The organism is Photobacterium kasasachensis (assembly GCF_050336885.1).
GTDB lineage: Bacteria > Pseudomonadota > Gammaproteobacteria > Enterobacterales > Vibrionaceae > Photobacterium > Photobacterium kasasachensis.
Genome location: NZ_JAKJSH010000004.1, coordinates 749,729 through 865,071 on the forward strand (window position 1 = coordinate 749,729; position 115,343 = coordinate 865,071).

At 49.5% G+C, this 115,343-nt stretch carries 93 protein-coding genes (2 of these 93 running past the window's edge); 55 read left to right on the forward strand and 38 right to left on the reverse strand.

The window, feature by feature from the left end:
- The 5 genes from L4D19_RS03120 to ptsP all read left to right on the forward strand — a co-directional run.
- On the forward strand, nucleotides 1–534 hold the 3' end of the coding sequence (locus L4D19_RS03120; protein ID WP_428451147.1) for a replication initiator protein RctB domain-containing protein. 1,467 nt of this gene lie to the left of the window's left edge; 534 of the gene's 2,001 nt are visible here — the last part of the coding sequence; its start codon lies off the left edge, out of view; its stop codon occupies nucleotides 532–534.
- 348 nt (nucleotides 535–882) lie between these two features.
- Nucleotides 883–3,159, forward strand: coding sequence for a patatin-like phospholipase family protein (locus L4D19_RS03125; protein WP_428451148.1), 2,277 nt, complete (start codon nucleotides 883–885; stop codon nucleotides 3,157–3,159).
- A 506-nt stretch (nucleotides 3,160–3,665) separates the two neighbouring features.
- Complete coding sequence (gene dhaK, locus L4D19_RS03130) at nucleotides 3,666–4,733, forward strand: dihydroxyacetone kinase subunit DhaK (protein ID WP_428451149.1); 1,068 nt, start codon at nucleotides 3,666–3,668, stop codon at nucleotides 4,731–4,733.
- A gap of 14 nt (nucleotides 4,734–4,747) precedes the next feature.
- Nucleotides 4,748–5,377, forward strand: a complete 630-nt coding sequence (dhaL, locus tag L4D19_RS03135) for a dihydroxyacetone kinase subunit DhaL (RefSeq protein ID WP_428451150.1) — start codon at nucleotides 4,748–4,750, stop codon at nucleotides 5,375–5,377.
- Between the two features lie 55 nt (nucleotides 5,378–5,432).
- Nucleotides 5,433–7,937: a phosphoenolpyruvate--protein phosphotransferase gene (gene ptsP, locus L4D19_RS03140; RefSeq protein WP_428451151.1), complete on the forward strand. Its 2,505-nt coding sequence runs from the start codon at nucleotides 5,433–5,435 to the stop codon at nucleotides 7,935–7,937.
- A gap of 61 nt (nucleotides 7,938–7,998) precedes the next feature.
- Here the strand turns inward: ptsP and dhaR are convergent, their stop codons facing one another.
- The gene (gene dhaR / locus L4D19_RS03145; protein ID WP_428451152.1) at nucleotides 7,999–9,954 is read right to left on the reverse strand and encodes a dihydroxyacetone kinase operon transcriptional regulator DhaR; all 1,956 of its coding nucleotides are present in this window, start codon (nucleotides 9,952–9,954) and stop codon (nucleotides 7,999–8,001) included.
- Nucleotides 9,955–10,179: 225 nt separating this feature from the next.
- On the opposite strand from dhaR, the gene L4D19_RS03150 reads away from it, so the two are divergent.
- The 3 genes from L4D19_RS03150 to L4D19_RS03160 all read left to right on the forward strand — a co-directional run bounded on the left by L4D19_RS03150 (nucleotide 10,180) and on the right by L4D19_RS03160 (nucleotide 16,576).
- Nucleotides 10,180–11,256, forward strand: coding sequence for an efflux RND transporter periplasmic adaptor subunit (locus L4D19_RS03150; protein WP_428451153.1), 1,077 nt, complete (start codon nucleotides 10,180–10,182; stop codon nucleotides 11,254–11,256).
- The gene (locus tag L4D19_RS03155; protein ID WP_428451154.1) at nucleotides 11,256–14,405 is read left to right on the forward strand and encodes an efflux RND transporter permease subunit; all 3,150 of its coding nucleotides are present in this window, start codon (nucleotides 11,256–11,258) and stop codon (nucleotides 14,403–14,405) included. Before L4D19_RS03150 ends, L4D19_RS03155 begins: the two co-directional genes overlap by 1 nt.
- Before the next feature lie 1,160 nt (nucleotides 14,406–15,565).
- On the forward strand, nucleotides 15,566–16,576 hold the full coding sequence (locus L4D19_RS03160; RefSeq protein ID WP_428451155.1) for a ParB/RepB/Spo0J family partition protein: 1,011 nt from the start codon (nucleotides 15,566–15,568) through the stop codon (nucleotides 16,574–16,576).
- Between the two features lie 84 nt (nucleotides 16,577–16,660).
- Here the strand turns inward: L4D19_RS03160 and L4D19_RS03165 are convergent, their stop codons facing one another.
- The 3 genes from L4D19_RS03165 to def form a co-directional block, all read right to left on the reverse strand.
- A complete protein-coding gene (locus tag L4D19_RS03165; RefSeq protein WP_428451156.1) occupies nucleotides 16,661–17,188 on the reverse strand; it encodes a cysteine hydrolase family protein in 528 nt (175 codons plus the stop codon).
- Nucleotides 17,189–17,479: 291 nt separating this feature from the next.
- Entirely contained in the window at nucleotides 17,480–17,692 is a 213-nt protein-coding gene (locus tag L4D19_RS03170) for a dodecin (RefSeq protein WP_428451157.1), read from the reverse strand.
- Nucleotides 17,693–17,748: 56 nt separating this feature from the next.
- Nucleotides 17,749–18,276, reverse strand: a complete 528-nt coding sequence (def, locus tag L4D19_RS03175; RefSeq protein WP_428451158.1) for a peptide deformylase — start codon at nucleotides 18,274–18,276, stop codon at nucleotides 17,749–17,751.
- A 124-nt stretch (nucleotides 18,277–18,400) separates the two neighbouring features.
- Between def and L4D19_RS03180 the strand changes: the two genes are divergently transcribed.
- A complete protein-coding gene (locus L4D19_RS03180; RefSeq protein WP_428451159.1) occupies nucleotides 18,401–18,790 on the forward strand; it encodes a hypothetical protein in 390 nt (129 codons plus the stop codon).
- Nucleotides 18,791–18,887: 97 nt separating this feature from the next.
- Nucleotides 18,888–19,529 carry a helix-turn-helix transcriptional regulator gene (locus L4D19_RS03185; protein ID WP_428451160.1) on the forward strand — a complete coding sequence of 214 codons (642 nt, stop codon included), beginning with the start codon at nucleotides 18,888–18,890 and terminating at the stop codon, nucleotides 19,527–19,529.
- Between the two features lie 44 nt (nucleotides 19,530–19,573).
- Here L4D19_RS03185 and L4D19_RS03190 read toward each other — a convergent pair whose 3' ends face one another.
- From L4D19_RS03190 to L4D19_RS03205, 4 genes are all read right to left on the reverse strand, one after another.
- A complete protein-coding gene (locus L4D19_RS03190; RefSeq protein ID WP_428451161.1) occupies nucleotides 19,574–20,698 on the reverse strand; it encodes an aminotransferase in 1,125 nt (374 codons plus the stop codon).
- Nucleotides 20,699–20,745: 47 nt separating this feature from the next.
- Nucleotides 20,746–21,732 (reverse strand): ornithine cyclodeaminase family protein, encoded by a 987-nt coding sequence (locus L4D19_RS03195; RefSeq protein WP_428451162.1) that lies wholly within the window; start codon nucleotides 21,730–21,732, stop codon nucleotides 20,746–20,748.
- Between the two features lie 324 nt (nucleotides 21,733–22,056).
- A complete protein-coding gene (locus tag L4D19_RS03200; protein WP_428451163.1) occupies nucleotides 22,057–25,407 on the reverse strand; it encodes a S41 family peptidase in 3,351 nt (1,116 codons plus the stop codon).
- Nucleotides 25,408–25,611: 204 nt separating this feature from the next.
- Nucleotides 25,612–25,800 (reverse strand): hypothetical protein, encoded by a 189-nt coding sequence (locus tag L4D19_RS03205; protein ID WP_075764608.1) that lies wholly within the window; start codon nucleotides 25,798–25,800, stop codon nucleotides 25,612–25,614.
- A gap of 331 nt (nucleotides 25,801–26,131) precedes the next feature.
- On the opposite strand from L4D19_RS03205, the gene L4D19_RS03210 reads away from it, so the two are divergent.
- Together L4D19_RS03210 and L4D19_RS03215 are read left to right on the forward strand one after the other, a co-directional pair.
- Nucleotides 26,132–27,979, forward strand: coding sequence for a M3 family metallopeptidase (locus L4D19_RS03210; RefSeq protein WP_428451164.1), 1,848 nt, complete (start codon nucleotides 26,132–26,134; stop codon nucleotides 27,977–27,979).
- A gap of 366 nt (nucleotides 27,980–28,345) precedes the next feature.
- Nucleotides 28,346–29,524 (forward strand): dicarboxylate/amino acid:cation symporter, encoded by a 1,179-nt coding sequence (locus L4D19_RS03215; RefSeq protein ID WP_428451165.1) that lies wholly within the window; start codon nucleotides 28,346–28,348, stop codon nucleotides 29,522–29,524.
- Nucleotides 29,525–29,626: 102 nt separating this feature from the next.
- On the opposite strand, the gene L4D19_RS03220 is transcribed toward L4D19_RS03215, so the two are convergent.
- Nucleotides 29,627–30,160, reverse strand: coding sequence for an NADPH-dependent FMN reductase (locus tag L4D19_RS03220; RefSeq protein WP_428451166.1), 534 nt, complete (start codon nucleotides 30,158–30,160; stop codon nucleotides 29,627–29,629).
- 290 nt (nucleotides 30,161–30,450) lie between these two features.
- Complete coding sequence (locus tag L4D19_RS03225; RefSeq protein ID WP_428451167.1) at nucleotides 30,451–31,584, reverse strand: hypothetical protein; 1,134 nt, start codon at nucleotides 31,582–31,584, stop codon at nucleotides 30,451–30,453.
- A 505-nt stretch (nucleotides 31,585–32,089) separates the two neighbouring features.
- On the opposite strand from L4D19_RS03225, the gene L4D19_RS03230 reads away from it, so the two are divergent.
- Genes L4D19_RS03230 through L4D19_RS03245 form a run of 4 tightly spaced genes read left to right on the forward strand, consistent with a single transcriptional unit; the run spans nucleotide 32,090 to nucleotide 35,169 of the window.
- Nucleotides 32,090–32,896 carry a hypothetical protein gene (locus L4D19_RS03230; protein ID WP_428451168.1) on the forward strand — a complete coding sequence of 269 codons (807 nt, stop codon included), beginning with the start codon at nucleotides 32,090–32,092 and terminating at the stop codon, nucleotides 32,894–32,896.
- A 15-nt stretch (nucleotides 32,897–32,911) separates the two neighbouring features.
- The gene (locus L4D19_RS03235; RefSeq protein WP_428451169.1) at nucleotides 32,912–33,181 is read left to right on the forward strand and encodes a hypothetical protein; all 270 of its coding nucleotides are present in this window, start codon (nucleotides 32,912–32,914) and stop codon (nucleotides 33,179–33,181) included.
- Nucleotides 33,182–33,191: 10 nt separating this feature from the next.
- Complete coding sequence (locus tag L4D19_RS03240) at nucleotides 33,192–34,136, forward strand: HprK-related kinase A (RefSeq protein WP_428451170.1); 945 nt, start codon at nucleotides 33,192–33,194, stop codon at nucleotides 34,134–34,136.
- Nucleotides 34,060–35,169: a nucleotidyltransferase family protein gene (locus tag L4D19_RS03245; protein ID WP_428451171.1), complete on the forward strand. Its 1,110-nt coding sequence runs from the start codon at nucleotides 34,060–34,062 to the stop codon at nucleotides 35,167–35,169. Before L4D19_RS03240 ends, L4D19_RS03245 begins: the two co-directional genes overlap by 77 nt.
- On the opposite strand, the gene L4D19_RS03250 is transcribed toward L4D19_RS03245, so the two are convergent.
- Nucleotides 35,166–35,564 carry a VanZ family protein gene (locus L4D19_RS03250; RefSeq protein WP_428451172.1) on the reverse strand — a complete coding sequence of 133 codons (399 nt, stop codon included), beginning with the start codon at nucleotides 35,562–35,564 and terminating at the stop codon, nucleotides 35,166–35,168. The two genes, L4D19_RS03245 and L4D19_RS03250, sit on opposite strands and share 4 nt — an antisense overlap.
- Nucleotides 35,565–35,783: 219 nt before the next feature.
- Between L4D19_RS03250 and L4D19_RS03255 the strand changes: the two genes are divergently transcribed.
- Complete coding sequence (locus L4D19_RS03255) at nucleotides 35,784–36,908, forward strand: GNAT family N-acetyltransferase (protein ID WP_428451173.1); 1,125 nt, start codon at nucleotides 35,784–35,786, stop codon at nucleotides 36,906–36,908.
- On the opposite strand, the gene L4D19_RS03260 is transcribed toward L4D19_RS03255, so the two are convergent.
- Nucleotides 36,883–38,250 carry a polysaccharide lyase domain-containing protein gene (locus L4D19_RS03260; RefSeq protein ID WP_428451174.1) on the reverse strand — a complete coding sequence of 456 codons (1,368 nt, stop codon included), beginning with the start codon at nucleotides 38,248–38,250 and terminating at the stop codon, nucleotides 36,883–36,885. The genes L4D19_RS03255 and L4D19_RS03260 overlap by 26 nt on opposite strands.
- A 259-nt stretch (nucleotides 38,251–38,509) precedes the next feature.
- On the opposite strand from L4D19_RS03260, the gene L4D19_RS03265 reads away from it, so the two are divergent.
- From L4D19_RS03265 to L4D19_RS03280, 4 genes are all read left to right on the forward strand, one after another.
- Nucleotides 38,510–39,466, forward strand: a complete 957-nt coding sequence (locus tag L4D19_RS03265; RefSeq protein WP_428451175.1) for a polysaccharide deacetylase family protein — start codon at nucleotides 38,510–38,512, stop codon at nucleotides 39,464–39,466.
- A 46-nt stretch (nucleotides 39,467–39,512) separates the two neighbouring features.
- On the forward strand, nucleotides 39,513–40,991 hold the full coding sequence (locus L4D19_RS03270; protein ID WP_428451176.1) for an oligosaccharide flippase family protein: 1,479 nt from the start codon (nucleotides 39,513–39,515) through the stop codon (nucleotides 40,989–40,991).
- A gap of 167 nt (nucleotides 40,992–41,158) precedes the next feature.
- Entirely contained in the window at nucleotides 41,159–42,499 is a 1,341-nt protein-coding gene (locus L4D19_RS03275) for a putative O-glycosylation ligase, exosortase A system-associated (RefSeq protein WP_428451177.1), read from the forward strand.
- Nucleotides 42,500–42,646: 147 nt separating this feature from the next.
- The gene (locus tag L4D19_RS03280) at nucleotides 42,647–44,710 is read left to right on the forward strand and encodes an LTA synthase family protein (protein ID WP_428451178.1); all 2,064 of its coding nucleotides are present in this window, start codon (nucleotides 42,647–42,649) and stop codon (nucleotides 44,708–44,710) included.
- Nucleotides 44,711–44,792: 82 nt separating this feature from the next.
- Here the strand turns inward: L4D19_RS03280 and L4D19_RS03285 are convergent, their stop codons facing one another.
- From L4D19_RS03285 to L4D19_RS03305, 5 genes are read right to left on the reverse strand one after another with little or no spacing between them, the layout of a single operon-like run.
- Nucleotides 44,793–45,944, reverse strand: a complete 1,152-nt coding sequence (locus L4D19_RS03285) for an XrtA/PEP-CTERM system-associated ATPase (protein WP_428451179.1) — start codon at nucleotides 45,942–45,944, stop codon at nucleotides 44,793–44,795.
- 2 nt (nucleotides 45,945–45,946) lie between these two features.
- Nucleotides 45,947–47,404 (reverse strand): TIGR03016 family PEP-CTERM system-associated outer membrane protein, encoded by a 1,458-nt coding sequence (locus L4D19_RS03290; protein WP_428451180.1) that lies wholly within the window; start codon nucleotides 47,402–47,404, stop codon nucleotides 45,947–45,949.
- Nucleotides 47,376–48,293, reverse strand: coding sequence for an XrtA-associated tyrosine autokinase (locus L4D19_RS03295; protein WP_428451181.1), 918 nt, complete (start codon nucleotides 48,291–48,293; stop codon nucleotides 47,376–47,378). Before L4D19_RS03295 ends, L4D19_RS03290 begins: the two co-directional genes overlap by 29 nt.
- A gap of 2 nt (nucleotides 48,294–48,295) precedes the next feature.
- The gene (locus L4D19_RS03300) at nucleotides 48,296–49,861 is read right to left on the reverse strand and encodes an XrtA system polysaccharide chain length determinant (protein ID WP_428451182.1); all 1,566 of its coding nucleotides are present in this window, start codon (nucleotides 49,859–49,861) and stop codon (nucleotides 48,296–48,298) included.
- 10 nt (nucleotides 49,862–49,871) lie between these two features.
- Nucleotides 49,872–50,396: an XrtA/PEP-CTERM system exopolysaccharide export protein gene (locus L4D19_RS03305; RefSeq protein ID WP_428451183.1), complete on the reverse strand. Its 525-nt coding sequence runs from the start codon at nucleotides 50,394–50,396 to the stop codon at nucleotides 49,872–49,874.
- Nucleotides 50,397–50,699: 303 nt separating this feature from the next.
- Between L4D19_RS03305 and L4D19_RS03310 the strand changes: the two genes are divergently transcribed.
- Genes L4D19_RS03310 through L4D19_RS03345 form a run of 8 tightly spaced genes read left to right on the forward strand, consistent with a single transcriptional unit; the run spans nucleotide 50,700 to nucleotide 60,703 of the window.
- On the forward strand, nucleotides 50,700–52,091 hold the full coding sequence (locus L4D19_RS03310; protein WP_428451184.1) for a TIGR03013 family XrtA/PEP-CTERM system glycosyltransferase: 1,392 nt from the start codon (nucleotides 50,700–50,702) through the stop codon (nucleotides 52,089–52,091).
- A gap of 2 nt (nucleotides 52,092–52,093) precedes the next feature.
- Complete coding sequence (locus L4D19_RS03315) at nucleotides 52,094–53,014, forward strand: XrtA system polysaccharide deacetylase (RefSeq protein WP_428451185.1); 921 nt, start codon at nucleotides 52,094–52,096, stop codon at nucleotides 53,012–53,014.
- Complete coding sequence (locus L4D19_RS03320; protein ID WP_428451186.1) at nucleotides 52,956–53,999, forward strand: FemAB family XrtA/PEP-CTERM system-associated protein; 1,044 nt, start codon at nucleotides 52,956–52,958, stop codon at nucleotides 53,997–53,999. The genes L4D19_RS03315 and L4D19_RS03320 overlap by 59 nt, the downstream gene beginning before the upstream one ends.
- A 4-nt stretch (nucleotides 54,000–54,003) precedes the next feature.
- The gene (locus L4D19_RS03325) at nucleotides 54,004–55,218 is read left to right on the forward strand and encodes a TIGR03087 family PEP-CTERM/XrtA system glycosyltransferase (RefSeq protein ID WP_428451187.1); all 1,215 of its coding nucleotides are present in this window, start codon (nucleotides 54,004–54,006) and stop codon (nucleotides 55,216–55,218) included.
- Nucleotides 55,219–55,239: 21 nt separating this feature from the next.
- Entirely contained in the window at nucleotides 55,240–57,120 is a 1,881-nt protein-coding gene (locus L4D19_RS03330) for an XrtA/PEP-CTERM system amidotransferase (RefSeq protein ID WP_428451188.1), read from the forward strand.
- A 2-nt stretch (nucleotides 57,121–57,122) separates the two neighbouring features.
- A complete protein-coding gene (locus L4D19_RS03335; protein WP_428451189.1) occupies nucleotides 57,123–58,376 on the forward strand; it encodes a glycosyltransferase family 4 protein in 1,254 nt (417 codons plus the stop codon).
- Nucleotides 58,373–59,557, forward strand: coding sequence for a glycosyltransferase family 4 protein (locus L4D19_RS03340; RefSeq protein WP_428451190.1), 1,185 nt, complete (start codon nucleotides 58,373–58,375; stop codon nucleotides 59,555–59,557). Before L4D19_RS03335 ends, L4D19_RS03340 begins: the two co-directional genes overlap by 4 nt.
- Before the next feature lie 30 nt (nucleotides 59,558–59,587).
- The gene (locus L4D19_RS03345) at nucleotides 59,588–60,703 is read left to right on the forward strand and encodes a glycosyltransferase (protein ID WP_428451191.1); all 1,116 of its coding nucleotides are present in this window, start codon (nucleotides 59,588–59,590) and stop codon (nucleotides 60,701–60,703) included.
- 372 nt (nucleotides 60,704–61,075) lie between these two features.
- Here the strand turns inward: L4D19_RS03345 and L4D19_RS03350 are convergent, their stop codons facing one another.
- Both L4D19_RS03350 and L4D19_RS03355 read right to left on the reverse strand, forming a co-directional pair.
- Entirely contained in the window at nucleotides 61,076–63,928 is a 2,853-nt protein-coding gene (locus tag L4D19_RS03350; RefSeq protein ID WP_428451192.1) for a cation:proton antiporter, read from the reverse strand.
- Nucleotides 63,929–63,955: 27 nt separating this feature from the next.
- Nucleotides 63,956–65,308: an ABC transporter substrate-binding protein gene (locus L4D19_RS03355; protein WP_428451193.1), complete on the reverse strand. Its 1,353-nt coding sequence runs from the start codon at nucleotides 65,306–65,308 to the stop codon at nucleotides 63,956–63,958.
- Nucleotides 65,309–65,509: 201 nt separating this feature from the next.
- Here L4D19_RS03355 and L4D19_RS03360 point away from each other — a divergent pair, with 201 nt between their 5' ends.
- The 3 genes from L4D19_RS03360 (at nucleotide 65,510) to L4D19_RS03370 (ending at nucleotide 69,577) form a co-directional block, all read left to right on the forward strand.
- Nucleotides 65,510–67,297, forward strand: a complete 1,788-nt coding sequence (locus L4D19_RS03360; protein WP_428451194.1) for an adenylate/guanylate cyclase domain-containing protein — start codon at nucleotides 65,510–65,512, stop codon at nucleotides 67,295–67,297.
- A gap of 10 nt (nucleotides 67,298–67,307) precedes the next feature.
- Nucleotides 67,308–68,447 carry an ABC transporter substrate-binding protein gene (locus L4D19_RS03365; protein ID WP_428451195.1) on the forward strand — a complete coding sequence of 380 codons (1,140 nt, stop codon included), beginning with the start codon at nucleotides 67,308–67,310 and terminating at the stop codon, nucleotides 68,445–68,447.
- 176 nt (nucleotides 68,448–68,623) lie between these two features.
- Nucleotides 68,624–69,577, forward strand: coding sequence for an alpha/beta fold hydrolase (locus tag L4D19_RS03370; RefSeq protein WP_428451196.1), 954 nt, complete (start codon nucleotides 68,624–68,626; stop codon nucleotides 69,575–69,577).
- A 94-nt stretch (nucleotides 69,578–69,671) separates the two neighbouring features.
- On the opposite strand, the gene L4D19_RS03375 is transcribed toward L4D19_RS03370, so the two are convergent.
- From L4D19_RS03375 to L4D19_RS03385, 3 genes are all read right to left on the reverse strand, one after another.
- Entirely contained in the window at nucleotides 69,672–71,066 is a 1,395-nt protein-coding gene (locus L4D19_RS03375; protein WP_428451197.1) for an amidase, read from the reverse strand.
- A 49-nt stretch (nucleotides 71,067–71,115) separates the two neighbouring features.
- A complete protein-coding gene (locus L4D19_RS03380) occupies nucleotides 71,116–72,006 on the reverse strand; it encodes an AraC family transcriptional regulator (RefSeq protein WP_428451198.1) in 891 nt (296 codons plus the stop codon).
- Nucleotides 72,007–72,279: 273 nt separating this feature from the next.
- The gene (locus L4D19_RS03385) at nucleotides 72,280–72,639 is read right to left on the reverse strand and encodes a hypothetical protein (RefSeq protein ID WP_428451199.1); all 360 of its coding nucleotides are present in this window, start codon (nucleotides 72,637–72,639) and stop codon (nucleotides 72,280–72,282) included.
- Between the two features lie 279 nt (nucleotides 72,640–72,918).
- Between L4D19_RS03385 and L4D19_RS03390 the strand changes: the two genes are divergently transcribed.
- Nucleotides 72,919–73,485, forward strand: coding sequence for an outer membrane beta-barrel protein (locus tag L4D19_RS03390; protein ID WP_428451200.1), 567 nt, complete (start codon nucleotides 72,919–72,921; stop codon nucleotides 73,483–73,485).
- A 21-nt stretch (nucleotides 73,486–73,506) separates the two neighbouring features.
- On the opposite strand, the gene L4D19_RS03395 is transcribed toward L4D19_RS03390, so the two are convergent.
- The 3 genes from L4D19_RS03395 to L4D19_RS03405 form a co-directional block, all read right to left on the reverse strand.
- Entirely contained in the window at nucleotides 73,507–74,583 is a 1,077-nt protein-coding gene (locus L4D19_RS03395; protein WP_428451201.1) for a sensor histidine kinase, read from the reverse strand.
- Between the two features lie 62 nt (nucleotides 74,584–74,645).
- Nucleotides 74,646–75,371 carry a sensor histidine kinase gene (locus L4D19_RS03400; protein WP_428451202.1) on the reverse strand — a complete coding sequence of 242 codons (726 nt, stop codon included), beginning with the start codon at nucleotides 75,369–75,371 and terminating at the stop codon, nucleotides 74,646–74,648.
- A gap of 345 nt (nucleotides 75,372–75,716) precedes the next feature.
- Nucleotides 75,717–76,319 (reverse strand): response regulator transcription factor, encoded by a 603-nt coding sequence (locus L4D19_RS03405; protein WP_428451203.1) that lies wholly within the window; start codon nucleotides 76,317–76,319, stop codon nucleotides 75,717–75,719.
- Between the two features lie 525 nt (nucleotides 76,320–76,844).
- Here L4D19_RS03405 and deoC point away from each other — a divergent pair.
- Both deoC and L4D19_RS03415 read left to right on the forward strand, forming a co-directional pair.
- The gene (gene deoC, locus L4D19_RS03410; protein ID WP_428451204.1) at nucleotides 76,845–77,618 is read left to right on the forward strand and encodes a deoxyribose-phosphate aldolase; all 774 of its coding nucleotides are present in this window, start codon (nucleotides 76,845–76,847) and stop codon (nucleotides 77,616–77,618) included.
- Between the two features lie 121 nt (nucleotides 77,619–77,739).
- Entirely contained in the window at nucleotides 77,740–79,164 is a 1,425-nt protein-coding gene (locus tag L4D19_RS03415; RefSeq protein ID WP_428451205.1) for an aminotransferase-like domain-containing protein, read from the forward strand.
- 84 nt (nucleotides 79,165–79,248) lie between these two features.
- Here L4D19_RS03415 and L4D19_RS03420 read toward each other — a convergent pair whose 3' ends face one another.
- Nucleotides 79,249–80,103, reverse strand: coding sequence for an alpha/beta fold hydrolase (locus L4D19_RS03420; protein WP_428451206.1), 855 nt, complete (start codon nucleotides 80,101–80,103; stop codon nucleotides 79,249–79,251).
- A 258-nt stretch (nucleotides 80,104–80,361) separates the two neighbouring features.
- Complete coding sequence (rihA, locus tag L4D19_RS03425) at nucleotides 80,362–81,297, reverse strand: pyrimidine-specific ribonucleoside hydrolase RihA (protein WP_428451207.1); 936 nt, start codon at nucleotides 81,295–81,297, stop codon at nucleotides 80,362–80,364.
- A gap of 255 nt (nucleotides 81,298–81,552) precedes the next feature.
- Between rihA and L4D19_RS03430 the strand changes: the two genes are divergently transcribed.
- Nucleotides 81,553–82,566 carry a manganese-dependent inorganic pyrophosphatase gene (locus L4D19_RS03430; RefSeq protein WP_428451208.1) on the forward strand — a complete coding sequence of 338 codons (1,014 nt, stop codon included), beginning with the start codon at nucleotides 81,553–81,555 and terminating at the stop codon, nucleotides 82,564–82,566.
- Nucleotides 82,567–82,627: 61 nt separating this feature from the next.
- On the opposite strand, the gene tyrS is transcribed toward L4D19_RS03430, so the two are convergent.
- Nucleotides 82,628–83,821, reverse strand: a complete 1,194-nt coding sequence (tyrS, locus tag L4D19_RS03435; RefSeq protein WP_428451209.1) for a tyrosine--tRNA ligase — start codon at nucleotides 83,819–83,821, stop codon at nucleotides 82,628–82,630.
- A gap of 290 nt (nucleotides 83,822–84,111) precedes the next feature.
- Here tyrS and L4D19_RS03440 point away from each other — a divergent pair, with 290 nt between their 5' ends.
- The 9 genes from L4D19_RS03440 to L4D19_RS03480 all read left to right on the forward strand — a co-directional run bounded on the left by L4D19_RS03440 (nucleotide 84,112) and on the right by L4D19_RS03480 (nucleotide 90,312).
- Nucleotides 84,112–84,993 carry a LysR family transcriptional regulator gene (locus tag L4D19_RS03440; protein WP_428451398.1) on the forward strand — a complete coding sequence of 294 codons (882 nt, stop codon included), beginning with the start codon at nucleotides 84,112–84,114 and terminating at the stop codon, nucleotides 84,991–84,993.
- Between the two features lie 84 nt (nucleotides 84,994–85,077).
- A complete protein-coding gene (locus L4D19_RS03445; RefSeq protein ID WP_428451399.1) occupies nucleotides 85,078–85,545 on the forward strand; it encodes a DM13 domain-containing protein in 468 nt (155 codons plus the stop codon).
- Between the two features lie 114 nt (nucleotides 85,546–85,659).
- Nucleotides 85,660–86,307: an HAD family hydrolase gene (locus tag L4D19_RS03450; RefSeq protein WP_428451210.1), complete on the forward strand. Its 648-nt coding sequence runs from the start codon at nucleotides 85,660–85,662 to the stop codon at nucleotides 86,305–86,307.
- Nucleotides 86,308–86,556: 249 nt separating this feature from the next.
- Nucleotides 86,557–87,111, forward strand: a complete 555-nt coding sequence (locus L4D19_RS03455; RefSeq protein ID WP_428451211.1) for a NifB/NifX family molybdenum-iron cluster-binding protein — start codon at nucleotides 86,557–86,559, stop codon at nucleotides 87,109–87,111.
- Between the two features lie 20 nt (nucleotides 87,112–87,131).
- Nucleotides 87,132–87,548: a PaaI family thioesterase gene (locus L4D19_RS03460; RefSeq protein ID WP_428451212.1), complete on the forward strand. Its 417-nt coding sequence runs from the start codon at nucleotides 87,132–87,134 to the stop codon at nucleotides 87,546–87,548.
- A 175-nt stretch (nucleotides 87,549–87,723) separates the two neighbouring features.
- Entirely contained in the window at nucleotides 87,724–88,266 is a 543-nt protein-coding gene (locus tag L4D19_RS03465) for a GNAT family N-acetyltransferase (RefSeq protein WP_428451213.1), read from the forward strand.
- 70 nt (nucleotides 88,267–88,336) lie between these two features.
- A complete protein-coding gene (locus L4D19_RS03470) occupies nucleotides 88,337–88,696 on the forward strand; it encodes a DUF952 domain-containing protein (protein ID WP_428451214.1) in 360 nt (119 codons plus the stop codon).
- 219 nt (nucleotides 88,697–88,915) lie between these two features.
- Nucleotides 88,916–89,776: a DMT family transporter gene (locus L4D19_RS03475; protein WP_428451400.1), complete on the forward strand. Its 861-nt coding sequence runs from the start codon at nucleotides 88,916–88,918 to the stop codon at nucleotides 89,774–89,776.
- A 17-nt stretch (nucleotides 89,777–89,793) separates the two neighbouring features.
- Nucleotides 89,794–90,312 (forward strand): MerR family transcriptional regulator, encoded by a 519-nt coding sequence (locus L4D19_RS03480; protein ID WP_428451215.1) that lies wholly within the window; start codon nucleotides 89,794–89,796, stop codon nucleotides 90,310–90,312.
- A gap of 66 nt (nucleotides 90,313–90,378) precedes the next feature.
- Here the strand turns inward: L4D19_RS03480 and L4D19_RS03485 are convergent, their stop codons facing one another.
- Entirely contained in the window at nucleotides 90,379–91,995 is a 1,617-nt protein-coding gene (locus L4D19_RS03485; RefSeq protein WP_428451216.1) for an endonuclease, read from the reverse strand.
- A gap of 353 nt (nucleotides 91,996–92,348) precedes the next feature.
- Here L4D19_RS03485 and L4D19_RS03490 point away from each other — a divergent pair, with 353 nt between their 5' ends.
- Nucleotides 92,349–92,636 (forward strand): Bor family protein, encoded by a 288-nt coding sequence (locus L4D19_RS03490; RefSeq protein WP_075764499.1) that lies wholly within the window; start codon nucleotides 92,349–92,351, stop codon nucleotides 92,634–92,636.
- 111 nt (nucleotides 92,637–92,747) lie between these two features.
- On the opposite strand, the gene aptA is transcribed toward L4D19_RS03490, so the two are convergent.
- Together aptA and L4D19_RS03500 are read right to left on the reverse strand one after the other, a co-directional pair.
- Nucleotides 92,748–94,064 (reverse strand): omega-aminotransferase AptA, encoded by a 1,317-nt coding sequence (gene aptA / locus L4D19_RS03495; protein ID WP_428451217.1) that lies wholly within the window; start codon nucleotides 94,062–94,064, stop codon nucleotides 92,748–92,750.
- 93 nt (nucleotides 94,065–94,157) lie between these two features.
- Nucleotides 94,158–95,048 (reverse strand): LysR family transcriptional regulator, encoded by an 891-nt coding sequence (locus tag L4D19_RS03500; protein WP_428451218.1) that lies wholly within the window; start codon nucleotides 95,046–95,048, stop codon nucleotides 94,158–94,160.
- Between the two features lie 206 nt (nucleotides 95,049–95,254).
- Between L4D19_RS03500 and glaH the strand changes: the two genes are divergently transcribed.
- On the forward strand, nucleotides 95,255–96,214 hold the full coding sequence (glaH, locus tag L4D19_RS03505; protein WP_428451219.1) for a glutarate dioxygenase GlaH: 960 nt from the start codon (nucleotides 95,255–95,257) through the stop codon (nucleotides 96,212–96,214).
- A gap of 164 nt (nucleotides 96,215–96,378) precedes the next feature.
- Entirely contained in the window at nucleotides 96,379–97,629 is a 1,251-nt protein-coding gene (gene lhgO / locus L4D19_RS03510) for an L-2-hydroxyglutarate oxidase (RefSeq protein WP_428451220.1), read from the forward strand.
- Between the two features lie 105 nt (nucleotides 97,630–97,734).
- Here the strand turns inward: lhgO and L4D19_RS03515 are convergent, their stop codons facing one another.
- Entirely contained in the window at nucleotides 97,735–98,661 is a 927-nt protein-coding gene (locus L4D19_RS03515; RefSeq protein ID WP_075764488.1) for a LysR family transcriptional regulator, read from the reverse strand.
- A 146-nt stretch (nucleotides 98,662–98,807) separates the two neighbouring features.
- On the opposite strand from L4D19_RS03515, the gene L4D19_RS03520 reads away from it, so the two are divergent.
- The 5 genes from L4D19_RS03520 (at nucleotide 98,808) to L4D19_RS03540 (ending at nucleotide 104,130) form a co-directional block, all read left to right on the forward strand.
- Entirely contained in the window at nucleotides 98,808–100,271 is a 1,464-nt protein-coding gene (locus L4D19_RS03520) for an NAD-dependent succinate-semialdehyde dehydrogenase (RefSeq protein ID WP_428451221.1), read from the forward strand.
- A 394-nt stretch (nucleotides 100,272–100,665) separates the two neighbouring features.
- Nucleotides 100,666–101,694, forward strand: coding sequence for a TRAP transporter substrate-binding protein (locus tag L4D19_RS03525; protein WP_239412497.1), 1,029 nt, complete (start codon nucleotides 100,666–100,668; stop codon nucleotides 101,692–101,694).
- Between the two features lie 102 nt (nucleotides 101,695–101,796).
- The gene (locus L4D19_RS03530; protein WP_428451222.1) at nucleotides 101,797–102,384 is read left to right on the forward strand and encodes a TRAP transporter small permease subunit; all 588 of its coding nucleotides are present in this window, start codon (nucleotides 101,797–101,799) and stop codon (nucleotides 102,382–102,384) included.
- A complete protein-coding gene (locus L4D19_RS03535; RefSeq protein WP_160649846.1) occupies nucleotides 102,381–103,703 on the forward strand; it encodes a TRAP transporter large permease in 1,323 nt (440 codons plus the stop codon). Before L4D19_RS03530 ends, L4D19_RS03535 begins: the two co-directional genes overlap by 4 nt.
- Nucleotide 103,704: 1 nt before the next feature.
- A complete protein-coding gene (locus L4D19_RS03540) occupies nucleotides 103,705–104,130 on the forward strand; it encodes a universal stress protein (protein ID WP_428451223.1) in 426 nt (141 codons plus the stop codon).
- Between the two features lie 5 nt (nucleotides 104,131–104,135).
- Here L4D19_RS03540 and L4D19_RS03545 read toward each other — a convergent pair whose 3' ends face one another.
- The 5 genes from L4D19_RS03545 to L4D19_RS03565 form a co-directional block, all read right to left on the reverse strand.
- Complete coding sequence (locus L4D19_RS03545) at nucleotides 104,136–105,044, reverse strand: helix-turn-helix transcriptional regulator (protein WP_428451224.1); 909 nt, start codon at nucleotides 105,042–105,044, stop codon at nucleotides 104,136–104,138.
- Between the two features lie 212 nt (nucleotides 105,045–105,256).
- Nucleotides 105,257–107,428: a TonB-dependent receptor gene (locus L4D19_RS03550; RefSeq protein WP_428451225.1), complete on the reverse strand. Its 2,172-nt coding sequence runs from the start codon at nucleotides 107,426–107,428 to the stop codon at nucleotides 105,257–105,259.
- A gap of 191 nt (nucleotides 107,429–107,619) precedes the next feature.
- A complete protein-coding gene (locus tag L4D19_RS03555) occupies nucleotides 107,620–109,131 on the reverse strand; it encodes an ABC transporter ATP-binding protein (RefSeq protein ID WP_428451226.1) in 1,512 nt (503 codons plus the stop codon).
- A 4-nt stretch (nucleotides 109,132–109,135) separates the two neighbouring features.
- The gene (locus L4D19_RS03560; protein WP_428451227.1) at nucleotides 109,136–109,852 is read right to left on the reverse strand and encodes an energy-coupling factor transporter transmembrane component T; all 717 of its coding nucleotides are present in this window, start codon (nucleotides 109,850–109,852) and stop codon (nucleotides 109,136–109,138) included.
- Nucleotides 109,852–110,439, reverse strand: a complete 588-nt coding sequence (locus tag L4D19_RS03565) for an MptD family putative ECF transporter S component (RefSeq protein ID WP_428451228.1) — start codon at nucleotides 110,437–110,439, stop codon at nucleotides 109,852–109,854. The genes L4D19_RS03560 and L4D19_RS03565 overlap by 1 nt, the downstream gene beginning before the upstream one ends.
- A 440-nt stretch (nucleotides 110,440–110,879) precedes the next feature.
- On the opposite strand from L4D19_RS03565, the gene L4D19_RS03570 reads away from it, so the two are divergent.
- Nucleotides 110,880–112,697, forward strand: coding sequence for an ABC transporter ATP-binding protein (locus L4D19_RS03570; RefSeq protein WP_428451229.1), 1,818 nt, complete (start codon nucleotides 110,880–110,882; stop codon nucleotides 112,695–112,697).
- Nucleotides 112,687–114,441 (forward strand): ABC transporter ATP-binding protein, encoded by a 1,755-nt coding sequence (locus tag L4D19_RS03575; RefSeq protein ID WP_428451230.1) that lies wholly within the window; start codon nucleotides 112,687–112,689, stop codon nucleotides 114,439–114,441. Before L4D19_RS03570 ends, L4D19_RS03575 begins: the two co-directional genes overlap by 11 nt.
- A gap of 97 nt (nucleotides 114,442–114,538) precedes the next feature.
- Here the strand turns inward: L4D19_RS03575 and dcuC are convergent, their stop codons facing one another.
- Nucleotides 114,539–115,343: the 3' portion of a C4-dicarboxylate transporter DcuC gene (dcuC, locus tag L4D19_RS03580; protein ID WP_428451231.1), read on the reverse strand. The gene runs 590 nt beyond the window's last position; 805 of the gene's 1,395 nt are visible here — the last part of the coding sequence; its start codon lies off the right edge, out of view; its stop codon occupies nucleotides 114,539–114,541.

Below are 115,343 nucleotides of genomic sequence, written 5' to 3' on the forward strand. Positions count from 1 at the left end.
AAGCGCTCGATGGCGCCGACGATGCCAAACCCGCTGCGCAATGAAATTATGCCCAAGCAGGAGCTTGATCAGCTTTCCGAGATCATCGACGGTGAGTTCGAGCCGATCCAGCGCAAAGAGGGACGAACTAAGGGCCGTTTGGGCCGCAGAGTGAAGCTGAGGAAGCACTTGGTTGAGATCAATGCGGATGAGTTGACCATTACTCTGTCCAAATATACCTCCCCAGAGGCTCTACAACGCAGTATAACGGCTTTATCTGCTATGACGGGGCACTCTGCAGCTTCAATCACTGAGGAGTGCCACAGCTTGTTAGAGAAGCTCGATTGGCTTCGGGTGGGTCAGGAAGCCATTACCTACGAGACCCTCAGCAAGACCATTGAGCTGTACAACAGCCAGCAGGAGGAAAATCATCTTTCTATCGAAAAGCTGATTTCCGGTCTTGCCGTACGGCGTAAGGTTTGTAAGTTTGTGCAGGAAGGTCATATCAATGAGCAGGTCATCAAGGCGCTGGATGATATGGCAAGAGGGGTTTAATGTCCCTCGATAGAGTCTGTATAACATTTACACTGTAAATTTATTGACCGACTCGCGTGGGAACTGTACAGGTACTACGCGCTTGAAGTTGGGCTAAAAGACTATTCAGAAAGTGCCTGTTTATGACAGAGGCTAACTCGTTAGCTAGAGGATAACCGGTCACTTTAGAGACTGATTTGAAAGCCGGAAAAGCAATTCGCTTTTCCGGCTTTTTTGATCCTGCCAATTATACTTTATGTGTAATAAGACAGTGTTAACAAAGCAGATTTTTGGCCGTTGCGAATATCGTACTGTGAGGGTAGCTTTAACCTTGTAACAATTTATTTAGATATTAACAAAGGGCTCATCATGTCATTGACGAGAAGGATCTGCAGTGGGTTGGGGCTCATTTGCCTGACGTTACTTTGTACGCCTGTTCAAGCTTCAGCCATCAGCGAAAGGGAGAAGGTCGGATTGGTGCTCAGCGGGGGCGGGGCAAAAGGGGCGGCCCATATTGGGGTGCTGGCTGTGCTCGAAGAAAACCGTATCCCGGTCGATGTGATCACCGGTACCAGTATGGGCGCCTATGTCGGCGGTATGTACGCGATGGGTTTGTCTGCCGAAGAGATAAAAAACCGCACCCTTGCCGCCGACTGGCTTCGTGGTTACGAAGACCGTGCCAGCCGCAACGATTTGATCCTTAGGCGCAAAAAGCAGAGTGATGATTACCAGATTTATGCCGATATCGGCTTAAGTCTTGACGGTGAGTTCCAGGCCAGGCCCGGCGCGTTTCAGGGGCAGGGGATGGCAGTACTGCTGCGTACCCTGACTGATAATCTGCCGGAATTGGCCAGCTTCGATGATCTCGCCATACCCTACCGAGCAGTTGCGACCGATATTGCAAAAGTGAAACCGGTGATGATCGACAGTGGTCACCTGGCCGCAGCGATGCAGGCATCTATGACGGTGCCGGGTGCCCTGAAGCCGGTTATCTGGCAGAACCACCTGCTGGTTGATGGCGGTGTGGTTAACAACATGCCGGTAGATGCGGCCCAGCAGCTTGGTGCCGATGCGATCATTGCCGTTGATTTGCGCGATGCCCTGTTTGAGGAAGGAGAGCTCGATAGTGCACTGAATATCATTGCCCAGCTGACGACTTTCATGACCAACAGCAGTGCGGATCAGCAAAAGTCGCTGATGAAGCCGGATGACGTATACCTTGCGCCCGAGGTTTCATTTATGCTCGCCCCAGACTTCGACAAGATGGAGCAGGCTTATATCGCAGGAAGAAAAGTTGCCCTAGAGGCTTTGCCCAAGCTGCGTCGTTATCAGCTCTCGCCGGAGGATTACCGGGCCTACGAGAAACGTAAGTATGATCGCCGCAGTCAGGTCAGCGCCAGTACGGCTTATTATATCGACAGGATCGAGATTGAGAATCATACCTTGCGCTCGGATCAGGCGTTAATTGCCTTGCTGGACCTGGAAGTTGGCCGGGTCATTTCCAACGATGAACTTGAGCTGGCTGTGAACAGACTCAATGCCCAGGACATCTTTGCCCGGATCACCTATCAGATTAAACAACAAGACGATGAGAATGTCCTGGCCGTCAATGTGAGCGAGAAATCATGGGGACCGGGCTACTTGAATTTCAAGTTTTCCTTCGAAGATGACTTTGCCAACCGGTCGGATTTCGCCTTTGGGGCGCAGTACATCTATACCGATTTAACCGACAAGGGCGGCGAGTGGCAGTTTGACTGGTTGCTCGGGAGCTGGAAGAAGATTAGCACCGAATTGTATTTCCCGCTGGATTATCAGAAAAAACATTTCACGTCATTCGGACTTGGCTGGAACCGTGAGAACCGTGAGTTTAATCTGTCGGAGGAGCAGAGACGGCAGATTGGGCGTGAGGATCTGACCGTGATTGATGCCGAGTATCTGCAAGTTACAGGCTTTGCAGAAATTGGCTGGAATATACGCCCATGGAGCGCGATTGCATTGGGCTATAACGGGATCAGCGGTGAGGCGAAAGAGATAAATGGCGACAATGACAAGCAGGACTATACCGCCCACGGACCCTACCTGTCGTTTGTCTATGACGACCTGAATAATTTCTACTTCCCGACCGAGGGTTTCTTGCTTGAAGCGGAGGTGGGCCTCGGATTTAGCCGCAGTACGCTCAATAACGAGCCGTCTATCGACGGGGAAAATATCTACTATGATGCCTTGATGGTTAAGCCCTTTAACTACCAGCGTCATACCCTGGTGACAACTTTCAAGGCCGGCGGCTCGGAGTCCGATGAGCTTATTCCGATTTACGTTCAGGATCTCGGCGGGCTGTTTAATCTGTCTGGTTTCCATCGCTATGAGCTTAACGGTCGCTATCGCCTGTTTGGTGCGCTTAACTACCGTTATCGCCTGCTGGATAATGATTTCGGTGCATTTTCGGCCCCCGTTTATATCGGCGGCTCCATCGAGCGCGGTGGGGTATGGGATGACAGCAGTGATATTAGCTGGGAGAGCAGTATCGGGGCGGCGAGTGTCTTTCTTGCTGTCGACTCGCTAGTGGGGCCGCTGTATCTGGGTTACGGCCAGGCTGAAGCCGGAGAGAACTCCGTCTATCTGTCAGTGGGGAGTTCCTTTAATTAACTCAATTAAATGGATATTTTGACAATTCACTGACATTTAACCTGCTTAACCGGGCAAAATAGACCCTGATATAACCTTTGTCCCTTTCGAAGATAGAGATGAAGTTTCCCGGCATGGATGTCGGGACTTTTTCATCAACCCACCCTTTCGAAAAGCAATATATGAGTTTTTGCGAGCCTACACCGGCTCGCTTTTTTTTTGCTTTTCTGCTGCCCCAGTGGCGAAATGTCGATTGTTTGTGAACCCGCCTGCAAATTCACAGATCAGTCTGCTGAATACTTCCCTCAAATCCGCTAATTGCGACGTTATCGCCGTTCTGTCTCCTGTTGAAAAACATGATGAAGTTCAAGGTTCAACATATTGAATATCAGTAATGTTTCATAATGAAACGGCGCAGAGAGAAGCGGTGTTCCAAATTGAAACAAATGGGGTTAAGTAACATCCCCTCTGTGGCTGACATACCATCAGATTCAACATTACCCCGCCAGATTAATAAGGATAGAACGATGAAAAAGATGATTAACCAAGTCGATAACGTGGTTAAGGAGCAACTGCAAGGTGTTGCCAAAGCTCATCCTGAACTCGAGGTGAGCCTGGATCCTATGTATATCGTCCGCGGCGAGCGCAAGGCAGCCAAGGTTGCCCTGGTATCTGGCGGGGGAAGCGGCCACGAGCCGATGCACGGTGGTTTTGTCGGCAAAGGAATGCTGGATGGCGCCTGCCCGGGGGAAATGTTTACCTCGCCGACACCTGATCAGATGTATGAGTGCGGTCAGAAAGTCGATGCTGGCGAAGGGGTACTGTTTCTGGTCAAGAACTATACCGGCGATGTACTGAATTTTGAAACCGCGGTCGAGCTGCTCCATGCCGAGGGAACCAAGGTACAGGCGACCCTGATTGATGACGATGTTGCGGTGAAAGACAGTTTGTATACCGCCGGACGCCGCGGTGTGGCGACAACGGTACTGGCCGAGAAGATCCTCGGGGCGGCTGCCGAGGAAGGTTACGACCTGGATAGAATCAGCGGGCTGGCGAAGAAGATTGCCAACCGTGGTCGCTCTTTGGGTGTTGCGCTTTCGGCATGTACAGTACCGGCTGCAGGGAAACCTAGCTTCGAGCTGGATGAAAAGGAAATTGAATTTGGGGTCGGGATCCACGGCGAGCCGGGCATCGAGCGACGAGCATTTACCGACGGCGATACCATCACCGGCGATATGATGAGTGAGATCCTGGATAACCAGCCCTATGAGCGTACCGTGCGCCGCTGGCACAATGACAGTGGCGAGTGGCAGGACGAGTCCTGGGTGACGGAGCCTCTTCAGGCCGGTGACCGGGTGATTGTGCTGGTCAACAACCTGGGAGCGACCCCTCAGTCCGAGCTGTATATGGTGTACCGCAAGGTGGCGGAAATCCTCGAGCCGTTGAATATTACTATCGAGCGCAACCTGATCGGCAGCTACTGTACGTCGCTGGATATGCAGGGCTTGTCGATTACCCTGCTGAAAGTCGATGACGAGATGCTGTCGCTGTACGACATGCCGGTTAATACACCAGCGATGCGCTGGGGCTGCTAAGTGTGGAGATGAACATGATAACAATTAGCAAACAACAGGTTGTCCGGTGGCTCGAATTGTCAGCTGAGATCTTCAAGGAACAGCAAGACTTTTTGACAGATCTCGACCGTGAAATCGGCGATGCGGATCATGGCCTCAATATGAACCGTGGCTTTCAGAAAGTGCAGGAGAAGCTACCCGGTGTCGCCGACAAGGACATCGGCACAATCATGAAAACGACAGGCATGACATTGCTGTCGAGTATCGGAGGAGCGAGTGGCCCGTTATACGGTACTTTCTTTATTCGCAGTGCAACCAGCGTGATGGCTAAAGAGGAACTTAACCTGGCAGAGCTGACCCAGATGCTCCAGAACGGGGTCGACGGGATTGTCCAGCGTGGTAAGGCTGAAGTTGGCGACAAAACCATGGTCGATACCTGGAACGGAATTCTTGTCAGCCTGAACCAGGATCAGGAAGCCAGTCTTTCTGATGCTCTTGACAGGGCAGTAGCCAAAGCGGAAAAGGCGATGAAGGGCACGATCCCGCTGCAGGCGAAAAAAGGGCGGGCAAGTTATTTAGGCGAGCGCTCGATCGGACATCAGGATCCGGGGGCGACATCCACCTATTTGCTCTTCTCGGCATTGCGCAGTGCCGCTGTGCAATAGTCGCGTTTCTTTGCGGTTCGAGGTGGCATCAGGCCACCTCAGTTAAGGTTAGATTATGGTCAGTATTGTAATTGTTTCCCACAGCCCGGACTTGGCCAAAGGTGTTCATGCCCTGGCATCCCAAATGACTCAGGGCAAGATCAAGATCGCCGTCGCGGCAGGGGTGGATGATCCCGACAACCCAATCGGCACTGATGCTATCGCCGTGATGATGGCTATCGAAGAAGTTTATACACCACAAGGTGTATTGGTACTGGTGGATATGGGCAGCGCGATCCTAAGCACCGATACCGCCCTGGAGTTGCTTGATAGCGAGCAGGCGGCCAACGTTCATGTCTGTGCGGCACCGTTGATAGAAGGCTGTATGTCTGCTTGTGTGGCTGCCGCAGCTGGGATGTCTCTGGAAGAGGTGAGCAGTGAAGCACATAATGCGCTGGTGGCGAAATACACCTTGCTGGAGCAGACGGCCCACCTTCCCGGCAAGGGTGGTGAGCAGAGCGGCGAGCCGTTACCTCAATCTGCAACCGAAGAAGAGGTGGCTTTCGAGTGGCGGGTGAGAAACCCTCACGGGATCCATGCCAGACCAGCCTCTGCCATTGTTGGTGCTGTCAGTCCCTATGATGCCCAGGTCTGGCTTGAGTGTCACGGCAAGCGGGTGAGTGCGAGGAGCATAAACAGTATTGCGCTGCTTGGCGTAGAACAAGGCGATAGTCTGACCTGCATTGTCAGTGGCAATGAGGCTCAACAGGCTCTGCAGGCTTTTGTGTCTCTGGCGGAAAACCATTTCAACGAGTCGATAGACAAACCTGATGTCCAGGCCGACCGGCTGCCGACAAAAACAGCCAAAGTGCAAGTGAGTCGTCACCAGGATGGTCGCCTGAATGCAATTGGTGCCTCCGAGGGGATCGCGATAGCACCGGTTTGGCACTACAAAGTCAGCATGCCCAAAGCCCGTGAGCGTGATTATCTTGGCTACGGGCGTGAGTGGGCGCTGTTTTCCGAAGCCAGTGGTGCGGCCCTGCAGACCTTGGCAGAGCTTGCCGAGCAGACGGCAGAAAAAGGATCGCAGTCGGATAGTGATATTTTTACCGCCCATAGCCAGATTTTGACCGATCCCGAGCTGGTGGACACGATACGGCAGCGGCTCAAAGAAGCGGTTAATGTGGAAATTGCCTGGTCCCAGCTTATCGAGCAAACCGCGCAGGCCTATAAAGATTCCTCCAGTGACTATATGCAGGCGCGGGCCAATGATGTCTATGACGTCGGCCGCCGGGTGATGGGGCTGCTGACCGGTGAAGGCGAGCAACCCATCGAGCTTTCCGAGCCGGTGATCCTGGTCGCAACCGATTTGTCGCCCTCAGATACAGCCCGTTTGGATCCGGCGATGGTAAAAGGCATTATCCTCGAGCAGGGAGGAAGTACCTCGCATTCGGCGATTCTGGCTCGCTCTCTCGGTATTCCTGCGGTTGTCGGGCTGTCGGGAATTATGGCCCAAAGCCAGGGAGGTCAGGTGGCCGTTCTTCGCGGCGGCAGCGGCGAGGTGTGGCTGACCCCAACGGCGCAACGGCTTGAAAAAGCACGCCGTGAGCAGGACGAGTTTGAGACTCAGGGGGAGCTGGCCATGGCGAAGACCATGGAAAAGGCAACGACACAGGATGGTAGGACAATCGATATTTATGCCAACCTGGCCAGTCAGGAGGAGGCCGAGCAGGCAATAGCGCTTGGTGCCGAAGGGGTTGGGTTGGTGCGCAGCGAGTTCATTTTTATGGGCAGCGATCAGCCGCCTTCGGAACAGAGCCAGTTTGAAACCTACTGCCAGATTGCAGAGACATTTGGCGACAAGCCCGTCATTATCCGCACTCTGGATATTGGTGGCGACAAACCATTGACTTACATGCAGCAGGGAGAAGAGGAAAACCCGTACCTCGGTTGCCGTGGTTTGCGCCTGTGTCTGCAGAATGTCGACGTGTTCAGGCTACAGCTTAATGCTCTGTTACGGGCCCGGGCCAAGTGTTCCAACTTGCAGGTCATGTTCCCCATGGTGGCAACGATGGAGGAGCTGAACCAAGCTAAGTATCTGCTCAATAGCTGTTACGAGGCCCTGCAGCATAGTGGGATCCCGGCTGTGATGCCGAAAATCGGTATTATGATCGAGGTACCGGCGGCGGTGGCCAATGCCAGGCAGCTGGCTGAGGAAGTGAGCTTTTTCAGTATCGGCACCAATGATCTTACCCAGTATGTGATGGCGGCGGACAGGGGCAACGACAGGGTCTCCTATCTGGTTTCAGCCGCTCAGCCAGCGGTATTGCGCATGATTGAGCAGACTGCTCAGGCCGCCCGCGAGGCGGGGATCTCTGTCGGGATCTGTGGCGAGATGGCTGGCGATCCTAAGCTGACTGAGGTGTTGCTCGGCATGGGGGTAAATGAGCTGAGTATGAGCCCGATCCGGATTGCGGCGGTCAAGCAGGCAGTCAGGGCGACAGAGAGCAAATCGGCCAGGATGCAGGCACAAGAGGTGCTCGGTGCCTCTACCTTGAAACAAGTCATGGCATTGCTGTAATTATACCCAAGTTACCTCAAGGTGCTGAAATTAGCATCTTGAGGCAGCATGGGTATATGTGCTACTTGTAATCACTCATCTCGAGGCCGTAGTGTTTCAGCTTGCGCCATAGCGTGGTTCTGCTGATCTGAAGGTCGTCGCACATCTTGCTGATCGTTCCACGGCAGAGGATGGCAGAGCGGATAATTGTATTTCGCTCTGCATCTGCCAGATTATTGGAAGATTGCGGCTGCGCATTGTCGGTGACTTGTACCGTTGCTAGCAGGATGCTGTCGGGCAGATCGCCGGCCTCAATGAGCGTGCCTTGGGCAAAGTTGGCGGCTCGTTCGATAACATTGCGAAGTTCACGGTGGTTACCGGGCCAGCGGTAGTTCTCCAGATACGACATGGCGTCCGGACCGGCATGTAAAGGGTGTTTTTTCTCGGCCGTGAGAAGCATGAGGTTTCTTTCCACCAGCGCCGCCACATCTTCCCGACGTTCTCTGAGTGGCGGGACCGGAATATCAAACGTCTGGAGTTCCAAGAGTAATTGGGCGCGGAAATGTTTTTCCGTGACAGCCTGGGCGAGATCGATGGTCGACGAGGCAATAATACGGACGTCGATCGACACAATATTGCCGTTCATCCGGTTGAGCAGACCGGTCTTTAGCAAGTGAAGCAGGGCGGCCTGTACCTCGGCAGACAGGCACTCCACCTGATCGAGAAACAGGGTACCGCCGTGGGCCAGTTCGAATTTCGATGCCGCGGCACTGTCTCCTTCCTGTATGGCGCCCAAAAACTCCGTGGCCATCAGTTCCTTGGGGATAGCCTGACAGTTGATGGCGATAAATGGCTGATCCTGCCTGTCGCTGGCGTTGTGAATGGCCTGGGCAAGATGGCTTTTCCCTAGCCCATCCTCGCCGTGAAGCAGAACGGGGCCGCGCCCTCTGGCCGCATGGCGAGCCTGGCGTATTGTCCGTTGCATGGCGTCAGATACTCCGATGATATCGTCGAATGTCAGCCTTGCGCGGTTGCCGGCGTGGTGATGGATCAGATCTCGAATATGTTTGAGCGGGTAGAGCAGGGCAATGTAGCAGTGGGTTTCATTCTGATCATTTTTGACAATTTTGAGCGATACCACCAGGGGGATCAGCTTGCCCTTGCACTCGATGGTGGTTTCAACCATATCAACCCCTTTGCCGCGCCTGATGGCTTGCTGGATGCTCTGCGGCAGTGTCATCACGGTGCTGATATCCCTGCCTGACTCCCCGGCACCCAGCCCTAGCAACTCGCGTCCCTTGCGGTTCAGGTAATGGATTTTTCCGTTGGGGTACCAGGCCAGCACACCTTCTGCCACACCTTCCAGCAGAACATGTACCTCGGACAGGTGCTGGTTTGATTCCGTCAGCATATTGTCGGCGCGCATCTGGCTGGCAATGTCGCGGGCGGCAGAGTGGATCAGACCCAGAGCAGACACACTTGCTTTCTCGGCCGGCAACACCAGGGCAATACAGCCCTGCGCCGAGCCGTTACCGTCAAACACCGGGGCGGCATAGACGGCAAAGTCGTGCAGTGCCTGCTTGAAATGTTCATAGCCGATGGTCTGAGTGGCCTTGGCAAGGTGCCTGGCACTGGAGACCGCGTTGTTGCCGATAATACCTTCCCGCCAGTAACTACCCTCCTGAATCCCGAGCTCATGGAGTTTATGCTGCATATCGTCAGTCGCACAGCTGTAGAGGGTACAGCCGGTTTCGTCGCAGATCAGCAAGGCGCAGCTGTCGTTTTCCAGGTATTCGTAAATATCTTCTATCGCCGGTACGGCAACATTCATCAAAGCTGCTTTGCTTTTCAGAATCGAATCGAAGGTGACCCCCTTGGCACGGTGAGGCCTTGGCCAGTGATCATGGCGTTGCTGGCGGCGGCATCGTGCCCAGACCTGCTGTAAATGCGGATCAATATCGGGAAGGCTGGCCTCGACAGACGGCTGTGAGACAAATGCGTGCCAAATGGCCTTGGTCAATGCTTGGCGAGGGTGCATAGAAAATATAGCGACTGATTCATTGTGTCTGCATTGTAGCGTTATGCTCGGCAAAAGAATGATGCCCGGATTGGAAAACGATGGATTCAAGGGCGGAAAAACGGGTGTTCGTCTGTTTCCTGTTTAGTGATATCAGTTAGTTATCACCGCACTATACTTAAAAAACAACTACCAATCAGGCTGGGGGTACGGTGGCGCAGGTACTCCTTTTTTCAGGCAGGGACCATGAAAACAACATTGATCATCGGCATGATATTGCTGGCCGGCCTGATGGCCGGGGTTTGGTATAAGGAACAGGGACGCAGCCAGGGGCCTTCGGCATCGCGAGGTGGCGGTACGCCGAGTGTTGTGGTGGCGGTGGTGAGCCGCCAGAGTGTCCGGCGCGAAGTCGAGGCGCTGGGGACGATAAAGTCCCGTGAGTCGGTGGTCCTGTCGGCAAAGGTTACCGAGAAAGTTGAGCAGGTTCACTTTCGTGACGGTCAACTGGTGAGTGCCGGTGATTTGCTGATCACCCTGAGATCGGGGGAGCAGAAGGCCAAGGTGCGTGCTGCCAAGGCCAACCTGAAAGAGCAGCAGCGCGAGTATAAACGGATTGAAGGGCTGGTCAGGAGCAATACGATTGCCAGCTCCGAGCTGGATAAGCTCTATACCGATATCGAGATCGCCCGCGCGGTGCTGGCGCAGAATCAGGCTGAGCTGGATGCCCGATTTATTCAGGCCCCGTTTGCCGGGGTGCTGGGGTTTCGCCAGATCAGCCCCGGAGCGCTGTTAACACCCGGAACGGTGATCACGACACTCGATGATCTGGCCAAGGTGAAGCTTGATTTTACGGTTCCGGAGCAGTTTATCGGTCAACTGCGGCTGGGATCGGACATCGAGGGACAGGTTGCTGCGTTTCCCAAGCGCCAGTTTGCCGGTCGCGTAACGGGCATCGACAGCCGGGTTAACCCGCTGACGCGGGCGATTGTCGTGCGGGCCGAAATTAACAACCCTGATTTAATGCTCCGCCCCGGAATGCTCATGACCCTGAGTCTGATTGTCGAGAAGAGACTGGGGCTGGTGGTGCCGGAAGAGGCCTTGGTGCCCCGTCAACGTCATAATTATGTATTTGTCGTCAACAGTGACAATGTCGTTGAACAGCGCCAGGTTGATATCGGCTTTCGCAGCCGGGGGGAAGCCGAGATTCTCGGGGGCGTGGCAGAGGGCGAGCAAATTATCACCCGGGGCATCCAGCGGGTGAGGCCGGGCCAGGTTGTCGAGCCCCGCACCAGCGAGCGGTTTAGCTACCAGGAGGCGGGCTGATGTTGCTGACGGATATATCGGTCAAACGGCCGGTGTTTGGCTCGGTGATCAGCCTGTTGCTGATCACCTTCGGCCTGGTGGCCTATGACAAGCTGCCGCTGCGCGAGTACCCCAATATCGATCCGCCTATTGTTACTGTCTCGACCAACTATCGCGGGGCGTCGGCAGCGATTGTCGAAACCAGTATTACCCAGCTGGTGGAAGACAGGATCTCCGGCCTGGAAGGGATCCGAAATATCAGCTCGCAAAGCCGCGACGGTCGATCGACGGTCACCCTGGAGTTTGGAATTGGTCGCGATATCGATGCGGCGGCCAATGACGTCCGGGATCGGATCTCGGGGATCCTGAACAATCTGCCGGAAGAGGCCGAGCCGCCGGAAGTACAAAAAGCGGCGGGGAGCTCGGAAGTGATCATGTGGCTGAATCTTGTTTCCGACCGGATGGGAACCCTGGAGCTGACCGACTACGCCCGGCGCTACCTTGTCGATCGCTTCTCAGTGATCGACGGTGTGGCCAATATCCGGATTGGCGGCGGCAAGGAATATGCCTTGCGGATCTGGCTCGACCGGCAGAAGCTGGCGGCCAGAGGCTTGACCGTGGCAGACATCGAAGATGCCCTGAGGGCCGATAATGTCGAGCTGCCGGCAGGTTCCCTTGAATCGCAGAGCCGGCAGTTTTCTATCCGTACCCAGCGCAGTTTCGTGGCGCCGGAAGACTTTGCCAAGTTGGTGGTAGGGGCCGGGTCTGATGGTTACCTGATCCGTCTCGGTGACGTCGCGCGGGTTGATCTGGCCGCCGAAGAGGAGCGTATCACCTTTCGCGGTAACACCCAGGACATGATCGGGCTGGGGATAAACCGGCAATCGACCGCGAATACCCTGCAGGTGGCCAAGGCTGTCAATGAACTGGTCGACAGGCTCAATCCTACCCTGCCCGAGGGGATGGAAATCAAGCGATCCTATGATTCATCGGTATTTATCCAGGCCTCGATAGACGAAGTGTATAAAACCCTGTGTATTGCCCTGTTGCTGGTGGTCTTGGTGATTTATCTCTTCCTCGGCAGCGTCCGTGCGATGCTGATCCCCGCGCTGACTTTGCCGGTGTCATTGATCGGTAGCTTTATCGTGCTGTATGCATTGGGTTTTACCATCAATCTTTTGACCTTGCTGGCACTGATTTTGGCTATCGGCATCGTCGTCGATGATGCGATTGTGATGCTGGAGAATATTCATCGTCGGATCGAGTTGGGAGAACCGCCGCTTAAAGCCGCATTTCTGGGGGCCCGTCAGGTGAGTTTTGCGATTATTGCGACAACGGCGGTTCTTGTATCGGTATTTTTGCCAGTGGGCTTTTTGGAAGGCGATCTGGGCAAGCTGTTTCGCGAGTTCTCGATAGCTATCAGTACTGCCGTGATTTTGTCGTCGCTGGTTGCCCTGACGCTGAGCCCGATGATGGGGTCCAAGATCATGCGAAAGGTCGAGCATGAACCTTGGCTGGTGAGGAAGGTTGGCCGTATATTGGCTGCAGTCACCGCCTTTTATCGCCAGGTCTTAGATAGCTGGCTCAAGCGTCCCTATCTGATTGCCGGGGTCATGGTGCTGGCCTTGGCCGGCAGTGGCTGGCTGGCGAGTCGGATCCCGTCGGAGTTTGCCCCGAGGGAAGATCGGGGAGCGATGTTTATCATCATCAACGGCCCGCAGGGAGCGAGCTACGAGTTCATGCAGCCGTACATGAATGAGATTGAGCACCGGTTAATGCCTCTGGTGGCATCCGGCGAAATCAAGCGCCTGCTGGTACGTGCCCCGCGAGGATGGGGGCGGATTGAGGATTTTTCCAACGGCTTTGCCATTGTCGTGCTTGAAGACTGGGCCAAGCGGCGCTCGGCCTCGGCTATTATTGGTGACATTCGCCGTCGTCTGTCTGACTTGGCCGGAGTTCGGGCTTTTCCGGTGATGCGACAGCCGTTCGGGCGAGGGGTCGGCAAACCGGTGCAGTTTGTTTTGGGGGGCGGCAGTTATGAAGAGCTGGCTCAGTGGCGGGATATCTTGCTCGATGAAGTCGCCGTCAATTCGCGGCTGACCGGTGTGGATCATGATTACAAGGAAACCAAGCCCCAGTTGCGGATCCTGATAGATCGTGACCGGGCCGGGGATCTCGGGGTGTCGCTGCGAGAAATTGGCCAGACCCTGGAGTCGATGCTTGGCTCGCGACTGGTGACGACCTACAAGTGGCGTGGCGAAGAGTATGACGTGGTGATTGAGGGACAGCGCGAAAGACAAAATACGGCGGCGGATCTCAGTAATTTGTATGTACGCTCTGATCGCAGTGATGAGCTGATCCCGCTCTCCAGTCTGATCACCGTAACTGAATTTGCCAGTGCCCCCCAGCTTAACCGCTATAACCGGGTAAGAGCGATCACCATTGAGGCCAATCTGACAGAAGGCTATACCCTGGGAGAAGGGCTGGCATACCTGAATGATCTGGTCCGGCAATACCTGCCAGCCGATGCGGTTGTAAACTACAAAGGTGCGTCGCAGGATTATCAGGATTCCAGCACCTCGGTACTGTTTGTGTTTGCCCTGGCGTTGGTGGTGGTTTTTCTGGTGTTGGCAGCACAGTTTGAAAGCTATATTCACCCGTTGGTGATCATGCTGACGGTGCCACTGGCCACATTCGGGGCATTGCTGGGGTTATATTTTACCGATCAAAGCCTGAACATATATTCCCAGATCGGAATTATCATGCTGATCGGGCTGGCGGCGAAAAACGGCATCTTGATTGTTGAGTTCGCCAATCAGCTGCGCGATCAGGGGACGACGTTTGAACAGGCTATTGTAGAGGCCTCTGCGGCTCGGTTACGGCCGATTCTGATGACGGCGATCACCACGGCTGCCGGCGCTGTTCCCTTGATCCTGGCTTCTGGTGCGGGAGCTGAAACGCGTTTGGTGATTGGTATCGTGGTATTGACAGGAATACTGGTTGCGACCTTTTTTACCTTGCTGGTGATCCCCGTTGTCTATAGTTTGCTGGCGCGGCATACCAGCAGCCCAGAGTTTGTGGCACGTGAGCTGGAACAACAATTGGCTGAAGATAATACTGTTGAGTTTAGAAAACAGGGTAAACCCGATAATAGAATATCAATACAGTGATTAAATTCACTAAACCCCATCGGTTGTTGTTGAGCTCTGCTTTGCTGAGCTGTCTCTGGGGTGTTGTTTGGAACAATGTTTAAACTATGCATTTTACTATCCATCGCCTTCAGTTCAGGTTAGTACCAATCAAAGTGTGGATATAGTATCGATAGTGAATATGACAGCCAGATGAAGCTTGGGAGAGGTCAAATCAGTAATGTTGGCAGGTAAGATCTTCGGCCTGTATTACCTGGTGTGGTTGATAAACTATCGTAACCATAAAACCGAATGGTTGTTTGCTTATTGCATTGTGTAAGCTCAGAACATCTTCACATCATTCACCTGCTGTTAATGTTTAATCATTACTTATTACATCCTAAGAATAGTCGTGAGTTGCTTTAATATAAGGTGCTAAATGAGTGGTGGGGCTACTTGGTAAAATATTAAGATTCTTGCTTTTCGTTAATGCTTTTCTTCATCAATTTAATATTTTTATTATGCACCTTTGGGTATATGTCCGGGTCACAAAACGTGATATTTGTTCCAAATATTAACGACAATTTATAAAAAAAGGATTAAAACAGTCATATACAAGTGGAAAAGGAGCGGGCTGTGGTGAGAGAGACTCTGTTGCTGTGAATTATCAGTACAAGCAGGAAAGTGACTGTCTAATTGTGAGTCAATATGGTTTTAGTTTGAACTGAATATAGGGCTGGAGTTATTAATATTCTTCAACAAGTCAGGCAATAAGCGAGAGAGAATTTGAATGTAAATAAGGCAATACGTTTTAGTTTGTCAAATTTAACGATTTAATCTGGATAGGTGATACCATATCGGTATAAAATCATTTTATAAGGTTTAATTATAACCTTCTATGAAATCGTTGTGTACTTAGAGAAATGTACATAAAACGAAAGACTTCTTTATCATCGTATTTTATTGGTGAGAATGTACTCTGTTTTTACGGCATAACAATATGAGTGTTGATTAATATAATTATGTATTTCAATAAGATAATAGTGCCTATTTCAATTTAGTAGCGTCTTTACTGAGTACTTAATGGTTACGCTCTCAGTAATAATAATGAAGTTCAAACAAGCTCAAGGAGAGCCAATTGTTATTATCCATATATACAACTTAGAGTTTCTTTTTGTATAAGTTGAGCCAGGAATGCAGTGATGGAAAAAAAGCCTCAAGAACCTTCTGAAATACAAGGTATTAGGAAGGTTAAAGCTGTTGAAAAAACAAATATTTCAGAAAATAAGACAAGAAGTACCACCAGCGAGATACTTAAATCGCGGCAGTCAACTGTTTATTTGAATATCAATAACAAGAAAGTTGAATTTAGATTGGTAGAGATAGCACCGGATGAGGTGATAACAAAAACGACTGTTACTGAGGAAAACCAGCGAGATCAACGTTTTGTTAATGAGCTGTCGGTGAGGGAGCTTACAGCAAAAATCCGAGAAAAAGGTCAGGTTTACCCTGCCATTGGCCAGGCGGGGCCTCAGGGTAAGATCGAAATCATTGATGGCTCGCAGAGAAGGATGGCCTGCCACTTGGCCGGGAAGTCCTTTTCTGTGTATGTCTGCAAGGGAAACATTGATCACACGACAGCTTCTCAGCTTTCAAATGATACGAACTTGTTTAAGCCACTGTCGCTTATCGAGCGAGGAATGGAGTGGAAAAAGTTATTACAAAACAAAAAATATAAGAATGCATCGGCCTTGGCGAAGGAGAATGGAATAAACGTTGCGACAGTCAGTATCGGTTTAAAGGCAGCGGCGTTACCTTTATGGTTAATTAATCTTATTCCGAGTCCTTCGGATTTAGGTAAAGACTTAATTTCTAAACTAGACAAGTCGATACGGCCATTAACTCAACTTCAACTGAGTGCGAAGAAGGAAGATTGTGAAAATGCAATTCGATTCCTTGAGAATGAAATTGCAGAATCGTCCAGTGCGCAATCAGCAAATTCGTTAGTGATAAATGCTTTAATAGAGGTTTTCTCTGTGGGAAATGATAATAACACCACGGGACAAAAGTATAGAAAGTTAGAGAATGGTTCTTTAGTAAAAGCCAGTGTTAAAGCCGGCCGTATTCAAATTGATATTAAAAATGCCTCTAAGGGTTGCATCGACGACTTGACCGATGTGCTGAACCGGCATGGAATGAATTTGTTTAATTAGATTTATGGGGTAAATTTTTTTACCCCATAACCTGTAAAAATTATGCACCTTCAACTGTAAGCATCGAGGCCATTTAATGTACTCTTAAATGACCTGCTCCATAGTCAGAAGTCGAACCCGTGTTGACATCGCATTCAGGGCGATATTGTGGATCATTTCATCGACGGTGGTACAACAGTCGGTCAGTACTGAGACGGTGTAATTATCTGCCTGCCTTGAGATGGCTGTGTGGGTGACGCAGTTCTGAGTCATCATTCCGCATAGTAGTAGTTCATTAATATCCTTCTCGGCCAGTACCTGTGCCAGATTGGTCTGCTCGAAACTATCGGCGAACCTTTTGGTAACAATGGTGGCTGCTGGGGCGGCTGCCGTTATCTCCGGGTGGATTGCTGCGCCTTCGGTCCCTTCGTTAAAAAATGGCGCAATAACGCTGTCGCTGCTGGCAATATGCTGGACAATAATGACAGGTATATCCTGCTGCTTGGCGCGCCTGATAGCCTTTCTGATATTTGCCAGTGTTAACTCTGTGTTCCACAGCGGATATTTACCTTCCGGGAAATAATCGTTTTGTGGATCAATAATAATAAGGGCCTTGCCGGCGTGCTGAGTCATGGTGTGCTCCCGTGAATGCTCGTTGTGAATCACAGCTGTGCTGTGCAGTGACAAGGCACAGTATGACAATACCGGTTTGAGACGATGAGTGGCATATTTGACTTATTAGGGGGCAAAACTGACAAATTGTGTTTGCTTAGGGTTATAAAAAAGTGGTGATTGAATAATGAGCTTGTGTCTTTACAAAAAAGCGCGCTTCACAATAGGTATATGGCGGGAAGTGCAGGGAAGGTTGGGCTGATAATTCTTCCGTAATCTGTCAGCCCGTTTTAATTTACGGAACTTAAAGGGTTAGTCTTCCTTGAGGGTGAATCCTACTTTAATGGTGACTTGCCAGTGGTCGACCTGGCCGTTTTCTATGTTGCCCCGGATATCGCAGACTTCAAACCAGCGCATGTTGCTGAGGCTATTGTTGGCTTTGGTCAGAGCCGAGTTGACGGCATCTTCGACGCTGTTCGGAGACGAGCCTACCAGCTCGATCATTTTGTATATATGGTCGGACATCACTTACCCCTTGTGGACGTGTTGCAGCGCGATGCTGAAACTGTGGTAAGTAAAAATTAGCTGATGATCTTCATAAATTCCGCTTCGGTGGCGTAATCATGCTTTTCGGCCCGGTCGAGAAAGACGATCCCGTTGAGATGATCCAGTTCGTGCTGGAAGATCCGGGCAATAAAACCTTCCATGTGACTTTTTACCTCGTGACCGTCGATGGTGGTATATCGCACCTCGATTTTTTTGTGGCGGCTGACTTTGGCTCGCATGCCGGGAATGCTCAGGCAACCTTCCCAGTCTTTTTCCGTCTCTTTGCTTGACCAGATCAGTTCGGGGTTGAGCATTAGCGTTGGCTCCATGTGCGGTGCATTGGGGTATCGAGGATTAGGACTCGATGCAACGATAAATGCCCGGACAGACTCGCTGACCTGCGGGGCCGCAATGCCGACGCCATTGTGTTCCAGCATCTTTTTTTCCAACGCGGCAAAGAACGGTGCATATTTCTTAAGCTGGCCGGGGGTCAGCGGTGTCGCCAACTGGCGTAGGATGGGGTTGCCAAGCTGAGCTATTTCGAGTGGGTAGGTGACAGACATAATAGGATTCCTGATGCAAGAGCCTTGCTATAAGCGTACGTGTAATTGCGAGCGATAGGAACGGTTTCTTTGCTGTCATATTGCAAGTAGTAAGCTTGTTTTTCTTCTTGCGTTAGGTTATTTAATGAGGAAGATTGAGCTTAAAACTGCTTGTGTATTCATGGGTATTGGGGGGATGAAGGTGCGTATTGAAATTGTAGTTGCAGCGTTGTTGTTCTCTTTCGCTGTGCAGGCAGAAGAGCGAGAATTGGGCGAGATTTTTGTTGATAAGGCAGCCTCTGAGCAAAAGCTAGAGTTTATTGGTGGGGGTGACAGACCTGTCAGCAATATGATGGTCGATAAGAGCAGTGTGTATCAGGACAGAAACCAAGTTGATCCGACTGAGTTTGGGGCCGGTTTGAAATTTAATGCCACCGAGGATTTTAGTATTTCGGTAGAGGCGGGCGGCGAGGTGATCGATCAGCAGGCCCTTGAGGTTGACAGCGGCTCTGTGGTGTTTGAGCTGAGCTACTAGCGGTTTGGCAGCAGGGATAGTTTTCCACTCTATACAATGGTATTACGGCTAGGTAGTATGCCCTCCATGATTGGAGATTATTGAGTTTACTCAGAAAATGACGCCACAAGAAAAACAGCAAAGTGCTGAGTTATTAATACAGCGTTACGCGCCTGTCGCCGACGGTATCGCGTTATTGTTTTCGGATTATGTCGAGGTCATCATCCATGATCTGGCAACCCAGAGCGTGGCCTATATCGCCAATAATATCTCCAAGCGTAAAATTGGCGATCCTTCTGCACTTGACGATGTTAATTTTGACCAGACAGAATCCGTGATAGGCCCTTACGAGAAACTCAACTGGGACGGGCAGAAGATTTGCTCAACCAGTGTGGTACTACGTAATGATGCCAATTCCCCTATCGGAATGCTGTGTATTAATATGAATACCACGCCGATCGAATCCGCCCGGGCTGTATTGGATCTGCTTTTGCCGGCAAAGAATCTGATCCCCCAGCCAGAAAAACTGTTTAATGATGACTGGCAGGAAAAAATCAACAGCTTTATCCATGACTGGCTAGCCAGCCACCACCTGTCGCTCTCGGTAATTTCAAGAAAAGATAAGCGTCAACTGGTCGAAGCCCTGTATGAGCAAGGGGCGTTTAACGGCAAAAATTCGGCAGACTATATTGCCAATGTGCTTAGCATGGGGCGGGCTACTGTTTTTAATTATCTGCGGGAAATAAAGAACAAGAGTTAGTACCGATCAAGACAGGGGCAATGTCACATTGCCCCTTCAGCCTGTCAGCCTTGCAGCTCAGCAAGGTATTCCGATACTTTTGCCAACCCGGTCTCTAGCACTTGCGGATTATTGGCATAGCCGATACGTACATAACCTTCCATATCCAGCACACTGCCGGGCGTAAACATAACTCCTTTTGCTTCAAGCAGCCCTACGCAGAAATCACGTGATGACATGTCCAGATCATACTTCAGCAATGCTGTGGTGCCTGACTTGGGCCTGATGTAGGAAATCAACGGCTCCTTGGCTACCCAGGCATCCAGCATCTCCCGGTTGGTATTGCAGATATGGCGATTACGCTCAAGGATAGCGTCGCGGCACTCCAGGGCGATAGAGGCAAAGTGATCATCAAGCATGCCGACGCTGATGGTATTGTAGTCACGGTGAATACAGACCGCCTTGATCACTTCAAGCGGCCCGGCTAGCCAGCCAAGTCGCAACCCGGCCAGAGAAAATGTTTTCGACATACTGCTGGTGCCGATCCCTTTTTCATAAAGATCGGCCACAGAAGCGGTGAAACCGTTACCCTCTTCGTCTGTGCCGCGATAGACCTCGTCACAAAGCAGGTAGGCACCGCAGGAGCGAGCAATGTCAACCACCTGCTCCAGGAAAGCTTCATCCATCAATGCGCCCGTCGGGTTGTTCGGGTTATTGATCGCTATCAGCCGGGTGCCTTCTGTTGCCAGTTGTCGCAGCTCGTCCAGATCAGGTAAAAATTGGTTTTCTTCTTTTAGCTTAACAATGTGAACATCAGCCCCGTAGCTTTCCGGGATAGAGTAGTGCTGTTGGTAGGTCGGCAAGACGGCGATTACCCGATCTCCCGGGGAAACCAGGGCTTCGTGTACCAGGGCGTTGGCTCCGATAGCGCCGTGGGTGATCAAGATATTGTCGCGCTTCTGTTTCTGATAGAGCGAGATGATGTTGTCACGCAGCCGATCAGAGCCTTCAATGGCGCCGTAAGTCAGCTTCATCGGCAATAGTTCATCTAATATCGTGTCACGCTTGCCTGACATCTCCAGCAGTTGTTCGACGGTGAGTGACTCAACACAGGTTTCGGCCAGATTATATCGACAAGTATTTTCATAGTCGTTCATCCAGATCTCGACACCAAACTCTTTGATTTTCATGGTCTATCCTTATCAATTAATTCAAATACAGCGTTTTTATTCTGTGTTTACCGAAGTTGCTGGGTCGCCAGTTTCCAGATCCCGTAGGCCATTGCGACATCTTCCAGTCCCAACCCGATTGAACGGAAAAAGACCGGCTTATCATAATCGGGGAGCGGACAGGTTTGTGCAACCAGGCTTGCCAGATCGCCCTTGATCTGCGATCTATCCCAACCGTGCTGGCTTGCTGCAAGACACATTTCACCGGCACTGTCAGGCGTTGTCTGTTGGTAATCGCAATACACGTCGGCCTGACTGAGTAGCTCTGGCGGTACCTCATGGGCATTGGCTGCATTGGTACTGATTGAGGTGATAACAGCCGATGGTTTGATGTCAGTCAGTGAAATAACCGGCTGGGCAGAAGAAGTACAAAGCATGATCACATCGGCTTCTTTCGTACAGTGGCTCGTATCTGTTGCGATCTGAATCCGGGGATCGATACTCATTATTTCACCGCGGCGCGCCGGGTTATCGGCCAGCTCTGGTGCATACAGGCTGATTGTTTGCCAGCGGCGTAATTGCAGTACGTGGCGAAGGTGCGCCAGGCCAACGTTACCGGCTCCGATCAGCGCCAAGTGGCTGCTGTTTTCAGGTGCCAGGTAGTCAATGGCCAGCGCTGTGGTACCAGCGGTGCGCTCCACGGTTAGCTGGCTTGAATCGCACCACAGCAAAGGCTGGCCGGTTTGCATCGACATCAGGCTGGTCCAGGCGGTAATAATCGGCTGTTGCTCGGTGATCAGGTAAGGGGATAGTTTTGCGCCGAATACTGCTTCTTTGGCCATGGCGCCCAGATAGGTGATGAAGTCACCTGCATTATTGGGAAGCAGGGCTAACGTTTGTGGCGGCTGGACTGCCGTATTGTCACTTAACGCCAGGAACAGGGACTTCATGAGCCCCTGAACATCGAGTTGCGGCAACAGGTCGCGAACTTCTTCATCACAAAGAATCAATGGCTTAGCTATGTTATTGGCAATCTCAGTAGGGTGGCTTTGCATGATTTTTCTCGTTTGTCTTTATTGAAACATAACGCATTTATACCACAAAGTACAAATTGTACTGAATAGTATAATTTATACTTTATAGATTTTTTGAGATCCAGATACCTTTTGAAGCCTGCTTCAGACAAAAACAGAGCTGGCTGGTAAGCGGACGGGCTAGTGTTATCTGATGGCTTTGCGAGCAGTGAGGGTGCTGTTGGCTTGTAAGGCTAGCGTTTGCTTTGCACGCGCTAAAAAGTGTCAGTGAGCGGGATAAAAGGTGAACCAGGCCGGCTCAGCGGCACGACCTGGTTTTGTACGGCGTAAATTTAGTTACTTGGCCTATAGGCTTTTTAGCGCCTCCTTGATAGCCGCATCAAGCTGGCTGTCTTTGCCTGAGGCAATCTCTGACGGACGGTTAAATACGGCGACATCGGGCTGAAGCTCGAGGTTTTCATACAGGTTTCCGTCGAGAGTACGCAGCGGCTGGTACGGGAACATATAGCCGATACCCTGATAGACTTGAGACTCTAACCCCATTACCGTTGTGCCGGTGCCTGGTACCGGCTCCCCGACAATCGGGCCTACCTTCAGATCCTGGTAATACTGGCTAAAGGCCGATGCTTCCGAATACGAGCCGGAATTTGCTATTACCACGGAAGGTTTCAGCCAGCTGCGACGACTGGCATCTGACGTCGGTTGGCCGATATGGGGCACAATGTCAGCCGCTTTGCGTGCGGTGAGAAACTCAATCAGGGTATCTGCCAGGAAGCCGCCGCCGTTGAAGCGGACGTCGACGATCAGGGCATCAGCATTTCTCAGTCGGCCCAGTGCCTCCGATCTCAGGTGCAGGAAGGACGCATTGCTCATATCTGGCAGATAGACATAACCCACCTTATCGCTGGTTTGCTGGCTGACATAATTCCGGCGTGCGATCTCCCAGCGTTTCATGATCAGCGAGTAGGCCTCGTCGCTATCTATCGGAGTGATGCGTTGCTGCCAGGTATTATCATTGCCGCGCTGCAAAGTCAGAGCAACGGGTTGATCGGCTTTGTTGTTCAGTGCATCGGCCAGATCCGCCAGAGTCTTGACCGGCCTGTTGTTGAGCGCGACAACTCGATCACCGGGCTGAATACCATAAGCGTCGTTGTCCGCCGGGCCGCCCGGAAGAATACCGTGAATGGTAAGACCTTCACGCTGGGCTTCTTTGCCTTTATTCCCCTTGCCAGAGGTGAGGGAAGCCGGGGCGACATGCTGGTCGAAGATCAGCCCGAGCTCTGCTGTCGCATCTTCGCGCATGGTATTTGCAGGCATGGCATAGGCACCGGTGTGAGAGGCATTCAGCTCTCCGCTCAGTTCTTTGAGCACATTTACGAAGTCACGGTCATTGTTGATGTGCGGCAAAAAGCGCTGATAGTGCTCGCTGTAGAAGGCCCAGTCGATATTGCCCATGTCTGGTCGGTAGTACATCTCTTGTGTCTGGCGGACAAACTGCTGGTAGGCGGCCAGTTTCCTCGGTGCCTCCTGGTAATCAACAGGCAGATCGATAGGTAAGCTGACTGAATCGCCCGTTGCTGTATCGACCTCAAACACTTCGCCGTCAGCCAGCAGATAGACAAAGCTCTGGTCTGCGGTGATGTAGACATCGCTTGCCATTGGGAGATCGGTAAACACAGTATGTGACTCCGCAGTACGGACGTTATACAGGAAGCCGCGAGTGGTCTCGTCACCGGAAGGAGAAGCCATCAGGTCGATGACCAACAGGTGATCCCCCAGCAAGTGCGTTTCCAGTACCTGGCTGGAAAATGGCAGGTGGAAGGCATCCCGATATTCGAGGTTACTGGCCGAGAACGGATAGTGCTCGGTCTCTTCGGGCAGCTCACGGTCATCCTTGAAGTCTTGCATGGCTGTGTTGTTGGTAAAAATGCCGGTGACCGTTTCGTCCCAGTCTTCACCATCGGCAGTTTTCAGGCCGAATTTTGAGGTTGTCCAAGTCAGTATGCGGTTGTCCTGGCTCCACTTGGGCTTGCCATTGTAGAAGCCGCTTTGCGATACATTGACCGGCGCCTTATTCCCTTCTGCATCGACAACATAGATTTGTTCTACGTAGGGACGAGGCGAGAGGTGAACGGCCAGCTGGGTCGAGTCGGGCGACCACACAAACTCCAGGCGGTTCGATTCGCTGACCATCTCGGCGGCAATCAGCTCTTTGCCGGTACCCGGTCTAGCGTTGGTTTGTGTATCGGCATCATCGGGGGCAGTAAGGAGCGATGGCCCGGCTTCGAAGTCGGCCGATTGCGGGTTATTGCCGTCGTAGTTGTCGAGATCGATGACATGCAGGGCCCGGCCGTCGATGACAAAGGCAAGCTTGCGACCGTCTGGTGAATAAACCGGCTGTGAAATATCGTGTCCCGTCATGACAAGAAAAGGTTGCTCCTCAACCATCGCGGTGCTGGACAACATTTCTTCTTCGCTGAACGAGCGAGCCAGATACAGCCCCCAATGACCGTTGCGCATTGCTGAGTACAGCACACCATAGCCGTCAGGAGTGAAGACCATCTGCTTTTCTTCCGTGGCGGTATGGGTTAGTCGTTTGACCTTTTCGTTCCGCGTATTCATGGCGTAGATGTCGCCATAGCTGCTAAAGAGTATTTCTTCGGCATCAAAGACAGAAGGCATAAACCGGGTTGCATCATTGCTATAGAAGAACTGACTTGGGGCGGCGGCGAAATTGCGGATGTTGATGGCCAGCTTTTGTGGTTCCGCCTGGTTTTTTGCTAGCCGGTACAATTCCCCGTTGTAGGAAAACGCCAGATCATCATTGGCTGATACCGACAGGTGACGGACAGGGTGATCGACCAGGGTGGTGATTGGTATTTCTTTGCCTGTGGCCAATTCATAAAACCAGACATTAAAGCTGCCGCTGCGCTCACTCAGGAAGTAGAAACCGCTGTTGTCACTGTTCCAGAGCGGTTGCTGGGCGGCAATTCTATTTTCAGTTAGCTGACGGTGTTTCCCTGTCTTAGCATCAAATAGCCAGATAGTAGGGACAGCAAAAGAGTTCTGGTGCTTTCTAAATTGCTGATCCTTGTGCGGAGAATTATAGAGCAGCTGTGTTTTCCCGGCGTTCCACACCGCATGCTTGGCCGGGATCGGCATCAGAGCCTGAGCGACTTTATTGTTGATATTTACACGGTACAGCTGGTTACCGCAGGTGCCGAACGAGTACAGCGGCAAGCTGTAAAAATCCTGCTGTTCTGCCGTTAGACGTGTGGTGTTGAACAGCACGGACTTTCCATTATCGGAAAAGGCGGTAGGAATGTCGTTGGCAGAATGGGTGGTGAGGCGGGTCATCTCTCCGCTTTGTAATGACACAGTGAAGACATCATCGTTACCGTACGGGTTGGCAGCAAAAGCCAGTGTTTTATTATCTGGTGACCATACCAGGGCATGCGGGTAGAACTCGCCACTGGTGATGGCCCGCGCATTGCCACCATCGCTGGACGCAAGATAGATACGGCTTTGGTAGGTGAACGCCAACTGCTTGCCATCCGGTGAGATAGCCGTATTTCGTAACCAGAGCGGGGCTTGATTCTGTGGCTCGGCAGGGGAAGGGGAGTCGGCAGCCAGGGCCGGTGACAATGAACTGGCAATAAGGGCGGCGAGCAATGAGCAGCGCGCGAATGGTCTCATGACTGGATCCTTGTTTGTCGCAATAAAGATAGCAAGTGACGTTCAAGTGTTATTGGTTTTGGTTAATACTGAACGTTGTTCATATATATCACGAATGACCGATCATTCAACATTTGAATTGTGTATATATTTGTCATGAAGGGTTGGTGCAGAGAAAGGCCGGCGTAGTGCCGGCCAAAAGAGATGAACGGATGAATCGGCCTGCTACTTAGCTTCGGCTTTTTCCGCTTTGAGTTTATTGCATTCGGTAACAGGGATCGCAGTCGTACTTATCATCTTACCGTCTTGCATGCAGATAATGTGAGGGACGGTAACTCTGCTACCTCCTCCCATTTCGGCAAAGGCTAAGCCAGAAAAGACAATGCAACAAAGTAATGCGATAACTTTTTTCATGTGTTTCCTCCGCGCTTGTAGACCTAATTAGTCAAAGATTGACCAGTTCGAAATTTAAACGTAGCAGTGATTTGCATGTAGTGTTGTCGCAGGGATGTTCCATCACGCTATGGTTAATAGGCTAAACAATGGGCTCGAGAACTATGATATGCCACTGTGGCTTAAGCGGGGCTGAATCTATTGGCAATACGGATTTACAATGTAAAGCGCAACGGGCGAATCTCTGTTGGTTGAAAATGTGACTGCGCTTGCGGGCTATCTAGATTGCATTATCATTGGCTATGAGACAATACATTAAAATGATCAAGAACTTACATTTATAGGGATACAAATGACAGCATCAGCCTATCTTGAATCACTGAACCAGCGTTATTTATCTTTGCACCGGGCCAAAGAAGATTTCTTCTGGGAAACTTACATGGGAACGAGTGATGACCATGAGGGTTCTGCCCGGGCAGAAACGCAGTGGGCGGCATTTTTGAGTACTCCTGCCCGGATCACCGAGCTGAAAGAGCAGATAGCGGCAGCCGAGTTGCTTGCCGATTCTGACGAGAAAACGCAAACCTTGGTTGGACTCGAAGGCTGGCTGAATATGTTTCAGGCTCATGCGCTGGAGTCAGAGCAGGCGCAGGCGCTAAAAGCCAAGCTGATTAAGTTCGAGGCGGATTTGTTTGAGAAAAAACAAAACCATGTGATGAACTATGTGGATGAGAACGGCAATCAGGCGGAAGGATCACTCCCTGTACTTGCGGCCAATATTCGTACCAGCAGTGATGAAGAGGTTCGTCGCTCATCGCATCAGGCCTTGCTTGATTTGGAGCAGTGGCTGCTTGGAAACGGCTTTTTGGATCTGGTAAAACTGCGTAACGAGTTCGCCCGGTCATTGGGTTATGACAACTTTTTTGATTACTCGGTGGTCAAAACCGAACAGATGACGACGGCAGAGTTATTCGCGATTCTGGAGGATTTTGAAGCCCGGACCCGAGATAGTCATTTGCGCAGCTTGCGTCAGCTGGCTGATGCCAAGGGTGAGCAAGCCTTGTTCGGCTATAACTTTGTGTTCTCGTTCTCGGGAGATGCGATGCGGGATTTGGATCCCTATGTGCCGTTCTCTCAGTCGCTGCGACGCTGGGTCGAGTCGTTCGGTCGTTTGAATATCGATTATTCGGGCGCTGAGCTGACGTTGGACCTCCTTGATCGCAAGGGTAAATATCAAAATGGCTTCTGTCATGGTCCGGTACCGTCATTTTATGATCAGGGATGCTGGGTTCCCGCCAAGGTCAATTTCACCAGCAATGCCAAGCCGGATCAGGTTGGTAGCGGGTATGACGGTATCAACACCTTGTTCCATGAAGGCGGGCACGCTGCGCATTTCTCCAATGTGAAGATGAATGCACCGTGTTTTTCGCAGGAGTTCGCGCCGACCTCAATGGCCTATGCCGAGACTCAGTCGATGTTCTGCGATAGCCTGCTTGGTGATGCCGACTGGCTGAAGCAGTATGCGCTGGACGCCGATGGCAATGCCGTCCCGGACGCCGTGATCAAGTCAATGATTGACAGCAAGCAGCCCTTCAGAGCATACGGTGAGAGAAGTATTCTGGTGGTACCTTACTTTGAGCGGGCCCTGTATCGTTTGAGCGATGACGAACTGACAGCTGAGGCGGTGACCGAACTGGCCAGAACAACCGAGCAACAGATCCTTGGTCTGGCGTGCAGCCCGCGCCCGCTGATGGCGATCCCACACCTGTTGTCGGATGAGGCGGCCTGTGCCTACCAAGGTTACCTGCTGGCGAATATGGCGGTTTATCAGACAAGGGCTTATTTTTCCGAGAAGTTTGGGTATTTAACCGATAATCCGCAGATCGGACCGCAACTGGCGAAACACTACTGGCACGGCGGAAACAGTGTCAATCATAACGCGACCATTCTGAGCCTGACGGGAGAGGGGTTCAACGCCAAATACCTTGCTGATGAATGCAACCTGTCTGCCGAACAGGCATGGGAAGCAGAACTGCAGAAAATAGCAGCGCTGAAAAGCAGAACCCGTGCTGAGGTTGCCCCGCTGAATGCCACGATCCGTATTGTTGATGGTGCCGCTCAGCTTGCTTCTAACGAGAGTTCTGACAGCGAAATGTGCGACACGTTCGAGCAATATATAGTGTCGACTTACGGCCGCTAGCCAAGCGGTTAACGTATTACAGGCCATATCAGGCTATAGAGGATCAGTCAGCCCTATATGTGCTGGCTGATCTTGTCCCTTCAAGAGCATTCTTACGGCTATATTTTCTGTTTTCATTCAGTACGGTGCTCACGAGATCTCCCCCCTTTGTTATTTCCTCATTAAGCTCTCTGGTGATTAAAATCTATCAGCAAACTTTCAAAAAAAGTGACACGCAAGTATAAAGATGCTAAATAGACTCTACGGCTGAAATAATATTCCGGGTTATCCATATTCTAAAAACATCATGCCAGCAAGTGCATATAGATGGATTATTTATCACTCCTGGATTTCGCCGTTACCAAACACACATCAGGAAACATTTTAATGAAGCTTATTTTGAAGTTAATTGCCGGCATTATCGCCGGTATTTTAATCGGTTTTTTTGCCCCCGATGCCGTAGTGCGTATTTTGCTGACTGTAAAACTGCTCGGTGGTCAGCTGATTGGTTTTACCATCCCTTTGATTATTCTGTTCTACATAACCAGCGGTATCGCGAGCTTGCCAAAGAACTCTGGTAGCCTGTTGGGTAAAACCGTTGCGCTTTCCTATGGTTCAACCGTGCTTGCCGGTAGCCTGGCGTTTATCGTCGCCAGCTCGGTGATTGCCGGCCTGCCGGCGCCGGATCAGGCAGCCGCTGATGCCGGTGAAAAACTGACCAGCTTTATCAGCCTGGAAATTCCGCCAATGTTTGGCGTGATGACAGCATTGGCAACCGCCTTTTTATTCGGACTGGGGATCAGCATCACCAACAGTGTTCGGCTGAAAGAGATTGCCGATGATGGTCGTGGCATTATTGATTTGCTGCTGTCGAAAGTGATTATTCCGCTGCTTCCGTTTTACATTTCCGGGATCTTTGCCGAAATGGCAGCAGAAGGGACGGTGTTTACGACTCTGAAGACCTTTGGAGTCGTGCTGGCACTGGCTGTGTTTATGCATTGGGTTTGGATCACTATCCAGTATACTCTGACTGGTATCGCGTTGGGCCTGTCGCCGCTGAAGCTGATCAAAAATATGCTGCCGGCCTACTTTACCGCGATTGGAACTATGTCTTCTGCTGCGACCATTCCTGTTACCTTGCGTCAAACCAAGAACAACGGCGTGAATGAGTCGATTGCCAACTTTACTATTCCTCTGTGCGCTACTATTCACTTGTCTGGTTCGACAATCACCCTTATCACCTGCTCGACGGCGGTCATGGCACTTAGCCAGCACATTGCCCTGCCGTCTTTGATTGAAATGCTGCCATTTATCATGATGCTGGGCATTACGATGATTGCTGCACCGGGTGCGCCGGGCGGCGGCGTGATGGCTGCGCTGGGCCTGATGTCGACTATGCTGGGCTTTGGCGAGGCAGAGCTGGCGCTGATGATTGCCCTGTATATGGCACAGGACAGCTTTGGTACCGCGTGTAATATCACCGGTGACGGCGCTATTTCGCTGTGGGTCAACAAGTTTGCCCAGAAGCACCCAGCACCTGCGGAGTCTGAGCTGCGCGCTGGCTAAAAGCCCTTTCGTTAGCAACAATTGAGATTATGAAGCCACCCGCCGAGGTGGCTTTTTTTTGTACAAAATCTTCTTTAATCTCGGGGTCTGGCTCAACCGGGTTCACTTCAAGTGATTCAAATGGCTGACAGCATCTTTGAGCTGCTCGTTAAGCTCATCATGCCGCAGGGCTTGTTTATCGGCATCGAAGTTATCGTAAAAGCTGGGGATCGACAGGCTGGCCTTGACGATACCGTTGAAGTAGGGGGCAGATTGCACCGCCGCTGCCAGTACGCTGGCTCCGCCCATCGAGCCTGGTGAAGTGGCAAGTAGTACCATCGGCTTATTTTGAAAGACTTTTGGCTCTATACGCGAGCACCAGTCAAAGATGTTCTTGTAGCCGACGGCATACGAGCCGTTATGCTCGGCAAATGAGATCAGCACGCCGTCGCTGTCGTCGATTTTTGCGAGAAAGTCTTTGGCCAGCTGGGGATGACCAAGCTCTTCCTCTTTGTCCTGGCTGTATAGCGGTAATTCGTAATCGTTGAGATCCAATATTTCAACTTGTACTTTGTCCAGCAGCTGGCTGGCATAATGAATGAGCTGTTTGTTGATTGATTTTTGGTGGGTGCTTGCAGCAAAAGCAAGAATTTTCATGTTTATCTCTCCTCATGACTGAAGGTCAGCGCCGTCGTTGTGCTTTCGATGAGAAATCAATCTTCTGAGTGTAGCAACTTTCCTTTGGGGTATAGGAAGAGAATATCGGGTATCAGATTTGCTGGCCGGAAGCGTTTGGTGTATCGCAAGAAGTTCGCTGAGAGGCACTAGAAATGAGGATAATTGGAGTTGTATAGAGGAGGATATAAATGAGGTCAGGCTGCGAATGGTAACGGACCCATATTGGATCCGCTAGCCACAACGCAGAAACTGTGAAACTTATGCTGGTATTAAAGACCGATGCTCGGTAGTGCCGGGAAGCCGCCAAGTCCGTAGGCTGAACGGCTGTCATAAATATTGTTGTTCTGCTCAATATTATGCTCGGCCTTGTCATTGAACGGTGTACCGATGATGTCGTTACCTGTGATGGAAATTTGGAACGAGCCACTGCCAGAAGGTAGACCCAGCAAGACATTGCCCTTTGCTCTTTCCATCAGGATGATGTTATTGGTCAGCTCGACCGACTGAGTAACGCCTTGATCGACACCCTCCATACCAAAGCCGATCACCTGGAAGTTAGCAGTATTTGGCCCTTGCTCTAGCATGCTGTTTCGGATGGTCAGCTTGCCGCCGTTGGATATATCAACCAGTCGGCTGTCATTACTGTCGAGCGATGCAATTTCGCTGTACTCGATCAGGGTTTCCTTGGCCCGGGATTTGATCTCATGACCGTTATCTTTTGATTTGTAGAATTTGCTGTAGCGAATTTCCAGGCGGTCATTGGCACTGTATACGGCGTGGGCTAGTCCGCCCTTACCCAATCCTTCGAAAGTACTGTACTCAATGACTAGGCTGCCGGTGTTTTTGGCGGTCAGGATCCCTTGTTCGCTGTCGTGAAAGTAGACGCCGCTTAGGTGAAGATCTTTGCCTTCCTGGCGGATGCAGGCTCCGTTTTCGTTCGGTACACTGACGCCGCTACATTCAATGTTCTCCATGCTGACGCTGTCACCGGCGATAACAAAAGTCGCTTTGTTCTGAACCTGTGCGCCCTTGAAGTGGGTACCGTCACTGCCTACCAGTCTGACGTTGTCAGCTCGAATGGTCATTCCTTGTGTAAACACGCCGCTGCCAAACTGCACCAGGCTGTTATTTTGAATTGCGCTTTCGGCTTGGCTTATAGAGTTGTAGGTTTTCCCGTCAACGACAATGACCGCATCCTGGACGGGTGGGACCGGAGTTGTCGGTTTTTCTGGGATAACAGTGTCTGGATTCCCCGGTGTTCCGGTGCCTGGGCTAGTTGGGTTTCCTCCGTTAGGAATACTCGGTGTACCACCAGATTGTCCTGAGTCTGCGCTTGATGGAGAGGTTGAACCTGAGCCACAAGCGGAGAGAAGCAATACACAAGCCAGTGCACCTGATTTCATTATAAGCTTTTGATATTTCATTATTTTTCACGTTCTGCTGAATTTGACACGAAGCATTGTGGACAAAAAAACATCTCCTTTTGTCAGCTTTTTGTCATGATTTTGTGCACGGCATAAGCGCCAAAAGGTGATAGGTCAGGCAAGGTATTGTGTTCGTGAAGGTTTTACCAATATTGAGAATTTGAGTAAAAAAACAGCAAAGTGTGATCTAGTCTGCTATGTATTTTGAACGGAGATATGAATGGCTCTGTCATCAAGAGTGATACAAAATCCTATAATCCAGATGTAACGTTTTGATTCAGAAAGTCTGTTGCTAATTGTGCTGAGCGACAGGGCGGAAATGACAGTCATATGATTAGATAAGTAGTTAAATTTGGGCACATTAATAGGGATCTCTTCCTCTGAAATAAACTTGCAAGGCCTACCAATATGAACTTTACTTTTCTTGTACGTTTATGTGGTAGAAGTTTGATCCCGTTGTTGGGTTGTCGTGTTAGAGGCTATTATGAATCAAGATAAGTCGGCTATTCAGGATGATAGTGGGCAGGATAAAAAATCTGCCGGTAATGCTGTCGCTCGACCCGAAGCGGAGGGTCGATCCCGTTTTTCTCGCCGTCGCTTTCTGCACACTTCTGCTGCTATATCTCCGGTACTGTTTTCTTTGAAAAGTCATGCTGGTTGGGGAAGCGGAGCTGGTGGGCAAAACTGTTCCATCATGGTGTCGGGCAATGCGTCTAATCCTCAGTTATGCAGTAATGATGCCGTTGGTCCCGAGCGCTGGAGCCAAGTTATTCGCAGCCGCCAGGGAGAGAGTACATACCCGTTGAGACAAGCGTTAAACAATAGTCAAATTAGCGGCAGTACATATTTTAATCAGCTGTTTCTTAACCCTTTTTATCATTGGCAGAATGTTCCGCTGAAAGGCTGGAAATTTAAGCTTAGCGTTCAGCAATCCAGTGATGTGAGGATCAAACATGTACTTGGCGCTCATGGCGGAGGCCAGTTCAGGCTGGCGCTGACGTTTGAGCCTACGGAGTCGGGCGCCTCTGGCGAAACGACCGAGGTGGCTCTGCGGCCCAGGCAGTTTCACCAGGTGCTGGTGGCTGCCTATCTGAATGCTTTTTTCTCCTCCAGCGTCATTCGGTATCCCTACAATACCCGGCAAGTAGAGAGTGCGGTGATTGAAATGATCATGGTACTGGCGTCAAAATTGGCCGATGAGCTTAACACCCACGGCAGTGTTGACGAGCGTTCGCCTGCGGTGAAAAAAGCGTTTACGGATATAATCAGCCAGTTACGGATGTGGAGCTAACCGATAGGGAGGCACATGCCGAACAGTTTGCCCGAGCATATGGTGTTAAACGGCGAGTTTTCTTTAGCCACCTGCAGTTTCATGCATCAATCACGCTGTGTGGTTTACAGCCCGTTTACCACTGAGTCGATGCTTTGTGATCGCTCTGTTGTGGGGTTGCTAGAACGCTTAAGTGAAGCGGATACGCTGGCTAATGAAGTTGACAATTTTATAAGCGAGCATCCTCAATCCGCGGCGAGAGTTATCGAACAACTCCTCTCAATGCAGATCCTATTGCCCAGCTAAGGACCGCAGGATGCTCTCTTCAACGAAATGCTTTTATTTGCAAACCGGCCCATTCATTGTCGAGATCAAGACATCAATCCCCAGTGTCCAGCGTTATTTGCACTCTCATTACCAGGATGCCTTACTGGATGTCACCGAGTCGCATTTTATCGATTTTCATATAGCAATCATGCCGGGGGCGTTTGGACGTCGCTGGATAAAACCGCAGGTCCGTTTTTATTTTAATGGCGGTGAACCGTTCAGGCCGCTTCCGCTCAACCAGGCGCCGGCTATGCTGGAGTGGGGGATGAACTGGCTGATTGCCAATCATGCGCATCAATACCTGATTATTCATGCCGCGACCTTGGAAAAAAACGGTAAGGGGATCATTATTTCAGCCCCTTCCGGAGCCGGAAAAAGCACCCTCTGTGCTTTCCTGGTTTCACAGGGGTGGCGTTTACTCTCGGATGAACTGGCGTTGATCTGCCCGGAAACTAAGCAGCTATATGGCTTGGCTCGACCGATAAACTTAAAAAATGCCGCCATTGATCTGGCGCGGGCGTTTTTTCCCGCCTCTAGCTTTAGCGAGGAAATTGCCGATACGTCGAAAGGCAAGGTTTGTCTGGTCAAGCCGCCGTCATCGAGCGTGGTTAATGCCCATATCACAGCGCCGATATCGCTCATCGTATTCGTTAAGTACTCGGCGAATGAGCGGTGTTATGTCGAAAAGGTCGAGAAGTGCGAAGCGCTGATGGAGCTGATTGGCAATAGTTTCAATTTTGGTTTGCTTAACCAGACGGGGTTTGCCTGCGCCAGGCAGGTGATTCAGGGGGCGGATGCACTCTATATAGAATACAGCCAGCTAGCAGATTGCGAAGCGGCAATTAGGAATGGGATTGATGAAAAAAATAACGGCGGTAAAACTGGTCGATATTCTTCGAAGCCCCACCACTTTGCTTTCCATGAACCCTCGTGAGCTTTCACAGATTGTTGCTGAAGCACGGTTCTACAATATGTTGGCGCAGCTTAAGTGGCTGTGTGAACAGGCGGATGTCTGGTTTGATCTTCCGGTTGAATTTCAGCGGCATGTTTTGTCTGCTGAATACACCTATACCAATCAAATCCGGCTGCTAGAGCAAGAGCATCGTCACGTTAGCGCGCTATTTAGCCAATCAGGTGTGCGCTGGGTCTACTTGAAGGGGGCGGCTTATCAGCTGTCGGGTTTTGAGTATATGCGGGGCCGGATCATGAGCGATATTGATATTCTGGTTCCCCAGGTGCAGATTGAAACGGCAGAGCAGGCCCTGGTGGCGCATGGCTGGATGCATAAAACCATGACCGACTATGATGATAAATTCTACCGAAACTATTCGCAGGAGATCCCGCCGTTAAAACACTTCGATCGCCAGACCGAACTGGATGTGCATTTCAATATCCTGCCCTCGATATTGCGCCATGGCCCGGATCCGGTAATCTTGCATAGCCATACTCAGGCGCTTTCTGATGATAGCGGTGCCAGGGTGCTCAGTCCGGAAGCTATGGTTCTTCATAGCGCGATACATCTTTTTTATGAGAGTGAGTTTCATAAAGGGGTGAGAGATCTTTTTGATATATTCCAGCTCATTCGCCATTTTAGTCAGCAGCCTGGCTTTTGGGATAAGCTCGTTCGGCTACAACAGTCAATCGGCAATGGTGAAAGCATGTATTATGCTCTTCGTTATTGCCGCCAATATTACCGGCTTGATGTGCCGGCAGAGGTGCTGGCTTTTTATGAACAGTTCAAACCGGGGCCGCTGGTGTTCCGTCTGATCGATCCTGCGTTTAAGAAAGTCTTTAGCTCGATATATCCTGTTCATCATGAACGGGGTGATCAGTGGTATGTGTTTGTGCTGTATTTAAGGGGACACCTGAAACGGTTGCCGCTGTCCAAACTGGTCCCGCATTTAATCAGAAAAGGCTTGTATCGGCTCAATCCGGTAAAGAAGGACGAGTCGGATCTGATGATTTAACCATGCTGGTGAGCTTGGAAGTGCTGGTAAATTAGCATTGTCACGTAGCCAAGGACAATCCCGGTCGTGTTAGCAGCAATATCCGGTAACGAGGCCTCCCGGCCGACAGTCAGCGTGATCTGAAGGTATTCCAATACCGTACCGTGAAAAACCAGTAAGAGAAGCAAGCAACCTACCAGCCAGCGTCTGTGGATGTCTCTGGATGCCAATAAGGCAAGCAAGGCATAGAGCCAATAGGCAGCAACGTGAAGCAATTTGTCAAGATGCGGTATTTTGTATTGCTTGAGTCCGGTAAAGTCACCATCCCCGTGCCCAGATGTGAGTGAGACATAGGTTATGAAAATGGAGTAACAAACCAGTGTCAGCCATAGGAAGGGAAAGTGCTTAACTATCATTGACTGCCACCCCGTCGCCTCTCAACGAAAGGGGGCAAACGGCTTGCCTTGTTCATACATTTACCTTGAGTGTTAAATACGTCCATCATTTTTTTATAATAGTCAGCCGGGTTAAATTCGACCGGGTTAAATTCTCCTATCCCCCAACTTACCCATGAGCTTACTGCTATGCTTATGCTGAAAAAGGTATTTTCAGTCTTATCGGTGAGGCCATTACCCATGGAACTTGGTAACCATTCAGTGCAATGTGACATTTCTTATAACCCGGATAGAGACAAACTTGCCAAAGCCTGGCGACAGCTTGAAGCTCAGACCCAGCCGAGTTTTTTTCTGTCATGGTTATGGATCGGCTCATGGTTAGATAGCTGTGTGGAAGATTGTTACCTTGTCGAGGCCTGCATGGGGAGTGAGGTGGTCGGACTCGGGATACTGGTGGCCCAAAAGAGCAAGCTGCCCTTCGATTCAAGAAAGAGCTACTACCTACACCAAACAGGTGACCCCGAGCGGGATAAGCTGTGCATGGAGTACAACGATTTTCTGTTACTGCCACAATATGCGGAAAAAGTGCGTATTGCGATGCTATCAAAAGTGTTTCTTTCATTGGTCGGTAACGGTACGCTAGTCGTCGGGGCTTGTCAGGCTGGTCTTTTTGATAGTGCGCTCGGTCTCGGGGCGGAACGCCGGTGTGTTTGGGATTCAATGGCGTACAGGCTAGATCTTAATTCTCTTAGGGCGAATAAAATGTCGCTGGATCAGAACCTGTCGCGAAGTGGGCGCTATCAGATAAAGAGAAGCCTTAAAAGGTATGAGAGCCTGGGCGAGATAACCATTGATACTGCCACATCGGCCGAAGCGGCACTGAGCATGCTTGCCGTTGCCGAGCCTTATCATCTTGAGCGCTGGGGAGATCAGCCTGGTCAAAGCGGCTTTGCCAACCCCACGTTTAAACACTTTCACCGTTGTTTGATTAAAAGGGGGATAGACAGTGGTGAGGTTGTGCTTCATTCTATCTTTGCCGGTGATGAGCTGATAGGAGTAATTTACAATTTTCACTATGGCAATCAGGTCTATTTCTATCTGAGCGCACTGAACTATAGATTGCAGGATAAACACTTAAAGCCGGGACTGACGGCGCATTATCTGCTAATCAATCAGGCGTTATCACAGGGGATGGACAGTTATGACTTTATGGCGGGGGCAACCCGTTATAAGCAGACCTTTGCCAATAGCGAGTCGCCTGTTGCTACCTATCATTATCAGTTACCCCATTTTGCACTTAGGGTTGAAGACTCCCTAAGAAGCCTTAAGCAGCGAATAACTAACGGAAACAGGCCGTCGCCTTGATGAACGAGCCCCTAAACCTGCTGTTACTGCTGATGCGATTGCCGCAAAAGTCTTTGTTCTCATGTCCTGGAAGCAGTTGGTAGGGCACCGCGTGCGAATGGAGTTGTTTTCTGGTTTGCTCCGACGTGATGGTAAAGTTACCGTGACCCGGTGAGAGGAACCAGCTATCAATGGCTTCCTCTCCAAACCAAAACCGGCGGGAGCTAACCAGGTTGGCTTTCGAATCTGCCTTGCCGCGATCTCTCTGGGTGATGTTGCCGTTTAAGATGTTATTGGCAACATAGGTATCAGATTGTGGGTACCGAATATCAATGCCCTGCGTCCCGTAGAGGATATTATTGCTAACTGCCGAGTGCTTGCCCCTGTTTATGTAGATGCCCACATCGTTGCAACGGATGACTATGTTGTTTCGTATGAGGGCTTCAACCGTTTCAGCCTCGCTTTCTCCCCGGCGGTGCTGCTGCGCCATTCCCCCGCCCCCCAGAGACAGGCCAATCCGAGAGCCGGTAAAGTCTTGCTGGGTGGAATTACAGATCACAAGATTGTTTTCTATAGCCCCTTTGACCGACCCTCCCTTGATAAAGGCACCATAACTGACCTGATTGCCGCCCAGCTTAATAAAGTCGCGGATAATATTACGGCTGATCAGCCAGTTGTTGCCATGGTCGACATTGATGGGGGTGACGGGCTTCGCAACATCTCTGGGTGCAGTGAAAAAGAAGTGGTTATGGCGAATAATGCCGTGATCGGGAAACGCGTCTTTGTCCCGGTTTACCTTAATCGCCGCATTGAAGTCGATGAACTCATTGTGCTCGATAAGGGTATCGCCGGCATTTCCCACCACATGGATAGCATGTTCGCAACGGGACTGGTGTTCGCATTTGCCGATAAAGCGCAGACCCGATATTCGCCAGTGAGGACGGTTGATATAGAGACCCTCGGAACTATCAAGTTCAATCGTGGCCTTTCCTGGTTCCAGAGCGCGCAAGGTGATTGGCTGAAGTGCCGTCGGAGATAGTTTGGTGGTTCTCAGGCGCTTGCCGCTGATTGGGTAAGTGCCGTTTCTCAGGACGATATGCTGGCCAGGTAACACATCTTTCAGTGCCTTAATCAGCATCTCTGGATCGGAAACGAGAACCGTGTTCTCAAGGTGCAAAGCGAGTGTCTGCTTTGACCAGTCCGGGCCCACGGTCGGCCAGCGGCTTGCTGCGTCATGCGGCAGTGAGTGGTGTTGAAATAGCTTCGGCTGGGCCGCCGGGGAGGCAGAATACCCCGCTAATACCAAGGCTAGTATCCCCATTAGGATAGACGTGCGTCGATGGGTAAAGACTATATAGGTCATCCATTTCCCGATTCAGGCTAGTGTTGCGTTAAACATGCAGAGCAGATCGTTATTTTATGGCTGCCACTCGTTATCAGTATAGGTAGCCAATCACAAGAATGTTCTATTGATGATTAAGATTGTCGCGTATGGCTGTGAGTGCAGGCGGCGGTGGTTTGTGGCTTTTATGTTGATATTTGGTTAAAACTGTGTGCTGTGCCATTATCAATGAGAAGAAAAATTTGATGAGTGTGGTATTTATTTGATTCGGAGGCATGCTATGGCCAACAGGCTTGCTGTAGTTATCCACGCAGAAGAAGAGTTTGACTGGAAAAAAGGTGCCAAGGCGACCAACCAGTCAGTAACTCACCATCAAGAGTTAATTGTATTGATCGATAAGCTGCTGGATGCCGGGGCGAAAGTGACGTTGGCTATGGACTATCCTTTTATATCCAGTGAGGAGGGGGCATCTGTGGTTGAGAAGTACCGTGGTTTGGCTGACGGTATAATCGAGTTTGCCGCACACCTGCACCCTTGGGTTAATCCGCCGCTCGCGCCGATTGAACAGGATGGCACCGTTGCCGATGTGAATACATTTCCGGGAAACTTATCCAAGGAGCAGGAATATCGAAAACTGGCCAGCCTGACGGAAAAAATAGAGTCTGTTTCTGGTACTCGTCCTGTGACATACCTGGCCGGTCGGTACGGGATCGGTGAAAATACGGCGCGTAGTCTGGTAAAGCTGGGTTATAAGGTTGATTTGAGTATTAGTGCGTATTGTGACTTTACCCATCAGCAGGGGCCTGACTTTAGCTGTTATGGCAACAAGATTTTTGAGCGGGATGACATCACTTATTTCCCCCATACCTGTTCGATACTATCGGCACTCCCTCTTTTTCAGGATTATGCCAATAGGCATTCAGCTGTCTTTACAGAGTGGCAAAAAAGCCTGGTAAAGAAAGTTATCGGTAAATGCCTGAGGCTTCGCAGATACCGCCTTTCGCCCGAAGGTTTTACTCTGAAAGAAATGCAGCAGTTGACCTACTCTCAGCAGAAAATTGGTCAGCGGGAATTTATATTGTCACTCCACTCGCCCAGTGTGAAACCTGCACTGACATCCTATACCAGGGATGAAAGAGAAACAGATCAGCTTGTCTCAAATACCCGGGACTTTGTTCGCTGGTTTATTGAGGAGCTTGACGGTCAGCCGATGCTTCCCAAGCAACTGGCATTGTAAGTGAGTCATTGAGTATGGATAGGGAAGCCATGCCAGGTATTCCAAGATGAATAAACAATACAGCCGCGCGCTTATCTCAGGTGCCAAGTGGGCAATGATAGCCACTTGGTATAACCGAATATTAGGCTTGGTCAGCACGCTAATACTGGCGCGGCTGCTTACACCGGCAGATTTTGGGATTGTCGCGATCTCTTCCTTTTTTATCTATCTTTTCCTGGCATTTACCTCTGTTGGTACCAACCGGATTGTGATTCTGGAAGACGAGATATCGGAGGAAAGTCTAAACAGTATCTGGTCGCTCAACTTGGTACTTCGGATAGCTTGTGCCTGTTTGTTGTTTTTGTCGGCTCCTTGGATAGCTGTCTATACGAACGAGGAGAGAGTCGAGCTGGTGATCCAGGTTGTTGCTGTTATTCCTTTTCTAATGGCCTTTCGGAATATTGGCCTAGAGGTGTTTGAAAAGCAGCTTAACTTTAAAACAACCACCGTTATCAGTATTGCTGCCAAAACGATCGGTACCCTCTGTTCGATAGCGATAGCTATCATATGGCAAAACTACTGGGCAATGGTTATTGCTGTTATTTTCAGTAATATCATCGAGGTTGTTATCGGCTATCGGGTCTGCAGCTACCGTCCCCGCTGGTCAACCAGCCTGTGGAAAAAGCAATGGCACTTTTCCAAGTGGCTATATTTGACGACCATATCGGGTTATTTACGCTCCCGTATCGATGTGATGATTTTAAGTAGCCAGCTAAACAGCCGCACATTCGGAATATATAGTTTTGCCCAGGAGCTGGCATGGCTTCCGTATTCAGATGTGGTTGAGCCGCTCAATCGAGGCTCTTTTGCCGTCCTGTCCAAGCTAAAGTATGACCACAAGGCCTTTTGTCAAACTCTCTATCAGCAGCTGGCTGTGCTGATGTTTGTTGTGATGCCCTGTGCATTCGGGGTCAGTGTGATCAGTGATCCTTTTGTCAGGGTTATTCTCGGTCCGCAATGGTTAGATGCGATTCCTGTGATGAGTAACTTGGCAGGGTTAATGGTGGTGATGACAGTATATATGCCTTTAACGGTGGTGTTGACGATTAAAAATAAGATGCACATTTTGTTTGCTGCCGACGTTGTCATCGTGGCGCTCATTTCGCTGATGCTGTATTTGTCGGTAGGCAGCTCCATTGAGGTGATCTCATTTAACCGGTTATTGATTGGACTGTTTTTCTTATTATTGATGTTCGGATTATATTCTGTTGTTGTCGGGCTTAACTTTTTTCATCTGTTGTCTATTGTCTTGCTTCCACTGTCGTGTTCCTGGCTGATGTATGAAGCCGTAGACTGGATAATTAACTTGATAAATAACAGCTTATATCAGCTGATCGCCGGCATTGTTACAGGTGCTTTTGTATATACCCTAGCAACAATGTTTAGTGTTTATTGTCTGAAAGGACGAATAACGGAATTTCACGTGATTATCGGGCAGCTAAAGAGGCAGGCAAGCATGCGTTTAGGCAGTTTACATAACGCTTAGGCTTATTGTACGTCAGATACGTTATATCATGGAGAGGTTAAGATGGAGTCAGTATTATTCGTGTTGTGTTTGATAATGCTGGTCTATAGATGCCGCCAGTCGATTAAGTGTGATGAGATAAAAGAAAACGAAGATAATAAAAGGCAGCATGAACAGAGGGAAAAACGATGAGGGATATTGTTTTTCTGATAGTTTCTGTTTATTTGATATACCTTTCGCTAAGAAAGCCTTATGTTGCTGTCGCGCTTTGGTTATGGGTGGGTTTATTTGTTCCTGTTCACTGGCTTTATGGTTTTGCCCAGAATATTAGCTTTAATAGTATTTTTGCATTTACCGCTTTGATTGGGTATTTATTTCAATCCAATAAAAAGAAGGTTGGATTTGATTTTGGTTTCTTGTGCGTAGCGTTATTCTGGTTTCATACCATTCTCACTACGGTATTAACCATTGGTATACCCGATCTGGTATGGGATGAATGGATTAAGCTAACCAAAAAGTTGTTGCTTGCCATGATGATTATATTGTGTGTAAGGAGAAAAAATGAGTTAGAGCTGTTCTGCTGGGTTGTTGTATTGTCAATTGGTTTTCTTGGTGCCGTGGAAAGCCTGAAGTTTATTGTCACGGGAGGTGTACATAAGATTGTCGGTCCTCAGGGACACCTGCTGTCGGATAATAACCATTTCGCAGTCGCTTTGTGTATGCTCATTCCTATCAATATGTTTCTTATCCAGGTAACGAGTAGCAAATGGTCGAAAATAGGGCTGATTGGCATCTTATGTTTGTGCATTATTGCCGTTCTCGGCACGCATTCCCGGGGTGGGTTTATCGGGCTGCTGGTGGTGGGAGGCTACTACTGGTTCCGCTCAAACCATAAGGTTCTCGTCACTTCTGGTATACTGATTGTTGTGGGCATTGCCGCACTTTACCTTTCTCAGGATTGGTATAGCAGAATGAATACCATAGAAACGGCAACGGAAGATAACTCGTTTATTACCAGATTGAATTCATGGAAAGTCCACACCCTGCTCGCAATGGACAGGCCCTTGTTAGGCGGTGGATTCAAAACCGGCTCCTACGGCTATATTTGGCAAGAGAAAGCCCTGGAATTTGATAAGCTGGACTTTATCATCGAGACACCGCTCCCCTCTGATGACTCAGGATGGGCTGCCCATAGTATCTATTTCCAAGTTTTGGGCGATCATGGTGTGCTCGGTCTGGTTTTATATCTCACTATTATGGCAAGTTGTTTTATCCGGTTAGGCTGGGTTGCAAAAACTGTTGGGCCTTTAGGGGAAGGGTATCGATGGAGAGTGCACCTTGCCAGAATGCTCCAGCTAACAATTATTGCCTATGGATCGGCCGGGGCCGCCGTATCGTTAGCCTACTTGGAATTCTATTGGGCAATAATCGGTGTGTCGATTAGTCTAATTATCTCGACTCGGCAAGATATTGGTGAAAAAAATAAAGTAGATAGTATTGCCCTAAGTAATAACCCAGGAGTGATGTGAGTTGCTTTTTTTATGTCGTGTGGTGAATAGCTGATGATTAATCAGGTTGTCACAATGGTTGGTAAGTAAGTAAATTTCACCTAAGCTAATAGATATTGCAAAGATTGAGTTATAGCTGCTGAAATCCTTATACCAAGGATGTGTTAAATGCAATCTGGTACTTTTATGTTCTCTCTTTATACTTTCATTCGCAATCACCCTTGGCTGAGTGCCATTATTGGTGTAGCGGCGGCTGTTCAAGTGACCGAACTAATATTAATGAACAGAAAGTTTGGGTTGTTTACGCCTTCTTTTCTGCAGCCATACTCAATTGATACTTTTCTGGACAGGGTATTGTTCTTTATTGCAACTGTTTATAGTGATTTGTTGTTGTTTGGGGCGATCTCTGTTTTTTTCATGCTTATAGCTGTCTTGCTGAAAAAGTCACAAATTGTTTTTGCCTATCACTTCTTTTTTATTGTTATTACCATCTCCTTACTGGCCGTTATTGCAAAGTACAAAGTGCTGTCCTACATGAGTGATACCATCAATTTCACTATTGCGAAAAGTATTGCAGGTGGAAGTATATTGTCAGCAATGTCTTATGTTGCTGATGAAGCGGCTATTATGCTCATTTCCCTATTCATGGCCCTGATATTGTATTGGGGTGGCTATAAAGTGGTTCAAGGCAAAGTACAAAGAGGTGTGTGTCCTGAGAGGGCGACCGGCACAATCCCGTTCAGACGCATAGTGTATAGCTATGGAGGGCTATTTATAGGGTTTGTTTTTGTTGCTGCGATGATTTTACGTTACGACAATGTAAGGTATGGCGTAGAGAAGAAAAATAGTTATGCCTTATTAACCGCAGTATTAGATTCGTTGAGCGACTTTGATCAGGATGGTTATGGTTACTTTTCCTTTCCCGAAGATTTGGCAATGTTCGATGCGGCGATCCACCCGGGGGCGGTCGATATCCCGGGAAATGATGTTGATGAAGATATGTTACTGGGTGATTTTAAGCTCAAGGATGTAGATTATGATTTGGATTACTCAAATGTAGTGCCAGTATTTGATTATGTGTTTTTCATTATTCTTGAAAGTGCGAGAGCTGATGTATTAGAGACCAAAGTCAACAATCATATTGTATCGCCAAATCTTCTCAGAATGAGCCAACAGGGCACGGTTTTTCCAAATGCTTACTCACATACCGGATTTACCGCTTCTTCGTTGAAGGCGATATTCAATGGAGTGCTAACATCCCCCCTGCATCAACTGTCACTCTTTGAAATACTGAAAAAAATTGGCTACGAGGTCAATGTTATTTCTGGCCAGGCAGAGTCTTTTGCCAACATCAGCCAAGAAACAAACATGAGAACAACGGCAGCTCATTTCTTCGATGCAGAAACGAATATAGAAGAGCGAGTGTATGCGAATACAAGTCTTGGCAGTCTTAGGCTCAGTGAAGAGGTAGTCGTTCGTGCTATCAACAGTCAGCTTGATACATTGAAAGGTAGGGGTAAGCAGTTTTTTTATATTAATCTTCAAGCTGCACATTTTCCGTATCATTATGAGGGAATGAAAAACCTGTTGAATATTGCCCCCATACCACGGAGTCAAATTTCCCTGACTAACAAGACTTGGCTTGAAAATACGTACTGGAATGCTGTCGCAGCCGCTGATGATGCACTGGGCCAGTTATTATCGCGGCTGCACATGCTTGGTATTTATGACCGGTCACTGATTGTTGTGACCGCCGATCACGGTGAGTCACTCTTTGATGATGGTGTGCTTGGGCATGGGCATAGGATCAATGATCAGCAGCTGAAAGTACCGCTTGTAACCAACGTGCAAATAGATCCAATTACCAAGCCTATTGGCCAAACGGATATACGCGAATTACTGCTTGATTTAATTGGCCAAGACACTGATATGACACTAACTAACCGTAAGCTGGATGGAAGGCGGGCAGTCTTTCATGTGATTGGTGGTATTTCCAGCCCTGTTCAGATCAGCCACACCTATAGTGATGATAGGCTTGTTTTTGACTTCAGAACAAGAAAGGTGATGTTTGAAAGTACTGGAAGATGGCAGTTGATAGATGACGTAGTCGAGCAACCCAGGGAGCTTGAGATGCTACGAGAACTGGTTTTTGAGTGGGAAAAATTGAACTACAGAAACAGTATGGAACAATTGCCGGAGCTTCCGGAGGGAAGGCTGGTGCACAGCCATTAGCGCCTGCCACCGCATTAGTGTTATGCAATGTTTCCGGTGTGGTTGTGCTGCAGACTGGCCAGGGCTGAGAACGGTGACATCGTCAGTTTCTTTTGGCCATCAAATCCTTGCACCAATATTTATCCTGCAGCGTTAAATCGTGGTCTTCGCTGTCAAATTCTTCGTTTTCTAATATTGTTCCGTCATCCAGCTTCTCTTTCTGCTCCGACAGTGCCTTTCTCTTTTGTGTTAATAACTTATCTAAATGGCGGATAGTGGCTACTTTTTTCTCGATGACGTTATCGAGTATTTCAGACACGGCTATTAAGGTTTGGGTTGCTTGGGTGTCGGTACACCCTGCCGGTGCTGTTGGCGAACTATCGCTGTCAAAGGAGTGAGGCTTGTTGTTATCGTTGCCAAAATGGTTGTTTGCCATCATGGAGCCGGATAATTCGTCTTGCATTTCCTCAAGTACATGATGAACATCTTTGGCGTTCAGCGTTGTCAGATCTTCCAGATAGGCATACAAGAACAGCCTGTCGACGAGGATATTGATTTTCCTCGGTACACCCTGGGTATGCTGGGTGATGACGTCGAAGCATCCTTTGTTCACCGCTGGTTTGCCTTGCCACCCGACCTGGTTGAGGCGGTGGTGTATATAGTCTTCCGTCTGTTCGCAATCAAATGGTTTCAGGTGACATGAGGCTATGATTCGCTGCCTGAATTGCTCCATTTCGGGTAGCTCGATGATACCTTTGAGCTCCTCCTGGCCAAGGAGAAAACTTTGGATGAGCGGCTTATCATCTAGCTGGAAGTTAGACAGCATCCGAAGCTCTTCCACCGTCTCCGGCGGTAGGTTTTGGGCTTCGTCGACGAGTAACAACGCTCTGCGTTGTTGCTGGTGCAAGGTGAGAAGGTATTGTTCCAGCCGTTTGAGTATTTCAGCCTTGCCCAACGCCTCAACGGGGATGCCAAACTTGGCCGCAACCAGCCTGACAAGCTCTTCGGGGGTGAGACGGGTGGTTGCAATTTGTATAGCCACGATCGAGTCATCCAGCGAGGCAACCAGGTTTCTGGCGATTGTCGTTTTTCCGGTGCCGATAGGGCCGGTGATCACGATAAATCCTTCCCCCTGTGAAAGCCCGTATTTTAAATAGGAGGTGGCCTTTTCATGGTGAGGACTCGAAAAGAAAAAACGCGGATCCGGACTCAGTTTAAATGGCTTATCTGACAGGCCAAAGTGTGATTCGTACATAGCTATAGTTGCATCCTTATGTCGATAAAAATCCGGGTTTCATCGTAGCTATTGGAAGCAAATGATGATGATTTGTTGTTGTGCTCGATCCCGAAAGAGCTGGTGAGTTGTTTGTTGATTTGGTATTTCCCTTCCAGTTCGTAGATTCGGTAATAGTCGTTCTGGGTCGGGCGGGTGCGGCTAATAAATTGGTAATAGTCATAATCGAAGCGGCCAGCCAGGTTAAAACGGCGTGAAAGGCGGTGGCGTACTGCGATACCAATACCGTCAACTTCATCGTTCTGCTCATCGGCTGTAGCGTTGAGTGCTTCTCGTTCATCATGGAAGATATTTAACTCATAGTCGGTTCTCCGGCCCGTTAACACCGTCGTCCACTCTAGCCGTCGGCTAAGCGAAATTTCCTCGACAGTAGAGTCCGAGGAAAATAAGTCGCGATCAAAGCTGACGGCTTCCTCGGTATAACGAATACTATTGGTAATCCGCCTTGAGCGGTGAGACAACAATAGCTCATAGGCGTCACCATAGAAGCGTTTGTCATAGGCGGCCAAGATTCGTGTTCTCGGCGTCGGGTTTATATGGATCGCACCAGCCCAAAAGTCACTATTGTTGTCGTCTTCAGAGAAGTTGTAACTGAGCTCGAGATAGGAACGCTTGGTCCAAAAATATTGAACCCCGGGGCCCCAACTGAGCGTATCGGCGCTGTCGGCATCAGACGTGCCTTCATAGTCTTCAAAGTTGAAGCGGACTAATGGCACCCAGCCAGATAGAGTTTGAAAACCAATATCCTGCCTGTATAAGGTGATAGCAGTATCGTCATCGTTATCCTTGCTCTCTTTATACTGGTAGGAGGCATCAATTTGCCAGAACAGCTTTTTGACGCTTTCTCCGTTGGCGAAGGAAAATTCTGCGCCATAGCCGTTGTAGTTGCCGATATCGTCTTCGTTATTGACGATATCCGTATAGGCCCTGGCAGTTAGATCCACTTTGCTGCGCGGGTTGGAACGATAACTGACCCCGACACTGGCATCTTTGTTCTCGATGGTGTCGCCGGAGACAATATCGGCATTGGCATTCTGATCGACGGCCCGGGCAATATTCTCGATTGATGCGGCGGCCTCGACCCGAAACCCGGTACGGCTGATGCCCTTATCCGCGGCGAAAGAGAGTGTCTGGTAGGTTTCATTTTCATTGGAATCATGGCTGAAAAATAGCTGGTTAAGCTCATAGTCGAGGTCAATATTGCCGTCGGCCCCCTGAATGTCTGTAGTAATGCCGGCACTCAGATCCGAGATCAGGCTTCCCTGCCGATCTTCCGCTGTCCGGTCAATATTGTCGGTATAGGTAAACCCACCGCCGACATACGGGGTAAACTCAGTATCTGCCGCCAGACTGCGGGTAGTCGCCAAGGCAACGCAGCAGATTAACCAGCGTTTATGATTGGCTCTCTTTTTTATAGTCATCCCCATATCCATACTCATATTGACTATATGCACCCTGCAAGGCTTTGTTGACAACAAATCCTATTGCCATCTGTTTATTGAGTTCTGAAATCGCTTTTTCCACGTCGGCCATTTTGGTTTTGCCATGTTCGACAACAATCATTGCCTGCCCGAGCAACTTGGAAACGGTAATGGTTTCTTCAACGCCTAGCAGCGGCGGGCAGTCAAAAAGCACCAGCCGGTCAGGGTAGCGTGTGGCGAGCTCTTTGGTTAGCGAGGCCATTTTGTCACTGGCCAGCAGTTCATTGCTCAGGTGATGGGAAGTGCCGGCTGGTAATATCCGTAGGTTCGGTATCGAGGTTTGATAGATCACCTCTGATACGGATTTTACCTCACCGAGCAGAAAGTCAATCAAGCCGGGTTTATTATTGACATCGATCTCTAATAGCTTGCCCGTTGATGGCTTGAGCACATCGGCATCGACCAGTAACACGGTTTTGTCTTTTTCGGAGGCAAGGCTTAATGCCAGATTGACACTTGTGAACGTCTTCCCTTCAGAGGGGCGCGAGCTAGAGATCATGACGAGATTGCCATTTTCATGATGGGAGGCCGCTTGACCGAACGCATTGTGAATGATTTTTCGCTTGATGGATCGGTATTCATTGGTGATCTGGGGGTTGGCTTTGTTATTGGAATGCGACACCATGCCGCACCTTTCTAACCTGTCGGTATCAATATGTAAAACAGCCTTGTTTGGCTGGTGCTGAGAATTAGCCAAGTCATGTTTCTCTGCCTGCTCGGGAGCAGGGGGAGATGTCTCGTTGTCAGGTTGCTCAGCCATGGCTTGGCTGATAAGGCTTGGTTTGGACGCCTTTTGCTTTTTTTGCAGTGCTTTTTCAATAATGCTCATAGCTATTCAATCTTCTGGATAATGCGAGAATGAACGGTCGGCGTTGAGTTGATGGCTAGAAACCCTACGTAAAAGGTAACCAGCGCGACGCAGATGAATGAGAAATACCAAACCTTTCGCCTTTCTTTGGTAAACAGCTCGGACTCTTCTGTGAGCGAAACTGAACCAAAAACAGGCAGGTTTGTTTGTCGGTAAAGCTGTGTAGAAGACACCACAACCGGTGATACCTGGCTGGCGACGAAGGCGAGACCACCGCCGGCACCCAGGGCGACTACCAGTACGACGGTAAGCAGCAATGGCCGCATGGGGCCAGAGGGATCTTGTGGAATCAGCGGCGGTTCAATCACCCGGAAGGTAATTTCGTCCGAGCTGGCATCGACACTCTTGGATATCAGTGCGGCCTCCCGGCGTGATAACAAGTCTTCATACTTCGATTTTGTAATGTCGTAATTGCGCATTAAGCTAGTTAGCTGTGCCTCAACTTGTGGCAGCTGTTCCAGCTTCTCTGCCAGCAGATTGTGCTTTTCGATCTGGTTGGTCTCGCGAACCTTCAGGGAGGCGAGTTGGTTTTCCAGCTGGCTGATATTGAGCTTTATATCCTGCAAGACGGCACTGGAGTAGGCCGTTGCCGATGATGCCCGTTGCTGCGAGCCTTGCTGGAGTTCCTTTAGGTCGGCAATCTGGCGACGGGTTTCAACGACATCTGGGTGTCTGTCAGTGAAGCGAAAAAGCAGCTCGTCGAGGCGGGTTTCGAGCGTACCCAACCGTATGTCATACTCGGTGCTGATAGTTGTCATTTGTTGAATAGCGACCGCCGTCTCGTCACTGAGCTGCTTGCGGGCTGTTGCGAGCTGTATGTCCGTTTCCAGAATCGTCAGGCGGGTATCTTCCAGCTCATCCTGCAATGTCTGAAGCCGACGGTAGTAGTTTTGCTCGGAGCCCGGCATATAGCCAGTGTTAAAGCGTTTGAAATCGGCCAGCTGTACTTCGGCCTGAATCAGGCGTGTTTCATATTCCTTGAGTTGACCGGTAAGGAATTTATTGGCCTTGACCGTTTCCTGACGCTTTTGCCCGACGGTATTTTCAATAAATACATCAATGGCTGCTTGGACAACCTTTTGGGTGTAGTAGGGATCTGAGCCGGAATAGTTGATCGTAAACAGGTTTTCCTCGCCGGCCGATTTGAAGGACAGGTTCTTTTTTAAATTTGCCACACGCTTGCCGAGTTCTTCTCTTTGCAAGCTGTTTGGCTCTGAAACGGTGTTGGCATTCGTCTCGGCATCGGTAAAACGGGCAATCTTTTCAAGGTTCGGACGACTTAGCAGCGTTTTGCTCATCAGTGCCAGTTCTTGCGAGGGATCGGTATCAATCGCAATGCCCCGGAGCAGAGGCTGGAGAATCGATTCTGTATCGGCATACACCCGGGCCTCGGAGCTGTATTGGTTTGACATCAGCGTGACCGCAATCCAGCCGAGGGGGCAGATCACCCAGAGTGAAATGACGATCCATTGACGCTGCAGCCAGATCCCGCGTAAATACTGTAACAGGAGGTCAAATTGTTCTTTCATTTGCGCGCTCCTAGAACCAGGCTTCAGGAATAATAATGATATCGCCGGGCAGAATGTCGATATTGGCCTGGATGTCGCCGTCCCTGATCAGATCGCCCATTCTTAGTCCGAACTGGCGCTGCTGACCGTTAATCACCCGGATGAGACGGGCATCATTGCCGTCGGCGTATTCAGTCAGACCGCCAACGGCAACCATGACATCAAGCAGTGTCATATTTTCACGGTAGTTAATTGCCTTGGGGCGCGAAGCTTCGCCGATGACGCGCACCTGTTCACTGTAGGGGCCGATGAAATCCTCAACGATGACGGTCACAATTGGGTCACGGACATAGGCGGCAAGGCGCGACTCAATACTGCTTGCGAGTTCGGTCGGTGTTCGGCCGGAGGCATCGATATCGTCCACCAGCGAGGTAGACAGTTTTCCGTCCGGTCTTACTGTGAACGTGCCCGATATTTCCGGGTTGCCCCAGACAAAAATATTCAGGTTATCACCAGGCCCAATTAAATATTTGTAATCGTTTATATTTTTAGTCAATGAAGGGTGAGTAGTCGCTGAAGGTAAGGTTTGCAAGTTCGATGATGTACATCCTGCTAATAAAGTGGTAAAAATAAAAGCAACGACCAGCGATAAAAAGCATTTCCCTTTCTCTTTCATAAACATACCCATCCTGCGTATTATTACTTGCTTGTTAAGTCTATTTTCTTCAGTGTAGTTGAATAATTTTGTTTAAGTTATTTAACTATATAATACTTTTTTATGGTGCAGCTTCTTAATTATGTACAATAATCAGATATAGCATTGAAAACGGATTTCTATATAAAGGTCGGGAACGCCCATATGCGATATCATGATTTAAACAAAAGTAATACAGTCCTCATTGTGACTGACTTTATTGTTGCTTTGATTGTGTTTGCTTTAGGTTTAAATCTGGCTGAAGTGTATTATTCTGAAAAGTTACCAAGATTTGGTGAATCTTTTCACTTCGTTCAGTTGTTTCTGTTTTCCTCGACATTGCAAATCGCGACGTTGGCGGTGGGGTTGTATAACGAAAAATTAAGAGTTACGTATAAAGGTGTTGCGATAAGAATTATGGTGGCAATTGGTCTTGCTTATATAATGTCTTCTTTTATTTACCTATTGATACCTATTTCTTCTTTTCCAGCTTTATTGTGCGAATTATTATATCTCCTTGCTGCTGTCGGATTATTAATTAGCAGAAAGATTGCCCTGTCGACAAACTATACCAACCTGAATCGCAGGAGAGTTGCTGTTCTTGGCGCAGGGGAAAGGGCAGGATTAATTAACTCTTGCATGAAGAGGCGTGCCGATCGGGTTAACTTTGACTTAATTGGCTATATTCCTGTTAATGGTGACAGTATCAAGGTAACGACAACGGTTCCGAGAATCGAAACATCGACATCTCTGGAAGACTATATTATTGACAACCAGATTGAAGAAATAATAATTGGCGCGGATGAAAGACGCGGAAACCTGCCGACGGATATGTTGTTCAGCTGTAAAATGAAAGGGATTTTAATTACAGATATCATTGATTTTATTGAGCGGGAAACCGGTCAGATTGCCGTCAGTCATATTAATCCGTCGTGGGTAATTTATAATGTTAGGCCTTCGAAAGATCTAGTTGGCAGGTTTGTGAATTGGGTTTTTAACTGTTTCATTTCTTCAATAGTATTATTGCTTACCTGGCCGTTGCTCCTTGTTGCCATGTTACTTATCAAGCTAGAGGATGGCTTTTCATCTCCTGTTTTCTATTCTCAGCAGCGGGTAGGAAAACAGGGGAAAGTGTTTTCAATTTACAAATTTCGCAGCATGCAAGTGAATGCCGAAGAGAATGGCGTGCAAATGTCGTTTAAGACTGATAAGCGTATTACCAAGGTCGGTGCTTTTCTCAGAAAATACCGTATTGATGAGCTTCCTCAGCTATATAACGTTATTAAAGGGGATATGAGTTTTGTCGGCCCCAGGCCCGAGCGACCTGAGTTTTGCCAGCAGTTTGACGGCAGTATCCCCTATTACAGTCAGCGCCATGATGTCAAGCCGGGGCTGACTGGCTGGGCGCAGCTTAAATATCCCTACGGGGACAGTCTTGATGATGCCATCGAGAAGCTGAAGTTTGACCTCTATTACATCAAGCATCGCAGTTTCATGCTCGATGTTCTGATCCTTATCAGAACATCAGAGATCATTCTGTTCGGGAAAGGCAGGTAACCATGACCAAGGCTGATAGATCAAACCAGATTGTGAATGCCATGACGATTGATGTCGAAGATTACTTCCACGTCGCTGCGTTTTCGGGGGTGGTCAATCCCTCGCATTGGGAAAGCCGCTACCCGTTACGTGTCGAGACCAATACCCAGCGGATTCTGAAAATGCTCAACGAGCACGGTGTGAAGGCGACTTTTTTTGTTCTGGGCTGGGTTGCCCAGCAGTGCCCGGCGATTGTCAGGGCCATTGTGCGTGAAGGGCATGAAGTGGCTAGCCACGGTTATCTTCATCAACCGGCCAACAGGCAGTCTCAGCAAGAGTTTTATAACGATATAGCCAGCAGCAAACACCTGATTGAAGACATCTGCGGCCAGCAAGTGATGGGTTACCGTGCTCCGAGCTTTTCTATCGATACCAGTAATCCCTGGGCATTTGAGGTATTGCACTCCCTGGGTTTTGTCTATTCCAGCAGCACTTATCCGGTAAAACACGACCTCTACGGGACACCCGACTGGCCACGCTTTAAACATGTGCGGGAGGAGGGGCTGATTGAAGTGCCGATCCCGACTTTGAACAAGCTGGGAAGGAACATTCCTATAGGCGGAGGGGGATTCTTTCGCCTCTATCCCTATTGGTTGAGTCGACGGCTGATTAATGCCTTTATTGCCGACACTCAGCAACCCTACAGTTTCTATTTTCACCCGTGGGAAATCGATCCGCGTCAGCCGAGGATCATGGGGATATCCGCGAAATCAAGGCTCCGGCATTATCTGAACCTCAACAGTATGGAGTCAAAGATCCACCGTCTGCTAGCTGATTTTAACTGGAGCACGATGCGCAACGTTTATCAACTAAATGGATTTAATCATGATGCAGGAATTAGCAATCCGGAAGCTATCAAGGAACGACTATCCATACTGGGATAGTTATGTAGACAATCACCCTGAAGGCAGCTTTTTTCATTTATCCGGCTGGCTTGATGTGATTGATTCGGTATTTGGCCATCAGCACCATTATATGTTGGCAGAAAGTGGTAACCGACTTGTCGGGGTGTTGCCGCTGTTTGAGCAGAAAAGCTGGCTGTTTGGCCATACCCTGGTATCTACCCCTTTTTGCGTGTACGGCGGTGCGCTGGCGGATAGTTCACATATACGCAAAAAGTTGGAGGCGGCTGCTTTCGAATTGGGATGCGAGCTGAATGTTGACTACGTCGAGCTGCGAGACAAGCTCGATGTCGAGTCAGAGGCGCCTTGGGTGAAGCATTGTCATCATTCCCGCTTCTCTCTGGCGCTGCCTGAGGAGTCCGACGACATCATCGGTGCCATAAAGAAAAAAAGGCGCAATGTGATACGGCATTCGCTGAGGAACAATCTCAGCTGGGATACCTCGGATAACCTTAAGTCCTGTTACGACGTGTATGCCGAAAGCGTCAGGGACCTGGGGACTCCGGTGTTTACGCATAAGCTATTTACCAAGCTGAAAGAAACCTTCCCGGATCGCTGCGAGACCATGCTGGTGCATGATAAAGATCAGCAGCCAATCTCTACCATGCTGAGTTTTTATTATAAAGATCATGCCATGCCCTATTACGGGGGCGGAAAGTATGAATCCAAGGCACTGAATGGCAGTGACTATATGATTTTCCAGCTGATGCATGTTGCCCGTCAGCGTGGTGCGACACTGTTTGACTACGGCAGAAGCAAGAATGATTCGGGGGCATATCAGTATAAAAAACACTGGGGGATGGAAGCGCATCCGCTCAATTACAAAGTGGCACTGGTAAAAGCCAAGTCATTGCCGAATTTGTCACCGAACAATCCGAAGTACAAGTATTTCATCAAAGCCTGGAAAAGACTTCCTCTTCCTGTGAGTCGCCTTATTGGTCCGATGCTATCGAAATATCTGGGGTAACTGTATGAAAGAGCCGTTACTGTATCTGTGTCATCGTATTCCCTATCCTCCCAACAAGGGGGATAAGATTGCCAATTACCATATCCTCAAGTTTCTAAGTAAACATTTTGATGTTTATCTTGGCTGTTTTATTGATGATCCGTTTGACCTTCAGTATCAGGCCAAGGTTGAACAATACTGCAAGGCGAGCTTGTTTGTTCAGATCTCCCCTTCATATTGCAAGCTGAAGGGCGTGACCGCGCTGTTTACGGGACAGCCGATCACCTTGCCCTATTATTCACGAAAAGCCATGCAGCAATGGGTTGATGCCATCATTGAAGACCATCAGATTGACAAGGCGCTCGTGGTGTCCGGTTGTATGGCCCAGTACCTGATTGCCAGTCCTCATAGCCCCCATACCGTGATGCATTTTGTTGACATTGACTCTGACAAATGGCGCCAGTATGCCGAGAAAAAACAAGGCATTATGCGCGCAGTCTACCAGCGGGAGCACCGTGTGCTCGGGCAGTATGAAAAAAAAGTCGCCTCGATGTTTGATATTAGTTGCTTTGTGACCAAGGCTGAGACGGAGGCGTTCCGTTGTATTGCCGATACACCGTTTCGCGCGCGGATCAAAACCCTTGAAAACGGCCTGGACAGCGAGTTCTTTTCATCCGGTTCCTCCGTTCCTGCAGAGGAAAACTATTGCCTGGAACAAGAGAACTATGTGGTGTTTACCGGTGCGATGGACTACTGGGCCAACGAAGATGCCGTTACCTGGTTCGCCAATAATGTCTGGCCCAAGGTGGTGACCGAGGTGCCGGATGCTAAGTTCTACATTGTCGGCAGCTCACCGACTCCCGGGGTCAGGGCGCTGACGGAGATCCCGGGGATCGTCGTAACGGGCCGAGTCGCTGATGTGCGTCCCTATCTGCAACATGCCAAAGCCGCCGTTGCCCCGATGCGTATTGCCCGGGGAGTCCAGAATAAAATTCTGGAAGCCATGGCTATGTCACGGGCCGTGATTGCCTCCCCGCAGGGGATGGAAGGGCTGGAGAGCTTCCCGTCGAGCCATGTCGCCGTTTCCGATAGTGCGGCTGATATAGCCTGCAGGGTGATAGACACATTGCAGGCCGAGCAGTCAGTAGCAACAGCGTCGCGGGCGTGGATAGAGCAATATTACAGCTGGGATGCCCAGCTCTCTCCCTTGCTTGGCTATCTGGAGTCTAACCATGGCTAGGTGTTCACAAGGAGGCTGAATATGTGTGGTATTTCCGGAGTTTTTAATCTGCGCCAGCCTGGCCGAATTGATAAGCGTCTGCTCGAGAGAATCAATCGGTTGCAGAGTCATCGCGGGCCGGATGATGAGGGATATTTCTTCGATGAGCATATCGGTCTGGCACATCGCCGTCTGTCGATCATCGATCTCTCAGGCGGTCATCAGCCGCTGTTCAATGAGGATCAGTCGGTTGTCGTCGTGTTTAACGGAGAGATATATAATTACCTGGAACTGGCCGATGAGCTGACCCGGCTTGGGCACCAGTTTAGGACTTATAGCGATACCGAAGTGATTGTTCATGCCTGGGAGTCCTGGGGGGAAGACTGTGTCAAACGCTTTCGGGGGATGTTTGCCTTTGCAGTGTGGGACAGAAATAAAAAACAGCTGTTCCTCGGTCGTGACCGTCTTGGCAAGAAGCCGCTGTTTTATACGGTAACAGCGAAGGGACAGTTTCTCTTTGCCTCTGAGCTCAAGGTGTTACTCGGGCATCCAGAAGTTGATACGACGCTCAGAAATGAAATGGCGGAAGAGTACTTCATGTATGGCTATATCCCCGAGCCTTACAGTGCCTACAAGCATATTTTCAAGCTTAACCCCGGCCACCACCTGACGCTAAGCCCCGGGAGCGAAATCGCCCCGAGGCAATATTGGGACTTGTGTGCTCCGGATCAGGTTTTGTCCTGGGAGCAGACTCAGGAGTCGTTGCTCGACAAGTTGCAGGAGGCTGTCAGGATCCGCCTTGCCGCGGACGTACCGCTTGGTGCGTTTCTGTCGGGCGGGGTAGATTCGAGTGCCGTGGTGTCATTGATGGCGTCATTGCAAAACAAGCCAGTGCACACCTGCGCCATCGGTTTTACCGAGCAGGCTTTTGACGAAAGCGAGTATGCCCGCCAGATTGCCAACCGCTATCATACCGAGCATAGCCAGCAGATAGTTGATCCGAATGATATTAGCCTGATTGATACCCTGGCCGATATTTATGATGAACCCTATGCCGACAGTTCTGCCTTACCGACGTTTCGTGTCTGTCAGCTTGCCAGCCGAACGGTAAAAGTTGCGCTGTCCGGCGACGGCGGCGATGAAATATTTGGCGGCTATCGACGCCACCGGCTGCATCTGGCCGAGCAACGGGTGCGAAATGCGATCCCGGGGCCAATCCGTAAATCTGTGTTTGGTCCGCTGGGGTATTTATACCCCAAGGCAGACTGGGCACCACGACCGTTGCGGGCCAAAACCACCTTTCAGTCTCTGGCGATGGATGCCGTCGAGGGGTATGCCAACTCAATATCCAAGTTACGACGTGGCGAGCGCCAATCCCTGTTTAGTGACTCATATCAACATAGCCTCAACGGTTATGACGGCAGTGAAATTCTTAAGCATCATGCCCGTTACTTTACCACCGATGATCCTCTCAAACAGATCCAGTATCTCGATATGAAAACCTGGCTGGTCGGCGACATCCTGACCAAGGTCGACCGGGCAAGTATGGCCAATTCGCTGGAGGTTAGAGCGCCGATGCTGGATCACGAGTTCGTCGAATGGGCGTATTCCATCAATAGCAAAAACAATATTCGCCATCGTGAGGGGAAATATGCCTTCAAGCGTTCGCTCGAAAATCATGTCGGCCATAATATTCTCTACCGGCCCAAAATGGGTTTTAGCATGCCGATTTCGACCTGGTTCAGAACCAGCTTGAAAGACACGCTGGCGCGGAATGTCCTCTCGACCAATATGTGCGACAGCGGGTTTTTCGATGTCGACTGGCTGAAAAAAATGATCAGCGATCATCAGCAGGGGTACCGGGATCACGGGGCATCACTCTGGTGTCTGTTGATGTTTTCTCTTTTTATGGCGAGGCAGTAGTTATGAAGATTCTGACGATCACGAGCTTGTTTCCCAATGCTGCCGATCCCAAGCATGGGGTGTTTATCGAAACCCGGCTAAAACAGTTACGAAAGCGCTACCCGGATGCCGAGATCACCGTGATCGCGCCAGTTCCCTGGTTCCCGTTTAAATCATCGTTCTTTGGTCAGTACAGCCTCTTTGCCAGGGCGCCTTATTTTGAAAAGCGCGGTGAGATGCCGGTTTATCACCCACGCTACGTGGTGCTTCCCAAGGTGGGGATGACACTGGCACCGAAAACCATGGCGTTTGTTCTATATCGGCAAATCAAGGCGCTGATGGCTGAGGGGTATGAGTTCGATCTGATTGACGGGCATTATTTTTATCCCGACGGGGTAGCCATTGCCGAGGTGGCCAAAAAGCTCAATAAGCCGTTTACCGTAACGGCCAGGGGCTCGGATATCAATTTGATCCCCCAGTACGAAACGCCGCGGCGACAAATTCAGGATGTATTTCATGCCAGTAACCATAACCTGGCGGTTTGCGAAGCGCTCAGGCAGGAAATGATCGCATTGGGGGCTGCTCCGGAAAAGGTCTCAGCGTCACGAAACGGCGTTGACCTGGATCTTTTCTCTTTTGCTGATGAGCAGCAGCAGCGGGAAGTTCGTCAGCAGTTGAAGTTGCCCTTGGAGAGACCGGTTATTCTTTCTGTGGGTTTGCTTATTGAGCGCAAAGGGCATCATCTCGTTATTGAAGCTATGAAGGCACATCCGGAGGCGCAATTGCTCATCGCCGGGATGGGGCCTGACAAATCAAGGCTGAAGCGACTGGTTAAAAAACTGCACTTATCGAACCGGGTGACTTTTCTCGGTGCGCTCTCTCAGCCGGAGCTTGCCCGTTATTTTCAGGCTTCTGACTTATCCGTATTGGCATCAAGCCGAGAGGGCTGGGCCAATGTATTGTTGGAATCAATGGCAAGCGGAACGCCTGTGGTGGCAACCAATATCTGGGGAACGCCGGAGGTAGTCAAAGCCCGTGCTGCGGGGCTGTTGGTTGAGCGCGATAGTCGTGATATTGCGGCAGCAATTGGACAGTTGCTGAAAAACCGGCGACCCCGCAGTGACACTAGACAATATGCCGAGCAGTTTTCGTGGGATGAGACGACGGAGCAGTTGTACCGGATATTTTCAGAGCTGCTGGGGTATGACAGGCATGGCGGTAATTCATCGTACCGAGGTACTGAAACCGATATGAATGGCAAAGAGGTAGCAGTATGAAAATACTTTATCACCACCGGGTCGCTTCCAGAGACGGACAGTTTGTTCATATCGAGGCGATCATTGATGCACTGCGGCAACAGGGGCATGAAGTTATCGTTGTTGCCCCGACTATCTCTGATGCCACGGAGTTTGGCGACGATGGGGGATGGATGTCGAAGCTCCGTCATGCCCTGCCTGGGTTCATCAGTGAATTGCTGGAGTTTGGCTATAGCCTTTATGATTTCGTTCAGCTGCTACGGGCTATCAAGAAGCATCGGCCGGATGTCATTTACGAGCGTTACAATCTCTTTTTGCCTTCGGGGATCTGGGCCAAGCAGTTGTTCAAGCTGCCGTTGATCCTCGAGGTTAACTCGCCGCTCTACAAAGAACGTGCTGCCTATGGCGGGATACACTTGCCGATGCTGGCCAAATGGTCAGAGCTTTATACCTGGCGTAATGCCAATCATCTTTTGCCGGTGACGCATGTCTTGGCTGACTATCTATACCAAGCCGGGGTCAGAAACAATAATGTCACTGTGATTGCCAACGGCATTGATCCCAGCCAGTTCAATGTGACTACCCATTATGACAGGTTGCCTGATTTGGCAGGTAAAACTGTGATTGGTTTTGTCGGGTTCTGTCGTGAGTGGCACCGTTTGGATCTCGTGGTCGAAACGATCGCCGAGATGAGAAACCCTAACCTAGTGCTGCTGATTGTCGGTATCGGTTCGGTATTGGATGATCTGCAGCAAAAGGCCCGAGAATTAAATATCGAACGGCAGCTGCTTATCGCCGGTCTGGTCAGCCGGGAAGAGATGCCCAAATGGCTGGGGCAAGTCGATATCGCCCTGCAACCGGCAGTCACTCCCTGGTGTTCCCCGTTAAAGCTGATCGAATACTTGGCAACAGGGAAAGCGGTGGTTGCTCCTGATGCGTCCAACATACAAGAATTGCTTGTTCATGAGTTGAACGCATTACTGTTTGAAGAAGGCGATAATCAGCAAATGCTGGCAGCCATCAAACGGCTGGTGACCGAGGCCGACTTAAAGGCTGACGTTCAGCGCCAGGCTGTAGCGACGATCGAAAACCGGCAGCTCACCTGGCACCAGAATGCAGGAAAAATCGTCCAGCGTTTTCAGTTGTTGTTGCAAGACAAGCGCGGAGTTATTCATGACGTCGCGGTGAAGCCGAATGCGTAGATGCGTCAGGCCATGATGAAAGGATGCCGAATGGATATGGTTGCCAAAAAACATGTTTGTCATCTAGTCCACGGCTTTCATGTCGGCGGGCTGGAAAAGATCATCGTCAATTGCATTAACCAACTGGGAGAGCAATATCAACATACGATTGTGACCTTGACCCAGGCTGGAGAGTTAGCCAAGGAGCTTCCGTCTTCGGTCACTGTGATTGAGCTGAACAAAAGTCCGGGCAACGATTTGTTATTGTATCCGCGCCTTTACAGGATTTTTGCTGAGATAAAGCCGGATATTTTTCATACCTATAACCTGGGCACTATCGAGTACCAGTGGGTGGCATGGCTGGCCAGGATTCCACTGCGGATCCATGCCGAGCATGGACGAGATACCTATGATCCGTATGGAAAGGTAGCCAAATACCGGTACCTTCGACAAATAAGCTCATGGGTTATCCATTACGTTGTGGCCGTTTCCAATGATTTGTACCAGTGGCTCCAGCGTGATGTCGGTATCCGTCAAGCCAAATTGGCCTTGATCACTAATGGCGTTGATGTCGAATATTTCTCACCGCAGTTCAGAAAGCCATCCCCGGGTAAATTCATCATCGGCCATGTGGCCCGCCTGCAAGGCATTAAAAACCAAACGCTGTTAATTCAGGCCTTTCAACGTGCCTGCCGGTTAGATGGTGACTTTTCGCGGCAGGCTGAGCTGATGCTTGTTGGTTGCGGCGACGATATGTCCGCGTTGAAAGCTCTGGCTAACAGCAACTCACAGTATGGCGGACAAATTGTCTTTACCGGCCGGCAGCAAAATGTCCGTAGCTATTATGCGCGTTTTGATGTCTTTGCGATGTCGTCGATAGCCGAAGGGATCCCGGTCACCCTGCTTGAGTCGATGGCCATGGGGGTTCCCCATGTGGTCACCCGGGTCGGGGGGATCCGGGAAGTGCTTCTGGAAGGAGAAACCGGACTTGGTGTGGAAAGCCAGGATCGCGATTCGTTGGCCACTAGTCTTCTAAAACTTTTTCACGACCGGACATTGCGCGATAGTATGGGGCAGGTGTCACGACAAAGGGTTGAACAACACTTCAGCCAGCTGGCAATGGTCGAAGCCTATGCTGATCTTTATTATCAAGAAGGCAACCACTAAATGGGAGGATAATTGTTGTTTAGCGCCTGAAGGGCGTAGGTTACTACCGTCTGCTACTCGCTGAAATTACAGTGTAAACTGAAGCTTGATTGACTTTCGGTGTCAGTCTGGCGGTTATCCGCACCATGAAATGAAGAACTACAATTAGTGCCTAGCACACTGAGTATAAGAACCAATAAAGGAATGATATTTATCATAATTATTGTGATGAGTTTCTTCATTGTTTCTTTTTTCCTCTTTGGGTTTGGACGCTTTATTCCATTCGTCAATTACCTCCTGATATAAAATCTAGATAAAAATTGTGGTTATCTTGAGTCATGATTAAGAAACCTGCCGAAAATACAGTAACTAGCACATAAGAAGATAGGTTCCTTATTGCTCTTGGTTATCTCCTTGCAATTTGAGCCGAGCCTTAAGATCTGGCTGAGTTACCAGCAGGGTATGCAAGTCTTGTTTGGGCAGGACAAGCAGTTCGCAATAGCCGGTGGCAATAACATCAGCATTGCGGGGTTCCTCTGAAAGGAGGGCCTGCTCGCCGAAGAACTCACCGGCACCTAGCTGTACAGGTACTTGCTTGCCAGTTATGACTTCAACATTGCCGGTGGCAATAAAAAACATGGCATCGCCTACCTCTCCCCGGGCAATTATCTTTTCACCTGGCGCAGCAATGCGTGATTTTAGCTGGTTGGCTATTGCCTTGGTGGCGCTGTTATCTAGCGAGGCGAACAAAGGCACCTTGGTGATGAGAGCATTTTTATCTAAACGCCCGCTGGCCACTTCTGTAATTTGCGCCTGAAGATCAGGGTGAGCTGCGATAATGCGGTTGAAGTCATCCAGCTGAAGAACCAGTAATTGGCAATAGCTTATTGCCGTAATGGTTGCACTGCGGGGCTCCTGGGTAAGTAATGCCAGTTCGCCGAAGAAATTACCGCTACCCAGGCGGACCGGCTGGGGTTTGGTTGCGGCCTCGACAGCCCCGCTGGAGATAAAATACATGGCGGTGCCCGGCTCTCCCCGGGTGATAATATACTCGCCCGGAACCACTAGCCGGGGGGTAAGCTTATCGGCAATTTCACTGATCTTGTCTGAGCCTGTCTTGGCAAAAAAAGGCACCTTGGCGACGAGTTTGTCCGGTTCGAGGCCGAGATCCAATTTTGGTTGACGGTCCATGATACGGTTGCGCTTATCCAGCTCGCGAACCAGATCATTAAACACTTCCTGGCTGATAATATTTTCGTCGAGCATTTGGTGGTAGCTGGCTTCCTCGAGGCGAAGGGCAACACGGACCAAATGACGTTTTTGCAAGGTTTCTGCGTACTCTGGATATTGGAGTCGCAGCGCATCCAGGGTCTGCTGGATGGCCTGCAGGCGCTCGATGAGCAGTGGTTCAAGCTCTAAGGCCAGATTATCGCCAAATAAGGGCGGGATTTTGTCATGACAGTATTCTATCAGTGCAATGACCGCTGTTTCGTGAACGCTCAGGACTTCAAAACGATTGGCGAGCTGGATTGCCAAAGGACGGGAGAATCCCATGGTCCGCTGCAGCCACAGGGCTGACCGACACATCACACCAAACTTCAGAGCATCCGTATAGGCTTCTTGATAGCCCCGGACGTTGCCGATTTTTATGCCGTCTTGCAAATCATCGGCATGGAACAGCAATGAACGGGTAATTTTGGCCGAGTCTAATCCGTCCGAGAAACGTTTCAGATAAAGGTGGCGCTCGTGGTTGGTCAGCGTGCTTAATCCGACACCTAGGGTTACCGTATCGGATTGCTCGCCTTTTGACATTGAGTGTTCAACCCGGTTCAGGCGTTGTTCGTAAATGTCTGCGACACCGGTGGCGATGGTTGGCTTGATGTTGTCAGTGTGGGCGGCATGCTCAAGTCCTTCGCGGATCCGCCTTATCGACAGTGCCATCACGCGGTTACGGATCATCCGCTCTGTCGGAGGAAGCTGGTCAAGTCCGAAAAAGCGCATCATTGCCCCCATCGTCGGGGCATTGATAAACAGCGTGAACAGTACAAAGCCGGTCACGAGAGAGGCGACAAAGGTCTTGATGTCATCTGAGATGCCTGGTGTTTCGAGGATCACCAGCGCCAGGGCCAGCGAGACGGCGCCACGTAGTCCGCCCCATAGCATGACAGTACGAAAGGCCAGGCTGATTTGTTGCCCCAGGCCGATTTTATTGAGAAACGGCAGCACCAAATACAGCACGGCGGTACGGGCTGTAAAGGCGGCGACAGTCAGGGCGATCAACGAGATAAAATGTGCCGTGGTAAAGTCCACCAGAACCTTGGGGACTATCAGGCCCACTAGGAAGAAGATCAGAGAATTGGCCCAAAAGACCAGCTCTTCCCATGTCTCGGTCAGTGTATGCCAGGTATGCGGGGAGATCTGGGTACGGCCGAATGAGTTGATAACCAGGCCTGCGGTGACAACGGCCATCACCCCCGAGACATGCAGGTAGTGCTCGGCGAGCAGAAAGCTCAGGTAGGCAAGGCAAATAGTGAGCGTGATTTCGACCAGCGGCATATTGCGCAGTCTGCCGATCAGAGAGGCGACTGCCCAGGAGGCGAGCAGGCCGACCAGAATGCCGCCGAAAAACACCTCGAGAAACTTGCCAGCCGCAGAGATGACGCCCGCGTCGGAGTTGCCGAGCAGTATGGTGACCAGAATCGTAAACAGGACGATGGCCGTTGCGTCATTAAACAGACTCTCGCCTTCAACCAGTATGGTCAGCCGTTTGGGGGCACCCAGATTTTTGAAAATGGCGACAATGGCAACGGGATCGGTGGCAGAGACAATAGCCCCGAGCAGCAGGCAGGCTACCAGGCTGACTTCGGACACGCTCCAGACAAAGACCCCGACCAGCATAGTTGAAATGAGCAGGCCGAGAATGGCCAGCAATAAAATAGGGCCGATATCTGTCATCAGATGACGGGCATTGATATTGAGGGCAGACTCGAAGATAAGTGCGGGCAGAAAGACGAAAAAAACCACTTCCGAGGTGATATCCAAGGCCTCGAGCGAGGTAAGGAAGTCCCCCAGGATCCCCGGCGGGTCAAGGTTGCTGGTAGCCAGTACGATCCCGCCCAGCAGGGAGCCTGCAACGGCGAGCAATACGGTGTAGGGGAAGTTGATCCGGTTGGCAATCGGTAGCAGCAGGCTGGCAATCGTCAGCAGGCCGACCAGCCCCAGCACCAGAAGAAATGTCTCATGCATGCCATCGCCTCCTATAGTGCGTTAGGCCTAGATCCAGGGCGGTTGCCGGAAACGCTGTTCGGCATATTTTATCGGCCAGATAATTTTTGCCTGCCCGTCGAATAGCTGGACCATTGGCAGGTAGAAGCCTTTCATAAACGGACCGGTCATGACCTCGTTGGCAGACAGGGCGTTCGGCCCCGGGGCGGACGAGAACTGGTAGTAGTTCCAGACCCCTTTATAGGGGATCTGACGGATGATGGCTGTCAGCGTATCGAAGTCCAATGAATTGGCGGTATTGAGGGCCTTGATTGCCATTCGGGTATAGTCGTAGTGAAAACCCGCCGCCGGAATCGTGGGTTCCTTGCCGTATTTAGTCGTATACCGCCTGACCCACCATCGCTGCCACAGCGCGATAGGCATGGCTGAGTCCATCGTGACCACATAGTTTGCAGCATCGCCCGTCATCTCATGCCAATTTCCCAACCAGCGCAGGCCATGGCCGAGTAACAGCGCTTTTACGCTTAGCTCTTTGAACTGTTTGACGAAGCTGCTGACGGCAACGTCACCGGTTGATGTCATGGCGACCAGCGAGACCTGCTCGGATTTGTATTTGTTGATCAACTGACGGAATTCGGTTTCGTCCAGTGCTGCGGTATCGAAGGGCAAAGGGTCAAAGCCCGCTTCTTTGAGGCTGAGCATCAGTGCTTCGCCCCATCCTCGCCCGAAGGCACTATCCTCGACTAAGATTGCCGCACGCCGGTTGGCAGGCTGCCAAAGCCCATGTTCCAATAGATACTTGAGAGGAGCACCATAAAGGCCGGCGAGTTTTGGCGGTGAGGGCCATCCTTTGAACCAGCCCCGGTAACGCTGGGGATCATCGTTTATTTTGGCTGCGATATACTGTGATGCCCCCAGGTGGCCAAGGTGAATCGTATTGAGATCGGCCGTTACATCCATCAGTGCCAAGGCGACGGATGAATGCCAGCCCCCAACCATCAGCTTGACCCCTTGCTGCTGAATAGCCTCGGTAGTAGCTTTTACGGCGACTTCCGGGTTTGACTGGCTGTCTACCCATATAACTTCAATATCATGCCGTATGCCATTGATGGTCACCGGGGCTTCACCAGCTGCCCTGGCATCTTCAAGTGCCATCAATACCCCCTGTCTGATGGCATCACCGGTCTGTTTGGCCGGGCCGCTAAATGGTCCGCAAACGCCGAGTTTCAAGGGAAGGTTGGAGTTTTGGGGAATATCGGTAGCATCCTGGGTACCAAGGACATTTGGCGCGTATATGGAAAGAGTGCCAGCCGCACCAAGCATACTGGCGGTATGGATAAACTGCCGCCTGTTTAACGGGCTAAAGCGCGCTTGGGTATTGCTTTGTTTTAAGTTCTTCAAGGTCTGGCCTTTGCTTTCTTATTCTCGGAGGCGCGGCATGTCGTGCGCTGATGCCTATCTATTCAGGTTAGCCTAAGTGCTGGTGGTTGCCGGGGAAGAAGGTACACGCAATAAGTCAAGCGAGGTTGTCTGGGCGTCTATACTCACTTTGACTGGTACTTTTTTTGCTTATTTTTCGCTAACGGATTCGGGAGGAATTGAATGGGGCTTTTGCAACAGAGTCTTAAGGCCCGAATGACTGCCTATTTTTTGTTGGTATCCGTGTTGGTCGTGGTGGCGCTGGCATCGGTGACCTACTTCCTTGCGGCCGAAACTCAAAAAGAGATCGCGATTGATCAGTTTGATTTGACGGCTGATCACAAAGAGTTCGAAATTAACCGCTATATCGCCGAGCAGATAACTGTTGTAAGGAACATTGCTGAACTTGATGAGCTTCGGGCGGCGGCCGATGCTCTGCTGGTCGAAGAAACAGGGACGGCGGCATACAAGACAGCTCATTTTCAGTTGGCAGAGGTGTTATTTCTTTCGACCTTTCTTGATTACGGCTCGGCAACGGCCTCTGATCTAACAGAGGTGTTTATGATGACCAGAGTCGGCGGCCGGGTCTTCTTCTCGACGCAGCCTGATGATGAAGGTGATTATCGGCTAAACCATCAATATTTTGTTCAGGGACAGAAGGAAACGTTCTTGCAGAAGGTGTACCCCAGCCCGGATACGGCTGCACCGACCTTAACCGTATCCACTCCCCTGTTGAGCCCGACTGGCGAGTTGCTCGGTGTGCTGGCCGCCCATGTCCGCTTGTCAGTGTTGGTCGAGATTGTCAGTCGGCAAACAGGGCTGGGGGAAAGCGGTGAGGCATACCTTGTCGATGCCCATAATCGTTTTATCTCTCCCGAGCGGTTCGGTCATGCCTCCTATCCGCGCGGAGTTCATAGTCAGGGTATTGAAACGGCCCTGCAGGGCCATAATGGTGCCGGGCTATATGATAACTATGCCGGCGAGTCAGTGATTGGTAGTTATCGGTGGCTGCCTGAGCTGGGGCTGGCCCTGATATCAGAAGTCAGGGCTTCAGCGGCACTGGCACCCGCCAATCGGTTTGGCGTTATGGTACTGGCTGTCGGTTTGCTGGCTGTCGGTTTGTTGAGCATCGGTATCTATCTGATTGCCGTTAGGATCACCCGGCCGATCTCGGCTGTTACTGAGACGACACTGAAAATCAGTGCCGGCGATCTGACTCAGACTGCTCCGGTGCTGACTCAGGACGAGACCGGGCTGTTGGCGCAGAACTTCAACCAGATGATTGCCAGGCTGAAGAAGACGCTCGACGACCTGGCTGAAGAGCGTGAGAGATCCGAGCATTTGCTGCTTAACATCTTGCCGGCTCCCATTGCTGAGCGCCTGAAGCATGGTGAAGACACAATTGCTGATAGCTTTTCCGAGGTCACAATCTTGTTTGCCGATATTGTCAACTTCACGCCGATGTCTGCCGGGTTGCCTGCAGCAGAAGTGGTGGGCTTGTTGAATGAAATATTCTGCGAGTTTGACAGCTTGAGTGAGCGCCGGGGATTAGAAAAAATCAAGACCATTGGTGATGCCTACATGGTTGGGGCGGGAATTCCTATCCCGCGTGACGATCACGCTGAAGTGGTTGCCGAGACGGCGCTGGATATGCTCGACGTCATCGCATGCTTTAACCAGCGCCATGGTAAGACACTCAGCATTCGCATCGGGATCAACAGCGGACCCGTTGTTGCCGGGGTGATTGGTACCAAAAAGTTTATCTATGATATTTGGGGTGATGCGGTTAATACCGCTTCGCGGATGGAGTCGCAGGGATTGAAGGGCGGTATTCAGATCACCGAGGCAACCTACAAGCATTTGAAAGATGACTATGAATTTGATGATCGTGGAATGGTCGTGATCAAGGGAAAGGGAGAAATGCACACTTATATGCTTAAGGGGCGTAAGGAAGCAGCGGTCAACGAATAAGGATAGGTCTATGAAGTTATTTTCCAGCATGCTGATAGTTTTTGTGCTTGTTTTAGTGGGTTGCGACAGCCAGCCGTTACAGGAAAAAGAATTGCGTATCGGATTGATTGCGCCGATCAGTGGGCAGATCCCGGAAGTCGGGCTGGCAACGGTAGAAGCGGCCAAGTTGGCGGTGCGGGAGGTCAATGATCGGGGGGGCTTGATTATTGATGATGAGCGTTATCATGTGGCGCTGCTGATTGAGGACAATCAGGATAATGCCGAGCAAACCATCAGTGCTGCACTGCGACTTATCAACCAGCAGAACGTCAGCGCCATCATTGGCCCGCAGGCGAGCCGTAATGCCATTCCTGCTGCCCGGTATGCCGAATATGCTCAGATTCCGTTACTCAGCCCCTGGTCGACCAATCCGGAAACTACACGAAACAAGAAATGGGTCTATCGGATTGCCTTTAACGACACCTTTCAGGGGCAGCTGATGGCAAGGTTTGCCTATCAGGATTTGGGCTACCGGAAAGCGGCTGTGTTATACGATGTCTCCAGCGAGTATAACCGCAATTTGGCTGAGGTATTTCGTGTTGCTTTCAGGGAGCAGGGTGGCAGGGTCGTTGCCTATGAGCTCTATACCCGCGACGCGCCGGATGTGACTGAGCAGTTGCGTCGTATTCAGGCTGCGGCCCCAGGTGTACTGTTCTTGCCCAATTATTATAACGAGGTACCTGAGCAGGCCCGGTTGGCAAGAGAGCTTGGTCTTGATGCCATGCTGCTTGGCAGTGATACCTGGACGCAAATTCCTGAGTCGGATCGTGATGCGCTTGAAGGCGCTTATTTCAGCACGCATTACGCCGTCAATAAAGCCGATGGTGAGGCGGTGCATTTCAGGGCACGTTTTAGAGAAGCTTATAGCAAGGAACCGAGTGATGTCGTTGCGTTAACCTACGATGCTTTCGGGATGCTCTTTGAAGCGGCAAGGCGCAATGGTGGTACCGATCCGAAAGGTATTCGTGATGCATTAAATACCTTAGGGGGCTATGAAGGGGTGACAGGTCGAATCGAATATAAAGAATCTGGCGATCCGTCGAAAAGTGCCGTTTTGCTTGAAATTAAGCAAGGCGAATTTGTTTTTAAGCGCAGGATAGATCCGGAATGATTGAACTAGCGAGTTAACGATAAAGTGACAAGTGTCATTATTAATTGCAGACATAATGCCACACAAACCTTCGTCATGATTTACTATCATGGACTTCACCTATTTGTACTTTCAGCTTGAAGATGGGAAGCACAAGACCGTGTATTCACATTTGGATAACCGAAAAAGGATTTACGATGAAAGCTGCACTTTATTCCCTTGCTCTTCTGAGTACTTCAGTTTGTGCAAGTAGTGATAACGATGAAACGTTTTTTTCTCTTCAAGAAGTACAGCAAGCCAAACCGGTAGAGCTCGCAGATAGCTTCATGACCAGGGCTTCAGATGATTTGGCGTTGGCTGTTCGCTCGTATATTCCACCAAGCCCGAAGGCCGTATTTATCTTCTATCATGGCGGAGGAGCCCATAGTGGAGTGTTGTATAACCATTTAGCCGTTGGTCTTGAAACTAAATATGATATTGCTGTTTATACTCCTGATCTTAGAGGCCATGGAGACTCGCAAGGCGACCGAGGTGATAGCCCCTCGAAACAACGTGTTTGGCAAGATATCAGCGATATGATTGAGTTTGTGAAATCCAAGCACCCTGGTAAGAAAGTCTTTCTCGGCGGGCATTCTAGCGGAGCTGGATTGGTGCTTAATTACTCGTCATGGGAAGAACGAGTGCCAGTTGAAGGCTACAGTTTTGTCGCGCCGTATTTTGGCTATAAATCTGAAACAGATAGAGAAGGTAGCCATTATCAGTTCACTGACGTTAAAACCTCCTCATTTATTATTAATAGTATGAGTGGCGGTTTCTTTTCCGGACATGATAAAGCCGTGCAGTTCAATTACCCTGGTGAGGTATTGGACAAAAATCCAAAGTTGGTTGCCTATAACACTGTCAATATGGCCAATGCCTTGACGCCGGATGACCCAAAAGCGCAGATAGCATCGTTAGCCAGCTTTGGACTTTGGATGGGGAAAAACGATGAAGCTTTTGATGCTCAGAAAACGGCTGATTTTGTAAGACGACACCAGAGCAAGCAGGCAAACAGTGATATCTTGCTAGTGGACAATCAAAATCATTTCTCGATAATCCTTGTAGCTGATGACTTCGTTGGCGATTGGATAATCAACCAACTTAGTGATTAAGAATGTTGTAGGCATTATGTTCCTATTACTCTTCTATGGCATAACAGGTGGTATCTTGATGTTGCATACCACCTAGTTTATTTATGATATTCTTTTAGCTCGTAGATCCAAGCAATGCAGGACATGCGGGCATCTCGATATAGTTGGATAACTCTTCTGCTATTTGCAGGAGCTTAGCCTCTCCGTTCATTTGCCCGACTAATTGAATACCCACAGGCAGCCCGTTGCTGTCCAGACCTATGGGCATAGTGACAACAGGGTGGCCGATCAGGCTGATAGGTGTCGTATATGCAGTCAGCGCATCAAGATAGTTCAATTCCATTCCGTTGACGGCTAAAGGGATTTTATAGTCTCTATTGGGCCCATTTTCAGAACTTGGACTTATATGCTTGAAGGCTGTGCAGCACGTTACCGGCAGTATCCAGGCATCATATTGCTGGAAAAATGTTTGGCAATGCTGAACCAAGTTTTCTCGCATAGTAAGGGCTTGTTGATATTCCTGCTTATTTCGTCGATAACCCTGCATTACATTGGCCAAAAAGTGAGGGGAACGATGACTGCTGCTTTTTCCTGATAAGATTGTGAGCCACCTAATAAAAGGGTTCATCAGGCCGGATGTTTCATACCCCATGATGCGTCCATATGACTGCCAGGCATCGACAAAACTCAGTTGTTCGGGTTTTGATTGATGACAGTGATGCCCTGCCTCCTGCCATCGTTTAATCGCCTGATCCATCAGGTTACAGATGTCGGTGTCGAGAGGAAGATCTTCCGCCTGCTGCCAAAAAGCCAAATTTAAGCTCCCTATGTTGTCGACATTGCATTCCCCTTCGAGAGAATGCCAGATCAATGCTAAATCCTCTGGGTGTCTTGCAAGAGGGCCCGGACGGGCAAAGTGTGGCAAGGAGACATCTGGCTTGATAAATATTCCTTTGTTAGTCAATGCTCCTTCGCTGGGTAGCAAACTGTATACGCCGCAGAAGCTGGCAGGAATTCGCAAAGAGCCTGCTAAGTCGGTACCGATATCGACAAAACTCATCCCTGAGGCCACAGCAGTTGCTCCGCCACCGCTGCTGCCACCGCTGGTATAGTCTTGGTGCCACGGGTTATTACAGAAGCCACGAATCTTGTTACTTGTTTGGAAATCCATGGCGAGGGGAGGAAGGCTGGTTTTGCCGAGCAGGCTGGCACCTTGCTGAAATAACTTGGCGGCAACAGGTGCTGTGACTTTACTGACTGTTGTTTGGGGAAGGCCAAAGCTGCAGGGGAAACCTTCGATATGGAACTGATCCTTGAAGCTAATCGGTAAGCCAGCCAAAGGTGATGACGAGGTATTGGCCTGGATGTGATCTTGGTAAATAAAAGCGCCGAGATCTGGGTCTAGCTGTGATATCCGGTTCAGTAAGTGCTGTTTGAGCCTATGCGGGCTTGTTTTTCCTTGTTGGAGGTGCTTACAAGCCTGAACGGCAGTTAGTTGATGAACAGTCATAGGTTTCGTCCTTGCTAAGTTAGATAGGACTAATTACACCAAGGTTTCACTATGTAGGCTGTTCCGATCCTGCGGTTTTTATCGGTATGTAAATCTGTGTAAGCCAATCTTTTTCTGGTGTTGTGGCCGGAGAGGTAAGGTAGATCTCAAACGGGAGGGTATCCCTTAGTTCATAGTCTGAGTTTGGTAACCAGGCCCTGAAAACCTGATTCCAAGTCTGGTATAGGTAATCGTAGCTGCCTTTGTGTACACATACCGCCCATAAACCTGTCTCGATTCGAAGCCAGTTAGCGCTCCAGCTTGATGTTTGTTGCTGCGGGTAGATTGCACCGTACATTACATCGGCATGGCTGTCATTCAGGCTTTGAGGACTGGCTGGGAATGCACTTGCTAAACCATATAGTCGTGGCTGTTGGCTGAGCTGCAGAAAGTCAGAGGCGATAGTTGCCTGATCCTGTTTGAGGAATGTACCGTCAACGGCACCTCGGGTTGTCTTGTAGTTGTAATGCAGCTCAGGCAACGATCGGATTTCGACCTTCAGGTGTGGATTTTTCGTCGTTACGGTGTTTAAAAAGGGTCGAGATCTATCATGGCTTAATTCGGCTTTTGTCGGATGGAGGCGGAACTCGCTTGGACTAACAGAAAACTGTTGCCTGAAAGCGCGGGTGAAAGCACTGTGGGTTTCGAAACCAGAACACAGTGCAATATCGAGTACGCCTAAATCAGGCTGAGCAAGAAGTTGCTTGGCTGATAGCTCTAGTCGACGATGCAATACATATTGGCTGACAGACTCTCCCAAATAAGCACGAAACATACGCTGGAAGTGAAAGCTTGATAGACAGGCATGCTGAGCGATTTGCTCGGCAGACAGTTTTTTATCTAGATTGTGGTCAATAAAAAGGAGGGCCTGTTCCAGTTTATGTCGTGTGCTATCGCTCATACCTATAGTCATTCTCTTTGGTATCTGCTGTAAATAGTAACAAAACCACCAGAAGATGTGAGGCTTGATTTTGTGTTTTGCCTGCACGATAGCCGACTTTTATTTATAGTTTGATGGTTTGCTTGCAGGTCGAGCATTGATAGATGCTTTTATAAAAAAAGCGTTGCCAAAAATTTCGTTTTACTCTGAATACTCTGGAGTGTTTACAAAACATATTCGGCTCCTGTTAATTCTTGAAAGACTAATTAAAAATAAAGACTAATGTTCAGATATTTACTGGCTTCTGCAGTAATCCGGTAATTGACGTATATTTACCATTTCGATCCCTAGCGATTTTCTTGCACCGAGTGTCGTGATGAGTGTTGATTTATCATCACTTATTATGATGTCGTCTAATAGTTGCTCATGATTAAAACCGAGAATGTCATTCAGTGGAACGGTCAGACATAGATCACCGGTATTACGGTAGAAAGTATGACGGTTCTCTTTTAACTCGAGTAATATTTCATATTCATCTGACTTCCAAATACCATTGATTTTATTTTTGGTGTGTTTTGTGTTGGTTGAATAACATGCTGATAATGCTATAGACATTAAAGTGCAGAACAGCATATAACTAATAATCTTCATCATGTTTACCTATTCTTCTACACTTGGAAATAGTTCTGACGTTGCGTGTTAAATATCAAAATACAGTGATTCTAATAGTGTTGTTGATTTATGGTGTAATGTTACAACTTTGTTTACAGGTGCGTAAGTGAGAATAATCATTAGCTAAATGTGACAAATGTCATCAAGCAATAGATACATACTGCAATATACATGGGCTCTGAGTAAATCTACCATCACAGTTGTTCTTTCTCGTTACTGGCTAAGTAACAACAATACAGTTGGAAGATGATGGAAATTACAATGAATCGAAATATTGCGCTTCTTGCTACCCTTCTTATTGCATCAAGTTTTAATGCCCAGGCGGTTACAACAAGAGTCGGTGGTTTTGTCGGGGTGAAAAACATGGAAGATGACTCGGTGTGGAAACCATTTGAAGAACAGCTAGAGCTCGGGGCTACAGTGGACTTTCAACCAGACACCTGGCCTGTCAGTATTGCCACTGGCGTGTATTGGTCTGCTGATGCCCGAGATGAACAAGATACGGATCTGAGTTATGAAGAAAATAACGGCACCACGACTGAAATGTTGCTTGGTCTTAAGCGGTCCTGGACCTTTTATGGGACAAGTTTGCGTCCATATTATGTTGCTGGGCTGGCCTATATTTCAGGGGAGAGGGTTGAGTTTGGCAATAAGCAAAAAGATTCACAGTTAGGGTACTGGCTAGGGACTGGTGTCTACTGGTCATTCACGCGGCACTTTGATATCGGAATCGACGCGCGATATTCGAGGGCAGAGGCCGACTTCTCCGGTAAGGAAGTTGATTTAGGAGGTACTCATTTCGGATTTACCTTAGGGTATACTTGGTAGTTTGCTGAGCTATATCGTTCATCAATGGGGAAGCCTGGCTTCGATGATAGTTCCGGGTTTGCCATTGATGAATAACTTGCCGTTACATTCGGTGACTCTATGTCTTATACCAGCAATGCCTGAGCCCTGGCTGTTACCAATACCAATGCCGTTGTCTTCTACCCTTAATACGATATATTTCCCGTTGCTGAACATGAAGATTCGGACATCACTGGCCTTGGCGTGGCGAATAATGTTTGTGACTATTTCTCTGTAAATTAAAGAGAGAGATGCTTCTTGCCGGGAGCTGACAGCTACTTTTTTGATATGTGTGAAAGTTGACATACCGGCGCTGGATAACATCTCTTTGCCATTGGTTATTTCATTATCTAGTCCTCTTGACCGATAACCGGAAATAGCACTCTCAACATCAGACTTGGCCGTTTCCGCGATGTCACAGATATCAATGATTTCAGACTTGCACTTTTCAGGAGCGGAAGGAGAGAGACGAACGGCCAGCTCAGATTTCATGACAATCATTGATAGGGAGTGGCCAATGAGATCATGTAAGTCACGCGATATTCTTTCTCGCTCAACTAGTGTTGATAAGTATTCTATGCTTTTCTGCTGTTGTTGAAGATTGAAGTAATCCATATTAGCACTGGCTCTATATTTACTTACAACCGTAAAAAGCGTCATCTCTATCAAAATGAGCACAATGGCTACCCAGTGGTATTCCAGTATGTAGAGCTCGATAGCAATAAGTATCATTGATAATACATACATTGAAATAAGCAGGCGGGTTTGAACCACCAGGCCGAGCATTATTGCCGAGTAGAGGAGAAAGATGCCACCCCAAAAATTATAGGATGAACAGATAAGGCCAATGATAAATACGGGGATAATGTATATCCAGCGCTGAGACGCTTTCGCATGAAAGATATGAAGAAAGCAGAACAAAAAAGTAACTATAGCGATCCAGGCGAAGTACTGTTCTGTCACCGACAGTGGCCAAAATACACAATACGCTACATAGAAAGACAGGTAGCATAGGGTTAGATACATTAGCTTGTATTGATTGAATAACTCTTTGTCAGGAATCAGCTTAAATGTCTTCATTGTCGTTACTCAATACAGCTTATTGGTTTTCATATACATAGCCAGTAACCCCTTTATCAACGTTAACTCAGCGGGAGTGTTACAACCACGCTGAATGTGCTGGTTTCTCGGAAATTAATACTGCCGTTTTGAATACTTTGTTCCAGTATGCTTGTCAGTTCGTTATCACGCCATGTTGTGTCTGGCTCGCCATCGGTATTAAAGGTGCATACTATACTGCGGTCTAAGATACGGATATCAAACTGGCAGATGCTGCATCCCGGAAGAGAGGCAATGATATTAAATAGCGCTGAAATGATTTCTGCCAAGTGACTTTCTGATTCGGGTTTGATGGCCTGAATATGCTGGGTGATTGCCAATGCGATACCGTTATTGGCTAGTTGGTTGTGACCATCCTGGAGTGCACGTTGAATAGTGCCGAGCCGATAATTAACCACGATTCGTCTTACCTTGGATAAGGTCTCTCGCGTAAGAAGTTGGATATTTTTGATGTTCTCTTTAGTTTCGTTATCATTTTTGTCAATATTGCTAATGGCGTCACTACCTAACTCTTCGATCGTGTCAAAAACATCAAGTAAATCTTTGCTAAGATCTTCTGCGACGCGCTCTCTTTCGGCATTTTTAGCAAGTAAATCAATTTTCTCTGCACCTAATATAAGAACATGTTTCTGTTTTAATTGACTAATATACGTCGTCTCAACGATGACCGATGTCACAACTCCCAGAATAAAAACTGCTATGTAGCCACTAAAAACCTCTATGTTAATCGCTTGAGATACAGATATCATGAGAATGATAGAACAAAGGGTATATCGTAAGTATTTACTATTTATTCGGATCAAAGGAAGCACGGCACAGAAAAACAATGGAAATGCATAAATGCTTAACTGAAACAGAATTGATGCAATAAAGAGAATAGAAAAACAATATACAGAAATGCCGATATCATTGGACTTTAAAAGTTTAAACGAGAAATATGCAATGGAAACTGTACTGAGAGCAAATATACTAATATCTTCCCTCTGGGGTGGGAAGAAAACTAATAGAAGTAGAAACAGAAATAGTATTATTACCATTTCACCTATATATATCAGTGATATCTTCCTATTTAAATCGAGCGAGCCAAGCATTGTTTATAACCACCCGTTCTCTTTCGCAATTCGATAGGCATCAACACGGTTGGATGCATTCAGTTTGCTAATTGAGATAGAAATATAATTTCTCACGGTGCCTTCACCTAAAAATAAGGTGTTAGCGATTTCTTTATTGGACAGGTTATTGCCAACAAGCCTTAATATTTTTCTTTCCTTATCTGTTAAAGGATCTTTGTCCGTCAATGCTGCGATAGCCAGATCTGATTCAACAACGGTTTCCCCTTTGTGAACCCGTCGGATTGCATCCACTAATTCTTCAAAAGGAGAGTCTTTTAATAAGTAGCCTTTAACGCCACAGTCTAGCGCTCTTTTCAAATAGCCACTTCGTGAGAACGTGGTAACCACAATAACTTTAATGTTCGGGTAATTGTGTTTAACCTCTTCGGCTAATTCAAGCCCTGTTTTGTTGGGCATTTCCAGATCGGTAATAATAATATCGACAGGGTGATTTACCAGGTAATCTGTTGCTTCTGATCCATCTTTTGCCTTGTTGACGACAGAAAAATCATCATACATATCAAGCAAGGTTGCCATAGTACCAAGCAACATTGTTTGGTCTTCGACAAGCATTATTTTTAACATTCGACTATTCCTAACAGCAAATATTTCCTATAAGCGAATAGCAATACGGTTGAATATCACAATCAACATATTTGCCGGGGTGATGATAGCAAATTTTATATCTCATATCTCAATAGGATTTGGGGTGTTGATAAGTCTGGCTCATCGCTCCTTATTATATTTGCCAGCTGTTCCATGCTTCATGTCATGTTCCTCCAATCTGTTACAGGGGTGTTTGTAGTTGATCTGTTCTACGCCGCCTTTGCCCAACTGTGTTTCAATGCCTGCACTGATTCGTTAATCACGAATCTTTAGCTGTTGCCGCCTTATCAAACAAGGCCGCGATAGTAGCCCCCTTGATTTGTAGGGGGGGGCGGTGAAATGGACTTCAATGGGGTGAATGTTCTTCGATATTTGCCCCAATCTTCAAGGAACCACGTCCGCTTCTCAAGCTGTTCGGTGTCAGCAAAGCCTGTTGAAAGACAGATCGCCGGTATGACATTGCGCAGATCGAATGCACTAGATATTTACTGGACTGGAGAAATTATGAGTGAGTTAAAAACAGCAGCGTTGCGTGCACTGAAGTTAATGGATCTGACTACCCTTAACGATGATGATACCGATGAAAAAATCATTGCGCTGTGCCGCAGTGCCAAGACGGTTGTCGGCAATACGGCGGCGATATGTATCTATCCGCGATTTATTCCTATTGCCAAAAAGACCCTCCGTGAGCAGGGCACTCCCGACATTCGTATTGCGACAGTCACGAACTTTCCGCACGGTAATGCAGATATTGATATTGCAGTAGCCGAAACAAAGGCAGCGGTGGCTTATGGTGCCGATGATGTGGATGTGGTTTTCCCGTATCGAGCTTTAGTCGCCGGTGACGAGCAGGTCGGCTTCGAGCTGGTCAAGCAATGTAAGGAAGCCTGTGGCGATAAGCTGTTAAAGGTGATTATCGAGTCGGGTGAGCTGAAAGATGCAGGGCTGATCAGGCGCGCGTCCGAAATATCGATTGATGCCGGTGCTGATTTTATCAAAACCTCAACGGGTAAAGTTGCCGAAAATGCCACGCTTGAAGCAGCGGAAATCATGTTGAACGTGATTAAATCCCTGGGAGTCGAAAAGAGCGTGGGCTTTAAGCCTGCAGGCGGTGTAAGTACAGCCGAAGAAGCACAGCGTTACCTGGAGATGGTTGACGCAATTATGGGGCCGGAATGGACCGACCCTATGCATTACCGCTTTGGAGCGTCGAGTTTGCTTGCCAATCTTCTCTATGCATTGGGAGAAGGTGAGAATGAAGTAGAAGCTAGCTACTAAGCTTAGCTAGGTCTGAGGCCGAATTATCTACCTCAGACCGCTACGATGATAACTTTCCAGATCGAGCCAGCCGCTGCGGCGCCTATGGCTCGATTTTATGTATAGAGGTTAGTGAAAAGGCATGCCTGTACAGAAGACGCGTTATCATGCAGTTGCCGCAGAGATCCAGCTCCAAATCGAGCAACGAATTTGGCTGCCCGGAGAGCGGATCCCCTCGGTAAGAGAAATGAGCAAAATTCACGGTATCAGTCCGATGACAGTGCTGAAGGCTTATGAGCTCCTGGTGCTGGGCGGGTGGATTCATGTCAAAACCAAGTCAGGGTATTATGTAACGCCGCATCATAACCGTTTGCCCGAACCCGCGCAGACATTCCCCCAGATGTCGAATCGCTCCATTAATATCAATGCGCATGTGTTCGAGGTGCTAACCGCATGTAAGCGTGATGAGGTGATGCCGTTCGGTTCGGCTTTTCCTGATCCTGAGCTATTCCCATTAAAACACCTGGGGCGTGCTTTGGCGCAAACCGTGAGAACCATGCCACCCCAAAGTGCGGTGACTGACCTGCCTCCGGGCAGTGTGGCCTTGCGCCGTGCTATTGCAAAGCGCTATATCCGTGACGGTATTGATGTGTCGATAAATGACATTGTGATCACCTCGGGAGCGATGGAGTCACTTGGGCTTAGCCTGATGGCGGTCACTCAGCCGGGTGACTCCGTAGCCATCGAATCACCGGCATTTTACGGGGCGTTGCAAACCGTAGAGCGCCTGCACCTGAAAGCCGTTGAGATAGCGACCCATCCACGTCATGGTATGTCGGTCGATGCACTGAAAGAAGCCATTCAAACCCAGGATATCAAAGCCTGCTGGCTAATGAGCAATTTCCAAAATCCGCTGGGTTCGTCAATGCCGGAAGCCAACAAGATAGCGATCCGGGATTTGCTGGCCGCGTCCGATATTCCTTTGATTGAAGATGATGTTTATTCCGAGCTTTATTTCTCCGAGGAAAAACCCAAAGCCATTAAAGCCTATGATGAGCAGGGGCTGGTATTGCACTGCTCCTCTTTTTCAAAATGTCTGGCACCGGGTTTTAGGGTTGGGTGGGTTGTTGCCGGACGCTATGCCAGACAGATTGAACAGCTTCAGCTGATGTCTACGTTATCTGCAGCGGTACCCAACCAACTGGCGTTTGCCCAGTACGTGCAACACGGAGGGTATGACCGACATCTGAGACAATTAAGACGCCAGCTCGAATTACGGCAGCGGCAGATGCAGTATGCCATCGAGCAGTCCTTTCCCAGAGATACGAAAATCACCCGCCCGGCTGGTGGCTATTTTTTGTGGGTTGTGCTGCCGGAACATATCAATACCGAGCACTTACTGCAGAGCCTGCTCAAGGAGCATAATATCAGCATTGCTCCGGGTACCTTGTTTGCGAGTGATGACAGGTACAAGCATTGTATGCGTATCAATTGCTCTTATTCTTGGTCTGAACTAACCCAGGCTGCCCTTAAGACACTGGCCGAATGCCTGCATAAGGCTTGCTAGTGTGACTGTATAAGGGTGAGGAGCATACTTTTTACATCGTGATGAACGATATCAGTTGTGCTCCAACACCCATTCAGTGCTTATTTATGCCCAGGCTCTTAGTATCTGGGTAAAGCGTTCTGGTTCTTCCAGTGGAGGGGTATGACCGCTTTGCTCGAAGATATGAAGTGTCTGGCGGGCAAATGGTCGGGAAAGGGAAAGCCATTCTGACGGACGGGCAATACTGAAATCTTTTTGTCCCATCAGGATGAGTACCGGAACCTCGATTGCCGAGGTGTACTGCTCAATGTCAATATTGGCAAAAACGTCTCCCCACATTTTGTCGAACAAGGCACTATGGGCAGTGAGTCCTTGCCAAAGCCAGCTTTCGTCATAGGCATGATCAGCCCAGCGCCTGGCCCTCAGCCTGCAGCAAATATGGATAAATTTTCGTTCGGGATCCGATTGAATGTCAGATCCCAGCTGACCGATATCTGTCTCAAACTGCGTCTTTCGCAACTCGTCGGCATTACTTTCCCAATAGCGTTCAGCAGCTTGGTGGCTGTCCGGGCTTAGGTTCGGCGATGCGCCGCACAGGACGACTTTGGTGATATGGGCGGGATAGCGTTTGGCATAATCTAGCGCCATGTACGCATGGCCTGAGTGCCCCATGATCATAGCCTGGTTGATTCCCAATTTCTGTCTGATGTACTCGATGTCCTCGCTGATAATCTTCAGGGAGATATCGTTAGCTTTGGGTGGGTGATTTGATGAGGCAAAACCACGGTGATCGATGAAGATACACTGAAAATGCTGGCGAAGCGTTTGTGGTATGGCTCGGTCATAGTAGTGAGCGCTACCAATGATCAGCAAGGGAGTACCTTGCCCGTCAACTTTAACCTGTAGTTGGTAGCCTTCACGATCGACGGTAAGTGTCGGTGAAAATAAGGTGGAATTCATAATACTCATTCATAGTTAATCATTACAGAAAGTCCCTCCATCCTTATCGGGATAGAGTGATGGAGTTAGTGAGGTAATGATTAAAATCGTCAGCGAACGAGTTTCATGTCTTTACTATTGCCATGCTTAGCTTGATTAGAGTGTCTGTAGTGTAAGGCCAAAGACAACCAAGATCCAATGGTAAGGTTTAATGGCACGGCTCAAAGGTTAGGGAGATCATCGATCTCCCTTTATTCACTGTAAACCAGTGACATAGTATTAACTGAAGTAGCGCAAGCTTTTCGCCAGCAAGTCGACAAAGCCCTGACGGTAAACATCGAACAGCACGGTTGCATTGGCAGGCTTGCCGGAGAGTTGATAGCGGTCGACGACAGTCATCCCTTGGGTATATTCGCCTTTGGTTTCAATCCCTACCCAGCATTCCTGTGATGTGAATAGCTCGGGTGCAAGCAACCAGGCAATGGTACACGGATCATGGAGCGGCGCGCCTTCTAGTCCCCACTTCGGATCACGGTGGTAGATCATAAAGAAGTCGAGCAAATCGGCGACCACATCGGAGACCGGGTTGTCGATGGCGCGGATCCGCTCTATATCGTCATCCATGATTTGGGCTCTGTGGGTGACATCCAATCCGCACATCGTGATTGGGATGCCGGAACTGAACACCATATCAGCGGCCTGTGGATCAACATAGATATTAAACTCGGCTGCCGGTGTCCAGTTACCGGTTTCAGCCCCGCCGCCCATTAGGACGATGCGTTCTATCTTGTCTGTCAGTTCGCGATGGGTTGCCAGTAGCAGGGCGATATTGGTGAGCGGTCCTGTTGGAACAAGTGTTACTGGTTTGTCACTTTCTTCAAGGACGCGCGCCATCAGCTCTACAGCATGCTCTGTTTGCGGCTCAAACCCCGGTTTGGGCAGTGTTGGACCGTCAAGGCCGCTTTCTCCGTGAACGTTATCGGCAATAATGAGCTCTCGGGCCAGTGGTTTTAACGCACCACCGGCAACGGGTATATCGCTGCGACCCAGCAAGGTGAGAATGCGCAGGGCGTTGTTGAGGGTTTTATCCGGAGTCTGGTTGCCCGCACTAGTGGTAACAGCCCTGATATCCAGGGAGGGGGAGGCACAGGCGAGGATCAGGGCGATAGCATCATCGTGACCAGGATCGCAGTCAAGGATAATTGGGCGGCTCATGAGGGTACTCCATTGTTTTTTAAAGAATATACCGCGTTAAGTGGAAAGAAAGTGTGAATAGCCCCGGGAAACGGAGAAACGCTTTGTAATGGTTGTTTAATCGTGTAACACCGGTCATTCGTCATTGGTTTTTGCGAGGCTTTTAAAATTTTAGTAATAAAATCAGTTGGATAAATTCAAATGACTGTCACTGTTCTGTCACCAAGGTAGAATATTTTTTTCGATCTTAATTATCTGATAATAAAAGGTAAAACCATGAAATCGAGTCATATTCTACTTCTGCTGTCGTTGGCTAGCACAGGAGCAGCTGCCTTTGAACTCGGGGCACCGAAACACAATAACACCGATAATCTGGTGTGGACCGGGCACCTTAGCCCGGATACCGACTCCGTGACATCGGCGCTGGTTGCCGCCCATATTTACGGCGGTACTGCGGTGGTTCCGGAAGGTATTAACCCGGAGAGTCAGTTTGTACTGGATTATTGCCAGGTGGCAGCGCCTAAGCCACTAAGTGATTTTAGCCAGAAGGCGGTCGGCCTGGTTGATTTCAACCAAAAAACACAGTTGCATCCGACCATTGATGAGAGCAGCATCGTGGCAATCGTTGATCATCATGCGATTGGCGGAGCTCCGGTCAATATGTCGCAGGTAGCCCCGATTGATATCCGGGCCTGGGGATCTGCCGCGACTATCCTGGCTGATCGTGCCGAGAGCCTGGATATTGATTTACCGGCTCATTTGGCCTGCACCACGCTGGCCGGGATCCTGTCCGATACGGTTGTGTTCCAGTCTTCGACGACCACTGAATATGATCGTTACTATGCCAAAGAGTTGGCGAAGGAAGCCGGTATTGCCGATCTGAAAGCGTTCGGCCAGAAAATGCTGGAGGCAAAGTCGGATCTAAGCCATATCAGTGCGGCTGAAATCCTGACCATGGACTACAAAAACTTCTCCTATGGGGGCAAGAAGGTCGGTATCGGAGTGGCGGAAACCTTAACTGCCCAGCAGCTGCTTGACCGTCGTAATGAGTTTGTCGCTGCTATGATTTCCTATAAAGAAACTCAGAAGCTGGATCACCTGTTCTTTGCCGTAATAGATACCAAGAACAAGCGCGCCAATCTGTTGTGGATTGATGATATCGATGCGGCTATCGCGGCCAAAGCCTTTACGGGCCAACCAAAGCAAGGCTGGCTGGTACTAGATGGAGTGACATCTCGTAAACGCCAGATTGGTCCTGCGATACAGGGCGCGATTGAAGGCAAGAAGTAACTATACTTACCATCTTAATATGGCCGCGGAAATGACTCTGCGGCCTTGTTGCTTATCCTTTTTATTGTCTCGCTAGACAAATCCGGGCAAAACGTCGCTTCCCTACCTGATACATCTCGGTGCCCTCTTTGGGAATAAGCTGAGTATCCGTCATTTTCTGACCTTCAATCTTAACAGCCCCCTGGCGGATCAACCGTATTGCCTCGGATGTTGAAGCTACCAGCCCCGCCTCTTTGAGCACATTGGGAATTGCCAGTCCGTGCTGTAATTCGATAGTTGCCAGATCATCGGGCATGACATTGTGTTTAAATCGTTGCTCGAAGGCCTGTTCGGCGATATCGGCGTCTTGCTCTGTGTGAAAGCGGGCCACAATCTCTTTGGCCAAAAGTACCTTGATCTCCTTCGGGTTCCTGCCCGCCTGAATATCGACTTTTAGCTGGTTGATCTCTTCGATTGATTTGAAAGACAACAGCTCAAAGTAGTTCCACATCAGGGTGTCGGAAATCGACATCAGTTTGCCGTACATGCTGTCGGGCGACTCGTTGACACCTATATAGTTGTTGGCCGATTTCGACATCTTTTTGACCCCATCTAGACCAATCAACAGCGGCATCAATATCACTACTTGAGGCGACATCCCGTGATGCTTTTGCAGCTCGCGTCCCATCAGCAGGTTAAAAGTCTGGTCGGTGCCGCCCAGTTCGATGTCTGCTTGTAGTTCGACCGAGTCGTAGGCTTGTAGCAGCGGATAGATGAACTCGTGGATCCCGATAGTCTGATGCGCAGCGAAGCGTTGTTTGAAGTCTTCCCGCTCGAGCATTCTAGCCACTGTCTGGCAGGCGGATAGCTTTAACATACCTTCGGCACCGAGCTGGGATAGCCAGCGTGAGTTGAATTCTATGGTCGTTTTGTCGGGGTCGAGGATTTTAAATACCTGCTGCTGGTAGGTCTCGGCATTGGCCAGCACCTGCTCGGTCGTCAGTGGCGGGCGGGTGGTGTTTTTACCGGAAGGATCACCGATACGGCCGGTAAAGTCGCCGATCAGGAAGGTAATATGATGGCCGAGATCTTGAAACTGGCGCAGCTTGTTGAGGATCACCGTATGGCCTAGGTGGATATCCGGCGCGGTCGGATCGGCGCCTAATTTAACGCGCAATGAACGGTTTTCGCTAAGCTTATTGGCCAGTTCTTCTTTGGGAATGATGGCATTGGTACCGCGTTTGACAATGTCGAGTGCTTGTTGCAGTGAAGGCATGAATGTTCCTTATGGGCTGAGTATGGGAGGCTGGTATGACGAATTTCATGGCGCACAGAATCAGTCGTGCTATCGCAGTCTCTGATATTAATCTCGCTATCTCTTACGGCTGTTATCACTCTATGTGACAGGATTTATTTCATTTCTGAGTTTGATTTAACAGCTTTTTGATGATTATCGAGGGTGTTTGTTAGTGATCATCATAATGACGATGGGCAATGCGAAAAGTTAGCAGCTATCACGAACTGTGATAGTCTTGCTTGACGGTGATAAAAACGAGTTAATCTGTGATGTATAGCTTTGAACAGCTGAAGATTTTTGTATCGGTCTGTGAGTATGGCTCTTTTTCTGCTGCCGCCCGCAAGCTGAAACGTGCGCAATCAGGTGTGAGCCAATCGGTGTCGAATCTGGAAATCGCCCTCAACCAGCAACTGTTTGACCGAAGCGGAAATACGCCGGTGCTGACTCCCGAGGGAAAGGCATTGTTGCCTATCGCCAGGTCGATTCTTCTGCAGCAGCTGCATTTTGATCAGAAGGTGGCCGCGCTTGAGGCACGCTATGAGCATGAAGTGGTACTGGCTGTCGAGGAGAGTTTGATCGGCCCCGACCTGCTTGGCAAATTGGGTGAACTGGCAGAGCGTTTCCCTATGACCAATATCGATATCACGGCGGCCTCGACATGTGATATCAAGCAAATGGTCAGCGAGGGTAAGACCCATATTGGTGTGGTCTATGCCGACGGCAGCATGCAAGACGATATCGACTTTGTCACGCTTGGGTATAACCACTTCATCACCGTCTCGTCGCCTTGCCACCCCTTGGCTGAGCTGCCGAGTGTCAAAGATACTGATCTGCGCAATTATCGACAGTTGGTGCAGCGTTCGGCAAGCGGTAAGGAGCCGTGGTTTAGCTATGCCATTAGTACCCAGGTTTGGTATGCCAGTTCTCATCAGATGTTACTAGCGCTTGCTGAGCAGAGCGTTGGCTGGACGATTGTGCCGGAGCAGTTGGCTGCCACTTCGATTGAAGCGGGAACATTGAAAGCACTGAACATTGAGTACGAGCCCAATGGCTGGATGAATACTATTGATTTGGTGACGACCCGTCGTCAGCAGAGCGGGCCGGTCCGCGAAGCGATTATTGAGGTATTGCGCGCTGCATTCGGCCACTGATCCAGACGTTAGCAATTATTGGTTAATAGCTGTGATTTGCTATAGTCATTAGACAGTTACCATGCAGGGAAAGCGAATATTATGATGAAAGCAATAGGGTTGTTGCTAAGCCATTTGGCTATGCTGGCGGTTGGCTTTGCAGCCGGAATTTACGCCTTACCCATTCTGATAGCCCCCGATAGTCCTTCTTCGGGCGAGGTACAGCAGGCGGTGCAAAGTGCCCAGTTTAGCGGCGAGTTCCGCCGTGATTTAGCTGACAGCGATTTTTTACACTGGGGTGAAGGCCGAGTTTCTATTGGCTCGGATGTGATTTCGTTTCAGGGTGAATTGGCACCGGGGCCGGATTATAAGCTGTATTTGTCGCCGCAGTTTGTTGAAACGGAAGCCGATTTCAATCGGTTGAAATCCAGTATGGTCAAGGTGGGTGAAGTGAAAACTTTCTCGAGCTTTATGGTACCGCTGGACACGTCTATCGATCCTGCCCAGTATACGACGGTGATTGTGTGGTGCGAGACGTTTGGTGAGTTTATTACCGCCGCCCAATATCAATAAGTCTAAGTATTAACCTCTCGTTTAGACTGTAACCGTTATAAATAAATCGGTAGTCTGTGTTGTTAGTATGCAATGTTTTGCATTTTAGTTTAGTGAGTAATGCATGGAGAGAACATGGAAATACAAGCTGTACTGTTCGATATGGATGGGCTGATCTTTGACACCGAGGGGCTTTATAAAGTGAGCTGGCAACTTGCTGCCAGTGAGCAGGGGCTGGTGTTGGACGACGACTTTTACAGAACATTTATTGGTGTCCAAGATGCCGAGTGTGAGCGCCGTGTGGTAGCCAAGTTTGGTGACAAGCTTGATCTTGAACGCTTCAAACGTGTTCGCAACAGTGATTTTCATGCCCGAAGAGCGCAAGGCGTCGCCTATAAGCCCGGTTTTGACGTGTTGTTCGGGGATCTGAAAAAGAAAGGGCTTAAATGTGCGCTAGTAACATCATCGGCATTGGCAGAGGTTAAACACCATTTTAATGGCTCTGACTATCTGGCGCAGTTTGATGCGGTGATCACCTCGGAAGATGTCGTCAATGGCAAGCCCCATCCTGACTGCTACCGAATGGCATCAGAGCAACTGGACATAGCGCCAGCGGCCTGCCTGGTATTGGAAGACTCCAATAATGGTATGCGGGCCGGGTTGGATGCCGGTTGCAAGGCCGTGATGATCCCGGATTTGTTGCAGCCCAGCGAAGATGTCGCAGAGAGAGCTCATGCGGTGCTGGGCAACCTTGGTGATGTCACTCGTTTACTGATGTCCTAGCTTTCAGGCCAAATACAATTCATATGAAGTCCAGTCAATTGGTGTATTGGCTGGTACTTTCTTCTCGGTGTTAGCTACAACCTCTTTCTACAAAGTCGATCATTCAATAATTGATTTGCCTCAATTGTTACACAAAAGTTTCTGGCATATGCTAAAAACTAGGCGTATAAATGGCATATGCCAAAAACAAACGTTTAGATGGCAAGGATTTCATAAAGCAAAGTGACAATAAAAAAGGAGTCATAAATTATGATCACGGCAATTCCGATGAATGATGATCACATCGCCAGCCATTTTTCTAAGGCTGAGCATTTTCTGTTTGTTAATGATCAAGGAGTAGAAGTCAGCCGACATGAAAACCCAGTTCTAGCTGCCCATTGTGCAGGTAAAAAAGCGTTGCTGAAGCTGTTGCTCCAGCATCATGCTGAGCGCGTCGTAGTGCGTAATATTGGTCAAAAAATGCTTGGTAAGCTGCTTTCACACCGACTGTCGGTCGTTCAAACCGATTCCGGTCGCCGAAGTGCACAAGAGCTTGTCAGCTCAGAAACGGCGGGGCTATTTTCTCTGACTGAAGCTGATCAGGGGCGCCCTTCCCCTAACCACAATGGTTGCCGTCATGCGGAACGTCGGTGCCACAGCCAAGGTCACAGCTACAGCCAAGATCATAACCATGGACAAGGGCGTGGCCACGGTAAAGGCTGTGGCAAAAGGCATGGACAAGGCCAGCAAGGACGTGGTGGACAGGGGCGAGGTGATCATGGCGGACCCAAAAGCCATCACTGTTGTCACAACCATAGCTGTTAATAGACGATAGTGGCGTTCCTATGACTTCATACCAGCTTACGAAGCAAGCTCATAATCACTGTATGGTTTGCGGATCCGTTGAAAATAACCCTGATACATTGCAATTGGTGTTCAGCCAAGATAGCGAAGGAAAAGTAACGGCTCCGTTTCAGGTAACAGCTCGTCATCAGGGTTATGACGGGCTGTTACACGGAGGAATGACCAGCACCTTGCTGGATGCGGCGATGACACACTGCTTATTTGTACATGGTATTCAGGCGCTGACTGCCGAGCTGACGGTCCGGTTTATTTCCCCGGTCTGCACCGGACAACAAATTAGGGTAACGGCTGATCTTGTCGGGTCTAGAAGAGGCATTTACCAACTGGAGGCGCAAATTACCCAAGAGCAGCAAGTATTGGCAAGGGCGTCAGCCAAATTTATAGAGCCTAAAAAGTAAGGCCAGATGAGCACATATGCAGCTTAGGGGAGAGTTTTGTCTATTCGCAGCTATTTTCTTCTAAGTTGTGCTTGGTTGCATATGTCAGTGTCAGCCTATTACAATGCATGAATGATTAAAGTGCAGACTCGCCGTCATACCCGATGGCTCTTACCGGCAGAATGGCCTAATTATTATGGATAAATCTAAGTATCTCATGGAACTGGAAATATCAGAGTCTATTTCCCTTCAGGCTCTTACGCAGTTTCATGCCAAAGAGCTGCTGGAAACAGTGGATACCAGCCGGGACGATCTCTCTGTCTATATGCCATGGACCGATACACTGACCGATATGGCCGGAGCCCGGGGCTACATTAATGCGCGTAAAAATGGGCAGTTATACGGCTCGCAGTGGTTTGCGATTTATTATGATGGCGCGTTTAGCGGCGTATTCGGGATTAAGTATATTGACCCTGTTACCAAGGTCTCAGAGTTAGGGTATTGGCTTTCTACTGCAGTACGTGGCCACCGTATTATTAACCAAGTTCTTAACGTGATTCTGCCGTATTTGTCATCATCCACAACGGTGGATACTGTCGAGTTTCACTGTGTTGAAAGTAATGAGGCAAGTATCAGGGTCGTCGAGCGGGCCGGCGCCAAGCTGGTCAGGTACGTTGATAACACTATGGATATACCGAATAAAGATCAGAGGCTGGGAATCTATGCGCTTGAGCTATAAGCGCCTTTGCTGGATAAATCGAAGAAGATAAGTAAGATGGTTTGGGTATAAGAACAAAAGACGAGTATTTGTGAAAAACCTCTACCATTTGATTGATTGTAATAGCTTGAATCAATTGAGAAGCAACCCATCCTATGAACCAGAATCACTCCAGCAAGAAGGCTTTGTACATCTTGCTTATGATCATCAGTTACCGTTCATTATTAATCACTTTTTCAAAGGTGCATCAGGGATCTATTTGCTGGAGATAGATGCCGTGTTATTGAATGCCGAGGTAGTGGATGAAGCCCCCGCGGGTATAGAGGATGACGGGGATTTATACCCTCATTTATACGGCGCTCTAAATGCTGGCGCTGTTCAGCGACTATATGCGTTATCCATTGACGGTGAAGGTGGCTTTACCAAAACAGAAGTGCCGTTTTACTTGTAACTCAACATGCTGTTATGCCCCCATGGCAATATCCCGGGGGGCTTTGAGTAAAATGATTAACGAGTCACTTATCTATTCCTCTCTCTGGTGATGATTGACCTGTCTACAGGTGTAGGCTTTACCCTCTCTGCTTGTTGAACCAAGAGAGGTTAAAAAATGGTGTCGATAATTGCTAAGCGTGTTCCTATTGTTCAGCCTGTCATCGCTTCCTTACTCAAAATGCCACCAACCCTAAAGGGGATATCACTCGCATTGCTTTCGACAGCCTTGTTTACGGTGGTCGGCGTGCTGGTCAGGGTATTGAGTGACTCAATTGATTTGTTTCAGATATTGCTGTTCCGGCAGTTGGTGTTTTTGAGCTTGCTGATGCCTGCGATAGTCGGCAACCTTGAAGTGCTACTGAAACCAAAGCGCCTTAAATTACATACATTTCGTATCCTGGGCGCGTTCGTTGCACTGTATCTCGGGTTTGTGACGGTCAGTAATATTCCGCTTGCCGACGCTACTGCGCTTGGTTTTACTCAGGTGCTGTTCGTGGCCTGTATCTCGCGGCTTTTTCTGGCTGAGGCTATTTCGGCAAAGCGCCTGTTTACGATTATTGTGGGTTTTATCGGTGTGATGTTGGTGGTTCAACCGAGCTTTGAGCAAACGTCGATGTTATATACCTTGTTAGGCTTGGTTGCTGCGCTGGGAGCGGCTGTGGCCGTCATCTGCGTGAGGAAAGTGGCCCAAGTCGAGCCGCGCATTACGCTGTTGGCTTATCAGGCTATCTTTGTTGGGTTAATGGCTCTGATACCTAGCATTCTGGTATGGCAGTGGCCAAGTGCTTATGAGTTGGCACTGCTGATTGGTGTTGGTGTTCTCTCATCCATCGCACAATGGATTGGCGTTACCGCCTACAAGTATGGAGAGGCGAATGTTATTGCCAATGTGGAATATGCCAAGATCATTTACTCCTTATTCTTTGGGTATTGGCTGTTTGCTGAAAAGCCCGATTTATTAGCGATGGTAGGGGTCATCTTGATAGTAATGAGCGCCGTGTTACCGATGCTATTTAAGAAAAAATCTAAAGCTGAGTAGGTATAAAGAGGGGAGCTATGCTGACAGTGACGCAATTGGCGAAAGCCTGCAATATTTCACGTACAACGGTCTTATATTACGAACGAGTCGGGTTATTGAAACCGACAAGTCGTTCGGAGAACGGCTATCGCTGGTACGGAAAGGAAGAGGTGCAACGGCTGCAGACGATCCTTTCCTATCGCTCTTTCGGTCTGCCGGTGAAAGAAATTGCTCCGCTGATAGAGCCGCATGACGATATCAAGTCGGAACAGACCTTACGCAACCAATTTAACGCGCTGGAGCAGGAAATTCAGACCCTGCGTCAGCAGCAAAAAGCCATCGTGATGCTGCTGGAGCAACCGGTACTGCTTGAACAGAATATGATGACGAAGGATCGTTGGGTCGAGATCATGCGGATGGCTGGCTTGAGTGAGCAGGACATGACGAACTGGCACATACAGTTCGAGAAAATGGCTCCGGAGGCACATCAGGAGTTTTTGGAATCTCTCAATATCGACAGTGAGGAAATTGAGAGAATCCGCCAGAAATCAAGATAGCTGTTAGTTCATGGTTCGCTGCCAATGTAAGAACAGCTATCTTCTCTTCAAGGCTGAAGTGTTTTACTAGTTCCCCCAGATAGCGCTAACATATTCAGGGTGATCAACAAATGGGTTTCTGTTGCCCTGGAATTCGAATACAGCCTGGTTACGGTCGATTTCTTTTTGGCTTACCGGATCATTGCTGTGCCAACGTTTCAGCATGTTGAGCATCCATGGTTCAAACACAGTGGTGTTTGTGCCATTAAGTACTGCATCTGAGCTGGTTGAGTTGCCTTCCCAAGCAGCTACCGCGTTTTCATAACGTGTTGCCATGTAGAAGTAAGCGCGGGCAAAATCCCCTTTGAACTCATCCAATGGCTCAAAAACGGTACCTGAATAGCCGAGACCGGATGCTGCCGAGCCTAACTTGGAGCCATTGCTAGAGGTATACGAAGTCGTACCCACTTCACCAAATGGCCAATTGCTGCGTTTGGCGTTAACGTAGCCATCGGTGGCAAAGATATGATGGCCGTCCGAGTTCATCGGTTCGATTTTGCCGCCAAACCAGCTTTTCGGGAAAGAGTGCTCTCGGTTGTAGCAATCGCCTTCTTTGCTGTACTGGCCACACTGGTTGGTCACTTTTGTAAAGCTTGTGCTATCGCCCGACGATGGCTTTTCAGAATACATATCCAGGATAGAGCCATCTTTTTCGTAGTAGTTGTCCAGGTCGGCAACTTTTACCAGATCCCAAATAGCGCTGTATCCCAGGCTGTTGTGGTTGGTAATGATGTTGTAAAGAGCAGTTTTTAGTGCGAAACCGGTTTTTCCCTCTGCCGACTTATAGTATTCGCCAACTACTGGCGGTGTAGTGCCGGAATCGCCGATAGTAAAGTTGACAGTTTGGCTTGACTGAAACTCACCGCCCGAAGCCAAGACTTTACCATCCGCTTCAAGGGTAAATGAGCCATTGCCGACATTGCAGCAGATGCCGTCACCGTATGAGTCGCTGATGATAAAGGTGTAATCCCCGTCAGCCAGGCACATGTCCTTGGTATTGGTGGTTGAGTTGTCATAGCCCGAGCCTGAATATAGGGCACTTCCACTGCTATTGTTCAGCACCCAGCTTGTTTCAGAGGCGTACTGGTCCGTGACCAGAGTTAGCGTGGTTGTGGTATCGGTGCAACTGCCCGTGGGTGGTGTAGAACCTGTGTCGGAAGGCTGGAAGTTATCGACATAGACCACTTCAGAGCCGTCAAAACCGGATACATCATAGAAACGCAAGCCTACCTGAATGTCTTTGTTGGCGGTGGCGGTGTAAGAATAGCGGACTTCTTGCCACTGGTTGATTTGCAGGTTATCTGAGTAATTCTGATAGCCATCTACATACAGGCGCGCTTTTACTTTTCCTTCTGTGTGGTAAAGCGATACGGCAAAATCATAGCTTTTGCCTTGCTCGACACTGACGGTCTGCAAAAAATCCGTACTGCTTTGCGAGCCTGTATTAACGGTTATTTCAGCGGCTAGCCCGCCGGTTTTAACCTGTGTCGAAGAGGGGGAAACAGCGATACCGGAGTCGATCACACTCCAATTATCAGGTGTATTGCCATTCCATTTTTCGAAGTCGCCGTTTTCAACTTGTGCCAGCGCACTGTGTGATGAAAGCAGGGCCACTGCACTTAGGGTAATTATTCTATTTATCATATAACCTTCTGTTTATTGACTTGAAAGTCAACAAAGGATAAAGGTTAATCAGCTGTTAAAATCGTGCAGGAATCACAGTTATTTATCATATGAAGATAAGTTTCATGAATATATTGGCCACCTGTCACATTATCTTCGACTATTCAGCCGCACTGATACAATGTCATACAGACGGATACAAACGAGATATCAAATACCTTACTCGTTGATATTAATAATAAAAAACATTGTTTGCTATGTGGTTTCTACTCATTTTGTCGCTGTTTGGTTGGTATTGGTAGGGTGGCGATATCGTTTTCACTTTTTTCATATGCTCTAATGCCTTTTTTGTTATTGAAATCAGTTTGGTGAATATGAAAAAGGTAATTTTAGCGGCGTGCCTGGCTATGTTTATGAGTGGATGTGCCCAACAGTCATTTGTGATGTCTGACAGCAACAGTGAGATGAAAGAAGAAAACTCTCAGCACTTCTTTATTAATGGACTGGCTCAGGAGAAGGAAATCAATGCTGCTGACGTTTGTGGCGGTATTGAAAATGTATCACGAGTCGAGGTTCAGGAAACGTTCCTAAACGGTGTGTTGAGGACGGTTACATTTGGTATTTATACACCTCGAGATGCGAGGGTGTATTGTAAGGCATAAAGACATACTGCCTGCATATACAATAAAGCCTGATACCCCATCACATGGTTATCAGGCTTTTTTGTTAGCCGGAGGATAATTGTCAGACTGTTATCGGCCAGCCCGAGCGTATTAGGCCGGAATGTCCTTGGCGATGCTGGACAGGGTATCGACTATCACGTCAATGTGCTGTTTTTCGATGATCAGCGGTGGTGACAGGGCGATAGTATTGCCCATGCTGCGTACCATCACTCCATTGTCGTAACAGCGCTTGAGAATATCGAAGCCAATCGGCTTGCCATCTTGTGGCTCGGCAAACTGGACTGCACCGATGAGGCCGTAGTTACGGATATCGACAATAGATGGTATGCCTTTTAGTGAGTGCAGTCCCTGCTGGAAATACTGGCCGATTTCGCCGCTGGCGCGCTCTAACAGTCCTTCGCGCTGGTAGATGTCGAGGGTTGCCAAACCTGCGGCACAGGCAACCGGGTGCCCGGAGTAGGTATAGCCATGGAAAAACTCTACCGCCCCTTCCGGTGCGCTGTTGACGACGGTCTGGTAGATCTCGTCTTTGGCGAACACTGCCCCGAGTGGCACGACACCACTGGTGATCCCCTTGGCCGAGGTAATGAGATCCGGCACCACATCGAAGGCCTCCGAGGCAAATGATGCCCCCAGACGTCCCCAGCCAGTGATGACTTCGTCGAAGATCAGCACCACATCATGTTTGCTACAGATCTCGCGCAGGCGGCGCAGGTAGCCTTTTGGCGGAAGGATCACACCGCCGGCACCAGAAATTGGCTCGACAATAACGGCTGCCACGCTGTCGGCACCGTGGAACTGAATTAGTTGCTCCAACTGCTCGGCTTTGTCTACCCCGTGCTCGGGTAGCCCCTGGCTGAAGGCGTTGTTGGCGATATCCAAGGTATGGGACAAGTGATCGGTCGGCAGCAGAGGGCCGAAACCTTTGCGGTTAGGTGTCAGGCCACCGACGGAGATACCGCCGAAGTTGACACCGTGGTAGCCCAGCTCGCGACCGATTAGCTTGAATTTACCGGTATTGCCTTTGGCCTGTTGGTAGGCGAGAGCAATTTTCAGTGCACTTTCAACGGCCTCAGAGCCGGAGTTGGTGAAAAAGACCTTATTTAGCCCCGGCGGGGTGAAAGAGACCAGACGCTCAGCAAATTCAAAGCCAATGTCGTGGCCGAAGTTAAACGGTGAGCTGTAATCCAGCTCGGCCACTTGCTTGGCCATCGCCTCGCCGATTTCTTTGCGACCGTGCCCCGCGTTGACACACCATAGCCCTGCGGTGGCATCAAGCAGTTGGGTTCCGTTATCGGAGTAACAATACATGCCCTCGGCACGGTTGATGATCCTTGGATCGGCTTTGAAATTGCGGTTTGCCGTGAACGGCATCCAGAATGCATCGTAGCTGACTTTCTTTTCCATATGCTGGCTCTGTTGTTATTGGTGTTGAGCAGAGGTTATCGATATATTGCAAGTTGGAAAATCATCACGAATTAAAATAAAGGTTTACCGCTATCAAACATTTCCTGCCGGGGCATTGAGTTCGGTTTGCAGGAAACTGACAAAAGCCCGCGCCGCGCTCGATAGGTAGTGGCTTGATTTCCAGCCGATGCCGAGATGCAAGGGGATCGGTGGCTCGAAAGGTACTGTCACCAAGTCGGTTTCGTTGCCGAGGATGATCGGCAGGCAGGTACAGATACCGATCTCCTTGCGGACCAGCGATTTGAGCAGCTCAATAAGATTGGTCTCGAAGCGGATATCGGGTGTGATTTTTTGTTGCTGGCAATAACGGCTGACAGCCTCGCGCAGGAAATAACCGTCGCGAAAGAGGACCAAAGGTTGCTGGCAGAACTGTTCGAGAGTGATGCTACCTTTTTCGGCGAAGGAGTGGGTACTGGGAACGCAGGCGACAATTTGTTCTTTGGCCAGGGTGACATGGCGGATCTGATCATGACTGCGATCGGAGCGAATAAGCGCGAGATCGAGTTGGCCGTCAAGGAGCATCTTTTCCAGCGTTGCGGTTCCGGCTTCCTGAATGTTGATTTGAATCCCCGGGTAGGTTTGCTTGAACAGCGCCAGTGTATCGGGTAGATAGTACGAGCCGAGCATGGCGGATACACCGAAATTAATCACTCCGCTGTCGAGCCCTTTTAATTCCTGCAGCTCCTTTTTGGCCTGATCGACATCCTCGAGGATCTTTCTGGCATGACGCAGGAGCACCTGTCCGTCGGCCGTCAGGCTCATCTGTCGCTCGGTGCGATTGATTAACTTCAACTCTAGTTGCTGTTCCAGCTTCTGGATACTGATACTCAGCGCCGACTGGGCGATACCCAGTTGATCGGCTGCCTTGGTAAAGTTGCCTGTTTGCGCCAGAACAGTGAAATAGTGCAGTCGTTTGATATCCATATTTACTCCTAAGCCGACGAGTCCATTAACCGTCATTAATCTATTTTATATATGGAAACTATATTTTCCATATATTGTTAATATCATCCTGTGCTCGTTATAGTTTTGTTAAAACAGCCGGTCAGGGAAATTGGTCGGCTATCCAATAACAATCAGTTAACTTCATCGGGCCGGAGAGCCTGTTAAGAAACAAAAGGAAGCTATCCATGAAAATTGCACCTGCATTGAACGAGAGCATCAGCCAGTACCACGGTTTTACGGTCAGCCCTTATCCTGCCAACCCGCGCTTGCAAGTGGTTACTTTGGAGAAAAATACCCTGGATCGCTTTATTGATTTGAGCGCCAACTGGGGATTGCAGGCGCTGGAGTACAAGCCGTTTTTGCGCTATGCCGTGGCTGATGCGCTGGACAAAGCGTGTGATTATCAGCTGGGTAAGTTCCTGGTTGCAACGATGGAAAATCGTGATACCGGTGCTTTCTTGCTACAGGCTGATGAGCAGGCCCAGGCGGCGTATGAAGATACCGACGAGCAGCGAGACTTTTTCGTCAAGCTCTCGACGGCTGTTTCTCATCTGATCGGTATTCCGAATTTTGATGCGATGTACGGCAAGTACTATGCCCGTTTCACGGTGAAGAACGAAGACAGCAGTGACAGCTACCTGCGCCAGGCCCATCGCCGGATGGAGCTTCACAATGACGGCACCTATGTTAACGAGCGAACTGATTTCGTCCTGATGATGAAGATGGACGAGAAAAACATGGAGATGGGGGATTCCTTGTTGCTTCACGTGGATGAGTGGCAGGATCTTGAGCGCTTTTACCATCACCCGATGGCGAAGCAGAACATCGTCTGGGGTGCGCCGCCAAGCAAGAATGTCGGTTACACCATAGAGCACCCGGTTTTCTTCGAAGAAGACAGTAACGGCAAACCGCATATGCTGTTTATCGACCAGTTTGCCCAGCCACAGAACATGCAGCAGGGGCTCTATCTGCACCAGATGAGCGAGTCGCTGGAAAACGACACCAACTGTTTCAATGTCAGGGTCAAAGTCGGCGCTATGCTGGTGGTTCAGAACCATTGCTGGCTGCACGGCCGCGATAAGTTTGTTGCTCATGCTGGCCTTCAGCGTGAACTGCTGCGCCAGCGTGGTCACTTTACTCGCTAAGTCATTTTCGATTTATGTCATCATCGATTTAAGTCGCAATCGGTTTAAGTCATTTCCGATTTAAGTCAAAGTCGATTGCCGGAATACCCGCAATGGCATAACAACAAAGGAAATACGCTCGCCGCAGATATTGCGGCGAGCTGGTATCAATGGAGTGGTAACGAGTGAGTAAGGTCTACGATTACATCATTATCGGTGGGGGGATTGTCGGGGTCTCGACAGCCTGGCAATTGCAGCAGCGCCATCCGGACAAATCTATTTTGCTGATAGAAAAGGAGTCAGGCCTGTCCCACCACCAGACGGGGCATAACAGCGGCGTGATTCACGCCGGTGTGTATTATCCGCCGGGCAGCCTGAAGGCCGAATTTTGCAAAGCCGGAGTGGAGGCGACAACCCGCTTTTGTGCTAGGCATGACATCCCGGTCGAGAACTGCGGCAAGCTGTTGGTCGCGACAAGCGAGCTTGAAATGAAACGAATGCAGGCGCTTTATCAACGCTGCCGGGATAACGGACTTGAGGTTGTGCTGCTTGATCAGGATGAGTTAAAGCGCAAAGAGCCCAATATAGAAGGCTTGGGGGCTATCTTTGTCGAGGCGACCAGCATAGTGAACTACCGTCTGGTGACCGAAAAAATGGCGGATGAGTTTCGCATGTTAGGCGGCGAAGTTGCGCTGGGGACGGTAGTGGAAGATTTGAGCGAGGGCGAAGATGAGATTAGGGTTAGTTGCCTGCAAGAGGGCGACAGTGTTGCCTTTGTCTGTCGGTTTCTGATCTCGTGCTCAGGCTTGATGGCGGATCGGGTTACTAGGATGCTAGGTATAAAGACTGATTTTCAGATTATTCCCTACCGGGGCGAATACTATCGACTGCCGAAGAAATATAACCAGATAGTGAATCACCTGATTTATCCGATCCCTGATCCGGATTTGCCGTTTCTGGGTGTTCACCTGACCCGCATGATTGACGGTTCGGTGACGGTTGGTCCCAATGCGGTGCAGGGCTGGAAGCGAGAAGGTTACGGCAGGATAAACATCAGCCTGAAGGATATTGGCGACATGCTCGGTTTTAGCGGCTTCTGGAAGGCGACCGGAAAGCACCTGAAAACAGGTTTGATAGAGACCAAAAACTCATGGTGGAAACCGGGGTATCTCAAACTGGTGAATAAATACTGCCCGGTGATTACCGTCGATGACTTGCAGCCTTATCCGGCGGGTATCCGTGCCCAGGCTGTGCTGAAAGACGGCACTTTAGTGCATGACTTTCTCTTTGCCGAGAGTCCTCGTAGCCTACATGTCTGTAATGCCCCCTCTCCCGCGGCAACCTCTGCTATTCCGATCGGAAACTACATCTGTAATAAGGTCGCCGACAAGCAGCAAGACGACTTGGCGGAAGAGCCTGCCGAAGCTTCTGCCTGATTATCTGTTTCACTCGACGGATAGTGAGCTGTTGCGATGATAATGCGATAAAGCGTACTTTGCCCGTCCCTGGGATCAGGAGACGGGCGAAGTCCGTGAGGCTAATTAGTGTTCGTGATAGAAATCAAGCAGCGTTTTGATAAACAGCGAGCGTACTTTATTAACCGTGCTGGTTTTTTTGGTGATCGCCATGATCTCCAGCGTATAGAAGCGCCGGTCAGGGGCGATGGCTTTCAGTTCGCCGCTCTCAACATAGGGCTGTGCGTAGTTCTCCGGCAAAAAGCCGATAAACTTCGACGACAACAGCAAGGCCAGCCGTGATTCATAGTTATAGGCGGTGGCTTTGAGATTCATGTTGGCCAGATGGCCGTTAATATTCTCCTGGGTCTTCATTCCCGCATATACCACCGGAAAACCATCGATGATTTCGTCGCTCAGCTCGTCCTCATGGAGATCATACAGCGGGTTGTCCCTGCTGCAGTAGAGGAAACAGTGGTCGGAATAAATATGCTGGTACTCCAATCCATCAAGGCTGCGGTGGTAGGGTATAAAGCCGATATCAGCTTCTTCACTCATAACCATTCGCTCAATTTCAGTCATCCTGGCCACTTCGGAAGTCAGGTAGACCTCGTGCGCTAGCTTAGAGAAGCGGCGAAAAACGTCCGGGATCCGGGCGCGGTTGTCGAGGCTGATGGTATCGCTGAACAGTACGGTCAGGCTACCGGATAACTGGGTATCGAGAGAGTTGATGGTATTGCGGAAATCGTCCAGTTCGCCAAGTAGCTTGATGGTTGCGTCATAGACAACCGAGCCTTCTTCGGTAAGGGCGAAGCCAGCTCGTCCACGACGACACAAGGTAAGGTTGAGGCGCGACTCAAGGTTAGAGATATGAATACTGATGGTCGAGCGACTAATGTTTAGCTCTGTTTCGGCGGCGGAAAACCCTCCGCAGTCGGCAACTGTCTTGAAAATTTTCAGCTGTTTTATTTCGTAATCCCCGATCTGTCCTACCGGGATTGAGGCTCGTGTCATTGTTTTATGCCCATAAAACTTCAGGTTTATCAGTGAAAATTTATTCACTGCTTATTATTGTTAAAATTCTGTGTACGCATTATGTATGGATTTGAAACATCATTCTTTGAACCCTGTAATAGTTCTCAGCAGCGGATGGTTAAGTTATGGAAGATTTACCTTTGGTCCTGTCTCATGCCTATATAAACGGACAGTGGATTGCAGCAGATAACGGTGCCACATTGTCGGTGGTCAATCCGGCAAATGGTGCATTAATTACTGAAGTGCCGGATATGGGTGCCCGTGAGGCGCAAGCGGCTGTAGTCGCTGCAGATAAAGCACTTCAGGGCTGGCGAAAAACGACGGCCAAACATCGTGCCAATCTGCTCAAGGCCTGGTTCGAACTGATTGTGGAACATGCCGATGCGCTGGCCAAATTGCTAACAACAGAGCAGGGCAAGCCCTACAAGGAAGCCTATGGCGAGGTGATTTACGGGGCATCGTTTATTGAGTGGTTTGCCGAAGAGGCCAAGCGCACTTACGGCGATCATATTCCCGCGGCCATGCCGGGCAACCGCTACCTCACCATCAAACAGCCAGTCGGGGTGGTTACTGCCATTACACCCTGGAACTTCCCGGTGGCGATGATCACCCGCAAGGTCGGCCCGGCGCTGGCCGCCGGTTGTACCGTGGTGGTTAAACCGGGCGAGGATACCCCGTTGTGCGCCCTGGCGATGGCAAAGCTGGCTGAGCAGGCAGGGATCCCCGCCGGTGTCATTAATGTGGTGACAACTGCCCGGCCTGCCGAGGTCGGTGAAGTGTTGTGTACCCACCCGTTGGTCAGAAAGGTCTCGTTTACTGGTTCGACCCCGGTAGGCAAACATATTCTGCGTCAGGCTGCCGATACCGTTAAAAAAGTGTCGATGGAGCTGGGTGGTAATGCACCGTTTATCGTCTTCGATGATGCCGATTTGGACAAAGCGGTTCAGGGGGCGCTTATCTCCAAATATCGCAACGCCGGACAAACCTGCGTGTGTACTAATCGCTTGTATATTCATGATGCGGTGTACGATCAGTTTATGGCCCGCTATATAGGGGCTGTGGCGGATCTCAAATTGGGTGACGGCCTGGCGGACGGGACGGAGATTGGTCCGTTGATTAACGCAAGGGCTGTTGCCAAGGTCGATGCTCTGGTGGCCGAGGCGATCAGTCAGGGAGCCAATTTGGTCCTGGGTGGACAGATCGCTGATGTCGGTGAACAGTATTACCAGCCGACCATTCTGAGCGATGTGACCGAGCAAATGAATATTGCTCATCAGGAGCTGTTCGGCCCGGTAACGACTGTATTTCGTTTCAACGACGAACAGGATGTGATCCGCCGGGCCAATGACACCCCTTATGGGCTCGCAGCCTATTTCTACTCCCGCGACAATAGCCGGATCTGGCGGGTTAGTGAAGCCTTGGAGTACGGCATCATCGGTATTAATGAAGGGATAATCTCGACCGAAGTGGCTCCGTTTGGCGGTGTTAAGGAGTCAGGTTGCGGTCGCGAGGGATCCAAGTACGGTATCGAGGATTACCTGGAAATTAAGTATCTCTGCCTCGGTGTCGATCAGTCACCCCAATACTGATCCGATACCGGTATTTTTCGGCTCGGGTGGTCCCGAGCTATAACGAACTACCCTGAAATAAACCTTAGCTTGTGTTTGTGTCGTACCTGATTGAACGTATGTTCTAGTGGTGACGTTTTGGCAATACCTTTCGGTATTGCCTTTTTTTTGCCTGTTATTTAGGGCGATATCATTATTTATCTTTCTGTTTTTAAAGGCATAAGTGATTGGTTTGGCAAAGGTTTGATGGCGTTAAAACTTTACGTGAATACATAAGAATTTAATAAATGTGAATAAATTGTAATTATCGGTAACAACATGGCAACGGATGAAGTGAAGACGTCATGGCACTTGTCTCTGTTCGAACCGATGGATTTGAGCAGGTGAAGGATAAAAATAACAAGGAGCAAAACCCATGTTCAACACCCTACTAAAGCTGCGAAACAAAAGTTTGAAGAAAACACTGGCTGGCTACACATTGGCCATTTCGGCCACCTTGTCGATGGTTCCCGAAGCCTTTTCTGCCGAGCATAACTGGCGTTTTGTGAACCTGTATTCGAGGGGCACTGCCTATGGTGAAGTGTACAAGAGCTTTGCCGAGAACATCGAAGCCATGTCCGGCGGCCGTATTGCCGTACAGGTTATGTATGCCGGTGAAGGTGTTGGCCAGACAGGCGTACTGGGCTCGGTCAAATCCGGCCTGATGACCATGGGCGCTCCTTTCCAGCCAATGCATGCCGGTGAGTTTCCTCCGGGTGTTGTCGAAGTTGGCTTGCCTGGGATGACCGATGATGTCGGTGAGCTTAGTGCGTTGTTTCATGAGAAAGGCTGGGGAGAAGTACTGGAAGAGGCGTACGACAAACAGAATCTGGTGTGGCTGGAACCCTATATTCAGCTACCTGTTTACGTGTTGACCAAAACGCCGATCAACTCAATTGATGACTTCAAAGGGATGAAAATTCGTGCGCCGGGTGCCTACGGTAAGTTCCTGCGCAAATTGGGTGCTTCGCCGGCATCGCTATCCTGGAGTGAAATCTATACCAGCCTGGCAACCGGGGTCATTGATGGCTCTATCGGTAGTAACCTAATTGATCACCGTGACGGTAACCATGTTGAAGTTGCCAAGTATATGTACCGTCTGCCGATAGCGGGCGCACAGGCCCTGCCTATCGTGGTAAACAAACGTGCTTGGAACAAACTACCGGCCGATCTGCAGGCGATTGTACGTGGTGCCAGTGCCCAGCATGCCCGTGAGCAGATGACCAAGTCGCGTTTGTGGGAATCTCAGGCGGTGGCAGATATGGAAGCCAAGGGCATGAAGTGGAGTCCGCAGCCGAGTAAGGAAGATATCCAGAAATGGAATACTGCAGCAAACTCGCTGTGGAGCGAGTACGCCAAGGCGGATAAATACAGCAGCCGCCTGGTTGAGATTCTTCAGCAGTAAATGGGGTGAATACCTGCCGGAGAGAGTATCTCTATAGATTCCGGTAGGTATATAGGGGCGAGAGCCCCTTTTGTCTTTCCTCCGGCTTCAAGGATGATAAGTATGTTTAAGATGGCAATGAAGGGGTATTGCCTCGGGATCAATCGGTTGGTGTATCTGATTGGTTTCTCGGCCTCGGTGCTGATGCCTTTGCTGGCACTGGCGGTGGGATTCGAGGTGTTCTCTCGTTATGTGCTGGGTAGCCCGACGATCTGGGCCTATGATGTTTCCCTCTTTCTTTTCGGGTATATCGCGGCACTTGGCGGTGCTTTGGCACAGCAGAAAAAAGCGCATATCAATGTGGATGTGTTTTACCTCTCGGTCTCGGCCCGCTTCAAATCTCTCTTCAATCTGTTTTCCTACTCTTTGGCGATCTTTTTTCTCGTCGTGGTGCTGATGATGAGCTTTGGCAAGTTTGAAGAGGCCATCGAATTTAATTACCGCCGACAGTCGGAGTGGGCACCGACCATGGCTCACTTCTGGGTCATGATGATGGTGGCATGCGGCGCATTCATCCTGCAGTACACCAGTGATTTGTTGCAGGATCTCTATTTTCTGTTTACCGAGCGGGATTTGCTGGGGCAGGAAGAAGAGCGCTGTGACGAACAGGCAGAATCGACCTATACGCCAGCAGGGATGGAGGACGTATGAGTATTGAAGTACTGACATTGCTGCTGATTGGCTGCATTTTGGCAAGCTTTGCCCTGGGGGCACCGGTAGGACTGGCGCTTGGCGGCATTGCCATGGGCATGGGCTACCTGACCTGGGGCGAGGGGATTTTTAACCTGATCCCGACCACCATAGAAAGTAACTTTTTCAGTTTTATTCTGCTGGCAATCCCTTTGTATATCTACATGGGCCAGCTGCTAACCCGATCAGGGATCGGGGATGCGATGTTTAATGCCAGCCAGATGCTGATCGGCCGGTTACGAGGATCGCTGGCGATCAGCGTGATCGGGGTGTGTTCGATGATCGGGGCCATGGTCGGGATCATCGGGGCAGGGATTATGACCTCGGGCAGTATTGCCTTAAAGCCGATGCTGGATCGCGGTTATGACAAGCGCCTGGCTCTTGGCGTGATCATGGCTGGCGGCGGGTTGGGGATTTTGATCCCGCCCAGCATTCCGATGATTATGTATTCGGCAACGACCCAGAATTCGGTCGGGCGGATGTTTATCGCCGCGATTGTCCCGGCTTTGATCTCCATTACCTTGCTGGTGGCCTATGTGATCATCAGTTGTAAGCTCAAGCCGTCGAAGGCACCGCTGGGCACCGGCGAGGAGAGCCGGATGAGCGGCAAGCAGAAGGTGCGAACCGCCCGTGACGGTCTGTTCTCGCTGCTGCTGATCGTAGCGGTATTGGGCAGCATCATTACCGGTATTGCGACGCCGACTGAGTCGGGGGCGATAGGGGTTATCGGGGCTATTTTATTGGCGGTCGTGTTCAAGCGGTTCCGCTTCGAGATGTTCAAATCCTCCGGGTTTGAAACCGCGATGCTGGTGAGTGTGTCGATGTGGATCATCCTCGGCGCGTCGATTTTCAGTAATTTCCATATGCTGAGCGGTGTACAGAATATGGTGGCCCAGTTCACCCAGGATCTGGGACTACCGCCGCTGGGAGTGATCATCTTGCTGCAGGTGATCATGCTGCTGTTGGGTTTCATCATAGATGAGCTGATTATTGTCTTGATGTGCGCCCCGCTGTTTACCCCGATTGCGGTGTCGCTGGGCTACGATCCGATTTGGTTCGGTATTCTGATGATCCTCAATATCGAGATTGCGGTACAGACTCCGCCGTACGGCTTTGCGTTGTTCTATCTCAAGGGCATTGCGCCGCCGGGGGTGACGATGATGGATATCTACCGCTCGATTGCACCGTTTATCTTGCTCAAACTGTGTGTCTTGATCCTCTGCATGCTGTTCCCGGAAGTGGTGTTGTGGTTACCGAACAAGTTGATGGGAGTACATTAATATGAGTCTTAAACATGTACTGATGCCTGTGGATCTCGCCTTCCCCGATGTGGTTGAGAAAGAAGTCGATATGGCACTGAAGCTGCTCGCCGACGATGGGGTGATTGATATGCTGTTTGTCGATGATGTCCGGGTGCATCACAGCATGGTTCCGACAGTATCGGGCGATACTTTTTCGGGCAAAAATGCCAATACCCGCTTGGCGGTGCAGGCGATGCTTGAGCGTCTGGTGCCGGAAAAGCACCGCGGCTGCGGGATAATCCGCAGCGGTGTCGTGTTTGACGAAGTTGTGGCCCAGGCAAAGAAAAGTCAGGTTGATGCGATTGTGATGGCTTCGGCCAAGCCGAAGCTCCGCTCGTACCTGCTGGGCTCGAATGCCGCCAAGGTGGTGAGACATGCACCCTGTTCAGTTTTTGTGGTGCGTTGATGTACCTAGTATTGCCCGATGGACAGAGAGGGAATGGCTTCTTTGCGGGCATCACGTGGTTGAATGTTGAACTGTTTGCGAAAGGCGGCACTGAAGTGACTGACGTTGCTGTAGCCGAGTATCATGGCTGTTTCGGTAACGTTGTTGTCTCTCAGTAGCTGCCTGGCTTTTTTCATACGCTCTGCCTGGAAATGGGCATAGATGCTGTTGCCATAGAGAGTTTTAAAGCCTTTTTTTAGTTTGCACTGATTAAGGCCGACGGCATTTGAAATATCGGCAATCGTCGGGGCGAGGCTGAGATCCCTGAGCAGGTATTCCCGTGCGGTTTCCAGCTGATGTTTTTCCCGAGCAGATAGCCTTGTTTTGCTATGGGGGCAGGTGATTGCAGTGAGTTGCCAGTAGATAAAGTCCAGAACGGCAGAATGTAGCAGCAGCTTGCACTGGGGTTGCTGATAGGCTAGTGATGAAATCTGCATCGCTGCCGCTTTGACTTTCTGGTGGTTGACTGACCCTTTGATAAAAAATGGAATGTCACCACCGAGATCCATACCGACCAGCTCGGGACCGGCCAGGCTGGCAAGTAGTTGTGGGGTAACCATCACGTCCAGGTTGCTAAAAGCCGGGGAGTTTATCAGGTGGAACATCTCGCCGTCAGAAAAGCCCATGATCGAGTCTCCTTCCAGAAGATGTATCGATGCGTCTTTTACGCTTGCCCGGAACCCGCCTTTGAGAATGCAATTGAGGTGGATATAGTCTTTGTCGCTAGGGAATGCGTCGGTAAGGCACATGGTGTTCGAATGAGAAATACACACTGCCAGGCCGGGCTGGAGTTCAATAAAGCTATCACTTTCCAGCGGAGCAGGCATTTCCTGTGATAGTGTGGGCAATGACACGGCAGTATTGGCAGAGCACATGGCAACCTCGTATTCCTAGCAGCCATATGATTACATTGGCTTATTCTGGCAATTAAGTTATTGAACGGATGATAGCAAATCATATCAAGAGATGTAAATGATATCTATTATCAACTAGATTCTTGAAAGGAATGAGTGAACAGGAGATTGGGCAGGAGAGGCCCAGGCAGGACCTTCTCCTATTATTAGTGATCTAGGCTGAGATCGATGTATTAGTAGTAAGCGTTGAACGTCAGGCCAAAGCTTTGTGGATCGCCGGCTTCGACGGTATGGCCGGAGCCAAAGTCGAACTCTACGGTGGAGTAATATTCATCGAGCGCATTCTTCGCCCACAGGTAGACATCCCAGTACTGAGCTTCAACGCCCAGCTTAACATTGACGAGTTGGTATGGGTCTTGTTTGAGGGTGTTCAGGCTATTGAAGTAGTACTCGCCGACATGAATGACATCCAAACGGCTGAACAGTGACAGCTGCTCCGTCAGCGGACGGGTGTTCTGCAAGGCGAAGTTGGCTGTTAGCTCAGGGGTGTTAACCATCTTATTGCCGCTGCAGCTTTGCAAGCTGGTCATCGCGCAGTTCTCGTAGTCTTTGTACTCAGCATTGGTATAGCTGCCGCCAAGTTCCATCAACCAGCCAGGTGCCGGAGTGTAGCGGGTTTCAAATTCAATACCCTGGCTGCGGCCACGGCCGGCGTTATCTGTCATGATGGTATTGGTGCTCTGAACCAGTTGCTGGACCTGCTGATCTTTGATGTCGATATAGAACAGGGCCGTACTGAGTTCCAGCGAGTTGTCGAGGAAAGGTGCTTTGTAGCCCAGCTCGTAGTTGGTACTGGTTTCAGAATCGTATGTTGGATCGTCCTGATTCGGATACAAATGGTCAAAACCACCGGCACGGTAGCCTTGGCTGATAGTCCCGTAGATCAAGGAGCTGTTGTCAGGAGTGTAAGAAACTCCCACTTTTGGCAGCCATTCGTTAAAGTCCTTGTCACCCTTGATGTTGACGCTCGGGCTACTCTGGTTGTTGGCCTGGATATCGGCTTTGCGTTTTTCTATATCAACCCGCAGACCTGCCGTTAAGGTCAAACGCTCAGTCAGACTGTAGTCAACCTGACCGAAGACAGCGTAGCCTGAGTTTTCCTTATCCACGTTGGTATAGTCGGTGTAAGGGCCTCCCCAGCCAATGGCTGTGTAGTCGAGCATGTTGGTGCCCTTGGTTTTATACTCGGCATAGTAGCCGTAAAGGCCAGCCAGCCATTGCAAATTGCTCGCGGTGTTTGAGGCCCAGCGAAGTTCTTGCGATAACTGCTTCTGTTCTTCTTCGGCAATGTTGTGGTAGATATAGTCCGTCTGGCTGCTGGCATCCTGGTCGGCAGAGTTGTAGCTGTCCCAATCACGCCATCCGGTAATGGAGGTGAAATCAAAACGGCTGAACTTGTTTTTCATCACGAGTGTAATACCGTAGGCATCGCGATTATCTTCGCCGTCATAGTTGTGGTCGACTTTGTCGGGGTTGTTTTTGATAAAGGCTGCACTCCCCAGGGCATAAGAATCGCCACGCAATCGCTGGAAATCAAGAATAAGGTCAGACTCAAAGGTATAGGTCGGTTCCCAACGTAGCTTTGCCCGAGCAACAAGATCCTCTCTGGCTCCGTAGTCTTTACCGTTATGGATGTTGGTCAGATGGCCATTGTTATCGGTAAGAGCGAGGCTCAGTCCACCGTATAATTCATCTTCGATCAGGGGAGAATTCACGCCGACACTGATCTTACGGCGCTCAAGGGTATCGGCGGTGACGGATACGCGGGCATCAGTGAAATTGTCTGGCTTTTTGGTGATCACGTTGATGATACCAGCCAGAGAGTTACCACCATAAAGCGTTCCCTGAGGCCCACGTAGTACCTCAATACGTTCGGCATCAGTGAGATCCAGGTCAAACATACCGTTACTGGTATAGTTAACCCCATCGACATAAAAACCTACGGTAGGATCGGTGAATAGGCCCGGACCGATACCCCGAATGAAGATGTTGTTTTCTCGTGAGCCCCCCCAGGTAAAAATGTGCAGGTTAGGTACATGTTGGCTCAGCTCTGTAATGGAGCTGATCTCGGCATCTTTCAAATCCGAGTCGGTAATTGCGGAAACACTGGAGCTAACATCCATGATGTCGGCATTACGTTTTTCGGCAGTAACCGTGATGACCTCCAGCTCCGAAGATTGACTTTGCGCCTTTTCGTTGGTGTTGGCCAGTACATTGGATGTTGTGCTGATAGCGGTGCAGAGGAGTCCTGTTTTCACTAGTAGCGCGAGTTTATTGATGTTGTGTGTGCGGGTTGGCTTATTTAAGTCTGATAGACCTTGCCCCTGTAATGGTGCGGCTTGCATACCTCTCGTACTCCTTGAAATTGCAATTTATGTTGTTATTAATAATCATTCGCGCAATTGTCTTGGTTGAGGGGATCTGCTGCTACCCGAAAGAGATATTTCAAACCCGAAACGGATAGATTTGTTACCAAAAAGAAACGCCACCGGAAGGTGGCGGTTATTAGGAAGAGGCAATTAAGAGTGGTTTTGAGTTAAGCATCGAGTGCGCTTAACTTCTGAAATGACCGAAGCTCAGTTAGCAATTGCTGACCTTGATCTGCCCCAACATCAAACTGTGATTTCAAATAGCCAGATTCAAGCACCAATACTTGTTGACTTACCCGGGTGATAAATTCAGGGTCATGACTAATTACTACAACGGTTCGGTTGCAATGACAGGCTTTCCGGATAAGTTCGGCAAGTGCTGCCATATTGCGCCAGTCCAACCCGCTGGTAGGTTCATCTAACAGTAGCAGTTCTCGTTCACTGGCTAAGGCTGTTAACAGTGCTAAACGCTGTTGTTGGCCTCGAGACAGTGCTAACGGGTGTTTATCGGCTAATTCTTCTAACCCCACCTGCTGTAACCACTCTCGCGCTCCATGCTCGGCAGGTTCTGGCATACTAAGCTGGATTTCTTCTAACACTGAATCGGCTATCAACTGCTGATGAACGTGTTGGGATACAAAGAAGCTGTGCCGCCGGCGTGCTCGCCAATGCCATTGTGTTTGATTGTCGCTAAGCATCACTTTGTCACGTTGCTGTCCGGCAAGCACCTTCATTAAACTGGACTTGCCTGCGCCATTTGCACCGATAATGGTCGTCACTTGCCCTTTAGGTAAAGAAAGGGACGGCATATCAAGCCACGTTTGTCTGTTTTTGCCTAATTGAATGGGCGATAACTGATAACTATCAGCTAACTTGCTTGTCGTTGAGGTTGAGCAGCAAAGGTCGGTAAAGTGGGCGGGTCGTAGCCCCTGTAGCTTTAAAGAGTCGCCCGAACGAGAAAAGAATTGCTTTCCGGTCACCGTCTCCAGGATCTGACCTTCGGCCATATGAACCACACGATCAACCAAGCCATTCAGGTAATATAAGCGATGCTCGGCGACCAGAATCGTCTTCCCTTGTGCACGCCACTGCTGAATCGTCGCGCGTAACATGGCGATGCCCTCGGCATCTAAATTGGCAGAGGGTTCATCAAGCACATAAACATCAGGGTTCAGCATGCTGGCCGAGGCGCATGCCAGCTTTTGTTGCTGGCCACTAGAGAGATCAAAGATAGATTGGGGTAACTGCGCCTGTAACGAAAACTGCTCGGCAACCTCAGCAAGGCGCTGGTTGATTGATGCAACTGGATAGCCTTGATTTACGAGAGCAAAGGCCAGCTCGTCCTCTATTGTTGTGGCAAAGAACTGGCTCGATGGATTTTGAAAAACGCTACCAACTTGCCTTGCCATTAATGCCAAATTAAAGTGTTCGAGAGCTTTCCCCTGCATTTGAATGCTTCCCTCTACATCAGCATCGAAGTAGTGCGGAATTAAGCCATTTGCTAGTCGCAGCAAGGTACTTTTGCCACAACCAGATGCACCGCAAAACAGAACGACTTCACCTTTGGCTATCTGCAAGTCAATGTTTTTAAGGCTCCAGCACGAAGTATCATGATGTTCGTAGCGTACGCTGACATTGCGCAAATTTAGCAACTCGGTATTTGAAGTAACTGAATTCATAAACCTATCCGAACAACAAAGAGATGAAAAACAAATAAAGAGGTAAGGCTACGATCGTCAATACAAGATAATCGCACCAAGAAAATGTTAGTGATTGACGTTCGCTGCGCTTTACTGAGGCAGATAACCCGCGGCTTAATGCGGCTGCAGATAATTCTTCACCAATGCGAGTGGTGTTGATCAGAAGCGGCAACAGCCTTAACCGGATAATATGCTTGAAACGCAAGCCGCGCATTGCCAAGCTTTTTTCAATCGCGATAGCTTCGGAGAAAAAGGTCGGAAAGAAACGAAATACAACAGCGAGTGGAATCGTCATTTGTTGCGGCAGGCCAAGCTTACGACAAGCAGCCAAGAATTCGCTCACTGTTGTTGTAGAGACGAGATATATTCCCGAAAATATCGCGGGCAGAATTCGCGTAAACACTCCGACTAATACCAGCAGCATGGAGTTAGTTAACCCCTCTGTGATGGGCACCAGTACATAGGCTATGTATAGACAGGCGCCGTATATTGCACCATAACATCCGGCTAAATATAAACGTCCTTCTAGCCCTAAAAGCAATAAGGGGATTACTGCCAATAGATAGGTAGATGAGCGAACCCAGGCATCGTTGCCAGCTACCCCGCTGACTACAAATACGCTGATGCTCAGTAGCAATAAAATCTTGGTTCGCGGGTCTAGCCTGAATCGCCGTTGCAAAGAGTGACTGTTCAATAGCATTAAATTATACCTGCGCGTTTAAACTGATTAGCACAAGTACGCTTACCGATAACGCTGCCAATAGCACCACATAAAATGCACGCTACAAATAAAAACGGCAGTGACCACATTGGTAATAAGGCTTCTAACTGCTGTGCGTAAGACTCACTATAACCTTGTTTCAACATGGCAAAGTATTCTTCGCGACCAACAAAGAAGGGGATAAAGTTTCCAATTACCCAACCACTAAACAAGGTGTATCCACACAAGCTCAATTTCGGGCTTTTGTATTGTCCGCGAGCAAGAACGAGGTCTGCGATTAAGCCAAACAACAAGCCAGTGAGGCAAGCCCAATAGCCCATACCTGCGATAAACATTAATATCCCATTGATGGAGCCTAGTAACGTCACCATTCCGAACTTGTCGACCCGCGTCAGGAACAGCATGAACGGAATACCGCCTAACAAAGCGGGAATGACTGCAAGCAAAGGGATAAAAACGGGTATAAAGCCTAAGAAACCAATGATGATCATGATGAAGAAATACAGAACCGAGTAGATTCCGACATTGATAAGATCTTTAACCGTCAGGCGAGGTTGTTGGTTCATTATTACTCCATACAATTACCAAGAATTAGTGAGATACAGGGGCTATATCAGCCGTTGATTGAGTTTCAGCCCTCTAGCGGAAGGGTTATTCACTGATCGAGGTGCGTCTAAAAGGGTCTTGCCAGATCCGTTGCTAGCCATGTCTTTGCAGGCAGAAAATGAATGTTTCTGACAAGCTTCTAAGGTCCGCCCAGCGCCTGCTCAAGAAAAATATCTGCAATTATGTAAGCGGTGAATAAACAGCACTACCCGTATCGGGCGGAAAAGCCCCGAGTAGGTTAATGAGAGCGTCCCTATCGGGATGGACATCCCTGTATTGGGTTGAGTTCTAGCCTATTGATCCGATTGGGGCAGGCGGCTACTGATCTGGGTAGCTTGTGCGCAGATGGAAATTTATGATCTGTCGGATTGTTTCCTGTTGTTGTGAAGGAATTACGACTATGTCTAATTTGGATGATGACACTGGCTGGCTGACCTTATGGCGATTGGTAAAGGTCCAGCAAGGGTGTCTTTCTGCCTCGATGATATTTACCTGTTTTGCCGCATTGCTCGAGTTACTGCCATTCTTGCTTGTTTTTCAGGCAATGGAAGCCGTGCTCGGATACTACCAGCATGATCTTTCTTCCCCTGAACTGACAATCGCGCTCTATCACTCGGCGTTATGGATGATGGTGGCTCTGGCGGCAAAAACTATGGTGTATGCGCTTGCTTACGGGCTGAGCCACAAGGCTGCATTTGGCATTTTGACCTATACCCGCCGCCTTCTTGTTACTCGCCTTGCCTGGGCTCCGGTACATTGGCTGCAAAAATACCACTCCGGCCAGCTGAAACTGGCTGTGCTCCAGGATGTTGAGCGGGTGGAGAACTTCGTTGCCCACCATACGGTAGAAGTGTCGGTGTCGGCTATTGGTCCGGTGGTGGTGACCGGCTATTTACTGTGGGTGGATTGGCGTCTGGCACTGGCTAGTTTGCTGGTCGCGCCGCTGGCGGTGCTCAGTTCAATGCTGGTGATGCGCGGGATGGATCAACTCTATGACGAGTATCACCAGGCATCGGTGAGCCTCAATAGCACCACGGTAGAGTACCTGCGCAACATGCCGGTGATGAAACTGTTTCAGCAAGACAGTCGTCGCTTTAAAGCGATGGTGGACAGTCTCGACCGGTATTATGGCATGGTGGCGAAGATTACCAAGGTGACGGTGCCCAGGTGGGCGTTGTTTACCTGCTTGCTGGGGGCAAACCTGCTGGTGATTTTGCCTGTTGCGATGGTGCTCTATCAGGCTGGTGAAGTGCGTTTGCTCGATGTTCTGATGGCGGTACTGCTTGGGGCAGGAATGCTACGCCCCTTGCTTAAGATCAACCACTTTTTCACTGAAATTAAAGAGGTGTTGGCCGGAGTTAAACGACTTGCCCCGATCATGTCTGCGCCAACGACCGAGAATGCATCACTACCAACGGCGCTGGAGACACCTTTGCAGGTGGTTTTTAAAGATGTTTCGTTTGGCTATGACGACTTGCCGGTGCTGAACGGTATCAACCTAACCCTGGCGCCGGGGACAACCACTGTTCTGATGGGGCGATCCGGGGGCGGAAAATCGACTTTGGCCCAGTTGCTGGCAGGTTTGCTGGTACCTGATAGCGGCGAAGTGCAGATCAACGGGGTGCCAGTCTCGGGACTGGATAACCAACAGCGCGCGTCACTGATTGCAGTGGCTTCGCAGGATGTGTTTTTGTTCAAAGGGACTATTCGAGACAACCTGCAACTGGCTCGTGATGGTATTTCCGAGCAAGACATGCATCAAGCCGTTGCAGTCGCACAAGCGCAGGAGCTGATTCGACGCTTGCCGGAAGGTTACGAAACTAAATTGCAGGAGCAGGGCGTTCGCCTGTCTGGCGGTGAAAAGCAGCGTATTGCATTGGCTCGGGCGTTGCTTGCCGATACGCCTATCCTTGTGCTCGATGAGGCTACAGCTTTTGCCGATAGCCTGACCCAAAAGGCATTCTACCATGCGTTGAAAAAGCACTATCCGGAGAAGACGGTGCTGGTGATTGCTCATCGTACTTACGGTCTCGAAAGTGCTGATCTCATCGGCATCATTGAAGGCGGACTTATTCAGTCGCAGGGTAGCCATGCTCATCTTCTGAGTGCCAGTGATTACTACCGGCAGATCTGGCAATTGCAAAATGACAGTGACAATTGGTCTATCGGTGCCGTTAAACGCCAAGCCGCTGTAAAGGAGGTGGCCCATGAAGGTTGATAGTATTTGGAGCGTTGTTCTACGGGTGATTCAGCGTAGTGAGCGGTCATCTTCGCAACTGTTGAGCGGATTGATGTGGCGTATTGCCGAGCGTTTGCTGGATGTACTGCCGATGCTGGTCTGTTTCTGGTGGCTGCAGACGGTATTGATGGCTGATGTTGGTGGCAGTAGTGAGGTGACGCCTTCGATCGTCATGGTAACGGCATTGCTGGTGGGTATTTTTGCTCTTCAGCTATTTTGTGCGATACACGGACAGAAAAATAGCTTTCTCGGTAGCTATTCGATCATGGGGGGATACCGGGAGAAGCTGCTTGATCGGGTGCACCAGTTGCCGTTGGGCGCACTGTATCGTTATCGTACCGGCCAGTTGACCGATATGGTGACTGACGATGTGTTGCGGATCGAAAACATTTTCACCCATTTGGTGATTGAGGTACTGACGACCTTACTGATCCCCGTGGTGTTGGTGGCGGGTTTGATGTGGGTTGACTGGCAGCTGGCGCTCAGCCTGATTATCGGTATGCCGTTTGCCTTCTGGGTGTTGCAGGTGACACGCAAGCTGTTTGTCCGGATGAGCCAGGATAAACAAGCGGTGTATCGCGATACATCAGGTCTGATTGTTGAGTTTGTGAGTGGCATCAAGACGTTGCGGCTCTATCATCGCGCTGAGCTGTGGCTGGGCAAGCTTTATCGTCATTTCGATGAGATGATCCGTATGTCGATTAAGGTTGAGCAGTGGGGGGCCCTCCCGGTTGTGCTCTACCGGCTGTTGCTTGAGCTCGGGTTGGTGGTGTTTTTACTGATTGCTGCGAATAAGATAGACGCCGGTAGCGCGAGCCCGTTGACGTTGCTGCTGTTTATGCTGCTTGCCCATCGCGTGATCTCTCCCTTGCTCGAAATGGGCCAGCATCTGACCATACTACGTTATGCAGTGCAGTGTGAAGGTAAGCTGGAAGGGCTTTATGATGAAGTGTTGTTGAGTGAACCTGAGCAAGCTGCCGAGATCAACGAGTATTCAGTCTGTTTCGACGGTGTGAGTTTTGGTTATGAGTCGACGCCAGTACTGCATAATGTGAGCTTTACTGCTCGGCATCAGGCCGTGACGGCGATTGTCGGGCCATCCGGTAGCGGTAAGAGCACCGTGATGAACCTGCTGGCACGTTTTTACGATCCGGATCAGGGCACTATCACGGTCGGAGCTAAAGACGTTAAGGCGTTAGGTTCCGAAGGGCTTTATCAGCACATCAGCATGGTGTTTCAGCAGGTACAGCTGTTTGACGGCACCATTATGGACAATGTACGTATTGGTCGGCCGACGGCCAGTGATGAAGAGGTGTTTTCCTCTTGTAAGATGGCACATTGTGACGAGTTCATTAACCGATTACCGGCAGGCTATCAGACACATATTGGTGAGAGCGGAGCCAGCTTGTCTGGCGGTGAAAGGCAGCGACTTTCTATTGCCCGGGCACTGCTGAAAGATGCGCCAATCATCTTGCTTGATGAAGCCACAGCCTCTGTCGATGCCATTACTCAGTACTATATCCAGCAAGCGTTATCCGAACTGGTGAAAGATAAAACCGTGATTATGATAGCCCATCGTCTGAGTACTATTCGGGATGCCGACCAGATTTTGGTACTCGATAATGGGCAGCTGGTTCAGCGAGGGTGTCATGATGAGTTGCTTAAGCAGGAGGGGCTATATCAGGAATTGTGGTCTGCCCAGAATGGCGTGTTGATGACTTAGCAAAGGAAGCTTCGGTAGCAATGCCGACGCTTCGCAATAAAGCTGGATACTCAATAGCCTGATCCCCATAACACGGGAATCAGGCTTTTTATTATGGCTAGATTGCCATAGGCAGGAAGATAATACTCAGGATGATGTTAACTGCCAGACCGAATGTGATTGGTGGAATCGTGCGTTTGATCAGATCGAACGGCGAGACTTTTGCCATACCGGATGAAGCAACGATTACCCCGGCAACCGGTGACATGGCACGACAGGCATTGGATGCCTGTTGCATTGGCATCACCAGGTAGACACCGTTGATACCCATGCCGTCGGCAATTTTCGGGATCAGCTCAACAAACGCATAGAATGCCGCGTTGCCCGACCCGGTCAGGAACGCGACGGCACCGGTCAGGCCAACGAGTGCCAACATCATTGCCGTTGCACCGAAGCCGACCTGCGAGGCAGTTTCAATAAGCAAGTTGATAGCACCGATAGCCTTTAGGCCTTGGGCAAAGACACCTGCACCCACCAGGATCAAGACAACCGGCAGGGCATCTTCCATCCCTTTGACAATCGCACTCATGCCTTCCATCGCGGTACGGCCGCTGCGGTGGCGAATGGCTTCCAGCGCCATTGCCGTAAACAGACAAAGAATAGCAATGGTGCCGATGTTCATGGTGACGCCTTCAACCAGGCCTAGCTCGCCACTGGTCACGACCAGGACAATAATCGGCAGCATAGGTAGCCAGCCATAAAAGCCAGGCGCCTTGCCTTCGATCTCTGATGTCTTCACATCGACATTGTTGAGGTTCACTTTCTTGCTGCTGCCCTGCTGTAGCAAGCCTTCTTTTTTGTCCATGTACTGTTGCCAGAAGTAGTGGGCAGCCGCCATGGCCAGCATACTTGGGATAGCCAGA

What these genes read in the sequence shown, in the direction of transcription:
- L4D19_RS03450 (WP_428451210.1), top strand. Translation starts at nt 85,660, where the DNA reads ATGGAAATACAAGCTGTACTGTTCGATATGGATGGGCTGATCTTTGAC.
- L4D19_RS03525 (WP_239412497.1), top strand. Translation starts at nt 100,666, where the DNA reads ATGTTCAACACCCTACTAAAGCTGCGAAACAAAAGTTTGAAGAAAACA.
- L4D19_RS03540 (WP_428451223.1), top strand. Translation starts at nt 103,705, where the DNA reads ATGAGTCTTAAACATGTACTGATGCCTGTGGATCTCGCCTTCCCCGAT.
- L4D19_RS03555 (WP_428451226.1), bottom strand. Translation starts at nt 109,131, where the DNA reads ATGAATTCAGTTACTTCAAATACCGAGTTGCTAAATTTGCGCAATGTC.
- dhaL (WP_428451150.1), top strand. Translation starts at nt 4,748, where the DNA reads ATGATAACAATTAGCAAACAACAGGTTGTCCGGTGGCTCGAATTGTCA.
- L4D19_RS03400 (WP_428451202.1), bottom strand. Translation starts at nt 75,371, where the DNA reads ATGATATCTGTATCTCAAGCGATTAACATAGAGGTTTTTAGTGGCTAC.
- L4D19_RS03380 (WP_428451198.1), bottom strand. Translation starts at nt 72,006, where the DNA reads ATGAGCGATAGCACACGACATAAACTGGAACAGGCCCTCCTTTTTATT.
- L4D19_RS03535 (WP_160649846.1), top strand. Translation starts at nt 102,381, where the DNA reads ATGAGTATTGAAGTACTGACATTGCTGCTGATTGGCTGCATTTTGGCA.
- def (WP_428451158.1), bottom strand. Translation starts at nt 18,276, where the DNA reads ATGTCTGTCACCTACCCACTCGAAATAGCTCAGCTTGGCAACCCCATC.
- L4D19_RS03545 (WP_428451224.1), bottom strand. Translation starts at nt 105,044, where the DNA reads ATGTGCTCTGCCAATACTGCCGTGTCATTGCCCACACTATCACAGGAA.
- L4D19_RS03365 (WP_428451195.1), top strand. Translation starts at nt 67,308, where the DNA reads ATGAAGTTATTTTCCAGCATGCTGATAGTTTTTGTGCTTGTTTTAGTG.
- L4D19_RS03200 (WP_428451163.1), bottom strand. Translation starts at nt 25,407, where the DNA reads ATGAGACCATTCGCGCGCTGCTCATTGCTCGCCGCCCTTATTGCCAGT.
- L4D19_RS03170 (WP_428451157.1), bottom strand. Translation starts at nt 17,692, where the DNA reads ATGTCCGACCATATATACAAAATGATCGAGCTGGTAGGCTCGTCTCCG.
- L4D19_RS03260 (WP_428451174.1), bottom strand. Translation starts at nt 38,250, where the DNA reads ATGACCTATATAGTCTTTACCCATCGACGCACGTCTATCCTAATGGGG.
- L4D19_RS03480 (WP_428451215.1), top strand. Translation starts at nt 89,794, where the DNA reads ATGCTGACAGTGACGCAATTGGCGAAAGCCTGCAATATTTCACGTACA.
- L4D19_RS03205 (WP_075764608.1), bottom strand. Translation starts at nt 25,800, where the DNA reads ATGAAAAAAGTTATCGCATTACTTTGTTGCATTGTCTTTTCTGGCTTA.
- ptsP (WP_428451151.1), top strand. Translation starts at nt 5,433, where the DNA reads ATGGTCAGTATTGTAATTGTTTCCCACAGCCCGGACTTGGCCAAAGGT.
- L4D19_RS03325 (WP_428451187.1), top strand. Translation starts at nt 54,004, where the DNA reads ATGAAAGAGCCGTTACTGTATCTGTGTCATCGTATTCCCTATCCTCCC.
- L4D19_RS03530 (WP_428451222.1), top strand. Translation starts at nt 101,797, where the DNA reads ATGTTTAAGATGGCAATGAAGGGGTATTGCCTCGGGATCAATCGGTTG.
- L4D19_RS03160 (WP_428451155.1), top strand. Translation starts at nt 15,566, where the DNA reads ATGGAAAAAAAGCCTCAAGAACCTTCTGAAATACAAGGTATTAGGAAG.
- L4D19_RS03230 (WP_428451168.1), top strand. Translation starts at nt 32,090, where the DNA reads ATGAATCAAGATAAGTCGGCTATTCAGGATGATAGTGGGCAGGATAAA.
- L4D19_RS03220 (WP_428451166.1), bottom strand. Translation starts at nt 30,160, where the DNA reads ATGAAAATTCTTGCTTTTGCTGCAAGCACCCACCAAAAATCAATCAAC.
- L4D19_RS03300 (WP_428451182.1), bottom strand. Translation starts at nt 49,861, where the DNA reads ATGAAAGAACAATTTGACCTCCTGTTACAGTATTTACGCGGGATCTGG.
- deoC (WP_428451204.1), top strand. Translation starts at nt 76,845, where the DNA reads ATGAGTGAGTTAAAAACAGCAGCGTTGCGTGCACTGAAGTTAATGGAT.
- L4D19_RS03385 (WP_428451199.1), bottom strand. Translation starts at nt 72,639, where the DNA reads ATGATGAAGATTATTAGTTATATGCTGTTCTGCACTTTAATGTCTATA.
- L4D19_RS03165 (WP_428451156.1), bottom strand. Translation starts at nt 17,188, where the DNA reads ATGACTCAGCACGCCGGCAAGGCCCTTATTATTATTGATCCACAAAAC.
- L4D19_RS03550 (WP_428451225.1), bottom strand. Translation starts at nt 107,428, where the DNA reads ATGCAAGCCGCACCATTACAGGGGCAAGGTCTATCAGACTTAAATAAG.
- L4D19_RS03490 (WP_075764499.1), top strand. Translation starts at nt 92,349, where the DNA reads ATGAAAAAGGTAATTTTAGCGGCGTGCCTGGCTATGTTTATGAGTGGA.
- L4D19_RS03340 (WP_428451190.1), top strand. Translation starts at nt 58,373, where the DNA reads ATGAAAATACTTTATCACCACCGGGTCGCTTCCAGAGACGGACAGTTT.
- aptA (WP_428451217.1), bottom strand. Translation starts at nt 94,064, where the DNA reads ATGGAAAAGAAAGTCAGCTACGATGCATTCTGGATGCCGTTCACGGCA.
- tyrS (WP_428451209.1), bottom strand. Translation starts at nt 83,821, where the DNA reads ATGCCTTCACTGCAACAAGCACTCGACATTGTCAAACGCGGTACCAAT.
- L4D19_RS03210 (WP_428451164.1), top strand. Translation starts at nt 26,132, where the DNA reads ATGACAGCATCAGCCTATCTTGAATCACTGAACCAGCGTTATTTATCT.
- dhaK (WP_428451149.1), top strand. Translation starts at nt 3,666, where the DNA reads ATGAAAAAGATGATTAACCAAGTCGATAACGTGGTTAAGGAGCAACTG.
- L4D19_RS03235 (WP_428451169.1), top strand. Translation starts at nt 32,912, where the DNA reads ATGCCGAACAGTTTGCCCGAGCATATGGTGTTAAACGGCGAGTTTTCT.
- L4D19_RS03290 (WP_428451180.1), bottom strand. Translation starts at nt 47,404, where the DNA reads ATGACTATAAAAAAGAGAGCCAATCATAAACGCTGGTTAATCTGCTGC.
- L4D19_RS03350 (WP_428451192.1), bottom strand. Translation starts at nt 63,928, where the DNA reads ATGCATGAGACATTTCTTCTGGTGCTGGGGCTGGTCGGCCTGCTGACG.
- L4D19_RS03440 (WP_428451398.1), top strand. Translation starts at nt 84,112, where the DNA reads ATGTATAGCTTTGAACAGCTGAAGATTTTTGTATCGGTCTGTGAGTAT.
- L4D19_RS03430 (WP_428451208.1), top strand. Translation starts at nt 81,553, where the DNA reads ATGAAATCGAGTCATATTCTACTTCTGCTGTCGTTGGCTAGCACAGGA.
- L4D19_RS03345 (WP_428451191.1), top strand. Translation starts at nt 59,588, where the DNA reads ATGGATATGGTTGCCAAAAAACATGTTTGTCATCTAGTCCACGGCTTT.
- L4D19_RS03455 (WP_428451211.1), top strand. Translation starts at nt 86,557, where the DNA reads ATGATCACGGCAATTCCGATGAATGATGATCACATCGCCAGCCATTTT.
- L4D19_RS03520 (WP_428451221.1), top strand. Translation starts at nt 98,808, where the DNA reads ATGGAAGATTTACCTTTGGTCCTGTCTCATGCCTATATAAACGGACAG.
- L4D19_RS03295 (WP_428451181.1), bottom strand. Translation starts at nt 48,293, where the DNA reads ATGAGCATTATTGAAAAAGCACTGCAAAAAAAGCAAAAGGCGTCCAAA.
- dhaR (WP_428451152.1), bottom strand. Translation starts at nt 9,954, where the DNA reads ATGCACCCTCGCCAAGCATTGACCAAGGCCATTTGGCACGCATTTGTC.
- L4D19_RS03330 (WP_428451188.1), top strand. Translation starts at nt 55,240, where the DNA reads ATGTGTGGTATTTCCGGAGTTTTTAATCTGCGCCAGCCTGGCCGAATT.
- L4D19_RS03245 (WP_428451171.1), top strand. Translation starts at nt 34,060, where the DNA reads ATGAAAAAAATAACGGCGGTAAAACTGGTCGATATTCTTCGAAGCCCC.
- L4D19_RS03180 (WP_428451159.1), top strand. Translation starts at nt 18,401, where the DNA reads ATGAGGAAGATTGAGCTTAAAACTGCTTGTGTATTCATGGGTATTGGG.
- L4D19_RS03370 (WP_428451196.1), top strand. Translation starts at nt 68,624, where the DNA reads ATGAAAGCTGCACTTTATTCCCTTGCTCTTCTGAGTACTTCAGTTTGT.
- L4D19_RS03500 (WP_428451218.1), bottom strand. Translation starts at nt 95,048, where the DNA reads ATGGATATCAAACGACTGCACTATTTCACTGTTCTGGCGCAAACAGGC.
- L4D19_RS03215 (WP_428451165.1), top strand. Translation starts at nt 28,346, where the DNA reads ATGAAGCTTATTTTGAAGTTAATTGCCGGCATTATCGCCGGTATTTTA.
- L4D19_RS03460 (WP_428451212.1), top strand. Translation starts at nt 87,132, where the DNA reads ATGACTTCATACCAGCTTACGAAGCAAGCTCATAATCACTGTATGGTT.
- L4D19_RS03390 (WP_428451200.1), top strand. Translation starts at nt 72,919, where the DNA reads ATGAATCGAAATATTGCGCTTCTTGCTACCCTTCTTATTGCATCAAGT.
- L4D19_RS03515 (WP_075764488.1), bottom strand. Translation starts at nt 98,661, where the DNA reads ATGACACGAGCCTCAATCCCGGTAGGACAGATCGGGGATTACGAAATA.
- L4D19_RS03280 (WP_428451178.1), top strand. Translation starts at nt 42,647, where the DNA reads ATGCAATCTGGTACTTTTATGTTCTCTCTTTATACTTTCATTCGCAAT.
- L4D19_RS03445 (WP_428451399.1), top strand. Translation starts at nt 85,078, where the DNA reads ATGAAAGCAATAGGGTTGTTGCTAAGCCATTTGGCTATGCTGGCGGTT.
- L4D19_RS03275 (WP_428451177.1), top strand. Translation starts at nt 41,159, where the DNA reads ATGAGGGATATTGTTTTTCTGATAGTTTCTGTTTATTTGATATACCTT.
- L4D19_RS03485 (WP_428451216.1), bottom strand. Translation starts at nt 91,995, where the DNA reads ATGATAAATAGAATAATTACCCTAAGTGCAGTGGCCCTGCTTTCATCA.
- L4D19_RS03560 (WP_428451227.1), bottom strand. Translation starts at nt 109,852, where the DNA reads ATGCTATTGAACAGTCACTCTTTGCAACGGCGATTCAGGCTAGACCCG.
- L4D19_RS03270 (WP_428451176.1), top strand. Translation starts at nt 39,513, where the DNA reads ATGAATAAACAATACAGCCGCGCGCTTATCTCAGGTGCCAAGTGGGCA.
- L4D19_RS03575 (WP_428451230.1), top strand. Translation starts at nt 112,687, where the DNA reads ATGAAGGTTGATAGTATTTGGAGCGTTGTTCTACGGGTGATTCAGCGT.
- L4D19_RS03240 (WP_428451170.1), top strand. Translation starts at nt 33,192, where the DNA reads ATGCTCTCTTCAACGAAATGCTTTTATTTGCAAACCGGCCCATTCATT.
- L4D19_RS03190 (WP_428451161.1), bottom strand. Translation starts at nt 20,698, where the DNA reads ATGAAAATCAAAGAGTTTGGTGTCGAGATCTGGATGAACGACTATGAA.
- L4D19_RS03360 (WP_428451194.1), top strand. Translation starts at nt 65,510, where the DNA reads ATGGGGCTTTTGCAACAGAGTCTTAAGGCCCGAATGACTGCCTATTTT.
- L4D19_RS03465 (WP_428451213.1), top strand. Translation starts at nt 87,724, where the DNA reads ATGGATAAATCTAAGTATCTCATGGAACTGGAAATATCAGAGTCTATT.
- L4D19_RS03150 (WP_428451153.1), top strand. Translation starts at nt 10,180, where the DNA reads ATGAAAACAACATTGATCATCGGCATGATATTGCTGGCCGGCCTGATG.
- L4D19_RS03225 (WP_428451167.1), bottom strand. Translation starts at nt 31,584, where the DNA reads ATGAAATCAGGTGCACTGGCTTGTGTATTGCTTCTCTCCGCTTGTGGC.
- L4D19_RS03155 (WP_428451154.1), top strand. Translation starts at nt 11,256, where the DNA reads ATGTTGCTGACGGATATATCGGTCAAACGGCCGGTGTTTGGCTCGGTG.
- L4D19_RS03125 (WP_428451148.1), top strand. Translation starts at nt 883, where the DNA reads ATGTCATTGACGAGAAGGATCTGCAGTGGGTTGGGGCTCATTTGCCTG.
- L4D19_RS03405 (WP_428451203.1), bottom strand. Translation starts at nt 76,319, where the DNA reads ATGTTAAAAATAATGCTTGTCGAAGACCAAACAATGTTGCTTGGTACT.
- L4D19_RS03250 (WP_428451172.1), bottom strand. Translation starts at nt 35,564, where the DNA reads ATGATAGTTAAGCACTTTCCCTTCCTATGGCTGACACTGGTTTGTTAC.
- L4D19_RS03310 (WP_428451184.1), top strand. Translation starts at nt 50,700, where the DNA reads ATGCGATATCATGATTTAAACAAAAGTAATACAGTCCTCATTGTGACT.
- L4D19_RS03475 (WP_428451400.1), top strand. Translation starts at nt 88,916, where the DNA reads ATGCCACCAACCCTAAAGGGGATATCACTCGCATTGCTTTCGACAGCC.
- rihA (WP_428451207.1), bottom strand. Translation starts at nt 81,297, where the DNA reads ATGAGCCGCCCAATTATCCTTGACTGCGATCCTGGTCACGATGATGCT.
- L4D19_RS03315 (WP_428451185.1), top strand. Translation starts at nt 52,094, where the DNA reads ATGACCAAGGCTGATAGATCAAACCAGATTGTGAATGCCATGACGATT.
- L4D19_RS03285 (WP_428451179.1), bottom strand. Translation starts at nt 45,944, where the DNA reads ATGTACGAATCACACTTTGGCCTGTCAGATAAGCCATTTAAACTGAGT.
- L4D19_RS03565 (WP_428451228.1), bottom strand. Translation starts at nt 110,439, where the DNA reads ATGAACCAACAACCTCGCCTGACGGTTAAAGATCTTATCAATGTCGGA.
- L4D19_RS03320 (WP_428451186.1), top strand. Translation starts at nt 52,956, where the DNA reads ATGATGCAGGAATTAGCAATCCGGAAGCTATCAAGGAACGACTATCCA.
- glaH (WP_428451219.1), top strand. Translation starts at nt 95,255, where the DNA reads ATGAAAATTGCACCTGCATTGAACGAGAGCATCAGCCAGTACCACGGT.
- L4D19_RS03335 (WP_428451189.1), top strand. Translation starts at nt 57,123, where the DNA reads ATGAAGATTCTGACGATCACGAGCTTGTTTCCCAATGCTGCCGATCCC.
- L4D19_RS03265 (WP_428451175.1), top strand. Translation starts at nt 38,510, where the DNA reads ATGGCCAACAGGCTTGCTGTAGTTATCCACGCAGAAGAAGAGTTTGAC.
- L4D19_RS03395 (WP_428451201.1), bottom strand. Translation starts at nt 74,583, where the DNA reads ATGAAGACATTTAAGCTGATTCCTGACAAAGAGTTATTCAATCAATAC.
- L4D19_RS03375 (WP_428451197.1), bottom strand. Translation starts at nt 71,066, where the DNA reads ATGACTGTTCATCAACTAACTGCCGTTCAGGCTTGTAAGCACCTCCAA.
- L4D19_RS03420 (WP_428451206.1), bottom strand. Translation starts at nt 80,103, where the DNA reads ATGAATTCCACCTTATTTTCACCGACACTTACCGTCGATCGTGAAGGC.
- L4D19_RS03415 (WP_428451205.1), top strand. Translation starts at nt 77,740, where the DNA reads ATGCCTGTACAGAAGACGCGTTATCATGCAGTTGCCGCAGAGATCCAG.
- L4D19_RS03195 (WP_428451162.1), bottom strand. Translation starts at nt 21,732, where the DNA reads ATGCAAAGCCACCCTACTGAGATTGCCAATAACATAGCTAAGCCATTG.
- L4D19_RS03185 (WP_428451160.1), top strand. Translation starts at nt 18,888, where the DNA reads ATGACGCCACAAGAAAAACAGCAAAGTGCTGAGTTATTAATACAGCGT.
- L4D19_RS03570 (WP_428451229.1), top strand. Translation starts at nt 110,880, where the DNA reads ATGTCTAATTTGGATGATGACACTGGCTGGCTGACCTTATGGCGATTG.
- L4D19_RS03255 (WP_428451173.1), top strand. Translation starts at nt 35,784, where the DNA reads ATGGAACTTGGTAACCATTCAGTGCAATGTGACATTTCTTATAACCCG.